The sequence below is a fragment of the Variovorax beijingensis genome (assembly GCF_007828835.1).
Classification (GTDB): Bacteria; Pseudomonadota; Gammaproteobacteria; order Burkholderiales; family Burkholderiaceae_C; genus Variovorax; species Variovorax beijingensis_A.
In genome coordinates this window covers 57672-169018 of sequence record NZ_VIVL01000001.1, presented here as the reverse complement: position 1 = coordinate 169018, position 111347 = coordinate 57672, and the positions used below count along the sequence as shown (strand labels likewise).

Annotated in this window: 106 protein-coding genes, 1 tRNA gene and 1 riboswitch (2 of these 108 cut by a window edge); of the genes, 46 read left to right on the top strand and 61 right to left on the bottom strand. The window is 68.6% G+C overall.

What is annotated here, in order from left to right:
• Window positions 1-700, bottom strand: the 5' portion of a protein-coding gene (locus FB547_RS00755; protein ID WP_145738805.1) for an SDR family NAD(P)-dependent oxidoreductase. 41 nt of this gene lie to the left of the window's left edge; 700 of the gene's 741 nt are visible here — the first part of the coding sequence; the start codon lies at window positions 698-700; its stop codon lies beyond the left edge, outside the window.
• Window positions 701-808: 108 nt separating this feature from the next.
• Between FB547_RS00755 and FB547_RS00750 the strand changes: the two genes are divergently transcribed.
• Window positions 809-1720: a LysR family transcriptional regulator gene (locus FB547_RS00750; RefSeq protein WP_145738803.1), complete on the top strand. Its 912-nt coding sequence runs from the start codon at window positions 809-811 to the stop codon at window positions 1718-1720.
• Window positions 1721-1726: 6 nt separating this feature from the next.
• Here the strand turns inward: FB547_RS00750 and FB547_RS00745 are convergent, their stop codons facing one another.
• The 9 genes from FB547_RS00745 to FB547_RS00705 all read right to left on the bottom strand — a co-directional run bounded on the left by FB547_RS00745 (window position 1727) and on the right by FB547_RS00705 (window position 10885).
• Window positions 1727-2428, bottom strand: a complete 702-nt coding sequence (locus tag FB547_RS00745; RefSeq protein ID WP_124960284.1) for an ABC transporter ATP-binding protein — start codon at window positions 2426-2428, stop codon at window positions 1727-1729.
• Between the two features lie 2 nt (window positions 2429-2430).
• Window positions 2431-3180, bottom strand: a complete 750-nt coding sequence (locus tag FB547_RS00740) for an ABC transporter ATP-binding protein (protein WP_145738801.1) — start codon at window positions 3178-3180, stop codon at window positions 2431-2433.
• Window positions 3177-4151: a branched-chain amino acid ABC transporter permease gene (locus FB547_RS00735; protein ID WP_145738799.1), complete on the bottom strand. Its 975-nt coding sequence runs from the start codon at window positions 4149-4151 to the stop codon at window positions 3177-3179. Before FB547_RS00735 ends, FB547_RS00740 begins: the two co-directional genes overlap by 4 nt.
• Window positions 4148-5020, bottom strand: coding sequence for a branched-chain amino acid ABC transporter permease (locus FB547_RS00730; protein WP_021004792.1), 873 nt, complete (start codon window positions 5018-5020; stop codon window positions 4148-4150). The genes FB547_RS00735 and FB547_RS00730 overlap by 4 nt, the downstream gene beginning before the upstream one ends.
• A gap of 153 nt (window positions 5021-5173) precedes the next feature.
• Complete coding sequence (locus FB547_RS00725) at window positions 5174-6346, bottom strand: ABC transporter substrate-binding protein (protein WP_145738797.1); 1173 nt, start codon at window positions 6344-6346, stop codon at window positions 5174-5176.
• Window positions 6343-7149: an alpha/beta fold hydrolase gene (locus FB547_RS00720; protein ID WP_145738796.1), complete on the bottom strand. Its 807-nt coding sequence runs from the start codon at window positions 7147-7149 to the stop codon at window positions 6343-6345. Before FB547_RS00720 ends, FB547_RS00725 begins: the two co-directional genes overlap by 4 nt.
• A gap of 139 nt (window positions 7150-7288) precedes the next feature.
• Window positions 7289-8836 carry a benzoate-CoA ligase family protein gene (locus FB547_RS00715; protein WP_145738794.1) on the bottom strand — a complete coding sequence of 516 codons (1548 nt, stop codon included), beginning with the start codon at window positions 8834-8836 and terminating at the stop codon, window positions 7289-7291.
• Between the two features lie 28 nt (window positions 8837-8864).
• The gene (locus tag FB547_RS00710; RefSeq protein WP_145738792.1) at window positions 8865-10415 is read right to left on the bottom strand and encodes a 3,4-dehydroadipyl-CoA semialdehyde dehydrogenase; all 1551 of its coding nucleotides are present in this window, start codon (window positions 10413-10415) and stop codon (window positions 8865-8867) included.
• Entirely contained in the window at window positions 10412-10885 is a 474-nt protein-coding gene (locus FB547_RS00705) for a DUF4863 family protein (protein WP_145738790.1), read from the bottom strand. The genes FB547_RS00710 and FB547_RS00705 overlap by 4 nt, the downstream gene beginning before the upstream one ends.
• Before the next feature lie 200 nt (window positions 10886-11085).
• Here FB547_RS00705 and FB547_RS00700 point away from each other — a divergent pair, with 200 nt between their 5' ends.
• The 5 genes from FB547_RS00700 to FB547_RS00680 all read left to right on the top strand — a co-directional run bounded on the left by FB547_RS00700 (window position 11086) and on the right by FB547_RS00680 (window position 17298).
• Window positions 11086-12033, top strand: a complete 948-nt coding sequence (locus FB547_RS00700) for a helix-turn-helix transcriptional regulator (protein ID WP_145738787.1) — start codon at window positions 11086-11088, stop codon at window positions 12031-12033.
• A gap of 255 nt (window positions 12034-12288) precedes the next feature.
• Window positions 12289-13965: a 2,3-epoxybenzoyl-CoA dihydrolase gene (gene boxC / locus FB547_RS00695; RefSeq protein WP_145738786.1), complete on the top strand. Its 1677-nt coding sequence runs from the start codon at window positions 12289-12291 to the stop codon at window positions 13963-13965.
• A gap of 31 nt (window positions 13966-13996) precedes the next feature.
• Window positions 13997-15424, top strand: a complete 1428-nt coding sequence (gene boxB / locus FB547_RS00690) for a benzoyl-CoA 2,3-epoxidase subunit BoxB (protein WP_145738784.1) — start codon at window positions 13997-13999, stop codon at window positions 15422-15424.
• Between the two features lie 130 nt (window positions 15425-15554).
• Window positions 15555-16847 carry a benzoyl-CoA 2,3-epoxidase subunit BoxA gene (boxA, locus tag FB547_RS00685; RefSeq protein ID WP_145738782.1) on the top strand — a complete coding sequence of 431 codons (1293 nt, stop codon included), beginning with the start codon at window positions 15555-15557 and terminating at the stop codon, window positions 16845-16847.
• A 10-nt stretch (window positions 16848-16857) separates the two neighbouring features.
• A complete protein-coding gene (locus FB547_RS00680; protein WP_145738780.1) occupies window positions 16858-17298 on the top strand; it encodes a MaoC family dehydratase in 441 nt (146 codons plus the stop codon).
• 51 nt (window positions 17299-17349) lie between these two features.
• Here FB547_RS00680 and FB547_RS00675 read toward each other — a convergent pair whose 3' ends face one another.
• A complete protein-coding gene (locus FB547_RS00675; RefSeq protein ID WP_145738779.1) occupies window positions 17350-17889 on the bottom strand; it encodes an adhesin in 540 nt (179 codons plus the stop codon).
• A 286-nt stretch (window positions 17890-18175) separates the two neighbouring features.
• Between FB547_RS00675 and FB547_RS00670 the strand changes: the two genes are divergently transcribed.
• From FB547_RS00670 to FB547_RS00660, 3 genes are all read left to right on the top strand, one after another.
• Window positions 18176-18637, top strand: coding sequence for an RrF2 family transcriptional regulator (locus FB547_RS00670; RefSeq protein WP_145738777.1), 462 nt, complete (start codon window positions 18176-18178; stop codon window positions 18635-18637).
• On the top strand, window positions 18627-19535 hold the full coding sequence (locus FB547_RS00665) for an NAD(P)/FAD-dependent oxidoreductase (RefSeq protein ID WP_145738775.1): 909 nt from the start codon (window positions 18627-18629) through the stop codon (window positions 19533-19535). Before FB547_RS00670 ends, FB547_RS00665 begins: the two co-directional genes overlap by 11 nt.
• A 32-nt stretch (window positions 19536-19567) precedes the next feature.
• Window positions 19568-19643, top strand: a tRNA-Gly gene (locus tag FB547_RS00660).
• A gap of 58 nt (window positions 19644-19701) precedes the next feature.
• Here FB547_RS00660 and fahA read toward each other — a convergent pair.
• Genes fahA through FB547_RS00625 form a run of 7 tightly spaced genes read right to left on the bottom strand, consistent with a single transcriptional unit; the run spans window position 19702 to window position 25976 of the window.
• Window positions 19702-21024: a fumarylacetoacetase gene (gene fahA, locus FB547_RS00655; RefSeq protein WP_145738773.1), complete on the bottom strand. Its 1323-nt coding sequence runs from the start codon at window positions 21022-21024 to the stop codon at window positions 19702-19704.
• Window positions 21025-21043: 19 nt separating this feature from the next.
• Window positions 21044-21850, bottom strand: coding sequence for a cyclase family protein (locus FB547_RS00650; protein WP_145738771.1), 807 nt, complete (start codon window positions 21848-21850; stop codon window positions 21044-21046).
• A gap of 39 nt (window positions 21851-21889) precedes the next feature.
• Window positions 21890-22684, bottom strand: coding sequence for an ABC transporter permease (locus FB547_RS00645; protein WP_145738769.1), 795 nt, complete (start codon window positions 22682-22684; stop codon window positions 21890-21892).
• The gene (locus FB547_RS00640) at window positions 22681-23535 is read right to left on the bottom strand and encodes an ABC transporter permease (protein ID WP_261380195.1); all 855 of its coding nucleotides are present in this window, start codon (window positions 23533-23535) and stop codon (window positions 22681-22683) included. The genes FB547_RS00645 and FB547_RS00640 overlap by 4 nt, the downstream gene beginning before the upstream one ends.
• Window positions 23528-24310, bottom strand: coding sequence for an ABC transporter ATP-binding protein (locus tag FB547_RS00635; RefSeq protein WP_145738767.1), 783 nt, complete (start codon window positions 24308-24310; stop codon window positions 23528-23530). The genes FB547_RS00640 and FB547_RS00635 overlap by 8 nt, the downstream gene beginning before the upstream one ends.
• Window positions 24307-25251 (bottom strand): ABC transporter substrate-binding protein, encoded by a 945-nt coding sequence (locus FB547_RS00630; RefSeq protein ID WP_145738765.1) that lies wholly within the window; start codon window positions 25249-25251, stop codon window positions 24307-24309. Before FB547_RS00630 ends, FB547_RS00635 begins: the two co-directional genes overlap by 4 nt.
• Complete coding sequence (locus FB547_RS00625) at window positions 25248-25976, bottom strand: TetR/AcrR family transcriptional regulator (protein ID WP_145738763.1); 729 nt, start codon at window positions 25974-25976, stop codon at window positions 25248-25250. The genes FB547_RS00630 and FB547_RS00625 overlap by 4 nt, the downstream gene beginning before the upstream one ends.
• 99 nt (window positions 25977-26075) lie before the next feature.
• Between FB547_RS00625 and FB547_RS00620 the strand changes: the two genes are divergently transcribed.
• A complete protein-coding gene (locus FB547_RS00620) occupies window positions 26076-28091 on the top strand; it encodes an acetoacetate--CoA ligase (protein WP_145738761.1) in 2016 nt (671 codons plus the stop codon).
• Here the strand turns inward: FB547_RS00620 and FB547_RS00615 are convergent.
• From FB547_RS00615 to FB547_RS00565, 11 genes are all read right to left on the bottom strand, one after another.
• Complete coding sequence (locus tag FB547_RS00615) at window positions 28070-30016, bottom strand: adenylate/guanylate cyclase domain-containing protein (protein ID WP_145738759.1); 1947 nt, start codon at window positions 30014-30016, stop codon at window positions 28070-28072. The two genes, FB547_RS00620 and FB547_RS00615, sit on opposite strands and share 22 nt — an antisense overlap.
• Before the next feature lie 189 nt (window positions 30017-30205).
• Entirely contained in the window at window positions 30206-30919 is a 714-nt protein-coding gene (locus FB547_RS00610; RefSeq protein WP_145738757.1) for a 2OG-Fe(II) oxygenase, read from the bottom strand.
• 86 nt (window positions 30920-31005) lie between these two features.
• Window positions 31006-31791 carry a 2-keto-4-pentenoate hydratase gene (locus tag FB547_RS00605; RefSeq protein ID WP_261380194.1) on the bottom strand — a complete coding sequence of 262 codons (786 nt, stop codon included), beginning with the start codon at window positions 31789-31791 and terminating at the stop codon, window positions 31006-31008.
• The gene (locus tag FB547_RS00600) at window positions 31767-33146 is read right to left on the bottom strand and encodes an amidase (protein WP_145738755.1); all 1380 of its coding nucleotides are present in this window, start codon (window positions 33144-33146) and stop codon (window positions 31767-31769) included. Before FB547_RS00600 ends, FB547_RS00605 begins: the two co-directional genes overlap by 25 nt.
• Before the next feature lie 6 nt (window positions 33147-33152).
• The gene (locus FB547_RS00595; RefSeq protein WP_145738753.1) at window positions 33153-34193 is read right to left on the bottom strand and encodes a TRAP transporter substrate-binding protein; all 1041 of its coding nucleotides are present in this window, start codon (window positions 34191-34193) and stop codon (window positions 33153-33155) included.
• 43 nt (window positions 34194-34236) lie between these two features.
• Window positions 34237-35529 carry a TRAP transporter large permease gene (locus tag FB547_RS00590; protein WP_145738751.1) on the bottom strand — a complete coding sequence of 431 codons (1293 nt, stop codon included), beginning with the start codon at window positions 35527-35529 and terminating at the stop codon, window positions 34237-34239.
• Window positions 35526-36194, bottom strand: coding sequence for a TRAP transporter small permease subunit (locus FB547_RS00585; protein WP_145738749.1), 669 nt, complete (start codon window positions 36192-36194; stop codon window positions 35526-35528). The genes FB547_RS00590 and FB547_RS00585 overlap by 4 nt, the downstream gene beginning before the upstream one ends.
• Before the next feature lie 11 nt (window positions 36195-36205).
• A complete protein-coding gene (locus tag FB547_RS00580; protein ID WP_145738748.1) occupies window positions 36206-37282 on the bottom strand; it encodes a TRAP transporter substrate-binding protein in 1077 nt (358 codons plus the stop codon).
• A gap of 174 nt (window positions 37283-37456) precedes the next feature.
• On the bottom strand, window positions 37457-38296 hold the full coding sequence (locus FB547_RS00575) for an IclR family transcriptional regulator (protein WP_145738746.1): 840 nt from the start codon (window positions 38294-38296) through the stop codon (window positions 37457-37459).
• Between the two features lie 174 nt (window positions 38297-38470).
• A complete protein-coding gene (locus tag FB547_RS00570) occupies window positions 38471-38875 on the bottom strand; it encodes a phage holin family protein (protein ID WP_145738744.1) in 405 nt (134 codons plus the stop codon).
• Window positions 38876-38931: 56 nt separating this feature from the next.
• Window positions 38932-39840 carry a LysR substrate-binding domain-containing protein gene (locus FB547_RS00565; protein WP_145738742.1) on the bottom strand — a complete coding sequence of 303 codons (909 nt, stop codon included), beginning with the start codon at window positions 39838-39840 and terminating at the stop codon, window positions 38932-38934.
• Between the two features lie 177 nt (window positions 39841-40017).
• Here FB547_RS00565 and FB547_RS00560 point away from each other — a divergent pair, with 177 nt between their 5' ends.
• From FB547_RS00560 to FB547_RS00550, 3 genes are read left to right on the top strand one after another with little or no spacing between them, the layout of a single operon-like run.
• Entirely contained in the window at window positions 40018-41217 is a 1200-nt protein-coding gene (locus FB547_RS00560; RefSeq protein WP_145738740.1) for an acyl-CoA dehydrogenase, read from the top strand.
• An 8-nt stretch (window positions 41218-41225) separates the two neighbouring features.
• Window positions 41226-42464 (top strand): CaiB/BaiF CoA transferase family protein, encoded by a 1239-nt coding sequence (locus FB547_RS00555; protein ID WP_145738738.1) that lies wholly within the window; start codon window positions 41226-41228, stop codon window positions 42462-42464.
• A gap of 25 nt (window positions 42465-42489) precedes the next feature.
• Window positions 42490-42930 (top strand): VOC family protein, encoded by a 441-nt coding sequence (locus tag FB547_RS00550; RefSeq protein ID WP_145738737.1) that lies wholly within the window; start codon window positions 42490-42492, stop codon window positions 42928-42930.
• On the opposite strand, the gene FB547_RS00545 is transcribed toward FB547_RS00550, so the two are convergent.
• Window positions 42927-43385, bottom strand: coding sequence for a hypothetical protein (locus tag FB547_RS00545; protein ID WP_145738735.1), 459 nt, complete (start codon window positions 43383-43385; stop codon window positions 42927-42929). The two genes, FB547_RS00550 and FB547_RS00545, sit on opposite strands and share 4 nt — an antisense overlap.
• Window positions 43386-43484: 99 nt before the next feature.
• Here FB547_RS00545 and FB547_RS00540 point away from each other — a divergent pair, with 99 nt between their 5' ends.
• Complete coding sequence (locus FB547_RS00540; RefSeq protein WP_145738733.1) at window positions 43485-44315, top strand: oxaloacetate decarboxylase; 831 nt, start codon at window positions 43485-43487, stop codon at window positions 44313-44315.
• Between the two features lie 16 nt (window positions 44316-44331).
• The gene (locus FB547_RS00535) at window positions 44332-44913 is read left to right on the top strand and encodes a uracil-DNA glycosylase family protein (protein ID WP_145738731.1); all 582 of its coding nucleotides are present in this window, start codon (window positions 44332-44334) and stop codon (window positions 44911-44913) included.
• Here the strand turns inward: FB547_RS00535 and FB547_RS00530 are convergent.
• The 7 genes from FB547_RS00530 to FB547_RS00500 all read right to left on the bottom strand — a co-directional run bounded on the left by FB547_RS00530 (window position 44910) and on the right by FB547_RS00500 (window position 51913).
• Window positions 44910-46583, bottom strand: a complete 1674-nt coding sequence (locus FB547_RS00530) for an amidohydrolase (RefSeq protein WP_145738730.1) — start codon at window positions 46581-46583, stop codon at window positions 44910-44912. The two genes, FB547_RS00535 and FB547_RS00530, sit on opposite strands and share 4 nt — an antisense overlap.
• Before the next feature lie 2 nt (window positions 46584-46585).
• Window positions 46586-47584 (bottom strand): tripartite tricarboxylate transporter substrate binding protein, encoded by a 999-nt coding sequence (locus tag FB547_RS00525; protein ID WP_145738728.1) that lies wholly within the window; start codon window positions 47582-47584, stop codon window positions 46586-46588.
• Between the two features lie 53 nt (window positions 47585-47637).
• Window positions 47638-47997 carry a cupin domain-containing protein gene (locus tag FB547_RS00520; protein WP_145738727.1) on the bottom strand — a complete coding sequence of 120 codons (360 nt, stop codon included), beginning with the start codon at window positions 47995-47997 and terminating at the stop codon, window positions 47638-47640.
• 25 nt (window positions 47998-48022) lie between these two features.
• Window positions 48023-49024: a zinc-binding alcohol dehydrogenase family protein gene (locus FB547_RS00515; RefSeq protein ID WP_225613201.1), complete on the bottom strand. Its 1002-nt coding sequence runs from the start codon at window positions 49022-49024 to the stop codon at window positions 48023-48025.
• Window positions 49025-49380: 356 nt separating this feature from the next.
• Window positions 49381-50268 (bottom strand): 3-keto-5-aminohexanoate cleavage protein, encoded by an 888-nt coding sequence (locus tag FB547_RS00510; RefSeq protein ID WP_145738725.1) that lies wholly within the window; start codon window positions 50266-50268, stop codon window positions 49381-49383.
• Entirely contained in the window at window positions 50265-51029 is a 765-nt protein-coding gene (locus tag FB547_RS00505; protein ID WP_145738723.1) for an SDR family NAD(P)-dependent oxidoreductase, read from the bottom strand. Before FB547_RS00505 ends, FB547_RS00510 begins: the two co-directional genes overlap by 4 nt.
• A gap of 17 nt (window positions 51030-51046) precedes the next feature.
• The gene (locus FB547_RS00500) at window positions 51047-51913 is read right to left on the bottom strand and encodes a dioxygenase (protein WP_145738721.1); all 867 of its coding nucleotides are present in this window, start codon (window positions 51911-51913) and stop codon (window positions 51047-51049) included.
• Between the two features lie 150 nt (window positions 51914-52063).
• Here FB547_RS00500 and FB547_RS00495 point away from each other — a divergent pair, with 150 nt between their 5' ends.
• Window positions 52064-53095: a LacI family DNA-binding transcriptional regulator gene (locus tag FB547_RS00495; RefSeq protein WP_145738719.1), complete on the top strand. Its 1032-nt coding sequence runs from the start codon at window positions 52064-52066 to the stop codon at window positions 53093-53095.
• On the opposite strand, the gene FB547_RS00490 is transcribed toward FB547_RS00495, so the two are convergent.
• Together FB547_RS00490 and FB547_RS00485 are read right to left on the bottom strand one after the other, a co-directional pair.
• Window positions 53096-54769 carry a hypothetical protein gene (locus tag FB547_RS00490; RefSeq protein ID WP_145738717.1) on the bottom strand — a complete coding sequence of 558 codons (1674 nt, stop codon included), beginning with the start codon at window positions 54767-54769 and terminating at the stop codon, window positions 53096-53098.
• Window positions 54770-54797: 28 nt separating this feature from the next.
• Window positions 54798-54989 (bottom strand): DUF1127 domain-containing protein, encoded by a 192-nt coding sequence (locus tag FB547_RS00485; RefSeq protein WP_145738716.1) that lies wholly within the window; start codon window positions 54987-54989, stop codon window positions 54798-54800.
• Window positions 54990-55077: 88 nt separating this feature from the next.
• Between FB547_RS00485 and FB547_RS00480 the strand changes: the two genes are divergently transcribed.
• On the top strand, window positions 55078-55974 hold the full coding sequence (locus FB547_RS00480) for a LysR family transcriptional regulator (protein WP_145738714.1): 897 nt from the start codon (window positions 55078-55080) through the stop codon (window positions 55972-55974).
• 74 nt (window positions 55975-56048) lie between these two features.
• Here FB547_RS00480 and FB547_RS00475 read toward each other — a convergent pair whose 3' ends face one another.
• From FB547_RS00475 to FB547_RS00445, 7 genes are read right to left on the bottom strand one after another with little or no spacing between them, the layout of a single operon-like run.
• A complete protein-coding gene (locus FB547_RS00475) occupies window positions 56049-56696 on the bottom strand; it encodes an ANTAR domain-containing response regulator (RefSeq protein ID WP_145738712.1) in 648 nt (215 codons plus the stop codon).
• 1 nt (window position 56697) lies between these two features.
• Window positions 56698-57852: a transporter substrate-binding domain-containing protein gene (locus tag FB547_RS00470; RefSeq protein ID WP_145738710.1), complete on the bottom strand. Its 1155-nt coding sequence runs from the start codon at window positions 57850-57852 to the stop codon at window positions 56698-56700.
• A gap of 36 nt (window positions 57853-57888) precedes the next feature.
• Window positions 57889-59556 carry a nitric oxide reductase activation protein NorD gene (locus FB547_RS00465; RefSeq protein WP_145738708.1) on the bottom strand — a complete coding sequence of 556 codons (1668 nt, stop codon included), beginning with the start codon at window positions 59554-59556 and terminating at the stop codon, window positions 57889-57891.
• Window positions 59553-60380 carry a CbbQ/NirQ/NorQ/GpvN family protein gene (locus tag FB547_RS00460; RefSeq protein ID WP_145738706.1) on the bottom strand — a complete coding sequence of 276 codons (828 nt, stop codon included), beginning with the start codon at window positions 60378-60380 and terminating at the stop codon, window positions 59553-59555. The genes FB547_RS00465 and FB547_RS00460 overlap by 4 nt, the downstream gene beginning before the upstream one ends.
• Complete coding sequence (locus FB547_RS00455; protein ID WP_145738704.1) at window positions 60377-61387, bottom strand: alpha/beta fold hydrolase; 1011 nt, start codon at window positions 61385-61387, stop codon at window positions 60377-60379. The genes FB547_RS00460 and FB547_RS00455 overlap by 4 nt, the downstream gene beginning before the upstream one ends.
• Before the next feature lie 27 nt (window positions 61388-61414).
• A complete protein-coding gene (locus FB547_RS00450) occupies window positions 61415-62728 on the bottom strand; it encodes a purine-cytosine permease family protein (protein ID WP_145738702.1) in 1314 nt (437 codons plus the stop codon).
• Between the two features lie 43 nt (window positions 62729-62771).
• Window positions 62772-63809: an aliphatic amidase gene (locus FB547_RS00445; RefSeq protein WP_145738700.1), complete on the bottom strand. Its 1038-nt coding sequence runs from the start codon at window positions 63807-63809 to the stop codon at window positions 62772-62774.
• On the opposite strand from FB547_RS00445, the gene FB547_RS00440 reads away from it, so the two are divergent.
• On the top strand, window positions 63808-64017 hold the full coding sequence (locus tag FB547_RS00440) for a hypothetical protein (protein ID WP_145738699.1): 210 nt from the start codon (window positions 63808-63810) through the stop codon (window positions 64015-64017). The genes FB547_RS00445 and FB547_RS00440 overlap by 2 nt on opposite strands.
• Before the next feature lie 135 nt (window positions 64018-64152).
• Here the strand turns inward: FB547_RS00440 and FB547_RS00435 are convergent, their stop codons facing one another.
• The gene (locus tag FB547_RS00435; RefSeq protein ID WP_145738697.1) at window positions 64153-64653 is read right to left on the bottom strand and encodes a hypothetical protein; all 501 of its coding nucleotides are present in this window, start codon (window positions 64651-64653) and stop codon (window positions 64153-64155) included.
• Complete coding sequence (locus tag FB547_RS00430) at window positions 64650-65585, bottom strand: LysR family transcriptional regulator (RefSeq protein ID WP_145738695.1); 936 nt, start codon at window positions 65583-65585, stop codon at window positions 64650-64652. Before FB547_RS00430 ends, FB547_RS00435 begins: the two co-directional genes overlap by 4 nt.
• Window positions 65586-65681: 96 nt before the next feature.
• On the opposite strand from FB547_RS00430, the gene FB547_RS00425 reads away from it, so the two are divergent.
• Window positions 65682-66674: an SDR family oxidoreductase gene (locus tag FB547_RS00425; RefSeq protein WP_145738693.1), complete on the top strand. Its 993-nt coding sequence runs from the start codon at window positions 65682-65684 to the stop codon at window positions 66672-66674.
• Window positions 66675-66705: 31 nt separating this feature from the next.
• Here the strand turns inward: FB547_RS00425 and FB547_RS00420 are convergent, their stop codons facing one another.
• From FB547_RS00420 to FB547_RS00400, 5 genes are read right to left on the bottom strand one after another with little or no spacing between them, the layout of a single operon-like run.
• Window positions 66706-67644: a glutaminase gene (locus FB547_RS00420; RefSeq protein ID WP_145738691.1), complete on the bottom strand. Its 939-nt coding sequence runs from the start codon at window positions 67642-67644 to the stop codon at window positions 66706-66708.
• Window positions 67641-68540, bottom strand: coding sequence for a DMT family transporter (locus FB547_RS00415; RefSeq protein WP_145738689.1), 900 nt, complete (start codon window positions 68538-68540; stop codon window positions 67641-67643). The genes FB547_RS00420 and FB547_RS00415 overlap by 4 nt, the downstream gene beginning before the upstream one ends.
• A gap of 19 nt (window positions 68541-68559) precedes the next feature.
• Entirely contained in the window at window positions 68560-69063 is a 504-nt protein-coding gene (locus FB547_RS00410; RefSeq protein ID WP_261380193.1) for a BON domain-containing protein, read from the bottom strand.
• On the bottom strand, window positions 69060-69569 hold the full coding sequence (locus tag FB547_RS00405; protein WP_145738687.1) for a flavin reductase family protein: 510 nt from the start codon (window positions 69567-69569) through the stop codon (window positions 69060-69062). Before FB547_RS00405 ends, FB547_RS00410 begins: the two co-directional genes overlap by 4 nt.
• Window positions 69570-69610: 41 nt before the next feature.
• Window positions 69611-70522 carry a LysR family transcriptional regulator gene (locus FB547_RS00400; RefSeq protein WP_145738685.1) on the bottom strand — a complete coding sequence of 304 codons (912 nt, stop codon included), beginning with the start codon at window positions 70520-70522 and terminating at the stop codon, window positions 69611-69613.
• Window positions 70523-70630: 108 nt separating this feature from the next.
• On the opposite strand from FB547_RS00400, the gene FB547_RS00395 reads away from it, so the two are divergent.
• Complete coding sequence (locus FB547_RS00395) at window positions 70631-72643, top strand: alkyl/aryl-sulfatase (RefSeq protein ID WP_145738683.1); 2013 nt, start codon at window positions 70631-70633, stop codon at window positions 72641-72643.
• Here FB547_RS00395 and FB547_RS00390 read toward each other — a convergent pair.
• Window positions 72625-73854 (bottom strand): nucleoside recognition domain-containing protein, encoded by a 1230-nt coding sequence (locus FB547_RS00390; RefSeq protein ID WP_145738681.1) that lies wholly within the window; start codon window positions 73852-73854, stop codon window positions 72625-72627. The two genes, FB547_RS00395 and FB547_RS00390, sit on opposite strands and share 19 nt — an antisense overlap.
• Before the next feature lie 76 nt (window positions 73855-73930).
• On the opposite strand from FB547_RS00390, the gene FB547_RS00385 reads away from it, so the two are divergent.
• Window positions 73931-75514, top strand: coding sequence for a phospholipase D family protein (locus tag FB547_RS00385; protein WP_145738679.1), 1584 nt, complete (start codon window positions 73931-73933; stop codon window positions 75512-75514).
• A 7-nt stretch (window positions 75515-75521) separates the two neighbouring features.
• Here the strand turns inward: FB547_RS00385 and FB547_RS00380 are convergent, their stop codons facing one another.
• A complete protein-coding gene (locus tag FB547_RS00380; protein ID WP_145740501.1) occupies window positions 75522-76328 on the bottom strand; it encodes a metallophosphoesterase in 807 nt (268 codons plus the stop codon).
• Window positions 76329-76462: 134 nt separating this feature from the next.
• On the opposite strand from FB547_RS00380, the gene FB547_RS33245 reads away from it, so the two are divergent.
• Entirely contained in the window at window positions 76463-76636 is a 174-nt protein-coding gene (locus FB547_RS33245) for a hypothetical protein (protein WP_186454093.1), read from the top strand.
• Window positions 76637-76646: 10 nt separating this feature from the next.
• Here the strand turns inward: FB547_RS33245 and FB547_RS00375 are convergent, their stop codons facing one another.
• Window positions 76647-77627: a LysR family transcriptional regulator gene (locus tag FB547_RS00375; RefSeq protein ID WP_145738677.1), complete on the bottom strand. Its 981-nt coding sequence runs from the start codon at window positions 77625-77627 to the stop codon at window positions 76647-76649.
• A gap of 107 nt (window positions 77628-77734) precedes the next feature.
• On the opposite strand from FB547_RS00375, the gene FB547_RS00370 reads away from it, so the two are divergent.
• The gene (locus FB547_RS00370) at window positions 77735-78283 is read left to right on the top strand and encodes a hypothetical protein (protein WP_145738676.1); all 549 of its coding nucleotides are present in this window, start codon (window positions 77735-77737) and stop codon (window positions 78281-78283) included.
• A 99-nt stretch (window positions 78284-78382) separates the two neighbouring features.
• Here the strand turns inward: FB547_RS00370 and FB547_RS00365 are convergent, their stop codons facing one another.
• The 3 genes from FB547_RS00365 to FB547_RS00360 all read right to left on the bottom strand — a co-directional run bounded on the left by FB547_RS00365 (window position 78383) and on the right by FB547_RS00360 (window position 81839).
• The gene (locus FB547_RS00365) at window positions 78383-80245 is read right to left on the bottom strand and encodes a phosphoenolpyruvate carboxykinase (GTP) (RefSeq protein WP_145738674.1); all 1863 of its coding nucleotides are present in this window, start codon (window positions 80243-80245) and stop codon (window positions 78383-78385) included.
• A gap of 148 nt (window positions 80246-80393) precedes the next feature.
• A complete protein-coding gene (locus FB547_RS33240) occupies window positions 80394-80546 on the bottom strand; it encodes a hypothetical protein (protein WP_012745313.1) in 153 nt (50 codons plus the stop codon).
• Window positions 80547-80633: 87 nt separating this feature from the next.
• Window positions 80634-81839: a threonine ammonia-lyase gene (locus tag FB547_RS00360; protein ID WP_186454092.1), complete on the bottom strand. Its 1206-nt coding sequence runs from the start codon at window positions 81837-81839 to the stop codon at window positions 80634-80636.
• Window positions 81840-81955: 116 nt separating this feature from the next.
• On the opposite strand from FB547_RS00360, the gene FB547_RS00355 reads away from it, so the two are divergent.
• The 3 genes from FB547_RS00355 to FB547_RS00345 all read left to right on the top strand — a co-directional run bounded on the left by FB547_RS00355 (window position 81956) and on the right by FB547_RS00345 (window position 87323).
• Window positions 81956-84283, top strand: a complete 2328-nt coding sequence (locus FB547_RS00355) for an ATP-binding protein (RefSeq protein WP_145738672.1) — start codon at window positions 81956-81958, stop codon at window positions 84281-84283.
• Between the two features lie 82 nt (window positions 84284-84365).
• The gene (locus tag FB547_RS00350; protein ID WP_145738670.1) at window positions 84366-85988 is read left to right on the top strand and encodes a S41 family peptidase; all 1623 of its coding nucleotides are present in this window, start codon (window positions 84366-84368) and stop codon (window positions 85986-85988) included.
• A gap of 144 nt (window positions 85989-86132) precedes the next feature.
• On the top strand, window positions 86133-87323 hold the full coding sequence (locus FB547_RS00345) for a nucleoside hydrolase (protein WP_145738668.1): 1191 nt from the start codon (window positions 86133-86135) through the stop codon (window positions 87321-87323).
• 20 nt (window positions 87324-87343) lie between these two features.
• On the opposite strand, the gene recQ is transcribed toward FB547_RS00345, so the two are convergent.
• Entirely contained in the window at window positions 87344-89245 is a 1902-nt protein-coding gene (recQ, locus tag FB547_RS00340) for a DNA helicase RecQ (RefSeq protein WP_145738666.1), read from the bottom strand.
• Window positions 89246-89538: 293 nt separating this feature from the next.
• Between recQ and FB547_RS00335 the strand changes: the two genes are divergently transcribed.
• The 18 genes from FB547_RS00335 to FB547_RS00245 all read left to right on the top strand — a co-directional run bounded on the left by FB547_RS00335 (window position 89539) and on the right by FB547_RS00245 (window position 107690).
• A complete protein-coding gene (locus tag FB547_RS00335) occupies window positions 89539-90507 on the top strand; it encodes an ABC transporter substrate-binding protein (protein ID WP_145738664.1) in 969 nt (322 codons plus the stop codon).
• Window positions 90488-91366 (top strand): ABC transporter permease, encoded by an 879-nt coding sequence (locus FB547_RS00330; protein WP_145738662.1) that lies wholly within the window; start codon window positions 90488-90490, stop codon window positions 91364-91366. The genes FB547_RS00335 and FB547_RS00330 overlap by 20 nt, the downstream gene beginning before the upstream one ends.
• On the top strand, window positions 91366-92154 hold the full coding sequence (locus tag FB547_RS00325; RefSeq protein WP_145738661.1) for an ABC transporter ATP-binding protein: 789 nt from the start codon (window positions 91366-91368) through the stop codon (window positions 92152-92154). The genes FB547_RS00330 and FB547_RS00325 overlap by 1 nt, the downstream gene beginning before the upstream one ends.
• A 1-nt stretch (window position 92155) precedes the next feature.
• Window positions 92156-92893 carry a histidine utilization repressor gene (gene hutC / locus FB547_RS00320; protein WP_145738659.1) on the top strand — a complete coding sequence of 246 codons (738 nt, stop codon included), beginning with the start codon at window positions 92156-92158 and terminating at the stop codon, window positions 92891-92893.
• Between the two features lie 180 nt (window positions 92894-93073).
• Window positions 93074-94627 carry a histidine ammonia-lyase gene (gene hutH / locus FB547_RS00310; RefSeq protein WP_145738657.1) on the top strand — a complete coding sequence of 518 codons (1554 nt, stop codon included), beginning with the start codon at window positions 93074-93076 and terminating at the stop codon, window positions 94625-94627.
• Between the two features lie 24 nt (window positions 94628-94651).
• A complete protein-coding gene (gene hutU / locus FB547_RS00305) occupies window positions 94652-96376 on the top strand; it encodes a urocanate hydratase (RefSeq protein WP_145738656.1) in 1725 nt (574 codons plus the stop codon).
• Window positions 96377-96380: 4 nt separating this feature from the next.
• On the top strand, window positions 96381-97400 hold the full coding sequence (locus tag FB547_RS00300) for an ornithine cyclodeaminase family protein (protein WP_145738654.1): 1020 nt from the start codon (window positions 96381-96383) through the stop codon (window positions 97398-97400).
• 22 nt (window positions 97401-97422) lie between these two features.
• Window positions 97423-98229 (top strand): phosphate/phosphite/phosphonate ABC transporter substrate-binding protein, encoded by an 807-nt coding sequence (locus FB547_RS00295; RefSeq protein ID WP_145738652.1) that lies wholly within the window; start codon window positions 97423-97425, stop codon window positions 98227-98229.
• Window positions 98229-99200 (top strand): tripartite tricarboxylate transporter substrate binding protein, encoded by a 972-nt coding sequence (locus FB547_RS00290; RefSeq protein ID WP_145738650.1) that lies wholly within the window; start codon window positions 98229-98231, stop codon window positions 99198-99200. The genes FB547_RS00295 and FB547_RS00290 overlap by 1 nt, the downstream gene beginning before the upstream one ends.
• A gap of 140 nt (window positions 99201-99340) precedes the next feature.
• Window positions 99341-100075, top strand: a complete 735-nt coding sequence (locus FB547_RS00285; RefSeq protein WP_145738648.1) for an IclR family transcriptional regulator — start codon at window positions 99341-99343, stop codon at window positions 100073-100075.
• 48 nt (window positions 100076-100123) lie between these two features.
• On the top strand, window positions 100124-100876 hold the full coding sequence (locus tag FB547_RS00280) for a transporter substrate-binding domain-containing protein (RefSeq protein WP_145738646.1): 753 nt from the start codon (window positions 100124-100126) through the stop codon (window positions 100874-100876).
• A 7-nt stretch (window positions 100877-100883) separates the two neighbouring features.
• Complete coding sequence (locus tag FB547_RS00275) at window positions 100884-101552, top strand: amino acid ABC transporter permease (RefSeq protein ID WP_124961348.1); 669 nt, start codon at window positions 100884-100886, stop codon at window positions 101550-101552.
• 145 nt (window positions 101553-101697) lie between these two features.
• Window positions 101698-102270 (top strand): HutD family protein, encoded by a 573-nt coding sequence (locus tag FB547_RS00270; protein WP_145738644.1) that lies wholly within the window; start codon window positions 101698-101700, stop codon window positions 102268-102270.
• A gap of 23 nt (window positions 102271-102293) precedes the next feature.
• Window positions 102294-103544: an imidazolonepropionase gene (hutI, locus tag FB547_RS00265; protein WP_145738642.1), complete on the top strand. Its 1251-nt coding sequence runs from the start codon at window positions 102294-102296 to the stop codon at window positions 103542-103544.
• Window positions 103541-104923, top strand: coding sequence for a formimidoylglutamate deiminase (locus tag FB547_RS00260; protein WP_145738640.1), 1383 nt, complete (start codon window positions 103541-103543; stop codon window positions 104921-104923). The genes hutI and FB547_RS00260 overlap by 4 nt, the downstream gene beginning before the upstream one ends.
• Before the next feature lie 4 nt (window positions 104924-104927).
• Entirely contained in the window at window positions 104928-105743 is an 816-nt protein-coding gene (hutG, locus tag FB547_RS00255; RefSeq protein ID WP_145738638.1) for an N-formylglutamate deformylase, read from the top strand.
• A gap of 48 nt (window positions 105744-105791) precedes the next feature.
• Window positions 105792-106838, top strand: a complete 1047-nt coding sequence (locus FB547_RS00250) for a homocysteine S-methyltransferase family protein (protein ID WP_145738636.1) — start codon at window positions 105792-105794, stop codon at window positions 106836-106838.
• An 84-nt stretch (window positions 106839-106922) separates the two neighbouring features.
• Complete coding sequence (locus FB547_RS00245; RefSeq protein ID WP_145738634.1) at window positions 106923-107690, top strand: SH3 domain-containing protein; 768 nt, start codon at window positions 106923-106925, stop codon at window positions 107688-107690.
• On the opposite strand, the gene FB547_RS00240 is transcribed toward FB547_RS00245, so the two are convergent.
• Window positions 107691-108617, bottom strand: coding sequence for a LysR family transcriptional regulator (locus tag FB547_RS00240; protein WP_145738632.1), 927 nt, complete (start codon window positions 108615-108617; stop codon window positions 107691-107693).
• A 104-nt stretch (window positions 108618-108721) separates the two neighbouring features.
• Between FB547_RS00240 and FB547_RS00235 the strand changes: the two genes are divergently transcribed.
• Both FB547_RS00235 and metH read left to right on the top strand, forming a co-directional pair.
• Complete coding sequence (locus FB547_RS00235) at window positions 108722-109183, top strand: PACE efflux transporter (protein WP_145738630.1); 462 nt, start codon at window positions 108722-108724, stop codon at window positions 109181-109183.
• A 48-nt stretch (window positions 109184-109231) separates the two neighbouring features.
• Window positions 109232-109336, top strand: a riboswitch (S-adenosyl-L-homocysteine riboswitch).
• Window positions 109337-109395: 59 nt separating this feature from the next.
• Window positions 109396-111347, top strand: partial view of a methionine synthase gene (metH, locus tag FB547_RS00230; protein ID WP_145740500.1) — the 5' portion only. The gene runs 763 nt beyond the window's last position; 1952 of the gene's 2715 nt are visible here — the first part of the coding sequence; its start codon is at window positions 109396-109398; its stop codon lies off the right edge, out of view.

Genomic DNA, 111347 nt, shown 5'->3' with positions numbered 1-111347 from the left:
CCACGCCCGTCGTGAAGTCGGTGCTCGTGAGGTAGAGCACCGCGTCGGCGATCTCGCGCACCTGCGCGATGCGGCCGGCGGGCGCCAGGCCGCTCAGAAAGCCGTGCATCTCGGGCGTGTACAGCGGCGTGTCGACGATGCCGGGCGCCACCGCATTCACCTTGACGTTGTGCGGCGAGAGTTCGAGCGCCAGCGCGCGCGTCGCGGCGTTGACGCCGCCCTTCACCAGCACCGGCAGCAGGGCCGGCACCTTGAGGTTCGGCTGCAGCGCGAGGCTCGCGGTGATGTTCACGATATGGCCCTGGCGGCGCGGCACCATGTGCGCCGCAGCGGCTTGCGAGGCGTAGACGAAACCCTTGATGTTCGTGGCCACGATGCGGTCCAGCTCTTCCTCGGTGTACTCGACGAAAGGCTTGGCATTGAAGATGCCCGCGTTGTTGATGAGCACGTCGACCTGGCCGAAGCGCTCCACGGCGCGGTCGATGAGCTGCCGCGCGGTGTCGCGCTGGCCGATGTCGCCAGCCACGCCGAGAAAGCGTGCAGGGCTGCCGAGCTGCCTCGCCGCGGCGGCGAGCCGCTCGTCGGTGCGCGCATTGGCGACCACGTTGAAGCCGCGCGCCAGATAAGCCTCGGCGAGGCCCAGGCCGATGCCGCTCGAGGCGCCTGTGATGACCACGGTGGGGGATGTGTTGTCCTGCATGTCGGTTCTCCAAAGGAAGTTGATGACGTGGGGAGAACTGTATTGATGACACGGCAATAGATAAATCACTAGACTCGCACTTCACTTGATACGCAAGGTAATCAATCCATGCAGCGGCAGTTCGGCGACATCCTCCTGGGCAGCATCGAGCTCTTCTGCCTCGCAGCAGAGACGGGCGGGTTCACCTCGGCGGCGCTCGCTGCCGGCGTCACGCCAGCGGCCGTGAGCCGCTCGATCTCGCGGCTCGAAAAGCGGCTCGGGCTTCGCCTCTTCGTGCGCACCACGCGCAGCGTGCGGCTCACCGACGCGGGCCGCTCCTACTTCGCGCAATGCCGCCAGGCGCTGGCGCAACTCGCCGAGGCCGAGCGCGAGGTCATGGGCCAGCAAGCGCAGCCCTCGGGCATGCTGCGCATCAGCGTGCCGACCACCTACGGCCATCACCGCATCCTGCCGATGCTGCCCGCGTTCCGCGAACGCTTTCCCGACATCCGGCTGCATGTGCACCTGAGCAACCGGAACATCGACTTCGTGGAAGAGGGCTACGACATGGCCGTGCGTGTGCGCGCCCAGCCCGACTCCACGCTGATTGCGCGCCACCTCGAGGATGCGCAACTGGTGGTGGTGGCCAGCCGCAAGTACCTGAGGAGGGTCGGCACGCCGCGCACGCTGGACGATCTTTCCGCGCACGAGTGCATCCAGTTCGAGCTGCCCAGCAGCGGCCGCCGCATCTCATGGCTCTTCAAGGAGAACGGCAAGGACCGCGAAGTCTTCGCGGACAGTGCCTACAGCTGCTCCGACGACGTGCTGGGCGGCGTCACGCTCGCCAGGAGCGACGCCGGACTCTTTCAGACCTACCGCTTCGTGGTGGAAAAAGAGCTCGCCGACGGATCGCTCGTCGAGGTGCTCAAGCCCTTTGCGGGCCGCTCGCGGCCCTACACGCTGCTGTACCCGGACGGGCGGCATGTGCCGCTGCGCATGCGGGTGTTCATCGATTTCCTGATGGCGCAGCGGGCCGCCTGAAGCGCCTTACACGCCCAGCAATTCTTCGAGCGCCTGAGGCTCCGCCAGCAGGTCGGCCGACGCGCCATGCCGCACGATCTGCCCCTTCTCCATCACCACCGCGAGGTCGGTATGCGCGAGCACCTTGCGGTAGTCGCGGTCCACGATCAGCGTGGCGATGCCGGTCGCGCGGATCTCGCCGATCACGCGCCAGATCTCGGCCACGATCAGCGGCGCGAGGCCTTCGGTGGCCTCGTCGAGGATCAGCAGGCGCGGGTTGGTCATGAGCGCGCGGCCGATCGAGAGCATCTGCTGCTCGCCGCCCGAGAGCTGCTGGCCGCCGTGCGAGAGCCGCTCGGCCAGGCGCGGAAAGGTGGCCATCACGCGGTCGAAGGTCCAGGCGCGGCGGCCGTCGATGCCCGCGCGCTCGCTCATCACGAGGTTCTCGCGCACCGAGAGGTTCGGGAAGATGCCGCGGCCCTCGGGCACGTAGCCGATGCCGAGCCGCGCCATCTTCTCGGGCGGCCAGCCGGTGACGGTGCGGCCGTCGACCTGCACTTCGCCCGAGGCGGGGCGCACGTAACCCATGACCGTGCGGATCAGCGTGGTCTTGCCCATGCCGTTGCGCCCGAGCAGGCCGACCGAGGTGGCGGCCGGAATGCCGGCGTGCACGCCGCGCAGGATGTGGCTGCTGCCGTAGTAGGTGTTGAGATCGCGGACGACGAGCATGGTCAGTGATCCTCTCCAAGGTAGGCGGTGCGCACTTCGGGGTTCTCGCGGATCGATTTCGGATCGCCGGTCGCGATGACCGTGCCGTTCACCATCACCGTGATGCGGTCGGCAATGCGGAACACCGCGTCCATGTCGTGCTCCACCAGCAGGATCGCGTGCGTGGCCTTCAGCCGCGCGAGCAGCGTGAGCATGCGGTCGGTTTCCTCGGCGCCCATGCCCGCGAGCGGCTCGTCGAGCAGCAGCACGCGCGGTTTGGTGGCCAGGCACATTGCCACTTCGAGCTGGCGCTGCGCGCCATGGCTCAGCGTGCCGGCGATGCGCAGGGCTTCGGTCGACAGGCCCGCGGCTTCGAGCGCCGCATCGGCCGCCGCATTGCTGGCCGCGCAGCGCCCTGACGACTGCCACACCGTCCAGGGCCGCGCCGTGGCGGCCTGCGCTGCGAGCCGGCAGTTCTCGTGCACGCTGAACTCCGGGAAGATGGTGGTGCGCTGGTAGCTGCGGCCCACGCCGGCACGTGCGCGGCGCCACTGCGCGCGGCGCGTGATGTCGACACCGTCGAGCGCGATGCGGCCTTCGGAGGCTTCGATCTCGCCCGAGAGCATGTTGATCAGCGTCGACTTGCCTGCGCCGTTGGTGCCGATCACCGCATGGACTTCGCCCACGTGCAGGTCGAGCGTGATGGCGTTGACGGCGGTGAGGCCGCCGAAGCGGCGCGTGAGGCCTTCGACGGAAAGCAGTGCGGTCGTCATGCAGCCCCCTTCGGCGAGAGCCGTTTTGCCAGCCCGATCAACCCCTTGGGCAGCCACGCCACGAACACGATGATCGCGATGCCCAGCGTCAGCTGCCAGTGGTCCGCGAGCGGCCCCATCACCGCATGCGTCGAGAAGATCTCCTTCAGCAGCGTGAACGCGATGGCGCCGATGACCGCGCCGCGCAGGTGGCCGAGGCCGCCGAGGATCACCATCAGCAGCACCTCGCCCGAGTTGTGCCAGGCCATCAGCTCGGGGTTGACCACGCCGTCGCGCGAGGCCAGCAGGAAGCCCGCGAGCCCGGCCAGCGCGCCGGCCAGCACGAAGGCCGCGAGCTTGTAGCCGTACACCGGGAAACCGGCCGCGCGCATGCGCTGCTCGTTCACGCGGATGCCCGCGAGCGCCGCGCCGAAGCGCGAGCGGCGAACGAGCGCCAGCAAGCCGTAGGTGAACACCAGCGATGCGAGCACCACGTAGAACAGCACCATGCGGTTCTCCATGTCGAGCTTGCCGATGGCCGGCCGCACATACATGTAGATGCCGTCGCTGCCGCCGCCCACCTTGGTGTCGTGGAACACGAAGAAGGCCATCTGCGCGAAGGCCAGCGTCACCATGATGAAGTACACGCCGCGCGTGCGCAGGCTCAGCGCGCCCACGAACAATGCATAGAGCGCCGCCGCGCCCATGGCCAGCGGCAGCAGCAGCGCGAGGTTGCCGCCTTCGTTGCCCGAGGCCAGCACCGTCACGTAGGCGCCGATGCCGTAGAACGCCGCATGGCCCAGGCTCACGAGGCCCGTCATGCCGACCAGCAGTTCGAGGCTCAGCGCGAAGATCGACAGGATCATCACCTTGACCACGAAGTCCGAGACGTAGTTGCCCATCATCGGGCCGAGCACGCCGATCGCAATGGCGCAGGCCACCGGCACGAGAAACGCGCCGCGCCGCACGGAAGAAGTGTGGACCTGCGTCATGGCCGCCTCCCCATCAGCCCTTCGGGCTTCCAGATCAGCACGATGGCCATCAGCAGGTAGATGCCGATGCCGCTCAGGTCCGCGAAGAACACCTTGCCGAAGGTGTCGACGAAGCCCACCAGCAGCGAGGCCACGAGCGCGCCCGTGATCGAGCCGATGCCGCCGATCACCACCAGCACGAAGCAGATGATGAGCACGCTCGCCCCCATGTTCGGATACACCGAGGACATCGGCGCCGCGATCATGCCGGCCAGCGCCGCGAGCGCCACGCCGGCCGCGAACACGATGCGGTAGAGCCGCTTCACGTCGATGCCCAGGCCGCGCACCATGTCGCGATTGCTCGCGCCTGCGCGGATCATCATGCCCAGCCGCGTGCGGTTGACCACCCAGTACAGCGCCACCGCCAGCACGATGCAGGCAGCCGAAGCGAAGAGCCGGTACCACGGATAGCTCATGACGTTGCCGAGCGCGAAGCTGCCGTCGAGCCAGGCCGGCACCTTCACGCCATGCACGTCGTTGCCCACGAGGATGGAGCGCAGCTCCTCGAACACCAGGATGAGCCCGTAGGTCATCAGCACCTGCTGCAGGTGGTCGCGCTGGTAGAGGTAGCTGAAGAAGGCCCATTCGAGCAGGTAGCCGAAGATGGCTGCCAGCACCACGCCGGCCACCAGCATCAAGAGGAACTGGTCGCCGAACAGCGGCGCGAGCGCGAACGCCATGTACGCGCCGATCATGTAGAAGCTGCCGTGCGCAAGGTTGATCACGCCCATGATCCCGAAGATCAGCGTGAGCCCCGAGGCCACCAGGAACAGAAGAAGTCCGTACTGAACCGAGTTCAGGCACTGGACAAGGAAGGTGCCGAAATCCACGTTAGGTCATCCCGGTAGGGGGCTTGGAGAGCGTGGCGCGAAAGCGCCCGCGATGTTCGTGAGACACCGCGGATCCGGCTTCGCCGGTCCGCCGGTGTCGCCCCCTCGAGGGGGGAGTCGAGCTACACGAAGTGAGCGAGGGACGGGGGTGGGTCACATCCTGCATCCGCGGGCCGGGTCCGTCAGGCCCTTGATCGCGATGCTCACCAGCTTGTTCTCCTTGCCTTCCACCTTGCGCAGGTAGATGTCCTGCACCGGGTTGTGCGACTTGCTCATCGTGAACGTGCCGCGCGGGCTGTCGATCTTCGCCTTCTCGATGGCGGCGGTGAACTCGGCCTTCTTGCCGATGTCGCCCTTGGTGGCGGCCAGGCCCACGCCCAGCATCTGCGCTGCGTCGTAGCCCTGCACGGCATACACGTCGGGCTGCAGCTTGAAGGCCTTGGCGTAGCCGACGCGGAAGGCGTTGTCGCGCGCGGTGTTGAGGCCGTCGGCATAGTGCAGCGTGGTCAGCATGCCTTGCGCGGCTTCGCCCTGCGCATCCAGGGTGCCGTCGGTCAGGAAGCCCGGGCCGTAGAGCGGAATCGTCTTGTTGAGGCCTGCGGCCTGGTAGTCCTTGACGAACTTCACCGCGCCGCCGCCCGCGAAGAAGGCATACACCGCATCGGGCTTGGCCGCCGCGATCTCGGTCAGGAGCGCCTGGAACTCCACGTTGGGAAAGGGCAGCGTGAGCTGCTTCTCGACCTTGCCGCCATTCTTCTCGAAGCCTTCCTTGAAGCCGTTGACCGACTCGTCGCCGGCCGCGTACTTCCAGGTGATGGTCATCGCCTTCTTCTTGCCCTGCTGCTTGGCCGCCACTTCGCCCATCGCGTAGGCCGGCTGCCAGTTGCTGAACGAGCTGCGGAAGATGTTGGGCGCGCACATCGGGCCCGTGACCGCGTCGGCGCCGGCATTGGGCACGATCAGCACGGTGCCGCTTTCCTTCGCGGCCTTGGCCATGGCCATGGCCACGCCGGAGTGCACCGTGCCCACGATCACGTCGACGTTGTCGCGCTTGATCAGCTTGTTGACGTTGTCGGTGGCCTTGGCGGGGTCGGACTCGTCATCGACCTTGAAGTATTCGATCTCGCGGCCGGCGAGCTTGCCGCCGTGCTCGTCGACATAGAGCTTGAAGCCGTTCTCGATGGCCACGCCCAGCGCGGTGTAGGTGCCGCTGTAGGGCAGCATCAGGCCGACCTTGAGTTTGCCGGTGCCCTGGGCGCCGGCGGCGCTGGCCAGGGCGGCGAAGGCGATCGCGGTGAGCGCGAGGCGGGCGGTACGGATGGTCATGGTGTTTGTCTCCTGTTTTTGGCAATGAAAGAAGTGGCCGCGACGATGACACGATCCGGCTGATCGCGATGCGGGGAATGCCCGCATTCCGGGATTTCGAGCAGCTCGCATCCCCTGACCCGTGCCGCGATGCCGCGGATCTGCGCGAGCGTGCCGTACTCGTCGCCGATGCCCTGGATGGCGAGCACCGGGCAGCGGATGGTGTCGAGCTCGGCCTCGATGTTCCATTCGCGGAAGGGCGGGTGCAGCCAGATGCGGTTCCAGCCCCAGAAGGCCGAGTCGGCGCTGTCGTGGTAGCGGCCGAGCTTCTTCGGCAGGTCGGTCGAGAGGTAGGCGGTGCGGGCCTGTTCGATGTTCGCGACGGTCACGTCCTCCACGAAGATGTGCGGCGCGAGCACCACGAGGCCTTCGACGCGGTCCGGGAAGCGCGAGGCATAAAGCAGCGAGATCGAGCCGCCGTCGCTGTGGCCGAAGAGCCAGGGCTTTTCAGCGTCGAGCTCCAGGGCGGTGAAGAGGGCGGGCAGCACCTCGTGCGCCTGGCGGTGCATGAAGTCGACGTCCCAGATCTCGCCGCCGGCGCGCGGCGTGGAGCGGCCGTAGCCGGGGCGCGAGAACACGAGGCCGCGGGCATTGGCGGCTTCGCAGACTTGCGCGGGGAAGTCCTTCCACATGGCAATCGAGCCGAGGCCTTCGTGCAGGAAGACGATGAGCGGGGCATCGCTGCGTTCGGGGGAGATCCACTGGCATTCGATCTGCACGGGACGGCCGCGCCAGTTGATGGTGGCGAAGTCGGGGGAGCTCATGGTGTTGCTCCTTCCCCCTCCGGGGGAAGGCTGGGATGGGGGCTCCCGGCACTGGCAGAAGCCATGCCTTTGCAAAGGCCGCCTGCCCCCACCCCAACCCTCCCCCGGGAGGGGAGGGAGAAAAAAGGCAAGGGGACGCTCATGCCTGCTTCTCCCGCTCGCGCAAGCGAAAGCGCTGGATCTTCCCCGTCGCCGTCTTCGGCAGCTCCTGCACGAACTCCAGGAAGCGCGGGTACTTGTAGGGCGCGAGCCGTTCCTTCACGAAGGCCTTCAGCTCCTCTTCGCTGACCGACTGGCCGTCCTTCAGCACCACGAAGGCCTTGGTCTTGGTCAGCCCGTCCGCGTCTTCCTTGCCGATCACCGCGGCCTCGAGCACCGCGGGGTGCTGCATCAGCGTGGCTTCCACCTCGAACGGCGACACATAGATGCCGCTGACCTTCAGCATGTCGTCGCTGCGCCCGGCGTAGGTGTAGTAGCCATCGGCGTCGCGCGTGTACTTGTCGCCGCTCTTGGTCCAGCCGCCCTGGAAGGTCTCGCGCGACTTCTCGCGGTTGCACCAGTACATCAGTGCCGAACTCGGGCCGCGGATGTAGAGGTCGCCCACTTCGCCATCGGGCACCGGGCGGCCGTCCTCGCCGCGCAGTTCGACTTCGTAGCCTTCCACCGGCTTGCCCGTGGTGCCGTAGCGCACGTCGCCGGGGCGGTTGGAGATGAAGATGTGCAGCATCTCGGTGGAGCCGATGCCGTCGATGATCTCGCAGCCGAAGTGCGCCTTGAAGCGCTGCGCGATCTCGCCGGGCAATGCCTCGCCGGCGGAAGAACACATGCGCAGGGCCACGGCTTCGCGCGCCGGCAGCTTCGGCGAGGCGAGCATGCCGGCAAAGCCGGTGGGCGCACCGAAGAACACGGTGGGCTTGTGCTCCACCCAGCGGCGGAAGGTCGCGTCCGGCGTCGGCCGCTCGGCCATCAGCACCACGGTCGCACCGACCGAGAGCGGAAAGGTCAGCGCGTTGCCCAGGCCGTACGCGAAGTACATCTTGGCGGCCGAGAAGCACACATCGTTCTCGGTCAGCCCGAGCACCGGCTTGCCGTAGAGCTCGGCCGTCCACCACAGGTTGGCATGCGTGTGGACCGTGCCCTTGGGCTTGCCGGTAGAGCCGGAGGAATACAGCCAGAAGCCGGGGTCGTCGGAGGCCGTGGGCGCGGGCGCCGCCATCGGCGCGGTGGCTGCGAGCGCGGCTTCGAATTCCTGCGCGCCATCGGGCAGCGCGCCCGCGGGCTGCGAGACGATCAGCGTGTGCACTTCATGCGCGCCGAGCGCCATCGCCTCCTGCAGCGTGGGCAGCAGCGTGCCCGACACCAGCGCAGCCTGCGCGCGGCTGTGGTCGAGCATGTAGGCGTAGTCCGCGGGCGTGAGCAGCGTGTTGACGGCGACGGGAACGATGCCGGCATAGAGGCAGCCCAGAAAGCTCACGGGCCAGTCGCTGCTGTCGAGCATCAGCAGCAGCACGCGCTCTTCGCGCCGCACGCCGGCGGCCTTGAGCGCCGCGGCCAGGCGGCGCGCGCGATCCTCGAGCTGGCCGTAGGCGAGCGTGCCGCGGTCGTCGATGTAGGCCGTGCTATCGGCGCGGCCGCGGTTCAGGGCGAACAGGTGTTCGGCGAAATTGAAGCGTTGGGGCAGGGGCATGGTTGTCTCCTTCGGCCGGGTTCTTTTTCTAGAGGCCCAGTGCGGCCAGCACGCCGGGGCTCGCCTGCACCGCGCTGCAGCGGTGGTAGAAATCCAGCGCGCGCAGGCCGCCGAGTTCGGCGCCGCCACCCGCGCGGCCCGGGCCGCCGTGCAGCGACATCGGCATCACGTTGCCATGGCCGGTGTGGGCCTGCGCGACTTCGGGCGAGATCACGTGCACGCGGCCGTGGCTCGGCGCGACGGCGAGCGCGGCCTGCGCCAGCGCGGCGTCGTCGCTGCCATAGAGCGAGGTCACGAGCGAGCCCTGGCCACGGTGTGCCAGCGCAATGCCGTGCGCCAAATCGCGGTACGGCAGCAGCGTGGCGACCGGCCCGAACACTTCCACGTCATGCACGCGCTGCGCCGCATCGGCATCGCGCGCGCCCAGCAGCACGGGGCCGATGCAGGCGGCCACGGACGGTTCGGCATCGATCAGCGGCGTGTTGCGGCCGTCGTACAGCAGGCTGGCCTGCGCAGACAGTGCCTCCAGGCCTTCGCTCACGGCCTTCATCTGCGCCCGGCTCACGAGCGCACCCATGCGCACGTTCTCGTTGCGCGGATTGCCGACCGTGATGCCCGCGAGCTTGGCGCTGATGGCTTCGGCCGCCGCGTCATAGAGCTCGGCCGGCACGAGGATGCGGCGGATCGCGGTGCACTTCTGGCCCGACTTGACCGTCATCTCGCGCACCGCTTCGCGCACCAGCAGGTTGAAGGCCTCGCTGCCGGCCGCGGCACCGGGCAGCAGCAGGGCGCTGTTGAGGCTGTCGGCCTCGATGTTCGCGCGCACCGAGCGTTCGGCCACGGCCGCGTGCGAGCGGATCACGGCGGCCGTCTCGGCCGAGCCGGTGAACGAGACCACGTCGAAGGGCTGCAGCGCATCCATCAAGCCCGCCGAGCTGCCGCAGACGACCGAGAGCGCACCCGCGGGCAGCACGCCCGCATCGACCACGTCCTTGACCATGCGCTGCGTGAGCCAGGCGGTGGCCGTGGCGGGCTTCACGATCACCGGCACGCCCGAGAGCAGCGCCGGCGCGGCCTTTTCCCACAGGCCCCACGACGGGAAATTGAAGGCGTTGATGAAGAGGGCCACGCCGTGCGTCGGCACCTGCAGGTGCTGCGACTGGAACACCGGCTCCTTGCCGAGCTTCACGGCCTCGCCGTCGCGCAGCGCGCGCACGTCGCCGAGCGCATCGCCCCACTTCGCGTACTGGCCCAGCGTGAAGATCGCACCGTCGATGTCGACGGCCGAATCGTTCTTCACCGTGCCGGAGTTCGCGGTGGCGATCTCGTAGTAGGCGTCGCGGTTGGCCTGCAGCACCTTCACGATGGCGCCGAGCAGCCCGCCACGCTGGCGATAGCTGAGGGCGCGCAGCGCGCGGCCGCCCTGTTCGCGCGCAAAGGCAAAGGCGGCGGGCAGGTCCAGGCCGGTGGCGTCGACGCGCACGAGCTCGGTGCCCAGCACCGGATCGAAGAGCGGCGTGCCGGCGCCCGATCCGCCTTGCCAGCGGCCGGCGATGTAATTGGGGAGGAGTTCGGTCATGCGGTGAACTTGATCTGCCCTTCGGGCAGGAGATAGAGAACCAGGGCGCGGCCGTTCGCCACGGTCGGCTGGTGCGCGGTGCCGGGCCCGTAGACGCACCAGCCCGCGGGCCGGCCGTCGAAGGTGGCGCCGGGGCTGCCTTCGAGCGGCATGATCAGGTCGATCTCGCCGTTCGGATGGGTGTGGTGCGGCCCCGCGATGTCCTGCATGTCGACCACGTCGACCGAGAAGCGGTGCAGCGCGTCCTCGGCCTTGAACACGCGGCCGTAGCGGATGCCGCCGCCTTCGCGCTCGCACAGCCAGCCTTCGGCCACGCCGCCGATGCAGGCCTGGCGCAGCGCCTCGAAGCGCGCGCTGCCTGCGCCGTGCGTGGCATTGAGCCACTGGTCGAGATGTTCGTCGAGCGGCCGGCCGGCGATTTCGGCGGCCAGGCCGGCGATCAACTGATGAAATGCTTCCTTGCTGGACATTGGCGGGCTTCCTTTTTGGAGGCTGGCTGGCAGGGTGAATGGCGCAGCGAACTTTTGGACTACCTTGCAGGATTGGTGCGCGTGCAGTATCTTGCTTGTGGCCGAACAATAAGCATCGACTCCATGGGTGTCAAGCAATATAGTGCATCTATGGTGTTTACCCTGAGCGCGCACAATCCCGGCCAAGAACGAGGACATGCATGAACGAGCACGTAGACGCGGTGCTGGCCCCCGCGCCCGAAGAAGGCCAACGCGCCGGCAACCCGGCGGCACCGGCCGCGGAGGCCAAGAATCCATTGCTGGCGGCATTGGGCGAGCGCGTGCGCAATCTGCGCGCGCAGCGCGGCCTCACGCGCAAGGCGGTAGCCATTGCGGCCGACGTGTCGGAGCGGCACCTGGCCAATCTCGAATACGGCATCGGCAATGCGTCGATCCTGGTGCTGCAGCAGGTGGCTGGCGCGCTGCATTGTTCGCTGGCCGAGCTGGTCGGCGACGTGACCACCAGTTCGCCCGAATGGCTGCTGATCCGCGAGCTGCTCGAGAACCGCAGCGAGGCCGACCTGCGCCGCGTGCGCGTGGCGGTGGGTGAGTTGCTGGGCACGGCCTCGGTCGATCCGGCGCGCCACCGCCGCATCGCGCTCGTGGGCCTGCGCGGCGCGGGCAAGTCGACGCTCGGCCAGATGCTGGCCGACGACCTCGACGTGCCCTTCGTGGAGCTGAGCCGCGACATCGAGAAGCTCGCGGGCTGCAGCGTGCGCGAGATCCACGACCTCTATGGCACCAATGCCTACCGCCGCTACGAGCGCCGCGCGCTCGAGGAAACCATCCAGATCTACGGCGAGGTGGTCATCGCCACGCCGGGCGGCATCGTCTCGGACCCGGCCACCTTCAACGAACTGCTCGCGCACTGCACCACCGTGTGGCTGCAGGCCGCGCCCGAGGAGCACATGGGCCGCGTGGCCGCGCAGGGCGACACCCGTCCCATGGCCGCCAGCAAGGAAGCGATGGAAGACCTGCGCCGCATCCTGAACGGCCGCGCCGCCTTCTATTCGAAGGCCGATCTCTCGGTGGACACCAGCGGCAAGACGCTGGCGCAGAGCTTCCAGGCGCTGCGCGCCGTGGCCCGCCAGTCGATGGGGATTGCCTAGGCTCGCCCCCAGTCTTCGCGCACTTCGTGTCGCTACGCCAACCCCCTACCCGGGGCAACACCAGCGGCCCGGCAAAGCCGATTCCGCGGTGTTCGCTGGAAAAAAGGCCGCCTCAATGTCTGGCCATGCCTGAAATCTGAAAAAAAGAGATTCAGGCATTGACTTGCCTGTTCGCATGCAGCATGATGCATGTCATCGGAACCGGAGTGTGCATTATTTTTCCGGTTTGCATCTGCCCCCACAGGAGACTTCCGTATGACCGAGACCACGACCCTTCAGGCGCCCCCGCGCGTCGACTACCGCATCGAACCCGCGCAATACAGGCACTGGAAGCTCAGCTTCGAAGGGCCGGTGGCGCGGCTGGTGCTCGACATCGCGGAAGACGGCGGCATCCGCCCCGGCTACAAGCTCAAGCTCAACAGCTACGACCTGGGCGTGGACATCGAGCTCAACGACGCGCTCAACCGCGTGCGCTTCGAGCATCCCGAGGTGCGCAGCGTGATCGTCACCAGCGGCAAGGACCGCATCTTCTGCTCGGGCGCCAACATCTTCATGCTCGGCGTGTCGAGCCACGCCTGGAAGGTGAACTTCTGCAAGTTCACCAACGAGACGCGCAACGGCATCGAGGATTCGTCGAAGCATTCGGGCCTCAAGTTCATCGCGGCCGTGAACGGCGCCTGCGCCGGCGGCGGCTACGAGCTGGCGCTGGCCTGCGACGAGATCCTGCTGGTGGACGACCGCTCCTCCGCCGTCTCGCTGCCGGAGGTGCCGCTGCTCGGCGTGCTGCCCGGCACCGGCGGCCTGACCCGCGTGACCGACAAGCGCCATGTGCGCCATGACCTGGCCGACATTTTCTGCACCAGCGTCGAAGGCGTGCGCGGCCAGCGCGCGGTCGAATGGCGCCTGGTCGATGCCGTGGCCAAGCCCGCGCAGTTCGCTGCCGCCGTGCAGGAGCGTGCTGCGCAGCTCGCCGCTGCGAGCGACCGCCCCGCCAGCGGCAAGGGCGTGGCGCTGAGCCGGCTCGAACGCACCGACAGCGCCGACGGCATCGCCTATTCGCACGTCGACGTGAAGATCGACCGCAGCAAGCGCACCGCCACCCTCACCGTCAAGGCACCCGCGGGCACGCAGCCCGCGGACATTGCCGCCATCGAAGCGGCGGGCGCCGCGTGGTGGCCGCTGGCCGTGTGCCGCGAGCTCGACGACGCGATCCTCAACCTGCGCACCAACGAGCTCGACATCGGCACCTGGCTGCTCAAGACCGAGGGCGACGCGCAGGCCGTGCTCGCGTCGGATGCCGTGATGCTCGCCCACAAGGACCACTGGCTGGTGCGCGAGACCATCGGCGCGCTGCGCCGCACGCTGGCGCGGCTGGACGTGTCGTCGCGCAGCCTGTTTGCGCTGGTCGAGGCGGGCTCCTGCTTTGCCGGCACCTTGGCCGAGCTGGCCTTTGCCGCCGACCGCAGCTATATGCTCGCGCTGCCCGACGATGCCGCGCGCGCACCGAAGCTCGTGCTCAACGAATTCAACTTCGGCTTCTTCCCGATGGTGAACGACCAGAGCCGCCTGCAGCGCCGCTTCTACGAAGAAGCCGCGCCGCTGGACGCCGCCCGCGCCGCCGCCGGCCAGCCGCTCGATGCCGACGAAGCCCTGAAGCTCGGCCTCGTCACCGCCGCGCCCGACGACATCGACTGGGACGACGAGATCCGCATCGCCGTCGAGGAGCGCGCCGCCATGTCGCCCGACGCGCTCACCGGCCTCGAAGCCAACCTGCGCTTCGCAAGCCGGGAGAACATGGCTACCCGCATCTTCGGCCGGCTCACCGCCTGGCAGAACTGGATCTTCAACCGCCCCAACGCCGTCGGCGAGAAGGGCGCGCTCAAGGTCTACGGCACCGGCGAGAAAGCCGGCTTCGACTTGAATCGCGTTTGAACTGGCAGCCTGAACAACCCAAGGAACAACGATGAGCACGATCAACTACAGCGAGAAGATCCCCAACAACGTCAACCTCGGCGAAGACCGCACGCTGCAGCGCGCGCTCGAAGGCTGGCAGCCCAACTTCATCAACTGGTGGGACGACGTGGGCCCCGAGGGATCGACCAACCACGAGGTCTACCTGCGCACGGCCGTGAGCGTCGACCCGCAGGGCTGGGCCCAGTTCGGCCACGTGAAGATGCGCGACTACCGCTGGGGCATCTTCCTGAACCCCGGCGACGCCAACCGCGAGATCCACTTCGGCGACCACAAGGGCGAGAAGGCCTGGCAGGACGTGCCCGGCGAACACCGCGCCAACCTGCGCCGCATCATCGTGACGCAGGGCGACACCGAGCCCGCCTCGGTCGAGCAGCAGCGCCACCTGGGCCTCACGACGCCTTCGATGTACGACCTGCGCAACCTGTTCCAGATCAACGTGGAAGAGGGCCGCCACCTGTGGGCCATGGTCTACCTGCTGCACAAGCACTTCGGCCGCGACGGCCGCGAGGAGGCCGAGGCGCTCTTGCAGCGCACCTCGGGCGACCAGGACAACCCGCGCATTCTGGGTGCCTTCAACGAGAAGACGCCCGACTGGCTCGCGTTCTTCATGTTCACCTACTTCACCGACCGCGACGGCAAGTTCCAGCTGGCCGCGCTGGCCGAGAGCGCCTTCGATCCGCTGGCGCGCACCACCAAGTTCATGCTGACCGAGGAAGCGCACCACATGTTCGTGGGCGAGAGCGGCGTCTCGCGCGTGCTCGCGCGCACCGCGCAGGTCATGAACGAGCTCAAGACCGACGACCCGCAGAAGGTGCGCGCGGCCGGCGCCATCGACCTGGGCACGATCCAGCGCTACCTGAACTTCCACTACAGCGTGACCATCGACCTGTTCGGCGCCGACCAGTCGAGCAACGCCGCCATCTTCTACAGCTCTGGCCTGAAGGGCCGCTACGAAGAAGGCAAGCGGGGCGACGACCACGTGCTCAAGGGCCAGACCTACAAGGTGCTGGAAGTGAAGGACGGCCAGCTCGTCGAGAAGGACGTGCCGATGCTCAACGCCCTCAACGAAGTGCTGCGCGACGACTTCATCAAGGACTCGGTGGCCGGCGTCGGCCGCTGGAACAAGGTGCTCGAGAAGGCCGGCATTCCCACGCGCCTGACCGTGCCGCACAAGGCCTTCAACCGCCAGATCGGCGCGCTCGCCGGCATCAAGATGTCGCCCGAGGGCCGCGTGGTGAACGACGTGGAATGGGCCGCCAAGAAGAGCGAGTGGTTGCCCAGTGCCGAAGACTTCGCTTTCGTGGCATCGTTGATGGGCCGCGTGGTCGAGCCGGGCAAGTTCGCGGGCTGGATCTCGCCGCCGGTGATGGGCATCAACCGCCAGCCGGTGGATTTCGAGTACGTGCGTTTCGGCTGATTGGTATTGGTATTGCTCCTTCCCCTTCCGGGGGAAGGCTGGGATGGGGGCAGCAGCGCGACCACGACAAGCGCCGCGGGCCCCCACCCAACCCTCCCCCGAAAGGGGAGGGCTTTCAGGAGAGAACAACATGGACATGGCCGTTGAAGCCGGAGTCATCAAGCAGCACCTGATCGACCCCGAGATCTGCATCCGCTGCAACACCTGCGAGGCCACCTGCCCCGTCAACGCGATCACGCACGACGACAACAACTACGTCGTGCGGGCCGACGTCTGCAATGGCTGCATGGCCTGCATCTCGCCGTGCCCCACGGGTTCGATCGACAACTGGCGCACCATGCCGCTGGTGCGCGCCTACACGATCGAGGAACAGCTCAGCTGGGAATCGCTGCCCGCGGAGCTCACGCCCGAGGAGCTGGAAGCCGCTGGCGTGTCCGCCGAAGCGGCCGGCGATGCGGCAGCCGCCGTGCCCGCGCAGACCCAGGCGCAAGCCCAGGCCGCGGTCGAGTCCGTCGAGCCCGCCTTCAACTCCGCCCAGTACGGCGCCACCGTGCCGCCCTGGTCGGCCGCGCACGCCTACACCAACCTCTTTGCGCCCAAGTCGCCGACCACGGCCACCGTGGTGGGCAACTTCAACTGCACCGAGGCCGGCTTCGACAGCGAGACCCACCACATCGTGCTCGACTTCGGCGTGGTGCCGTTCCCGGTGCTCGAAGGCCAGTCGATCGGCATCGTCCCGCCGGGCGTCGATGCTACGGCCAAGCGCCACCATGCGCGCCAGTACTCGGTGGCCAGCCCGCGCAACGGCGAGCGGCCCGGCTACAACAACGTGTCGCTCACCGTGAAACGCGTGACCGAGGACCACCAGGGCGACCCGGTGCGCGGCGTGTGCTCGAACTACATCTGCGACCTGAAGGTGGGCGACACGGTGCAGGTAGTGGGGCCCTTCGGTTCCTCGTTCCTGATGCCGAACCATCCCAAGTCGCACATCGTGATGATCTGCACCGGCACCGGCAGCGCGCCGATGCGCGCCATGACCGAATGGCGCCGGCGCCTGCGCAAGAGCGGCAAGTTCGAAGGCGGCAAGCTCATGCTGTTCTTTGGCGCGCGCACCCAGCAGGAGCTGCCGTACTTCGGTCCGCTGCAGTCGCTGCCCAAGGACTTCATCGACATCAACCTCGCGTTCTCGCGCACGCCGGGCCAACCCAAGCGCTACGTGCAGGACCTGATGCGCGAGCGCGCCGCCGACCTGGCCGCGCTGCTGAAGGACGGCGCGAGCCACTTCTACGTGTGCGGGCTCAAGAGCATGGAAGAAGGCGTGGTGCTCGCATTGCGCGACGTGGCGAAGGAAGCCGGGCTCGACTGGGACACCGTCGGCGCCGCATTGAAGCGCGAAGGCCGCCTGCACCTGGAGACGTATTAAGCTGCGGCGAATGAAGTTCGCCGACTTCCACCCCGGCCAGGTCATCAAGGCCGGGCCCTACGTCGTGTCCGAAGCGGAGCTCGTCGGCTTTGCGCAGGCCTACGACCCGCAGTGGTTCCACACCGACGCCGTCGCCGCCGCGGACAGCGCCTTCGGCGGACTGATCGCGAGCGGCTGGCACACCTGCTCGATCGCGATGCGGCTCGTGGTCGATGCCGCACTCAGGGGCTCGGAGTCCTTTGCGTCGCCGGGACTCGAGCATGTGCGCTGGCCGCATCCGGTGCGGCCCGGCGATGCCTTGCGGCTGGTGGCCGACGTCATCGAGGCGCGGCGCTCCGAAAAACGGCCGACGCTCGGCATCCTGCGCTGGCGCTGGCGGCTCTTCAACCAGCGCGAGCTGATGGTGCTCGATGTCGAAGTGACGAGCCTGTTCAGGCTGGAAGCAAGTTAAAAAAGCCCGCGGCGCATCGCACCGCGGGCTTCTTTCCCTGAGCGAAGTGCTTTATTTCTTGACGTCGACCGCGCCGGAACCCTGCGCCTTGCCGCGCGCCTTGGCATCCACGGCTGGCGCCTTCAGCGCGCCGCCGGCCGAGCCCGCGGCGCCGGTCGCGCCGCCCAACGTGTCGCCCACGACGTTCGTCGCGCCGGTCACGTTGCGGGCCGTGCCGGTCGCAGCATTGGCGGCGCCGCCCACCGCGCCGGTCGCGCCGCTGACTGCGCCAGTGGCACCGCCGACCGCGCCCGTCGCGCCACCGACCACGCCGCCCAGGGTATTGCCCAGGCCGCCTGCGGCCTTGCCGGGGACTTCGACCGGCTGCACGCCGGCGCTTCCCTCGGTGCGCGTCTGCGCGGCTGCATCGGTGCGTGCACCGGCGCCCGCGGCGCCCTGGCGTTGGGTCGCGTTCGCGCTGCCCGATGTGTTGACATCGGCATTCACGCCCACGCCGACCCCGACGCCTTGTGCCTGTGCGAAGCCGCTCATGGCAAGAAGGCCTGCGAGCAAGGCGCCGACGAAAAGGGATTTGTGTTGTTGCTGCTTCATAGGTGACTTTTCCTTTCGTTGAATGGTCATTGACCAGAACCGGCTTTGGGCCAGTTCGGTCGCTACCGTGACCACCTCCGCACATGTCGCCGTGTGCGAGGCGGCCGCCGGCGCGTGTGGGACGCCTCCGTCGTCCGGAATGGGGGGTGATGCGTTAGGCGGCGCCTCCTTCTTGCCTGCGAGAGGATCAGAACCAGCACGGCGGGAGGCCAGGCAACCTTTTCAGCGGCAGGGTCAAAGGCGATCTTCCTGGATGCCCGGCCTTTCATGCAACTAATAATGTTGCATGAAACGAGACAGCAAGCTTTCAGGCGTTCTCCACGCACTGCTGCACATGGCCGAGATGGAAGGGCCCGTCACCTCCGAATCGCTGGCCATGGCCATGCAGACCAACCCCGTCGTCGTGCGCCGGGTCATGGCGGGCCTGCGCCAGGCCGGCTTCGTGAGTTCGGCCAAGGGCCATGGCGGCGGCTGGGTGCTGTCGTGCCCGCTCGATGCCGTGACGCTCGGCGACATCCACCAGGCCGTGGGGTCTCCGGCGCTGCTGGCCATGGGCAACCGCACCGAGAGCCCCGGCTGCATCGTCGAGCAGGCCGTGAACGCGGCGCTCGACGGCGCCTGCCGCGAGGCCGAGGCCCTGCTGCTCGAGCGTTTCAGCAGCATCACGCTGGCCGATCTTTCCCGGGACTTTCATCGCCGCATGACGGGCGGCGGCTTCACTCGCAAGGACATCGAACATGCACTATGACGCTCTGGTCGTGGGCGGCAGTTTTGCCGGCCTCTCCGCTGCCCTGCAGCTTGCGCGCGCGCGAAAAAAGGTCTGCATCGTCGATGCGGGCGCGCCGCGCAACCGCTTCGCCGCCGCTTCGCACGGCTTCTTCGGCCAGGACGGCACGCCGCCGCTGAAGATGATTGCCGATGCGCGCGCCAAGGTGCTCGCGTATCCGAATGCCAGCTTCGTCGAGGGCCGGGTCGCCGAGGCGCAGGCCGATGGCGCGGGCGGGTTCGCTGTTTCGCTCGAAAGCGGCGGCGCGCCGCTGTCGGCCCGCCGGATCGTGCTCGCCTTCGGTGTCGAGGACGGCTTTCCGCAGATCGAGGGCGTGCGCGAACGCTGGGGCCACAGCGTGCTGCACTGCCCGTACTGCCACGGCTATGAAGTCGGCGGCCGGCGCCTGGGCATCCTGATCGAGCGGCCGCATGCGCCCGAGCATGCGATCCTGTTCGCCGAATGGGGATCGGCCACGCTGTTCCTCAACGGCAACAACACGGTGGACGAGGAGACGCGCGCCAGGCTGCAGGCGCGCGGCGTGGCGATCGAGCCGGGCCCCATCGCGGCGCTCGAGGGGCCGTCGCCTGCCGAGCTCTCGGACGTGCGCCTCGCGGACGGGCGGCGCGTGCCGCTCGATGCGATGTTCCTCGTGCCGCGCACGCGCCTGGCGAGCCCGCTGGCCGAGCAGCTCGGATGCGCAATCGACGAAGGCGGCTTCGGCCCGCTGATCCGCACCGACGCGATGAAGATGACCACGGTGCCCGGCGTGTTCGCGGCCGGGGATGCGGCCATGATGTTCCACAACGCCACGATGGCTTCGGCCGATGGCGTGATGGCCGGCATTTCGCTGCACCGCGCATCGGTGTTCGGCCACTGAAAAAAACCAGGCTATAATCTGCGGCTCGAAATGCGGGAATAGCTCAGTTGGTAGAGCGCAACCTTGCCAAGGTTGAGGTCGAGAGTTCGAGACTCTTTTCCCGCTCCACATTTCATGCCAAAGGCCACCTCACCGGTGGCCTTTTGCTTTGGGGCGACGGATGTCCTCAGCCCTTCGCGGGCAGCACCATCCCGCGGCTTTCGCCGAAGCCGATGCGCGCATGGCCCGGCTTCTCGCACCAGCCGCGCAGCAGCACCGCGTCGCCGTCTTCGAGAAAGCCGCGCTGCTCGCCGCTGGCCAGCGTGACCGGGTCCTGCGCGGCGCGCGTCAGCTCGATGATCGCGCCGGCCTCGCCCGGCCCCGGTCCCGAGATGGTGCCGCTGCCCAGCAGGTCGCCCGGGTTCAGGCTGCAGCCGCCCACCGTGTGGTGCGCCACCATCTGCGCCACGCTCCAGTACTGGTGCCTGAAGCTCGTGCGCGACAGGCGCGAAGGCCCGCTCCCCTCGCTGCGCGCCTTCTCGCTTTCGAGCCAGACCTCCAGCCGGATGTCGATCGCGCCGCTTTCGCGGTTGCCGCTGCTTTCGAGATAGGCCAGCGGCTGGGGCTCGTTTGCGGGCCGCGTCCAGGCCAGGCGATAGGGCGCGAACGCTTCCATCGTCACGATCCACGGCGAAATGGTGGTCGCGAAGTTCTTCGCAAGGAAGGGACCGAGCGGCGCCATTTCCCAGAACTGGATGTCGCGCGCCGACCAGTCGTTGAGCAGGCAGATGCCGAAGATGTGCTCTTCCGCGCGTTCGAGCGGAATCGCTTCGCCGGCCGCATTGCCTTCGCCGATCCAGATGCCGAGCTCGAGCTCGTAGTCGAGCCGCGCGCAGGCGTGGTACGTGGGCGCCTTCGCACCCGGCGCCATCGTCTGCCCCATCGGCCGATGGAAGCGCTGGCCGCTGATGCCGATGGTCGACACGCGCCCGTGGTAGGCCGTCGGGATCCAGCGGAAGTTGGGCGTCACGTCGCCTTCGGGATTCATCAGGCGGCTGATGTTCAGCGCATGGTCGATGGAGGTGTAGAAGTCCGTGTAGTCGCCGATGCGTGCGGGCACCGTGTATTCGACCTCGGCCTGCGGCACCAGGCATTCGCGCACGGCCTGCACCGTGGCGGCCGGCGCGTCGTCGCGCAGCAAAGCGAAGACCGCATGGCGCAGCGCGCGCCAGGCGGCGGCGCCGAGCGCGAAGAAGTCATTGAGCGTGGGCAGCGCGGCGGCACGGGCGGCGTCGAGCGCGAGGCCGTCGAGCAGCTGGCGCGCGCAGAGCGCGGCCATGTCGAGCACCTGGTCGCCAATGGCCACGCCGCCGCGGAAGGGCTGGGGGCTGCCGGTGCGGCGGAACACCGCATAGGGCAGGTTCTGGATCGGAAAGTCGGTGTCCGGCGCATTGGCCGTGTCGACCCAGCTCCTGGCGTTGGCGTCGTGCGTGTGGTTGAGCGTAATCATCGGCTTGGCCTCTCGCGCTTCAGACCGACGCCATCAATGCATCGTCGAAGATCGCCACCGCACGCGTCCAGCCGGCCGATGCGCCGCGGATCTTGTGCGGAAAGCAGCTGATGAAAAAGCCCGTGGGCGGCAGCGCCTCGAGGTTGTGCAGCTTCTCGAGGTGGCAGTAGCCGATGTCGCGGCCGGCCTTGTGGCCTTCCCAGATGAGGGACGCATCCTGCGTCTCGCCGTACTTCTTCGCGGTGTGCACGAAGGGCGCGTCCCAGCTCCAGGCATCGGTGCCCGTGAGGCGCACGCCGCGCTCCAGCAGGTACATCGTCGCCTCGTAGCCCATGCCCGCACCGGCCGAGACATAGTCGGGGTTGCCGTAGCGCGAGCCGGCGCGCGTGTTGACCACCACGATCTCCAGCGGGCTCAGCGTGTGGCCGATGCGCTTGAGTTCGGCCTCGACGTCGCCGGCCGTGACCACGTAGCCGTCCGCGAAGTGGCGGAAGTCGAGCTTCACGCCGGGCTGGAAGCACCATTCGAGCGGCACCTCGTGGATCGCGATGGCGGGCTTCTTCTCGCCCAGTGCCTTGTCCATGGTGGAGTGGAAGTGGTAGGGCGCGTCGAGGTGCGTGCCGTTGTGCGTCGACAGCTGCACCAGCTCCACGGCCCAGCCTTCGCCGTCGGGCAGGTCTTCCTTCTTGAGCCCGGGAAAGAAGGGCTCGATCTGCTCGTAGGTCTGCTCGTGCGTGAAGTACTGGATCTTCGGCGCGAAGGCCGGCGGATCGGACAGCACGTCGTTTTCCAGGAAGATCGAGAGATCGACGAACTTGCGTGGCATGGCGGGGCTCCTTGTGGAATGGGGATCTGAGGGATGGCGTCAGGGCTGCTGCCAGCGCAGCAGCCGCTTCTCTGCAAAGGCCAGCAGCGCGTTGCTCGCGAAGCCGATCAGCCCGAGCAGCACGATGCCGGCGAAAAGATCGCTGGCGCGAAACGCGCGTGCCGCGAGAAGAATGGCCTGGCCCAGGCCGCTCTGCGAGGCGATCATTTCGCCCACCACCGCAACGATCAGCGCAATGGTCAGCGCAAGCCGCATGCCGGCCAGGATGTCGGGCATGGCGTTGGGCAGGCCCATCTTCCAGACGAAGGCCGCGCGCGACATCTGCAGGCAGCGCGCCACTTCCGAAAGCCGCGGCTCCACCGCCGCGAAGCCATGCACCGTCGCCAGCAGCACCGGCCACATCGCGCCGAAGGCCACCACGAACAGCACCATGCCGGGGTTCAGCCCGAAGATCGAGATCGCGAGCGGCAGCAGCGCCGAGGCGGGCAGCGGGCGAATGAACTCGAGCGTCGGCTGCACCCACGCGCGCACCGCGGGCGACACGCCGATGGCCGCGCCCAGCAGCACGCCGAACAGCGACGCGAGCAGCCAGCCCTGCACCATGCGGCCGACCGTGGCCTGCGTGAAGGCGAGCAGCTCACCGTTGCTGTTCTGGCCGCTGAGGTTGAGGCCTTCGAGCAGGCTTGCGAAGGTGGCCTGCGGCGTCGGCAGGAACACGCGGCTCACCCAGCCCGCGTTGCTCGCCATCCACCACAGCGCAATCCATGCGCAGAGCACGGCAAGCGAGCCGAGCCGGTTCATGATGCCGAGCCGGCCGTGCGCATTGCCGTTCATGGCTGCACCCCCATGCGCCGCGCCACCACGCGCTGCAGCCGCACCATGCCCGCATTGACCGCAAAGCCCACCACGCCGATCCAGCCGAGCCACGCAAGCATCAGCGCGGGGTCGAAGCTCTGCTGCGCGATCATCATCGCGTAGCCCATGCCATTGGGATTGGCCGCAATCTCCACCGTGACGGCCACCACCAGCGCCACCGCCACGCCCAGCCGCAGCGCCACGAACAGGCGCGGCACGATGGCCGGCAGCACGATCTTGAAGGCGCGTTCGCGCGCCGAGAGGCCCAGCACGCGGCTCACTTCGAGCAGCCGCGGCTCGATCTGCTGCACCGCCGACTGCACCAGCACCAAGAGCGGCCAGAAGGTGGCAAAGGCGACGATGGCCAGCTCCATGCGCACGCCGAATCCGAAGCTCAGCATCGCGAGCGGAATCAGCGCCACCGAGGGCACGGGCCGCAGCACTTCGATGGAAAGCGAGCCGAGCTGCGCCGCGCGGCGCGAGAGCCCGAGCACCAGGCCCAGCGCAATGCCCAGCACCGCCCCCAGCAGCAGGCCGAGCGCGGCCGTGCCGAGCGTGAAGCCCGTGGCCTGCCACAGCGAGCCATCGAGCGCCGCGCCCATGAAGGCCCGGGCCGCCGCGCTCGGCGGGGCGAGCGCATCGCTGCCCAGCGCCGCCGCACGCCGCGCGTACCACTCGAACAGAGCCAGCAGCAGCAGCGGCAGTACAAAGGGGCGGACCGTACCAGGAACACCGCGGAACCGGCTTTGCCGGGCCGCTGGTGTTGCCCCCGGCGAGGGGGTGGGCGAAGCGACACGAAGTGCGCGAAGACTGGGGGGGTGCCTATCCATGGCCTTGCTCGATGAAGGCGAAGAGTTCGCGCCGCAGATGCAGGTATTCCGGATGCTCCTTGGTCGTGAGCTGGTCGCGCGGCCGCGGAATCTTCACATTGATCATCCGCGCCAGGCTGGGCCGCCCCGGCCCGGGGTTGGCCTGCAGCGCGATCACGCGGTCGCCAAGATAGATGGCCTCTTCGAGATCGTGCGTGACGAACAGCACCGTGAGCCCGTCGTCGCGCACCAGCCGCGCGAGCTCGTCCTGCAGGCTCTGCCGCGTGAGCGCATCGAGCGCGCCGAAGGGCTCGTCCATCATCATCAGCTCGGGCTTCTGCGCGAGGCAGCGGGCGATCTGCGCGCGCTGCTGCATGCCGCCCGAAAGCTGCACCGGAAACTTCTGCGCATGCTTCGCGAGGCCGACCTTGCCGAGCACCTCGGCAATGCGTGGCGCGCGCTCGGCCGCGGGCACGCCAGCCGCTTCGAGCGCGAGGCTCACGTTGCCTTCCACGGTGCGCCAGGGCAGCAGCGCGCGGCCGTAGTCCTGGAACACGAAGGCCACTTCGCGCGACGGCTCGGTCATGGTCACGCCCTTGCGCCGCACCTCGCCGGCGCTCGCGGCCACCAGACCGCTGGCCGCGCGCAGCAGCGTGGTCTTGCCGCAGCCGCTCGGGCCCACGATGCAGACGAACTCGCCGCGCGCCACGTCGAAGGAGGTGGGCGACAGGATTTCGCGCCCGCCGAGCCGGATCGCGACGCCGTCGAAGCGAAGGAAGTCGGCGGCAGCGCTCACTTGGCGATCAGCTTCGCAACGTCGATGGAGGTCTTGAGCATGTCCTGGTCCTTCATCAGGCCGACCCAGTAGCCCAGCTGCTTCTCGTTCACTGTGGCGCCGGGCGGCGAGATCTGGATCTTCGCGAGCACCTCGGGCGGCAGCTTGATGTACTTGCCGATGGCCGCGCGCACCTTGGCGTCGTTCTTTTGCTGCTGCATGAAGGCCGCGGCCTCGACCAGCGACTCGCGGAACGCGCGCGCGGCGCCCGAGTTCTTCGCCACCCATTCGCGCTTGGCCGCGTGCACGATGGTCTGGTTGTTCTCCGGCAGGAAGGTGGAGTAGTACGAGGCCACGTAGCCCGCACCGCTCTCGGTGATGCGGCTCATGAACGGATCGGCCGACACCACCGCGTCGACCGAGCCGCCGCGCAGCAGATCGGCATGCTGCGGGAAGGAGGCCTCGACGAAGTTGACCTTGCGGTAGTCCACGCCGCTGTCCTTGAGCCAGGCACGGAAGGTCACGTGCAGGAACGCGCCGAGCCCGGGCACGCCGATCTTCTTGCCCACGCAGTCCTGCGGGTTCTTGATGCCCGAGCCGGCGCGCGCCACCAGGCCGAAGCCGGTGATCGTCTTCGAGGTGAGGCCGCCGCCGGCCACCAGCACCAGGTCGAGCCCGCCGTCCACCGCCTGCAGGAACACCGAGGGCGTGGGTCCGCCGATCTGCAGCGAATCGGACTGCAGCGCCGCGGGGATGGTGGAGTTGAGCGGAATGAACTTGAGCTCCACGTCGAGATTGCGCTTCTTGAAGTAGCCCTCTTCCGCGGCCACGAAGACCGAGGCGAAGTCGGACACGGCCGTGTAGCCGAACACGATCTTCGGGTTCGATTGCGCGCGCGAGGGCAGCGCCGCGGCGGCCGATGCGGCGGCCAGCGCCGACAGCAGGGTGCGTCGTTTCATCATGTCTTCTGTCTCCTGGGAGTGGTTTTCTTCTGCGGGGCCTTGGGTCGCGGCAGCGCGGCGCGCAGCCCGCCGACGATGAAGTTCACGAGCATCGGCGCCGCGGCCGGATCGCTGCGCCGGTTCTCGCCGTGCGAGAGCCGCTCGATGCGGCTGTCGTTCAGGTGGTGCAGCAGCGCCCCGAGCGAGAACTGGTAGCCCCAGGCCGCCTGCCCGCGCGTGGCATGCGGCAGCGCGATGTGCAGCGCGTCGATGTAGGCCTCGGCCAGCGGATCGAAGTAGCCGCGCAGCACGCGGTCGGCTTCCTCGGTGGCGTGGTAGAGCTCGCGCGCCACCAAGAGCGCGTAGTACTCGCCCTCGGCGCTCGCTCGCAGCGCCAGCACGGGCCCGGTGAAGGCCTCGATGATGCGCGGCAGCGTGCGCGCATCGTCGGGGTCGTTGTTCACGGCCCGAAGGCCCGCCAGCCGCTCCTCGATGCTGTGGCTCCAGTGCTCGAAGATCGCATGGAAGAGCTCGTGCTTCGGGCCGAAGTAATAGCCCACCAGCGCCAGCGGCACGCCCGCTTCCTCGGCGATCTGGCGGATGGTGACCGCGTGGTAGCCGTGCTGCGCAAACAGCTTTTCCGCCGCCAGCAGGATGGCGTGGCGCCGATCGGGCCGGGCCGCTTCGGCGGCTGTGGCCGCGGCGCGGTGGGCGCTTCGCCTGGCGGGCGGGGTGCGGGTATTCATCGGGCGTATTGAACGTCTGTACAAAACTATTGAACACACGTACAAACCCTGAGGTCAAACCCGGTTGAACGGCGCGGAATGCGGCATTAGGCTCGGTGCATGCCCGCTCCCAACATTCCCCAGATCCGCCTCTACCAGGACTGGCTGCGCGAGCAGCGCGGCCTGTCCTTCGACACCTACGACGCGTTGTGGCGCTGGTCCGTGACCGACCTCGACGCCTTCTGGCAGAGCATCTGGGACTACATGGGCATCGTGTCGCCCACGCCGCACACGGCGGTGCTGGCCGACGACCGCATGCCCGGCGCGAGGTGGTTTCCGGGCGCGCAGGTCAACTACGCGCGCGAGGTGCTGCGCCATGCCGACGCGGCGCATGCGGCCGGCATGCCCGCCATCGTGAGCGACAACGAACGGGGCGAAGTGCGCGAGATGTCCTGGCCCGAACTGCGCCGCCAGGTGGCCTCGGTGGCGCTCACACTCAAGTCATTGGGCGTGCAGCGCGGCGACCGCGTGGCCGCCTACATGCCCAACGTGCCCGAGACCATGGTCGCGTTTCTTGCGTGCTCGAGCATCGGCGCGGTGTGGAGCGTGTGCGCGCCCGACATGGGCACGGCCGCGGTGGTCGACCGCTTCCGCCAGATCGAGCCCAAGCTGCTGATCGCGGCCGACGGCGTGCACTACGGCGCCAAGCCCATCGACCGCAGCGCGGTGGTGCAGGAACTGCGCGGCGCATTGCCCAGCGTGCAGAAGCTGCTGTTGCTGCGCACGCCCCATGCCGCCGAGCAGCTCGCTGCCGATGCCGACTGGCAGGCCGCCAGCGCGCGCCGCGACGCCGAGGTCGCGGCCTTCGAGCCCGAGTGGCTGCCCTTCGACCATCCGATCTGGATCGTCTATTCGAGCGGCACCACCGGCCTGCCCAAGCCCATCGTGCACGGGCAGGGCGGCATCATCATGACGATGTACGCCTGCGGGCTGCACAACGACATCGGCGCGAGCTACGGCGCGAACAACTTCAACGAGCGCTTCCACTGGTACAGCTCGACCGGCTGGGTCATGTGGAACTGCCAGCTCGCGGGCCTGGCCTTCGGCGCGACCATCGTCATCTACGACGGCCATCCGGCCGGCAGCAAGGAGAAGCCCGACTGGAGCGTGCTGTGGCGCTTCGTCGCGAAGCACCGCATCACCTTCTTCGGTGCCGGCGCGGCCTACTTCACCAACTGCATGAAGGCCGGCGTGGTCGCGGCCGAGTGCGGCGACCTGTCGCGCGTGCGTGCGCTCGGCAGCACCGGCTCGCCGCTGTCGGAAGAGGTGCAGCGCTGGGGCACGGCGCAGCTGCTGGCCGCCGGCGCGAGCAGCGTGTGGTGGTGCAACATCTCGGGGGGCACCGACTTCTGCGGCGCCTTCGTCGGCGGCAACCGCGAGCTGCCCGAGGTGCCCGGCCAGATGCAGTGCCGCCAGATCGGCCATGCGGTGGAGGCCTGGAACGAAGACGGCAAGCCCGTCATCGGCGAAGTGGGCGAGCTGGTCTGCACGCGCCCCATTCCATCGATGCCGCTGTACTTCTGGGGCGACGAAGGCAATGCGCGCTACCTGTCGAGCTACTTCGACACCTACCCCGGCGTCTGGCGCCACGGCGACTGGATCCGGATCGGCGAGGACGGCGGCTGCATCATCTACGGCCGCAGCGACGCCACCATCAACCGCCAGGGCCTGCGCATGGGCACCAGCGAGATCTACAGCGCCGTCGAGGCGCTGCCCGAAGTGCTCGACTCGATGGTGGTCGACCTCGAATACCTGGGCCGCGAAAGCTACATGCCGCTGTTCGTGGTGCTGCGCCCCGGCGTGGCACTCGACGATGCGATGCGCGCGAAGATCAACAACGCGATCAAGACCTCGCTCTCGCCGCGCTTCCTGCCCAACGACATCTTCCAGGTGGCCGAGATCCCGCGCACGCTCTCGGGCAAGAAGCAGGAGCTGCCGATCAAGAAGCTGCTGCTGGGCCAGCCGCTCGAGAAGGTGGTCAATCCCGAGGCCATGGCCAACCCCGGCTCGCTCGGCTGGTACGTGGAGTTTGCGGCGCGGCGCGCCGCGGCCTCTCACGGCATCAGCAGTTCGTAGAGCACCATGCGCGTCTGGCGGCCGCGCAGCGCCACCCGCTCGTCGATGCGGCGCGTCTGCAGCCGGCCCTTCAGGCCCGCGCAGGTGACCTCCGAGATCAGCGTGTGCGTGCCCAGCTGCTTGTTGATGCCCTCGATGCGGCTCGCCACGTTGACCACGTCGCCCAGGGCCGTGTAGGACAGCCGGTCGTTCGAGCCCAGCACCCCGGCGATCGCCACGCCGGTGTGGATGCCCACGCGCGTGCGGAACTCGGGCAGCCCGTCGGCGCGCCACTTGCGGTTGAGCGCACTCGTCTCGATATGCAGCTGCAGCGCGGCCAGGCAGGCGCGGTACTCCGCGTCCTTCAGGTCGGCGGGCGCGCCCCACAGCACCATGATGCCGTCGCCCATGAATTTGTCGACCACGCCGCCATAGCGCGCCAGCACCCGCGTTGCCAGGTTGAAGTATTCGGTCAGCATGCGCACCAGCACATTGGCCTCCATCGACTCGGAGATCCGCGTGAAGCCCTCGATGTCGGTGAACATCACGGTCATGCGCCGCGGCGAGCCGCTGGGTGCCAGTGCCTGGCCTTCGGCCACGAGCTGGCTGATGACGTCCACCGGCACGAACTTGCTGAACGCCCGGAGGCTGCGCGCCGACTCGTCCAGCGCCTGGTCCAGGTGCTGGATCTCGAGCACGCGGCTCGGCTCGCGCGGTAGGTCGTCGAGCTCCAGCAGGCCGATGCGGCGCGCGGTCTGCGCGAGCTTCTCGACTGGCGAGGTGACCAGCCTGGACAGCTGCAGCGACACGAACAGCGCGGCCGCGAGCAGCGCCAGGCCCAGCAGCAGCCACCACAGCACGGCGCGCCGCAGGTCACCCAGCACGAAGTCCTCGGGCACCCAGCTCACCAGCTGCCAGCCGGCCGAAGGAATGCGCGAGGCCTGGGCCAGGTAGCTGCGCCCTTCGTGGTCGAACGAGAAGGCCGCGCCGCCCGCGCTGCCGGCCGCGGCCTCGCCCAGCATCTGGCCGTGCAGCGCGCCCAGCACGCCGGTGGGCGGCTCCGGCCGGCGCAGCACGCCGGGCTGGTCGCTGCGCGCCAGAACCTGGGAGCCGGTGCCCAGCAGCGCGCTGTCGCCGCGGCCGTCGCTCGCGAAGAGCCGCACGAACTCCGAGAGCCGGCCCAGCGAGACGTCGCCGCCCACCACCAGCAGCCTGGGGCTGCCTTCGGCATGGCGGCGCTTGCTGGTCAATGCGTAGGTCACACCCAGCTCCTGCGTCGCGGCGAAGCTGTAGGGCGCCGTCCATACGGGCCTGCGCATCTGGCGGGCCTCCTGGTACCAGCGCTGCAGCCGCGGGTCGAAGCTGCTGCGGAAGGACTCGATGCGCTGCGTGGCGAAGCGCTGCTGTGCGTCGACCTCGGGCGCGGGCGGCAGCTTGTACTGCCAGGTCTCGATGGCGAGTTCGCCGGTGCCCGCGCCGCGCACGATGCGTCGGATGGCCGGCACCGGGTAGCGCAGCGCCATCATCATCTGGCCCGTGTCGTCGGCCACGTAGAGGCTGTCGAGTTCGGGCGACTGCTGCAGCAGGGTCCAGAGAAGCTCGGCCGTGCGCTGGGCATGCTCGCCTGCGGGACCGAGGCTGGGCGCGCCGGCCAGCGCTCCGACCGTCGACTCGGTCCTGGCGAGGACGGCGCGCATGTTGTCCTCGGTGCGGTGGTGGTTGGCCGCGTGCGCGGAGGCGCCGATCTTCGCCACCAGCCGCTGCGAGCCCCAGTAGCCGAGCGTGGCCAGCAGCAGCGACTGCGTCAGCGCCACGGCGCTCACGATGGTGCTCACGTCGACCCTGAAGCGGCGCGAGAGCCGCGCCACGGCGGCGGAAAATTCAAAGAATGCGAGAGGCGGCTTTCCCGCCCCATCCGCAGACCCGGATGAGTTCTTCTTGTTCATACAGCTCCCTGTCGACCACTCGAACGCACCCGCGGCCGTCACGTCGGGCCGCGGATCGCATCCGGCCGCTCGCTGCTCCGATCGTTTTGTTGTCGGAAATCATGGCGAGCACCCGGGGTGCAGGGCGGATTTTGCGCGACTTCGGGCCGCGCGCGTCATGGCACGGTCGTGCGCAAGACGCGGGCCTTGCTAGCGCGCGTCGTGGAAGATGATTCCCAGCGTGTGCCGCCGCCCCGAGCGCACGCGGCTCACGCCATGCCGCATGGTGACGCGGTAAGTGCCGCGCGTGCCCGCCACGGGCCGCTGGTTGACCGCGAAGATCACCGCCTCGCCCTGCGCGAGCGGCACCACCTCGGCGCGCGACTGCATGCGCGGGCGCTGCTCGGTGAGCACGAATTCGCCGCCCGTGAAGTCTTCGCCCGGCCGGCTCAGCAGCACCGTGAGCTGCATCGGGAACTGCAGTTCGCCGTACAGGTCCTGGTGCAGGCAGTTGTAGTCGCCCTCGACATAGCGCAGCAGCAGCGGCGTGGGGCGCAGCTGGCCCGCCGCATGGCAGCGCGCGAGGTAGGCCGCGTGGTCGGGCGGGTAGTCGGCCGGCTGCCCCATGGCGGCGGCCCATGCGTTCGCGAGCGGCGCGAGGCGCTCGTACAGCGCGCTGCGCCAGGCCGCGATCGAAGCGGGCAGCGGGTGGTCGAAGTACTGGTACTCGCCCTGGCCGAAGCCGTGGCGCTGCATCACCACGCGGCTGCGGAAACGGCCGGGCTCGTCATAGAGCGCGGCCAGCGCGGCGCATTCCTTCGGGCTGAACAGCACGCCCGTGGTCGCGCAGCCGCGCGTGGCAAGCTCGGTTTCGATGCGGGGCCAGTCGAGGGCGCGGACGATGTTGGCGGGAGAGGTCGGCATGCCGAAAGTGTGCGGCCGGCGCGGCCGCGGCGCTCGCTGTTTCCGGACATGGGTTCCGGCCACGCGGCGATGCCCGCGTGCGAACCTCAGAACGAAAGCGCCAGCGGCGCGAGTTCGCCGATTTCCACGCGCACGGCCGTGCCCACCGAGGCGAACAGCATGCCGGTGCACGAGCCGCTCGTGACGATCTGCCCGGCCCTGAGCCCGCCGCCGCGTGCGGCGCAATGGTTGGCCAGCCACACCAGCAGCGCGCCCGCATCGGGGCTCGGATGCTCGCCCACGGTGTGCGCGACGGTCTGCCCGTCGAAATGCAGCGCGGCCTCGGCATGCCGCAGGTCGAACCAGGCCGGCGCGAAGGGCTGGCGCTGTCCCAGCACCAGCGCGCCATGGCTCAGCAGGTCGGCCAGCAGGGCGTTGGCATGGGCGCCGAACCAGTCGGCCAGCCGGGTCTCGACGATCTCGATCACCGGCAGCACCGATTCGACGGCGCCCGCCACATCGGCCAGCGTGTAGGGCGCGGCGCGCGGCGGCAGGTCGGCGCCCAGCTGGAAGCCGACCTCGGCCTCGATGCCGCGCAGCCGCCATGCCGGGCCCTGCAGGCGCACGCCGCCGGGCAGCAGCCCCTCGGCCGGCAGCGGCGCGCAGGTGGGTTCCTGGCCGGGCGCGCGCGCGCCGACCTTCCAGCCGCCGACCGGGCCGATCACCGCCAGCGTGGCGTCCTGGATGGCATAGGCCTCGCTGCGGCTGGCCGTCTGCAGCAGCGCCGAGGGCACGCGCCGCCCCTCGCGCCGCGCGAGGCACAGCGCGTGCGCGGCGCTGGCCGGCGCAAGGCCGCCGGCCGCCGCGCTCACAGGGCGGGAAAGCGCTGCCACGGATGGGCGCGTTCGAATTGGCGGGCCAGCGCCAGCAGCGCGTCGTCGCCGCCTTCGCGCGCGACCAGCTGCAGCCCCACCGGCAGGCCCTCGGCAAAGCCGCAGGGCAGCGCGATCGCGGGCAGGCCCACGGCATTGACGAAGCCCGCGAACACCGCATGGCCGCGCGGACCGACCTCGTGGCCGTCGATGCGCGGCGGATGCGTGTCGGCCGCGGGCCAGGGCAGCGCCGCGGTCGCGGGGGTCAGCAGGAAGTCGTGCTGTTCGAACAGGCCTGCGAGTTCGCCGCGCAGGCGCTCGGCCTCGAACAGCAGTTCGAACAGCTCGCGCGCGGAGGCGGCGCGGCCGGTCCCGGTGTTGGCCTGCATTGCGGGGCCGAACAGCGCGGGATCGAAGGGCCGCGGCCAGAGTTCTTGCGGATGGTCCACCAGCCAGGCCAGCCCCACCTGCGCGAGCAGCGGCCAGCGCTGGTTCACCGCCTCGGCCAGCTCGAAGCGCGGCAGCGTCGTGACATGATGGCCGAGCGCGGCCAGGTTCTCGGCGGCGGCATCCACCAGCCGCGCGATGTGCGGGTCCACCGGGTGGTCCGCGAAGCGGGGCAGGTAGAGGATGCGCGCGGGCTTGGCTTCATGCGGTGCATCGGCCGCGGCGCGCGGCGCGATCGCCCGCATGACCGTGGCCACGTCGTCCACGCAGCGCGCCATCGGCCCCACCACCTCGAAGTCCAGGAAGATCGGCGGCAGCCCGCCGCCGCGCCGCACGCGGCCGCGCGAGGGCTTGAGCCCGACGAGGTTGGTGTGCGAGGCGGGCCGGCGGATGGAGCCGCCGCCGTCGGTGCCCAGCGCGATCGGGCAGCCGCCCGCCGCCACCAGCGCCACCGCGCCGCCCGAGGAGCCGCCGGGCGTGAGCGCCGGGTTCCACGGATTGCCGGTGGGCCCGAAGACCGGGTTGCCGGTGTAGCCCTGCATCGTGAACTCGGGCACGTTGGTCTTGCCGAAGATCACCGCGCCGGCTTCGCGCAGCCGCGCCACCGGCAGTTCGTCGCGCTCGGCGACCAAGCCGGCCAGCGCGCGGCTGCCCCAGTGTGTGGGCAGGCCGCGCACCTGCAGGTTGTCCTTGATGGTGGCCGGCACGCCATCGAGCGCGCCGAGCGCGTTGCCCGAGCGCCAGCGCGCGGTGCTTTGCGCGGCGGCCTCGGCCGCGCCTTCGGCATCGAGCACGACCAGCGCGTTGAGCCGCGGGTTCACCTCGGCCGTGCGCGCCAGGCAGGCCGCGAGCGCCTGTTCCGGCGTGAAGGCGCCGGCGCCAAAGCCGTCGGCGAGCTGGGCTGCCGTGAGTTGCCAGAGTGCTTTCATCGTGGCTTACCGCAGGCCCACCACCGGCGCGACGACCTGCTTCCAGGTGGCCGAGCACTTGTCGTAGGACTTGTCGCAAACCTCGGCCCACAGCGGCAGAGAGACCGCGCCGACCGCGTCGTGCACCAGCTTCTGGTCGGCCGGCTTCACCGGCACTTCCTTCATGGTGTAGCGCTTGCCGAGCTTGCACGGCTCGCGCCCCACGTTGCAGCGCGAGGCGTCGTCCCACAGCTCGCGCGAATAGGCCCAGGTGTCGGCCTCCAGCTGCTGGAAGGCGGCCGTCATCCTGGCTTGCTGCCCGGGCGGCAGCGCGTTCCACTTCTTCAGGTTGATGGCATAGGCGACGAAGTGGGTCTGGAAGCCGATCGGCATGACGTGCGTGGTCACGTCGGGCCAGCCGGCCGAGTTGGCGGAGCTCGGCCCGGTGATCGCGCAGTCGACCACGCCGCGTTCCAGCGCCTGCTGCGTCTCGGTGAATGCAAGGGCCACCGGAATGCCGTCGAGCCGCTCGATGAAGCGTGCGAGCGACTGGTCGCTCACGCGCACCTTCTTGCCCTTGAGATCGGCAAGGCCTGCAATCGGGGTCTTGCAGAACATGATCTGCGGGCCGAACGGATAGGTGCCCAGCAGCTTGGCGCCGTGGCGTTCCTGCAGCCGTGTGTCGAGCGGCGCGCGGTAGGCATCGACCACCTTGCGCGCGGTGTCGTAGTCGGTCGACAGGCCGACGATGTCGGGGCCGAGCAGGAACGGGTCGTCGCGCGAGACCTGCGCGAGGCGCAGCGCCACGATGTCGAACAGCCCCGACTTCACCACGCGCAGGCCGTCGGCGTCCTTCATGCCGAGCACGTCGAGCGGCTTGTACTCGGCATCGATCGGCAGCCCGGTGTTCTTCGCGAAGTTCTCGAAGAAGGGCTGCTCCCTGTTCTGCTGGATCAGGCCTCCGGACACCAGGCTGCCCGCCACGCGCAGCCGCGCGTTCTCGGCCAGCGCGGGCAGCGCCTGGGCGAGGGCGGCCGCGGCAACGAGGGCGAGCTTGAGTTTCTTCATGGCTTCTGCTTGTGGAAGGTTGAGGGACCGCAGACGAAGCGGCTCACATGTGGCCCGGCAGCCAGGTCACCAGCTGCGGCACGGCCAGCAGCAGCAGGGTGAACAGGATCATGATCAGCGCATAGGGCAGCGCGCCGTAGATCGCGTCCTCGATGCCGCCCTTGTCAGGCCGGATGCCGTGCACCACGAACAGGTTCATGCCCACGGGCGGCGTGATGAGCCCGAGCTCGCACATCAGCACGATGAAGATGCCGAACCAGATCGGATCGACCCCCAGTGCAGTGGCGATCGGATAGGTAATGGGAATGGTGGCCACCTGCATCGACAGCACGTCCATGAACATGCCGAGCACCAGGTAGAACAGCATCAGCGCGAGGATCAGCCCCGTGGCCGACAGGCCCAGGCCCGAGACCCACTTGGTCATGGCCTCGGCCACGCCGGTGAGGCTCACCGTCAGGTTCAGCACGAAGGCCGCCACCACGATCAGCAGGATCATGCCGCTCACGCGCGCGGTCGAGACGAAGCAGTTGCGCATCAGCTCCCAGCTCAGCTTGCCCGAGTGCAGCACGAAGCCCAGCGCCGCGATCACGCCCAGCGCGGCGCTTTCGGCCGCGGTCGCAATGCCGAAGTAGAGGCTGCCCATCACGATGCCGAACACCACCGCCGGCGGCACCAGGTGCACCAGCGCGCGGATGCGTTCATCGAGCGGCACCTTGGGCTCACGCATCGCATTGCCGCTTGCCAGGCTGGAGACCGCGATCCAGAGCATGAAGAAGCCGGTCAAGAGCAGGCCCGGGATGATGCCGGCGATGAACAGCTTGCCGATCGAGTTGTTGGTGAGGGAGCCGTACACGATCATGTTCACGCTGGGCGGAATCAGGATGCCCAGCGTGCCGCCGGCGGCCAGGCTGCCGAGCGAGGCGCGCATCGAGTAGCCGCGCCGGTGCAGCGAAGGCAGCGCCACCGTGCCCACCGTGGCGGCGGTGGCCACCGACGAGCCCGAGGTGGCCGCGAACAGCGCGCAGCTGCCGATGTTGGTGTGCAGCAGCCCGCCGGGCAGGCGGCCGAGCCAGGCCGACAGCGCGATGTACATGCGGTCGGCGATGCCCGAGCGCAGCAGCAGTTCGCCGAGCAGCACGAACAGCGGCACCGAGGTCAGCAGGTTCTCGTTCTGCACGCCCCAGACCACGGGCGCGATCGAGTCCATGAAGGGCGTGCCGTAGGCCGCGATGCCGCCGACGATGCCCACCAGCGCCATCGACACGGCAATCGGCATGCCGACCAGCATCATGCCGAGCATCGCGAAGAACGCGAGTCCTATGACGAGCAGGTTCATGGCTTGCCTCCTTCGCCGGGCTGCGGCGCCTGGCGCACCGCGAGGTCGTCGAGCTCTTCCTTGAGTTCTTCCTTGGCGCTCTTGGGATGGAAGTCGGTATTCAGCGCCGCGATGTCGCCGCGAAGCAGCAGCCGGGTGGCGCGCAGCGCGAGCCCGCAGGCCACCAGCGCGAAGATCACCAGCCCCGCATACCAGACGCCCTGCGGAATGATCAGCGGCGTGGCCCACGGCGTCTGCGCGGTGCTGCGGTAGACCATGGTGTCGCCGATCACCTTGAACGCCACCCAGCCGATGAAGACCGCGAGCGCGGCCAGCGACACTGCCGAGATCCAGTTCAGCAGCGCCTGCACGCGGACCGGAAACTTCTCGTGGAACACGTCGACGCGGATGTGGTTGCGGCCTATCAGCGCGAGGCTGAAGGCAATGGTCGAGCCCACCGCAAGCGCATAGCCGCCGAGCTCGTCCGCGCCCTGCAGCGAGATGTTGAACAGCTTGCGCGCGGCGGTTTCGATGGTCACGATCACCGACAGGCCGAGGAAGATCGCGCCGAAGAGGGTGGCCAGCACCGTCTCCACGCGCGTCTTGAAGTCGGCGCGCCGCGGCGCGGCCGGCGCTCCCTGCGCTCCTGCAGGCGAGGCGGCGGTGGACTGCGGCCGCTCGCTCATGGCCGCGCTGCTCACTTGAGCCCCAGCACCGGCGCCACCGTTGCCTGCCAGCCCTTGGAACAGCCCGGGTTCGACTTGTCGCAGACCTCGGCCCACACCGGCAGCGACACCTTGCCGACCGCGCCGCGCACCAGCTCGAGGTCGGCCGGCGTGACCGGCACGTCGACCAGCTTGAACTTCTTGCCGGTGGTGCACGGGTCCTTGCCGGCATTGCAGTTGAGCGCATCGCGGAACAGCTCTTCGGAGTACTTCCACACCTCTTCGGTCAGGCCGTCGAAGGCCGCCTTGAGCTTGGCCTGCTGCTCGGGCTTGAGCGCGTTCCACGACTTCATCGTCATGCCGTAGCCGTTGAGCGCCATCTGGAAGCCGATGGCCAGCTGGTGGGTCGTGACTTCGGGCCAGCCGGCCGAGTTGGCCGAGCTCGGCCCGGTGATGGCGCAGTCGACCACGCCGAGCGACAGCGACTGGTGCGTGTCGGCGAACGACACCGGCACCGGCGTGCCACCCACCATTTCGATGAACTTGGCCAGGTTCTGGTCGTACACGCGCACCTTCATGCCCTTGATGTCGGCCAGCGAGGCAATCGGCTTCTTGCAGAACAGGATCTGCGGGCCGAAGGGCCACACGCCGAGCAGCTTCACGTTGAACTGCTGCTGCAGCCGCGCATCGACCGTGTCGAAGTAGGCCTTGGCCACCTTGCGGCCGGTGGCGTAGTCAGGCGCGGCGCCGACCAGGTCGAGGCCCAGGATCGTCGGCTCGTCGCGCGAGTTCTGCGACACGCGCAGCGAGACGATGTCGAACAGGCCCGCCTTCATCACGCGCAGCTGCTCGGTGTCCTTGATGCCGAGCGTGTCGATGGGCTTGTAGTCCACATCGATCGGCAGGCCGGTGCGGGCGGCAAAGTTCTCGAAGAAGGGCTGTTCCTTGTTCTTCTGGATCAGCCCGGTGGCCAGCGGCTGGCCGATGGCCTTCAGCTTGATCCGGTCCTGCGCCTGGGCGGCGGGAAGGGCGAGCAGCGTGGCCAGCGCGAGCACGAAGGTTGCGGCGAACAGTTTTGAAAAGGGCTTGGCAAGAGGGCGCATCGGCATGATTTCTCCTGGGAGGGCAAAGGTGGGCGGATTGGCAAGGCGGCAATGGAGAAGGCCATTGAACCGCGCCGCAAGGCACGCGCGCGGAGTTTTCCGCGCACCGGGAACCGCAGAAAAAATCTTTGCGGATCAAGCACTTGGCGCCGCACGCCGGTGGAAGACGCGGGCTGGCGGCTACTTCAGGCGCCCGCCGTAGGCCGCGGTGATCTCGTCGGCGGCGCTGCGCACCGTGGCACCGAGCTGCGCGAAGTCGGCCGCCTTGATGCGCTGCGTCGGCCCCACCAGCGAGATCGCGCCGAAAGGCTGGCCATGCTCGTCGCGGATGGCGGCGGCAATGCAGCGCAGGCCCACGGCGTTCTGCTCGTCGTCCACCGCATAGCCCGCGCGGCGCACCTCGCCCAGGGTTTCATGCAGCCGCGACGCACGCGCAATGGTGTTGGGCGTGAGCTTGGGCAGGCCGTAGGTGCGCAGGTACTGCAGCACGTCGTCCTCGGCCATGGCGGCCAGGATGGCCTGCCCCATGGCGGTGCCGTGCAACGGTGCGCGAAAGCCCGGCTTGCCGATGGCGCGCATCAGCTCGCGGCTTTCCACCTGCGTGACGAACACGATGTCGCCCAGGTCGGCAATGCCCAGGTTGATGCTTTCGCCCGAGCTGTCGCGCAGCCGCCGCATCACCGGCAGCGCCAGGTGCGCGATGCGGCGCCGGCGCCCGAAGGCCGCGCCCACCGAGAAGCAGCGCACGCCCACATACCAGAGGCTGGTTTCGCGGTCGAACTGGACGAACTGGCGCTGCTCCAGCGTGGTGAGCAGGCGGTGCGCAGTGGACGACGACAGGCCGCTGCGCGCCGCGATGTCGACCAGGCGGTAGCCCTCGTCGTCGTCGGCCAGCAGTTCGAGCAGCTGCATGGCCCGCGTGAGCGATTGCACGGTGCCGTCGCCGTCGCGGTCGATGCGCATGACCTTGCCGGCGGCCTTGGAGGAAGAGGAGGAGCGGGGGGAGCTGCTGTCCGTCATGTCCAAATCCTTGCAAGTTGCACGCCACCCCCGTCGCCGGCCCGGCCGCAGCCGCTCAGCGCCGGTGCGTCCGGCTATCTTTGTCGACAAAAGTACTGAATATTGTCGACATCATCCTCGTCAATCAAGCGCCCGGGGGCAGTGATTACGCGGATGCCCCGGCCCTTGCGGCAGCTACAGCCACTTGCCGCTGCCCGTCGGCATCTGGATGGTGGTGGCGGGGTCGCCGCTGTTCACCAGCGAATCGATCGCAATGCTCAGCAGCGAGATGAAGATGCTCGCGAAGAACGCGGTCCAGAAGCCCGAGAGCCTGAACCCGCGCACCAGCGCGGCCACCAGCATGATCATCAGCGCATTGATCACCAGCAGGAAGAGGCCGAGGGTCAACAGCGTCAGCGGCAGCGTGAGCACGATCAGGAGCGGCTTGACGACGGCATTGGCCAGGCCCAGCAGCAGGGCCGAGATCACGAGCGCGGACGTGCTCTCGAACTTGATGCCGCGAAAGATCAGGCTGGCCACCCACAGCGACAGCGCGGTGATGGCCCAGTGCACGAGAAAGGGGGCGATGTTGTTCAGCATGGTGTGAGGGGCGCAAGGTGGTGCGCGATGGTGCGGACCATCATATCGGCACTGTCTCAGGCGGCGCTGCGCTGCGCCTCGGCCAGCAGCCAGTCGCTGAAGAACTTCAAGAGCGGCCGCTGGTCGGCGCGCTCGGGCGTCACGAGGTAGTAGTTGCGCTCGCCCGACAGCGGCCGTGCGCAGGCCACCACCAGTTCGCCGCGCGCGAGTTCGTCGGCCACCAGCATCGTGGGCATCAGCGCCACGCCCAGGCCGTGCGAGGCGGCCGCGGCCAGGATGGAGAACAGCTCGTAGCGCGGCCCGCCGCGCGCATTGGGCGCGTCGATCTGCTGCGCGTCGAACCACTGGCGCCAGCCGTCGGGCCGCGTGCTTTGCTGCAGCAGCGGCATCTGCGCGATGGCCGCGGGCGCCACAGCCTTGCCGCGCGGCAACAGCGAGGGGCTGCATACCGGCACCACGTCCTCGTGCATCAGCATCAGGGCGCGCGTGCCGGCCCAGTTCTCGACCTGCGCGGGCGTGCCGGCGTACAGCGCGGCGTCGAACTCCGCGTCGGCAAACAGAAAGGGCCGGGTGCGCGTCTCGATGTGCACCACCACGTCGGGCTGCAGCGCCGCGAAGCCCTTCAGCCGCGGCATCAGCCAGCGCGTGGCAAAGGTGGGCACGGCCGCCAATGAGAGCGAGCCGCCTTCGCCCTGGTGCGCCATGGCGTCGAGCGTGTCGCGCTCCATGGCCTCGAGCCGCTTGGTGATCTGGCGCGCATAGGCCGCGCCGCTGGCGGTGAGCGCCACGCCGTGGCGGGTGCGGCGGAACAGCGCCACGCCCAGGAAGGCTTCGAGCGTGCCGATCTGGCGCGACACCGCGCTCTGCGTGAGCGCGAGTTCCTGCGCGGCGCGCGTGTAGCTCTCGTGGCGCGCGGCCGCGTCGAAGCACACCAGGGTCTGCAGGGGCGGGATCTTGCGGCGCATGTATGCCAGTAGTGTATGACTGGACGGACGCCGTCACCAATGGAAACGTCTTGCCGCATGGGTGCCAGATGTGCGAAAGACGCATATCTGGGTGAGGATTCATCGTTTGCGCCCAACCCCCTGCATGGCTAGGATCGGTCCATTCCCCCTCTTTTTTTCTCTTCCGGAGACAAGCACATGGCCGCCAAAGCGCAATTCCACTGGGACGACCCCCTTCTTCTCGACCAGCAGCTGACCGACGAAGAACGCATGATCCGCGACGCGGCCAATGCCTACTGCCAGGAGCGCCTTGCGCCCCGCGTCATCGAGGGCTTCCGCAGCGGCGAGACCGACCCCGCCATCTTTCGCGAAATGGGCGCGCTCGGCCTGCTGGGCCCGACGATTCCCGAGCAGTACGGCGGCCCCGGCCTCAACTACGTGGCTTACGGACTGATCGCGCGCGAAGTCGAGCGCGTCGATTCGGGCTACCGCTCGATGGCCAGCGTGCAGAGCTCGCTGGTGATGGTGCCGATCTTCGAATTCGGCACCGAGGCGCAGAAGCAGAAATTCCTGCCCAAGCTCGCCACCGGCGAATGGATCGGCTGCTTCGGCCTGACCGAACCCGACCACGGCTCCGACCCCGGCAGCATGGTGACGCGCGCCAAGAAAGTGCCGGGCGGCTATTCGCTTTCCGGCGCCAAGATGTGGATCAGCAACTCGCCGATCGCCGATGTGTTCGTGGTCTGGGCCAAGGAAGTCAGCGAAAGCGGCACGGTCGGCCCGATCCGCGGCTTCGTGCTCGAGAAGGGCATGAAGGGCCTCTCGGCCCCCGCGATCCACGGCAAGGTCGGCCTGCGCGCCAGCATCACCGGCGAGATCGTGATGGACAACGTGTTCTGCCCCGAGGAAAACGCCTTCCCCGAAGTGCAGGGCCTGAAAGGCCCCTTCACCTGCCTCAACAGCGCGCGCTACGGCATCTCCTGGGGCGCGCTCGGCGCCGCCGAAGACTGCTGGCACCGCGCCCGCCAGTACACGCTGGACCGCAAGCAGTTCGGCCGCCCGCTCGCCGCCAACCAGCTCATCCAGAAGAAGCTGGCCGACATGCAGACCGAGATCACGCTGGGCCTGCAGGGCAGCCTGCGCCTGGGCCGCATGAAGGACGAAGGCACGGCCTCGGTCGAGATCACCTCGATCATGAAGCGCAACAACTGCGGCAAGGCCCTTGACATCGCCCGCCTGGCGCGCGACATGATGGGTGGCAACGGCATCAGCGACGAGTTCGGCGTGGCGCGCCACCTCGTGAACCTCGAGGTGGTCAACACCTACGAAGGCACGCACGACATCCACGCGCTCATTTTGGGCCGCGCCATCACCGGCATCGCCGCCTTCGCCAACTGAAGGAACGCATGACCGCCAAGCCCGCAGCACTCGACGGCATCAAGGTCCTCGATCTGTCCCGCGTGCTCGCGGGCCCATGGTGCACGCAGATCCTCGCGGACCTGGGCGCCGACGTCATCAAGATCGAACGCCCCGGCGTCGGCGACGACACGCGCACCTGGGGCCCGCCCTTCATCAAGGACGCGGACGGCAACGACACCGACCAGGCCAGCTACTTCACCGCCTGCAACCGCAACAAGCGCTCGGTCACGGTCGACATGGCCACGCCCGAGGGGCAGGCGCTGCTCAAGCAGATGGCGGCGCAGGCCGACATCGTGGTGGAGAACTTCAAGACCGGCGGCCTGAAGCAGTACGGCCTCGACCACCAGAGCCTGCGCGCGGCCAACCCGCGCCTCATCTACTGCAGCGTGACCGGCTTCGGCCACGACGGTCCGTATGCCGAGCGCGCGGGCTACGACCTGATGATCCAGGCCATGACCGGCATGATGAGCATCACCGGCCGGCCCGACGGCGAGCCCGGCGGCGGCCCGCTGCGCGTGGGCGTGGCGCTGACCGACCTGTTCACCGGCGTCTACGCGAGCACCGCCATCCTCGCGGCGCTGCAGGTGCGCGACCGCACGGGCGAAGGCCAGCACATCGACATGGCGCTGCTCGACGTGGGCATGGCCATCCTCGCCAACCAGGCGAACGCTTTTCTCAATACCGGCAAGGCACCGCAGCGCCAGGGCAACACACACCCGAGCCTCGCGCCCTACCAGGACTTTCCGACGCAGGACGGCTCGATGCTGCTGGCCATCGGCAACAACGGCCAGTTCGCGCGCTTCTGCGAAGCGGCCGGCCATGCGGAATGGGCCACCGACGCGCGCTTTGCGAGCAACACGCTGCGTGTGAAGCACCGCGGCGTGCTGATTCCGATGATGGAAGAGCTCACGCGTACCCGCAGCACTGCCGACTGGGTCGCGCTGCTCGAAGACAAGGCCGTGCCCTGCGGCCCGATCAACGACATCGCGCAGGCCTTCGACGATGCGCAGGTCAAGTCGCGCGGCCTGGCCGTCACGCTGCCGCGCGATGCGGGCGACGGCATCGCCAGCATCACCGGCGTGGCGAGCCCGCTGCGCCTCACGGCCACGCCGCCCGTGCTGCGCCACGCGCCGCCGGCGCTCGGGCAGCACACGCGCGAGGTGCTGGCCGAATTCGGCATCGATGCCGCGCGCTTCGACGCGCTGCGCGCGGCCGGCGTGGTCTGAACCCCATGTAGAAAGGACGCACGCCATGGCCAACCCGACGCACAGCCCGCCGTTCTCGGTCCTGCGCATCGACCATGTCGTGCTGCGCGTGAAGGACATCGAGCGGTCGATTGCCTTCTACCGCGACGTGCTGGGCTGCCAGGTCGAGAAGCGCCGCGACGACCTGGGGCTGGTACACCTGCGGGCCGGTTCGAGCCTCATCGACCTCGTCTCGCACGACGGCCCGCTCGGCCGGCAGGGTGGTGCGCTCGCGGGCAAGGAAGGCCGCAACGTCGACCACCTCTGCCTGCGCATCGAGCCCTTCGACGAGGCCGCCATCCGCGCGCTGATGGCCCGGCACGACGTGCCGGTGCATGGCGAGGTGCAGAACAACTTCGGCGCCGAGGGCAACGGGCCTTCGATCTACATCGCCGACCCCGACGGCAACGGCGTCGAGCTGAAAGGGCCGGCAGGCGGCAGCTTCTAGCCGGCGCGCCCGATGGTCGCCACGGCGAACACCGCCACGCCGAGCGCGAGGTTCACCGTCACCAGCAGGCGCACGGTGTTGAGCCGCGCGGCCGCCACCGGCCACGCGCTTTCTTCCACTGCGCGGCGCATCGCCCTGAACACCGAGGCGCGGATGTAGACGTAGATGCCGGCCATCACGAGGGCGATGCCCATCATCGCCTCGATGCGCCAGTGCACCGCGCGGAAGCCGCCCGCGAACAGGATCATCGCCACGCCGGTCGCGAACAGCAGCGTGACGGCCGCGTCCACGCCCACGAAGAAGCGCCGCAGCGCCGCCGCCATGGTGCGCAGGCGCAGCGGCGGTTCCAGCGTGGCGACCGCGGCGGGGCGCACCGCGAAGTGCAGGGTGGCCATGCCGCCGACCCAGAAGGCGGCGGCGAGAAGATGGATGAAGAGCAGGATGACGTAGGACATGGGGCCCGATCAGAACACCGAAAGCTGTGCCCGCGCAATGTCCGCCCCGTTGCGTTAAAAACCCATGCTTCGCACGCAAGAAAGAAAGATGAGGCTTCCATGACCCGCACCGTCGCCCAGAAACGCGCCGAGTTCCGCGCGCTCCACCAGCAGGGATGCTTCGCCATTCCGAATCCCTGGGACAAGGGCAGCGCGCGCTACCTGCAGGGCCTGGGCTTCAAGGCGCTGGCCACCACCAGCTCGGGCCATGCGTGGTCGCAGGGCCTGGCCGACGGAGGGCAATCGCGCGACACCATGCTGGCCCACCTGCGCGACATCGTCAGTGCCACCGACCTGCCGGTGAATGCGGACTTCGAGAACGGCTTTGCGGCCGATGCGCAGGGCGTGGCCGAAAGCGTGCGCCTGGCCGTCGAGACCGGCGTGGCGGGCCTGTCGATCGAGGACTCGACCGGCGATGCGGCGAATCCGCTGTTCGAGATCGGCGTGGCGGTCGAGCGGCTGCGCGCGGCGCGCCACGCCATCGATGCGGCCGGCGGCGACACGCTGCTGGTGGGCCGCGCCGAGAATTTCTTCGCCGGCCGCCCCGACCTGGACGACGCCATCGCCCGCCTCAAGGCCTACGCCGAAGCCGGCGCTGACTGCCTCTACGCACCGGGCATCCGCACGCGCGAGCAGATCGCCGCGGTGGTGGCCGCGGTGGCACCCAAGCCGGTCAACCTGCTGATCGGCTGGCCCAGCGAGCTCAACATGCAGGACATTGCCGCGCTCGGCGTGCGGCGCGTCAGCGTGGGCGGCGCGCTCGCCCGCGCGGCCTGGGGCGGCTTCGACCGCGCCGCGCGGGCGCTGGCCGAGAAGGGGCGTTTCGACGGCTTCGAAGGCGCGGCCTCGGGGGCCGATCTCAATGGCTTCTTCGGCCGGTTCTCCGAATAGCGCGCGTGCCGGCGCCATGGACGTGTTGCTCGCGGAAATCCGCAGCTGCACCGCCTGCGCCGCACAGCTGCCGCTGGGCCCGAGGCCCGTGGTGCAGGCCAGCGCCAGCGCGCGCCTCTTGATCGTCGGCCAGGCGCCGAGCCTGACGGTGCATGCCACCGGCCTGCCATGGGATGACAAGAGCGGCGAGCAATTGCGCCGCTGGCTCGGCATCGACCGAGAGGTTTTCTACGACGCCGCGCGCATCGCGATCATGCCGATGGGCTACTGCTACCCGGGCCGCGGCAGCAGCGGCGACCTGCCGCCGCGCCGCGAGTGCGCCGAACTCTGGCATGCGCGCCTGCTCGCGCAGATGAGCCGGGTCGAGCTCACGCTCTTGATCGGCCAGTACGCGCAGCGCCACTTCCTGGGCGCGGCGCGCAAGGCCGGCGTCACCGAAACCGTCGCGGCCTTTGCGGACTATGCGCCGCGCTTCATTCCGCTGCCGCATCCGTCGCCGCGCAACACCGGCTGGTTCAAGCACCACCCGTGGTTCGAGAGCGAGGTGCTGCCGGTGCTGCGCGAACGCGTGCGGCGGGCGCTCGCAAAGCCCTCCTAGGGTGCCGCGGCCACCGAGGTGCCTGCCCCATCGAAGGGCCGCGCGGCATACACCACGCGTCCGCCCACCACCGTCATCAGCGACACCGTCTTGCCGATGCGCTCCAGCGGCACCGAGAAGAAGTCCTGGTCGAGGATCGCGAAGTCCGCGAGCTTGCCCACTTCGAGCGTTCCGCGTTTGCCCTCGTCGAAGCTGAACCACGCGCTGCCCACCGTGTAGAGCCGCAGCGCCTGTTCGCGCGTGGGCGTCTCGTCGGCGCCGCGCATGGGCTTGCCGCTCACCGTCCTGCCGTCGAGCATCCATTGCAGCGCGACGAAGGGGTTGTACGAAGCCACGCGGTGCGCATCGGTGCCGGCACCCACATTCACGCCGGTGCGCAGCGCGCTGCCGATGGGCGGCATGCGGCGCGCCGCGTCGCCGCGCGTGGCGAGTGCGCGGTCGCCCTGGAAGTACATCGCATCCTGCAGGGTCCAGCCGATGCCGAGCGCCTTCATGCGCGCGAGCGTTTCGGGCGAGGCGTCGTCCAGGTGCGCGATCGACCAGCGCAGGTCCTTGATCGGCACTTCGGCGTTGAGCTTCTCGTAGAGCCCGAGCAGGTGCTCGACCGAGCCGTTCTCCTGCCAGTGGATGGTGACCGCGAGCTTGCGCATCGCCGCCCACTTGATGAGCTCGTAGAACTTCTCCTTCGCGGCCGCGTCGGGAAAATTGTTGTTGTACATCGCGAGCGTCACGCGTTCGCCGAGGCCGTTGAACTTGAGCATCTCGTCGCCGAAGCCCATCGGCAGCATCTGCGTGAGATCGCGGAACTCCTGCAGTTCGGCGCCGGGCTTCTGCGCGAACACGCTGTAGGCCACGCGCAGCGTCAGCGCCTTCTCGCGCCACAGCTCGAACAGCGCCGCATACTGCGAAGGCGCGATGCTGAAGCCGCCCGGATCCACCAGGCCGGTGACGCCCAGGCGGTTCAGCTCGCGGAAGAAGGCGCGCGTGCCGGCCAGGTTGTCCTCGTAGGTCGGCTTGGGCAGCTTGTCGAACAGGGCCGAGATGCCGACGATGTCGCCCGTCATCCAGCCAGGTGCCCCGTCCGTCGCGGGTTTCATGCCGGCCGGCAGCGTGCCCGCCGGAACGCCGAGCGCTTCGAGCGCCTTGGGCGTCATCACCACCGCTTCATAGAACAGCTGCACGTACACCGGATGGTTGGGCGCGGCCTCCTGCAGCTCGGCCATGGTGGGGCGGCGGCGCTCGGCGAACTGCTGCTCGGTCCAGCCCCCGGCCACGATCAGCCAGCCGCCGGGCCGCGCACGCGCGGCCGCGGCGCGGATGCGCTCCATGGCTTCGCTGATGCTGCCGGCGCCGATCCAGTTGACCTCGGTCGAGTAGCTCAGTGCCGCGCGAACCGCATGCATGTGCGAGTCGATCAGGCCCGGGATCACGGTGCGGCCGCCCGCATCCACCGTGCGCGTGATCGGACCCGAGAGCGCGCGCATCTGCGCGGCATTGCCGACTGCAATGATGCGGCCGTCGCGCACGGCCAGCGCCTGTGCGGTGGTGGAGGCCGCGTCGAGCGTGGCGATCTTCGCGTTGGTGACGACCAGGTCGGCCGGCTGGGCCCGTGCGGCGAGCGGCAGCAGCAATGCGGCGGTTGTGGCCGCCGTGAGCAGTGTGCGCAGCATGGTCAGTCCACCTTGATGCTGGCGGCCTTGACCACCTGCTGCGCCTTGGCCGTTTCATCGGCAATGAACTTGTTGAACTGCGCCGACGGCATCGTGAAGGGCTCGGCGCCGAGCTTGTCGAGCCGTTCCTTGAGTTCGGGCGAGGCCATGATCTTCGCGACCTCGGCCTGCAGGCGGTCCACCACCGGCTGCGGCGTCTTCGCAGGTGCGAACAGCCCGACCCAGAACAGGTATTCGGAACCCGGCACGCCGGCTTCCACCGTGGTGGGCGCATCGGGCAGCGCGGGCGAGCGCTTCGCGGTGCCCACGGCCAGCGCCTGCAGCTTGCCGCTCTTGATGAGCGGCAGGGCCGACACCATCGGCGCGAAGAACCAGTCGACGCGCCCGGCCATCACCTCGGTCATGGCCTCGGGCGTGCCGCGGAAGGGCACGTGCTGCGCATCGAGGCCGGCCGCCAGGCGGAACACCTCGGCGTTCATGTGCGTGGCCGAGCCGTTGCCCGCGGAGCCATAGTTGAGGCCGCCCGGCCTGGCCTTGGCCTTTGCGACCAGGTCCGACACGTTCGCGAAGTGCGAAGGCGCGGCCACCAGCACATTGGGCAGGCTCGCCATCGGCGTGATGCCGGTGAAGTCCTTGAGGGTGTCGTACGACAGGCCCTTGTAAATCCACGGGTTCACCAGATGCCCGGCCGAATGCACCAGCAGCGTGTAGCCGTCGGCCGGCGCCTTGGCCGTGATCGCTGCACCCAGCGTGCCGCCGGCGCCGGGCTTGTTGTCCACCACCACGCTGGTGCCCAGCGCGGGGCCGAGCTTCTCGGCCACGAGCCGCGCGACGATGTCGGTGCCGCTGCCTGCGGTGAACGGAACCACGAGCTTGATCGGCTGCGCGCCGGGCCATGCGCCTTGCGCGTGTGCGCCGGTGCCGCCGAGCGTGCAGGCCGCGAATGCCGCGGCCATCGTGAGCGCCTGCCGGCGGCTCCAGGTGTGGAATGTCTTCTTCATGCGTCTTGTCTCCGTTGATTTAATTGGGTGAGCGATGAATGACTGAAGAGGGCCTAGGCGGCCGGCGGTGCGTTCGGCATCACCAGCGCCACCAGCACCGGCCGATTGCTGCGGTTCTCGAGCTGGCGCTTCTCGCCGGGCGCGAAGCGGCAGCTGTCGTAGGGGCCGAGCACTTCTTCCTGGTGCGTGCCATCGAGTTCGCCGACCACATGGAGCTGGCCTTCGAGCACGAGGTAGAGCTTTTCCATCGGCGAGCCGTCGAGCCCGGTGTGGCCGCCGGGCAGGATCTGGCTCATGCCCATCCACATCTGCGTCGAGGGCCCGGCCTCCTTGCCCTGCAGGCGCAGGCAGCGCATGTCGAAATGATTGGGCGCCTCGTAGTGCGGCGCTTCGCTGAAACGGGTCACGTGCATGGCGGTGTTCCTGGGGTTGTTCGATTCAGGGGCGCAGCACGACGCGGTCGGTGCTGCCCGAGAGCACGAGCCGGTAGGCGTCCATGGCTTCGTCGAGCGTGAAGTGCCGCGCCACGGGAAAGGGCTTGAGCGTGCCGCGCTCGAAGCCTTCGCGCATCGCGTCGAGCTGGGCGGTGGAGGCCACGCAGTCCATCGCGAGCGAGTCGATGCCCACGAAGGTGTGCATGCCGCGGTAGAACGCGAAGATGTCGAAGGGCACGGCGCGCTCGTGCGTCGCGATGAAGATCTGCGTCGCGCCCTTGGCCATGGCCTTGTTGGCGGCCTCGAAGTAGGCGCTGCCGACGGTGTTGTAGACGATGTGCGCGCCGCGCCCACCGGTGAGCTCGCGCACCTGCGCGCCCACGTCGGCATGGTGGCGCGCGTCGATCACGTCGACCGGCCCGCACGCGAATCCTTCGAACGGTCCGGCGCGGCGCTGCACCGCGATCACGCGCGCACCGGCCTGCGACGCGAGCTGCACCGCCGCCTGGCCGACCTTGCCGTTGGCGCCGAGCACCAGCACGGTCTGCCCGGCCTGCGGCATGCCGCTGCGGCGAAAGCCTTCGTACGCGGTGACAAAGGGCACGCCCACGGCGCCGGCCTCGTCCATCGAGATGCCCTGGGGCTTGGCACGCAGCGCGGCCTCGGGCAGCACGAGATAGCGTGCATGCGAGCCGTCGCGCGTGATGCCGATGTCGCCGCCCGAGCCATAGACCTCGCGGCCGATCCATTCGGCCGGACCGCTGACCACGGTGCCCGCGAAGTCGCGGCCGGGGGTGCGCGGCCAGACGGCTTGCGGCATGAGGCCCAGCGCGGCCTTCACATCACTCGGGTTGACCGCGGCGGCGGCGACTTGCACCACGGCGTGGCCGGGGGGGGCTGTGGGTTCCGGCTGCGGCGCGGCCTGGATCTGCAGCGCGTCGAGGTTGGCGGCCTTTTCGTTCACGCGCAGTGCGCGGGAGGTGGTGTGCATTGCGGCGATGCTCATGGGTGCGTGTGTTGTTTGGATGTGCTGTTGTTCAGGGCGCGGTTGTTCGGGGCGCGTGCACAGGCCACCGGGTACTCCCCTCCGCGAATGTCCCCCGGCCTGCGGCCTCCTCCTTTATTTCGCTGCGGGGAGCACCCGATGCCCTGTGCACGATGGGCGCAGCGCTTGTGCTGGCCGATCAACGACCGCCCTGCCCAACGATCACGTCGATGGGGTGCCTTGCGCAGCGAAATAAAGGGGGAGGCCGAAGGCCGGAGGACATTCGCGGAGCAAGGTACCCCGTCGGCGGGATCGCGCCCTGAACAACCGGCCTCGAACCCAACGCGACGACAAACAAAAAAGCAAGGTGTCATCGCCTAGCTCCCCGCACCAGGCAGACCCAGCATGGCACGCGCCTCGCGTGGATTGGCAACCTCGCCCCCTAGGCTCAGCAGGATGTCGCGCGCCTTCGCCACCAGCTGCGCATTGCTCTCGGCCAGCACGCCCTTCTCCAGGTAGATGTTGTCTTCCATGCCCACGCGCACATGACCGCCCAGCAGCCAGGCCTGCGCGACGATCGGGAACTCCATGCGGCCGATGCCGAAGGCGCTCCAGAACGCGCCGCGCGGCAGCATGTTGCGGGCATACAGCAGCGTCTCGGGCGTGGGCGCGAAGCCGTACTTCACGCCGAGGACGAAGGTCCACATCGCGGGGCCGTCGAGCGTGCCGTCGGCAATCAGGTCGAGCGCGAGATTGATGTCGCCGGAATCGAAGATCTCCAGCTCGGGCTTCACGCCCGCCTCGCGAATCACCCTGGCCATGCGGCGCACGTTCCTCGGTGTGTTCATCACCACATCGGGGCCCGAGTTCATGGTGTTGAGATCGAGCGAGCACACGTCGGGCTTGATGAGCGCGATGTGCTCCACGCGCTTCTCGGGCGGCAGCAGCGTGGTGCCGGGCGCGGCGATCTTCGGATCGTCCTCGCTCGGAATGAAGCGCCCGCCCGGGCCGGTCGTGAGGTTGACGACCAGCTCGCGGTTGCCGCGGCGGATGCGGTCGACCACCTCGCGGTAGAGCTCGATCTCCATCGACGGCTTGCCGGTCTCGGGATGGCGCACGTGGATGTGCACCTGCGCCGCGCCGGCCTCGGCCGCGGCCAGGCATTCGTCGGCGATCTGCACCGGCGTGATCGGCAGGTGCGGCGTCTGCTCGGGCTTCACGAGGTTGCCCGTGACGGCGCAGGTGATGAGCGTCTTGGTATTCACAGGTGGCGCCCTCCATCGACCACGATGCGCGTGCCGGTGACGAAGCGCATCGTCGTCGCGAGCGCTTCCACTGCGGCCGCCACGTCGTCGGGCTTGCCGATGCGCCCGAGCGGCGTGGTGCTTGCCATCTTGTTCGCGAACTCCGCGCCGCGGCCCGGCACGAAGCCGGACTCGACCGCACCCGGCGACACCGACACCACGCGCACCGCCGGCGCCAGCGCCTTGGCCAGCGCATCGCCCACCACGTCGAGGCCGGCCTTGGCCGCGACGTACGCGAGATTGCTGCCCACGCCCGTGAAGCCCGCAATGGACGAGATGTTGGCGACGAGCCCGTCGCCGCTGTCCTTCAGCATCGGTGCGAAGGCGCGGATGGTCGCGAACACGCCGCGGAAGTTGGCGCGCAGCAGCTCGTCGATGAGTTCGTCGGTCAGCGCATCGAGGTCGCCCGCCGGAACGGGCTGCGTGTGCCCGGCGCTGTTGACGAGGATGTCGCAGCGCCCGTGCGTGGCTTTCACCTCGGCGGCCGCGGCCTGCAGGCTCGGCGTATCGACGATGTCGGCGCGGATCGCCATGTGGCGTTGTCCGCTGGCGGAGGGCAGGGCGGCCGCGCGTGCTGCCGCATCGTCGCCCTTGCGGTGCAGCAGCACGCAGGTGGCACCCAGCGTTGCAAGGCGCACCGCCGTGGCATAGCCGATGGCGCCAAGGCCGCCGGTGATGACGGCGACCTTGCCGTCGAGTCGGGAAACAGGATCGAAGCTCATGGGATGGAAGCGTGGGTTCAGGGGATGGGAGGACGCGGGAACTTCATCTCGCCCGGTTCGAGCTGGAAGTCGTACTGCAGCGTGGCGCTCTGGCCATCGGGCGCCAGTGCGAAGCAGCCGATCAGCCGCCGCGTCACGCCGAAGGTCGGGTCGCTTTCGAGGTTCTGGTCGTCATCGGCGAACACCTGCGTGATGAGCACCTTGTGGCCCGGCTTGCTCACCATGAAGTGCAGGTGCGCAGGCCGGTTGGGGTGGCGCTGCTGTGCGCGCAGCAGCGCGCCGCAAGGCCCGTCGGTGGGCACCGGATAGCCGGCCGGCCGCACGCTGCGGAAGTGGAAGCGCCCTTGCGCGTCGGTCGTGAAGCGGCCGCGCAGGTTCATGTCTTCCTGCGCCGGGTCCTGGTTTTCGTAGAGGCCGATCGGCGAGGCCTGCCACACGTCGACCGTGGCGCCCGCGATCGGTTCGCCCTGCGCGTCGCGCACCGTGCCCGCCACCGCGAGCGGAAGACCCGGCGTGCCCGAGCGCGCAATGCTGTCGCCGAGCGCGCAGGCCGGCGAGTTCGCGCGCCAGAACGGGCCGAGCAGCGCGGCCGGCGATTCGCCGTGCGGGTCCTGGTTGTTCTGCAGCGCCACCACGGTGGAGATACCGAGGATGTCGGCCGCCAGCACCACCTCGTTCTTCTTCTCGCCCGTGGCCTGGCCGATGGCGACGATGAATTCGAGCGCCTGCTCGAACTCTTCCTCGGTCAGCTTCACCTCCTGGACGAAGGCATGCAGGTGGCGCGTGAGCGCATTCATCACGGTGCGAAGGCGCGGATCGGGCGTGCGCTCCATGGCCTGGAGCGCGAAGCCCAGTACCGAGTCGGGGGAGGTGGCGATGTTCATGGGATGTCTCGTCGGGATGTTTGTGCAATCGTTTGCATGATCTTAGTCCAAACCGGCAGAAAGTAAAATGACCCTGTCGGCCAATATGGGAATGCGCGCAGGCGTTCCGAACGCGCAGCCCCGGCGACAATCGTTTGCACCAATCAGTCCATGAGCATCAGCCCACCTTCTTCCCCTGTGACCATCCGCGACGTCGCCCGCGCGGCCGGCGTGCATGTGTCGACCGTCTCGCGCGCGCTCAGCCCCGAGAAGCGCTCGCTGATCAGCGACGAAGTGCTGCGCGTGGTGGAAGAGGCCGCGCAGCGCCTGGGCTACCGGCCCAACCGCGCGGCCTCGGCGCTGCGCACGGGCCGCACCCACACCATCGGCGTGCTGGTGCCCGACATCACGAACGCGGTGTTCCCGCCCATCCTGCAGGGCATCGAGGCCAGCGCGGCGGCGCGCGGCTACTTCGTGTTCGTCACCAACGTGGCCGACCCTGCGCTCGCGCGGCCGGTGCTCGAACGCATGCTCGCGCAGCGCGTCGACGGCGTGATCCTGGCCACCGCCACGCGCGACGATCCGCTGGTCGACTTCGTTTCCAAGGCCGGCATGACCGCGGTGCTGGTCAACCGCGCCGACGAGACCGGCCGCCTGCCGGCCGTGGTGAGCGACGACCGGCTCGCGATGAAGCTCGCGGTCGACCATCTCGTGGGCCTCGGCCACAAGCGCATTGCGCACCTGGCCGGACCGCAGAACATTCCCACCGGCGTGGGCCGCCGCCTGGGCGTGGAGCAGGCGCTGCGCGACCACCGCATGAAGCCGCTGCGCGTGGTCGAATGCGCGAGCTACAGCCGCGAGGCCGGCGCGGCCGCCATGCGGCAGATGCTCGAAGCCGGCCCGGCCCCGCAGGCCGTGGTGTGCTGCAACGACCTCGTGGCGCTCGGTGCCTACGACGCGCTGCGCCAGGCCGGCCTGCGCGTGCCGAGGGACATCTCGGTCACCGGGCACAACGACATGCCGCTGGTCGACATGGTCGACCCGCCGCTCACCACCATCCGCCTGCCGCACCGCGAACTCGGCTGGCGCGCGGCCGAGATGCTGTTCGAGGAGATCGACGGCCGCGCGATGTCGGCATCGACCGTGGTGCTGCGGCCCGAACTCGTGGTGCGCAACTCGACCGGCGCGCCGGCCGTGCGCTGATCAGCGGGGCGGGGTTTTCTTGCGCACCGCCGGCCGCCGCGGCGGCTTGGCCTCGAGCACCAGCTCGGCCGGCAGCGTGTCGTTCCACGATTCGGTGAAGTAGGCGCGGTCGCTCGGCACCAGCTGCGGCAAGGCTTCGCGCAATGCAGCCAGCGACTGCTCGGCCGCCTGCAGGTCGCCCGCGTGCGCCGCGTACCAGGCGTGCTCGAACAGCAGGCTGCAATGCTGCAGGCCCGGGTAGCGGCGCCGCCCGGCCTGGTGGTCGGTCAGCCGCGCCTGCGCCACCTCGACCCAGCGCGCCGGCCAATGGGCGGCATCGAAGGCATCGGCGAGCGGTCCGGCGAGCCGCGAGACCGCGGCCCTATCGAGCGGCTTCTGCGCACGGAACTGCGCGAGCGTGGGCTGCCGCTCGGGCCGGCAGTGGCCGCGCGCGATGCGCATCAGGTAGATCGCGTTCCAGGCCGAGCGGCCCTGGCCGTCGGTGTGGCCGCAGAGCCATTCGCTGAAGGCGATCCACTGCACGGCGCGGCGCGTGGTGTCGGCATGGCCGTCGTGCACGAGCGCCGGCAGGTCGGACAGGCCCACGCGGTCGAACAGCCACGCGGCCATGCCCATGTTGGCGGCCACGTGCTGTGCGGCGTCGAAGGAATGCGATTCGAAGGCCGCGGCCAATGCTTCGCCGAAGCGCTGCAGCGACTCTTCGGCGAGCGCTGCGGCCGTTGGCTTGTCGTCGGCGGAGAGCCCGAGCGCGCGCGAGCGGCACACCAGCGCCCACAGGTTGCACCATTCGAAACGCACGTCGGGGTGGTGCCGCAGCACCAGGCTGCGCGCCGCATCGTTCGCCATGCCACTCAGCAGCGACTGCGCGAGCGGCAGGTCGCGCGCGGTGTAGGCGCACCAGGCAGAGACGATGCATTCCATCGCGCCCAGGTAGTCGTTGCCCGCCACATGGTGCGCGAGGCGCTGCTTCTTGAGCGCCTGCAGCCGGCGGCGCGCCTGCTCGTTGTCGCCGAGCCGGCGCCACAGCATCGCCTCGTTGAGCGTGACCAGCGCGCGCTGGAAATCGGTGGCGGCCAGCGTGCCGGCCAGGCGGATCGACTCCAGCGCGCTGGCCGGCTGGCCGGCCGCGCTGCCTCCCGCCACCGGCGCCATGAGCCGGCCTTGCCGCGCCGCCTGCTGCGAGGCCACCAGCTGCTTCCAGAACGCGGCGTCCTGCAGGTGCACGGCATCGGGCGGCGGCGAGCCGGGCGCGGCCGCGCGGGCCCTGCGCGAGCGCAGCCCCAGGAAAGAAGCCATCTCGGCGGGCGTGGCTGGGCGGCCGCCCACCAGCATGCGCACGCGCTTCGCCTCGGCGGGCGGCAGCCAGAACGGACCCTGGCTGCGCCGCTCGGCGTTCAGGAAGCGCGGCTCGCGCTGCGTGTCCTCGCCCCAGCCGACCTCGATGTGCCAGGCCTTGAAGTCGCGGAACGCGCGGCTCACGACCATGCGCAGCGTGCTCGCATCGGAGACTTCGCCGCGCAGGTCGGCCAGCCGCACGAGGCCGGCTTCGGCATCGTGCGCATGCTTCATGCGCGCGAGCAGCCAGAGCGACTGGAATGCCGCGCGCTGGCCGTTGACCGATTGCGGCGAGGTGAGTTCGATGGAAAGCGGAGTGGGGGCGGCGGTTCTGGGCACGCCTCGGATTGAACCTCAAATCCGATGATCAGCGATGCCTGTCGAGCAGGCCGGGAACTTCGCTGCGACCGATGCCCAGGTCGCACAGCTCGTGGTCGCTCATGCCGGCCAGACGCTGTGCGTCCGCGCGGCTGCGGCGGCGCTCCGCGGCGCGGCGGCGCCAGCTGCGCAGGGCATGCATCAGGCGTTGATGGAAGGGCGAGTGCGTTGGCGCTGTCACGATGGTCTCCTTGTGGGAGCGCTCATCTTGCGGCGACGCATGCTATTGTGGAAGTTGAGATTTCTGACACCTTCAATCAGCATTCCTGATGCGACAGCTCAACCTCGACCAACTCCGCACGCTCATCGCCATTGCCGATCTGGGCACCTTCTCGGCGGCGGCCAAGGCGCTGCACCTCGCGCAGCCCACGGTGAGCCTGCACATCAGCGAACTCGAATCGCGCCTCGGCGCGCCGCTGGTGCTGCGCGGCGCGCGCCGGGTCACGCCCACCGCGGCAGGAGCCGTGCTGGTGGAGCGCGGCAGGCGCCTGCTGCGCGATGCCGACGACGCCATCGATGCGGTGCGGCGCCAGCACAAGGGGCTGGCCGGCCGGGTGCGCATCGGCTGCAGCACCACCAGCGTGGTGGTCGACCTGCTGCCGCCGGTGTTCCATGCCCTGCTGGAGCGCTATCCCGACATCGTGCTGACGCCCAGCTTCATGGGCTCGGAGTATTCGGTTGCCGGCGTGCTGGCCGGCACCCTGGACCTGGCCATCATCGCGCTGCCCCAGCCTGCGGTGCCGGGCCTCGCGCTGACACCCTGGCGCCAGCATTCGATGATGGCCTTCATCCCCGCGCGCTGGCAGGCGCCGCGCCGCATCACGCCGGCCTGGCTGGCGCAGCAGCCGCTGATCATGAACGAGCCGGGTTCGCGCATGTTCGCGCTGACCATGGAGTGGTTCGCACAAGCCGGCTTCGCGCCCCGCGCGCGCATCGAGCACGACTACGACGTCGCGATGCGCGGCCTGGTGGCCGCCGGCTACGGCGTGGCACTGCTGCCCGCACCCGACGGCGGGAAGGTCGCCGACGCCGGCGAGCACGTGCAGACGCGGCCGTTGAGCCCGAAACTCACACGCCACCTGGCCATTGCGTACCGCGCGCAGGGCCCGCTGGACGGTGCCACGCAGCGCGTGATCGAGACGCTGCTGGAGTTCGCCAAGGGCTGAGCACCGGGTCGCGCTCGGCGCCGCGCAACGCGTGCTGCTGGTGTTGGTGCTGGCGGCGTTTCGCCAGCTCTGATTCAAACCTGGCCGGGCCTGCGCGCGCCGAGCGAAAGAATCTCGTTGGCGTTGACGATGGCCGCGGCGATCTCTTCCATGGTCGTGCGCTTGCTCATCGCCTGGTCGCGGATCAGGTCGTGTGCCTGCCCTTCGGAAACGCTGTGTGTCTTCATGAGAATGCTCTTGGCTTCGGCGAGCTGCCGTACACCGAGCAGCTTGGCCTCGACCTTGCGCAGGCGCCGCGCGAGCGAACGGCTTTCCTTGTGCGCCTCGCGCGCCACCACCAATGCAGAGAGCAACCCGAAGGAGCGCACCGGCGAGGGAAGCACCGCCTTGGCGCCGATCTCCAGCACGGCCTCGACGATGGTCGGATTCTCGTAGGTCACCACGGCGATGATGGCGGGCGCTTCTTCGTTCTGGGTCCATTCGAAGCGCAGGTTGATGAAGTCGGGCTGCACCGCCATGAAGGCCACGTCGATGCCCTCGGGAAGCACCTGCACCGGCGGCCAGAAGGCCTGCACCTGGCAGCCGATGCGCTGCAGCTGCTGCGTGAGCTGGCGGCCGTCTGCATCGTCAGGGTGGATCACCGCGATCTTCAGCAGGCGCAGCTCTTTCAGCTGCGGCGGCGTCATCCGCAGGGTGTGTCGCTTGGGGGCGGCGCCGTCCATCCTAGAGCTCCAGCGTATCGAGCCTGGCCGTCCAGTCGCCCAGCGAGTGAGTGACCAGATAGGGATCGGGGTACACCGCGCGCGTCGCCTGCCGAACGATGGTGAACTGCCCGTGCGCATCGACCCGCCCGATGCGGGGGTAAAGGCAGGTGTGATGGTTCGCCGGATCGATCTTCACGCGCCCCTGCGGCGCATCGAACTCGCTGCCCAGGATGTGCGGCAGGATCTCCGCAATGCCGTCGCTGCCCGATTGGCGAAACGCATTGGCGAAGATGTGCATCTGGAAATACGAGGCCTCCCAGCACAGGTTGGGCACGCAGCCATCGCCGAAGCGTTCGCGCAGCCGCGCGAGGCAGCGCCGGTTGGCGGCCGAGTCGATCGACTGGAAGTACGGCGCCGCGGTGAAGTGCCCCGTGGCCACGCCGGGCCCCATCTGGGAGATCTCGGCTTCCGACGTGGTGAGGCTCGAGATCGGCATCTTCTTCGGATCGAAGCCCGCTTCCGCGTACGCGCGGTAGAGGCTCGCCGTGGAGTCGCCCACCACGGTCGAGAAGATGAAGTCGGGCTGCCTGTCGCGGATGTCGTCCATGATCGCGCGGTAGTCCTTTTCGGTGGCGTCCAGCGCCACGTAGCGCTCGCCCAGCTTCTCGCTGCCCGGGCGCTGCATCACCAGCTCGCCCATGATGCGGTTCGACTCGTAGGGATAGATGTAGTCGGAGCCGATCAGGTACACGCGCGAACCGAAGTTCGTGGTCATGAACTCGGCCAGCTGCACGCTGTTCTGATTGGGCGCGGCTCCGGTGTAGATCACGTTGCCCGAGTACTCGAAGCCTTCGTAGAGCGTGGGGTAGAACAGCAGCTTGTTCCACTTCTCGACCACCGGGATCACCGCCTTGCGGCTGCTCGACATGTAGCAGCCGAAGATCACGTTGACACGGTCCTGCACGATCAGCTTCTCGGCCAGCTGCGCGTAGCGCGCGGGGTTGGATTGCGGGTCGTAGCGCACCGCCACGATCTCGCGGCCGTCGACGCCGCCGGCTTCGTTGATTTCCTCGATGGCGAGCAGCGCGCCCTGCAGCTGCGACAGCCCGATCGTCGAGGTGACGCCGGTTTCCGAGTAAAGGATGCCAACGCGAATGGGGTCCTTGTCAGCCACGGGGGTGTCTCCTGGGTGTGTGAACCATCATTCTCCTCAGTTTGCGGCAGCCAGCCGCGCGCTCATGCGCGCGAGCCGCGCGGGCAGGCTGCGTGCGTCGTCGGCGATGCAATAGTTGCGCCAGCCGAAGATCCGGCGCACATACGCGTCGGCTGCGCCATCGACCGCGATGCAGGCAGTGCGCACGCCGGCTTCGCGCGCTTCGGCGACGGCCATGCGGGCGTCTTCGATCAAGTAGCGGGGGTCGTGCACGTCGATGTCGGAAGGCGCGCCGTCGGTCACGAGCAATATCGCGCGCCGGCCTGATGGCTCGGCGCGCAGGTGCGATGCAGCATGGCGCAGTGCGGCGCCGATGCGTGTGGAGTAGCGGCCGCGCACCGCGCCGATCATGGCGCGCGAGGGCGCTTCGAACGGCCTGCCGAAGTCCAGCAGGCGGTAGTAGTAGACCTCTGCGCGTGTGTTGGACGAGAAGCCGTGGATGGCGAACCGGTCAGCGCCGCGTGCGTTCGAGCCGGCCAGCAGCAGCGCGGCCTGCTTTTCGATGTCGAGCAGCGAACGCGCACCGCCATGGCCAGGGGCGTTCGCCGATTCCGACAGGTCGAGCAGCACCAGCACGCTGCTCGGGCGCGGCGCCTTGCCGGGGCGCATGAAGAGGCGCGGGTCGGGGCGCAGCCGCAGGCGACGGTCGACCAGCACCTCGATGGCGGCGTTCAGGTCGACGTCGTCGCCTTCCCATTGGCGGCGCAGGCGATGGGTGCGGTCGAGCTGGCGGGCGCGGAGCAGCGCGAGCGGGGCCGGGCGCTCGGTGGTGTTGCTGGCGGCCGCTGGTTGTTCACGCACCGGCAGGAGGCCCTGCCACGCCGGCAGCTTCTCGATCACCGTGCACCAGTCGGGCCGCAGGCGTTCGAGCTTGCGGTCCCATTCGGGGTAGCTGTAGCGGCCCAGCTCCAGTTCGGCGGCGCCTTCGGGCAACGGGCCATCGCCTGGATTCGCAGCATCGCCTTCCGCCGACGGTGGCGGCCGGGCACCGGACCGCTGCAGCGCGATGGCTTCGTCGGGCGGCGTTTCGGTCTCGCCGAAATCCCACAAATAACTGTTGTCGTCGCGGTATGGTGCCGGCACTTCGTAGTGCTGCGGGTCGAAGCGCACGCGCATCTGGCCGAGGTCGTTGGCCAGGATCGATGCGATCGTACGGAAGGCGTCGTGGTCTTCCAGCCCCGCAGCGGCCACGGTCTCGTCGAACAGGCGGCGCGCCTTGTTGACCCAGTGGTTGTCGTCCTGCCACGCGGGCAGCATCAGCATGCGGTCCATGCGCGAGACGAGCGCCGCGAAGCCCAGGTCGAGCGGGTCGGGCGCGGGTGCGAGCGATCCGGCGAACCAGCCGTGTACCCCGGGGAAGTCGCGGCACAGCAGCCGCTCGACGCGTGCGTCCTCGATGGCGGAAACGATGGCGATGCCCATCGGCTTGAGCGTGCGCGCGGGCCGGGCGGGCCGGGAATGGCGCAGGTGCGCGACCGCATGGGCCACCATGGCGCGGCGCAGCCGCTCACCGCCGCTGCTGCCGCCGTCCTGCGCGGGGAGCAGCAGCCGCTTGCCCACCAGCACCGCTCGCGTGCCTGCGCTGCCTTCGAGCGGCTGCACCTCGATGTCGACACCCACCAGCCCGCGGGCGAGCAGGGCCAGTGCGGCGTGGCTGGCTTTCATCCGAACTGGGCAGCGACGAAGCCCTGCAGCGCACTCGCCATGTCGGGGTCGTCGGTGAGGGCACGCGTCATGGTCATCTCGCAGCTGTCGCGCGGCGGCACGCCGTCGCGGATCAGCACGCCCGCGTAGATCAGCATGCGCGTCGACACGCCCTCGTCGAGCCCGCGGTGCTTGAGCTCGCGCGAGCAGCGCGCAATGGCCACCAGCTTCGCGGCCAGGTCGAGCCCGACCGCGGCCTCGTGCGCGACGATTTCCGCTTCGAGGCCGCTTTCGGGGTAGTCGAACTCCAGCGCCGCGAAACGCTGCCGTGTCGAAGGCTTCATATCCTTCGCGCTGCTTTGGTAGCCGGGGTTGTACGACACCACGAGCTGGAAGTCGGGGTGCGCGCGCACCAGCTCGCCCTTCTTGTCGAGCGGAAGGATGCGGCGCGCGTCGGTCAGCGGATGGATCACCACGGTGGTGTCCTGCCGCGCTTCCACCACCTCGTCGAGGTAGCAGATGCCGCCATGGCGCACCGCCAGCGTCAGCGGGCCGTCATGCCAGGCCGTGCCGCTTGCGTCGAGCAGGTAGCGCCCCACGAGGTCGGAAGCCGTCATGTCCTCGTTGCAGGCCAGCGTGACCAGCGGCCGCCCGAGCGACCACGCCATGTGCTCCACGAAGCGGGTCTTTCCGCAGCCGGTCGGTCCCTTGAGGATCAACGGCATGCGGTGGCGGTAGGCCTGTTCATAGAGTGCCACTTCGTTGCCCGCGGGCCGATAGAAGGGCTCGGTCTCGATGCGGTAGCTGCCGAGCGGATCGGTGGAACGGGGCAGGGCGGCGTTCATGGCGTGGCGAGCAGTTCCCTGAGGGCGGCGTCGATGAAGCGGGTGTCGACGGGGCTGCTGCCGCCGCCTGCGAAATGGCCCCACACGCCCGGGATCGGGCGGCACTCGGCGTTCGGCATGTGCGACACCTCCCACTCGTTGTCGGCCACGGGAAAGTACAGGTCCCGCTCGGCCGGCATCACGATGGCGCGCGCCTTGATGGCGCCCAGCGCCTTCTTGAAGTCGCCCTTGAACACCGGGTTGTCGCTGATGTCGCCGTGCTGCCAGGACCACAGCATCGCGAGCAGATTGTTGGCGTCCTTCTGCAAAAAGAAGCCTTCCCAGAAGCCGACCAGGAAATCTTCGAGCGAGCTGAAACCCAGCTCGCGCCAGAGTTCCTGCATGTAGAAAGGCTGCGACAGGCCCCAGCCTGCGTACACGCGCCCCACTGCCCGCAAGCCCTTGCTCGGCGGCGTGCTGTACCAGCCGCCGTTCCACGCCGCGTCGGCCGTGAGCGCCGCCTTCACGCCCTCGAGAAACACGATGTTGTGCGGCGCCGTCTTCGCCGAGCCGCAGAACGGGGCGATGCGCTGCACCATGTCGGGGTACAGGCAGCCCCACTGGTTGGTCTGCTGCGCGCCCATCGACCAGCCTGTGACGAGCGCGATGCGTTCGATGCCGAACTTCTCCGTGACCAGGCGGTGCTGCAGCCGGACGTTGTCATAGAGCGTGATGTCCGGAAAGCGCGACAGGTTGTACGGCTCGGGCGTGTTGCTGGGCGACGAAGAAAGGCCGTTGCCCAGCATGTTCGGCACGATGATGAAGTACTTCTCGGGGTCCAGCGCCATGCCCGGGCCGATCAGCCATTCGTTGTCGCGGTGCTGGCCCGAGTACCAGGTCGGGTAGACGATCACGTTGCTCTTGTCGGCATCGAGCTTGCCGTAGGTCTTGTAGGCGAGCCTGGCATTGCGCAGCGTCGCGCCGCGTTGCAGGGGCACATCGCCGAGGTCGAAGATTTCGTAGTCCATGGTCGTTGTCGCTTTCGGAAGAGGGGTTCAGTTCTTGATGGACGGCGCGGCCGCTGCCACCGGCGCGGCGCTGCCGATGTGGAGCACGAAGTAGCAGACGCCCGCCGCAATGAAGGCCGCCACGGCCGTCGACAGCTGCGGCGCCATCGTCTCGGTGGCATAGGCCACCAGCGAGCCCACGCCCCAGGCGATGAAGGCGCGCGGGCGCCAGTCGGCACCGATGGCGGCGCCGGGCCGCACGAAGTACAGGTCGGCGATCAGGATGGCGCCGATGGGCGGCACCAGGATGCCCAGCAGTGACAGCCACGGAATGAACAGCGCCCACACGTTGGCTGCGGCAACCGCGATGCCCACCGCGGCGAGCGCCACGGCGAACACGCGCATGCGCCCGTTGCCGATGCGCGACCAGCCCACGGCCGAGTTGTAGAGGCAGTGCGCGCACACCGAGCCCAGGTTGCACAGCAGGAACACGAAGGCCACCACGGCCAGCCACGGCGCGTTCTGCGCGAGCAGGTAGCCGAACATGTTGTCCAGTCCGAAGGGCTGCGGTTGCGGCAGCGCCAGGGCGGCGGTCATGATGCCTCCGGCCAGCATGGCGACCAGGTTGGCCACGGGAAAGGCGCAGGCCGTGGCGATCAGCGAACTCTTGCGGTCGACGGCCCAGCGGTTGAAGTCGGCGGTGACAGTGCCCGCGTCGATGAACAGCGCCACCACGATGGTCAGACCGATGCCGAAGGACATCGGCAGCGCGGGCTGCGTGCCGGCGTACGACAGCACCTTGTCCCACCCCGCTGCGCCGGCCGAATGCAACGCGACCCAGCCGCCCAGCACCACGAACAGCGGCACCGACACCATGCCAATCCAGTGCAGCCCGCGAATGCCGACGAAGGTGATCCCCAGGTACAGCACGCCTGCCGCAATCGTCATCGTCAGGTAGTCGAACTTGAAGGCCGTGTGCATCAGGTTGCCCGTGATGCCGGTCTGCACCGCGTACCAGCCCAGCAGCAAGGTCGACAGCAGGCCCGAGGCGAACACGTAGCCCTTCCTGCCGAAGCTGGCGCTGGCCAGCAGCGCGAAGTTGTGGCCGCGCGCCGTGCCCAGTGCACCGAGCGACCCCACGTACGCGAACATCAGCAGGTTGCCCACGATCATCGCGAGCAGCGCGGACTGGAAGCCCATGCCCGCCACCAGGATGGAGCCGGTCATGGCCCCCGTGATGATCATCGGGAACCCGAGCCACACCATCGAGACCGAGAAGGTGCTGCGCCGCTTCGAGAGCGGAACCGGGTCGTGCTCGTACTCGTCGCCGAGTACCTTGTCGTCGAGATGCGTCTGTGTCATGGCGTACCTTTTGTGGTTGAGCGTGGAAGGGCCGGTCGCCCTGTCAGCGATGCTTGGCCGGCTCGTTTGGAATGCCGTCGATCGGGCATTCAGGCGTGCCGACCGTGCTGCGCGTGAACGACTCCACCATTTCTCTGGTGCCCTCAGGGTCGTTGATCCACTGCGTGTAGAAGTTGTAGGGGCAGGCCGCCACGCCCTTGTCGCCGTCGCCCGAATTGATGGTGCCGGTGTAGCCGCGGTGCACGAGCTTGAAGAGGTGGTTCTGCGACTGGCCGTTCTTGCGCGCGTCGCGGATCAGGCTCATCGACAGCTCGGCATAGTTGATGCCCATTTCCTCCTCGCCGCATTCGCCGAGCGTGCGGCCGTCGAAGCCGATGAGTGCCGAGTGGCCGAAGTACGAGTACACGCCGTCGAAGCCGGCCGCGTTGGCCACCGCCACGTAGGTATTGTTCATGAAGGCCATGGCCTTCGACACCAGGATCTGCTGCTCCTTGGCCGGGTACATGTAGCCCTGGCAGCGGATGATGAGTTCGGCGCCGCGCATCGCGCAGTCGCGCCAGATTTCGGGGTAGTTGCCGTCGTCGCAGATGATCAGGCTCATCTTCATGCCCTTGGGGCCTTCGCTCACGTAGGTGCAGTCGCCCGGGTACCAGCCCTCGATGGGCACCCACGGCATGATCTTGCGGTACTTCTGGACGATCTCGCCCTGGTTGTTCATGAGGATCAGCGTGTTGTAGGGCGCCTTGTTCGGGTGCTCTTCATGGCGCTCGCCGGTCAGCGAGAACACGCCCCACACGTTGGCGCGGCGGCAGGCGTCCGCGAAGATTGCAGTCTCTTCGCCGGGCACGGTGGCGGCGGTGTCGTACATCTCCTTCGCGTCGTACATGATCCCGTGCGTGGAGTACTCGGGAAAGATCACCAGGTCCATGCCCGGCAGGCCCTTCTTCATGCCGACCAGCATCTCGCCGATCTTGCGTGCGTTGTCGAGCACCTCGGCCTTGGTGTGCAGGCGGGGCATCTTGTAGTTGACGACCGCGACGCCGACGCAATCGTTGCTGCTCGAAATATCACCATGTCTCATGACGCTGCTCCTGCTAGGGGTGGTTGAAGGGAAAGAAGAAAATTTCCTCACTCGGGCGGTCAAAGCTCCGCCCCCGGATGGCGCGCATCCGTTTCGAAAAGGCTTCGTTGCGACCGAAAAAACAAAAAAGCCCGAACCGGTGTTGAAACCGGTTCGGGCTTTATTGCCCGACACCTCGCTGGCAGCACTGGCAGCGGGCGTCGTATGAATGAAGGACTGATAACGATTGCTCGTTGGGGCGGATTCTTCTCAACTCACCCCTGCGTGAACATACGTTCTTTCGCTGATTGGCGGATACGCAGAACGTATGGTATTCGCGCGCACACCGGCGCGGCGCTGCTGGTTAGCGCGGGCGGGCGAAGTCGGCTTCGATCCAGCCGGCGGCGCTGCCGGACGTGAGCTTGAAGGCAGGTGAGACGTTGACGCTCGCGAGCTCGCTGTCGTCTTCGTCGTCATGTGCGCTCAGCATGGCCGAGGGGTTGTCCTCGTCGGGCACGATGGCGAGCGACACGCGAATGCGCCGGCCGTCGCGCGCCGTGACCGTCACGCTCTTGTTGAGCGTGGCGTGCAATTGCTGCTCGTGGCGGCGGATCACTTCGGCGGCGGTCTTCACCAGCGTGGAAAACGCAGGCCCGTCGAGCGGCTTCGGGTTCTTCTTGTCGCGGCCCATGGTCCAGGGGCCGACCAGCGCCGGTTCGGGGTCGCCGTGGCGGGTCATCTCGACGGCCCAGCCGTCGTCTTCCTCGTTCTTGATGACGCGGGCGGTCCATTGGCCGTCGCGCCAGAGGCGGGGTTCCTGCAGGGGGAGGGTGTCGGAGTCGGTGGAGTCTGTGGCTTCGGTCATTCGGGTGCTTGTGTTCGTGCGCGGCCCATTTTCGCCTGCGCCTGCGTGCCGATGTAATGCTGCAGGCCATCGACCAATGCATCGAAGGCGGCGCGGCAGCGCGGACTGCTGCGAAGATCCTCGTGCATCGTGACCCAGGTCTCGAGCTTCAGGGAAAACGTGCGCCGCATCAGGCGCACCAGCGCCGCGTTGCGCAGGGCGAGCCCGGCCTGGCAGATGCCGATGCCCGCACCGGCGCGGATCAGCGCGAGCTGCGCCAGGTCGCTGTCGGTGCGCAGCGAGAAGGCATCGCGGCTGAAGCCCTTCAGCGACTTGCCCGCATTGCGCACGAAGGCCGAAGGCTGGTCGTAGCCGATGACCGAATGCGCCGCCAGTTCTTCGAGCCTGCGCGGTGTTCCATGACGGGCCAGGTAGTCCTTGTGCGCGTGGAAGCCGAGCTCGATCTGACCGATGCGGCGCGCCACCAGCTGCTCCTGCTTCGGGCGGACCATGCGCACGGCAATGTCGGCCTCGCGTCGCAGCAGGTCCTGGACGCGGTTGGTCGACACCAGTTCAATCTTCAGGGCCGGGTGTTGCTCGAGCAGCCGCGCGACGATGGGCGGCAGCACCTCGACGCCGATCACTTCGCTGGCGGACACCCGCACCACGCCGCGCGCGCCCTCGCCCTGGCTGGTGGCGGCGCGCGCCAGAGAAGCGGCGGTGCTCTCCATCGCCTCGGCATGGCCCCGCAGCGCCAGGGCAATTTCGGTCGGCATCAAGCCGACCTGCGAGCGCGTGAAGAGCACCACGTCCAGGGCTTTTTCCAGCGCCGCGACATGGCGTCCGGCCGTCGGTTGGGTGATGCCGAGCGCGCGCGCCGCACCGGAGAGCGAGCCCTCCCGCAGCACGGCGAGAAAGGAGCGATAGAGTTCCCAGCCAATGTTCGAGGTCATGCATAAATGTATAGCTGCTGGCTCATGTTCGGCAATTCCAATGGAATGGCCTGCGCTCCAGAATCCATCCATCGACAACTCTTCCGGAGCGTTTTCATGGCCCGCAGCAACACGGTTCTGGTTCTTGGTGCCACAGGCGGCATCGGCAGCGAGGTGGCGCGGCAACTGCGCGACGCGGGGTGGCAGGTGCGCGCACTGAAGCGCGGCGCGGCGGATACAGCGGCGCAGAAGGACGGCATCACCTGGATCTCCGGCGATGCGATGGACCGCCATGCCGTGGCCGAGGCCGCGAAGGGCTGCTCGGTCATCGTGCATGCGGTCAATCCCCCCGGCTACCGCCGCTGGCCGCAGCTGGTGCTGCCGATGCTCGACAACACCATTGCGGCCGCCACGGCCGAAGGTGCCACCATCGTGCTGCCCGGCACGGTCTACAACTACGGGCCGGATGCGTTTGCCCTGCTCGCCGAAGATTCGCCGCAGCGCCCCGCGACGCGCAAGGGCGCGATCCGCGTGGAGATGGAAAAGCGGCTCGAAGCCGCCAGCCGCCGCGGCGCCCGCGTGCTGATCGTGCGCGCCGGCGACTTCTTCGGCCCGAAGGCCGGCAACAACTGGTTCTCGCAGGGGCTGGTCAAGGCGGGAAAGCCGGTCGGCACGGTGAGCTACCCAGGCAGGAGCGGCATCGGCCACCAGTGGTCCTACCTGCCGGACGTGGCGCGCACCATGGTCGAACTGCTGGAGCGCCGCGACAGGCTGGAGGCCTTCGCGAGCTTTCACATGGCTGGCCACTGGGATGCGGACGGCACGCGTATGAGCGGCGCCATCCGCCGCGTGGTGGCGCGCCGCACGGGTGTCGAACCGCGCGTGGCGGCCTTTCCGTGGTGGCTGCTGACCCTGGCTTCGCCGTTCTTCGCGACCTTTCGCGAGATGCGCGAAATGCGCTACCTGTGGGAGACGCCGGTGCGGATGGACAATGCGCGGCTGGTCGCGTTTCTCGGCCGCGAGCCGCACACGCCGCTCGACGAAGCAGTCGAGGCTTCGCTCGAAGGCATGGCGTGCCTGCGCACGCCACCGGTGGCAGTGCCCGCCTGAAGATGCGGCAGAGGCGCGAGCAACCAGCCGCTCAGAAGACCGACAGCCCGGTCCGCGCGACGAAGAGTTCCAGCGCCTTCATTCCCAGCAACGAGTTGCCCGTGGCGTCCAGCGCGGGCGACCACACGCACAGCGTGAGCCGGTCGGGCACCACGGCCACGATGCCGCCGCCCACGCCGCTCTTGCACGGCAGGCCGATGGAGAACGCCACGTCGCCCGCGGCGTCGTAGGTGCCGCAGGTGAGCATCAGCGCATTGATGCGCCGCGTCTGCCGCTCGCCGGTCACCTCGGCCCGGCCGTCGATCGGATGCGCGCCGTCGCGGCACAGGAAGGCCGCCGCGCGCGCCAGCTGGCGGCAGCTCATGCGCAGCGCGCACTGATGAAAGTAGGTGTCGAGCACCACGGCCACGTCGTTGTCGATCTTGCCGAAGCTCTTCATGAAGTTGGCGAGCGCGATGTTGCGAAAGCCGGTCGCGGCCTCGGAGCGTGCCACCTCGTCGTCGAACGAGATCGGCTCGCCGCAGAGGCTGCCCATCAGCGCCAGGATGTCGGCCTTGGCGCTGCCGCTGGCCTGCAGCGCCTGGCTCACGAGGCGGTCGGCCACGGCGATGGCGCCCGCATTGATGAACGGATTGCGCGGCTTGCCCTGCTCGTTCTCCAGCTGCACCAGCGAGTTGAAGGGATTGCCCGAAGGCTCGCGGCCGATGCGCTCCCACAGTGCGTCGCCCATGCGCTGCATGGCCAGCGTCAGCGTGAAGAGCTTGGACACGCTCTGGATCGAGAACGGCGTTTCGGCATCGCCCGCGAAGGCCTCGGTGCCGTCGCAGGTGCGCAGCGCAATGCCGAGCTGGCGCGCATCGATGCAGGCCAGCGCCGGGATGTAGCTGGCCACCGTGCCGGCGGTGCCCAGCAGCGGCCGCAGGGTGGCGACAATGTCGTCGAGCACCGGCTGGAAGTCCGTGTCCTTCATGCCCGCGCCTTTCGCCGATTGACCATCACGATGCCGAGGCCCACGCCCACCAGCGCCAGCATCAGCTGCAGCGTGAGCGGTTCGCCGAGCAGCGCCACGCCGAACACCAGCGCGAACAGCGGCGTCAGAAAGCTGAACGACGACATCTGCGTGGCAGGATAGTGCCGCAGCAGCCACATCCAGGTGAGGTAGCTCGCGAAGGCGCCGATCACGGTCTGCAGGCCGATCGAGGTCCATGCCCACGCCGAATACGAGAGGCTCCAGCGTTCGCCGAGCGCCAGCGACAGCAGCGGGCACACGGCCGCGGTCACCGCCACCTGGTAGAACAGGGCCTTCTCGGCGCTCGCGGTGGCGAGCCGCGTGGTGCGCAGCGCCAGCGTGGTCAGGCCCCAGAGCATGCCGCCGACGATCGCCATCGCATCGCCAACCAGCTGGCCCGAGCCCGAATGCCCGAAGCCTTCGCTGAATGCGAACAGTACCGCCGCGAAGGCAATGCCCAGGCCCAGCCATTGCAGGCCGCGCAGGCGCTCGGCCGGCACCCAGCGCGGCAGCAGCAGCGAGACCCAGAACGGCGCGGTGTACAGGAACACCGTGAGCCTCGAAGCCGAGGTGTGCTGCAGCCCCAGGTAGATGCAGGCGAACTCGCCCGCGAACAGGAGGCCCACGAGCAGCCCGCCCGGCAGCGTGCCGTCGCGCTCGAACAGCGGCACGCGGCGCCACAGGCACCAGAGCCAGAGCAGCGCCACGGCGCCCGCCATGCGCACCGAGGCCTGCCAGAGCGGAGGCACTTCGGCGACGGTGGTCTTGATGAGGATCTGCTGCAGGCCCCAGAACGCGCAGCATGCGATCAGAAGGCCGATGGCGAGGGGATCGAGGTGGGTCTTGCGCTGGATCATTCGTCGCGTTGTTGTTCGTTCACCGGCCGGCCACCGGATAAGGCGGCTTGCCCCGCGTGCCCACCATCAGGTCGGGCACCACGGTTTCGACATCGGGCACCGCGCGCGCGGCGCGTTCGAGCTTCCTGGCCACGGCGGCCGAGGGCACGCAGCCCTGCAGGTAGATCCAGCGCCGCTGGATCATCACCCACACGCTGGCCTTCTGCACGCCCGGCACGGCCGAGAGCGCGGCGCGCACCTTGGGCGCGAGCGGCTTGTCGTAGCGGTAGGCGTTGCTGTCGGTGCATTTGCCCGCGAGCCAGCAGCTGGTGCCGCGCTCCAGCCGCGAATGGGTCTGGGCACGGCGCTCCTCGGCGGTATAGAGCGGGCCTTCGGGCATGGCACAGGCGGGCTGGCCGGCGGAGACCTGGAAGAAGGGATCGTCGAACCAGTTCTGCTTGAGCGGTGCTGCCGGCTCCTGCGCCGCCACGTTCTGCGCAGCCAGCAGCACCGACACGCACATGAACGCAGCGCCGCGGCTCACAAGGGATGTTCCGTGTAGAAGCGCCCGCCGTGGAACAGCAGCGGCGAGGCGCCGGCGTTGTGGGTGCAGCGCTCCACCTCGCCGACGAAGATCACGTGGTCGCCCTCGTCGTAGCGGCTGCGGTTGAAGCATTCGAAGCTCGCCGCCGCACCGGCCAGCACCGGCGCGCCGCCAAGCCCCTCGGTGAAGGCCACGTCGGCCCAGCGGTCGATGTTCTTGGTGGCGAAGCGCTCGGCCAGCCCCTTCTGGTTGGCGGCCAGGATGTTGATGGCGTAGTGCGAGCCGGTGCTGAGCGCCGGCATCGAGCCGGCCGCGCGCGCCAGGCTCCACAGCACCAGCGGCGGCGCGAGCGACACCGAATTGAACGAGTTGGCCGTGAGGCCGACCAGCGTGCCTTCGGCCGAGCGCGCGGTGACGATGGTCACGCCGGTGGCGAACATGCCGAGCGCTTCGCGGAACTCGTCGGGCGAAAAGGTGGGGGGCTTGGCCCGGCGGGGAGTGGTCACGGAAAAGGCTGGGCGATGATCGGCAGGAGGACCATTTTGGCTCAGCGCACGGCGGGCTGCTTGGCCGGGCCCATCAACTCTGTCACGAGCCGGGTATAGGCACTGGCGGCGGCCGAGGGCGTGCGGCCCGCAAGCGTCACCAGGCTGTAGTGCGTCCGCATGCCTGCAAAGCCGACGATCGGCAGGGGCGCGAGGGCGTTCGTGTCGGTGTCCAGGGCCGGCGCATGCGGCGCGAGGATCACCGCATTGGCAGTCAGGGCCAGATGGCGAAGGGTGCCGGCGTCGTCGCAGGTCACGCTGAATGCGCCGCGGTCGCTGCGCCGAGTCTGGCGATCGAAATATGCGGCCACTTCGGCGGGCAGGTTCGGACCGGCCAGGGGATGGTCCATGGCCCTTTCCAGCGTCACCTGCTTCAGGCGGCGCAGCGGGTGCCTGGGCTGCACGAAGAACGAGACCGGCAGGTCGGGCAGGCGCGCGAGCTTCAGTCCGGGCTGCTTCTTCAGGTCGCGGGTGTCGGCGATGAACAGGTCCAGCTGCCGCCGGTGCAGGCGCTCGCAGAGCGTGGCGGTGTCGGCCACTTCCATGCGCATGAGCAGTTGCGGATGGCGCTGCGTCATCAGCGACAGGGCCATGCGGCCGAGCGTGCTGGCGGCGAAGGGGCCGAGACCCACGGCAAGGCTGCCGATCGCGAGGCCTTCGAGCTGCAGCACGTCGCGCTGGATCTGCTGCGCATCCGCGAGGAGCTCGCGGGCGCGCGCGAGCACGAGCTCGCCTGCCTGCGTGAAGCGCACGGTGCCGTAGGCGCGGTCGATCAGGCGCGCTTGCAGGCTGTCCTCGAGGGTGTCGATGCTGCGCGAGAGCGCGGGCTGCGACAGGTGCACGGCCTGCGCGGCGCGGCCGAAGCTGCCCTGCTCCGCGAGCGCGACGAGATGCTGGAGCTGGCGCAGCTGCATTTTGCGTTCTGGTTAAAAAGAGAACTCATATTTTGCATTTGCCAATGCTTCGAGCGATTCGGAGAATCGCTCGCTGTTCCTGCTTTTCGCCAAAGACAAAGAGACACGATGCACGCTTTTTCCTTCTCTGCCGTCCTCGCCGCACTGGCTTGCGCGCTCGGCGGCGCGCCGTCCTTCGCGCAGATCGCGCCCAAGGCGCCCGAGTCCGCCACGCTGAAGGCCAATGCCGCCATGGCAAGGGCGCTGCCCTTCGCCAACCGGCAGGACTTCGAGGACGCGATGCGCGGCTTCATCGGCACGGTGCCCGATGCGGTGGTGCCCGGCGCCGGCCCGCGCCCGGCCTGGAGCATGACGCCCTATGACTTCCTCAAGACGAACGAAGCGGCCGACACGGTCAACCCGAGCCTGTGGCGGCAGGCGCAGCTCAATGCGATTCACGGCCTGTTCAAGGTGACCGATCGTGTCTACCAGGTGCGCGGCTTCGACATCGCGAACATGACCATCGTCGAAGGCGACAACTCGCTGATCGTCATCGATCCGCTGCTCACGGCGGAGACCGCGCGCGCCGCGCTCGCGCTGTACCACCAGCACCGGCCGAAGAAGCCGGTCGGCACGGTGATCTACACGCATGGGCACGCCGACCACTTCGGCGGCGTGAAGGGCGTGGTCAGCGAAGACGATGTGGCTGCCGGCAAGGTGCAGGTCATTGCACCCTCGGGTTTCATGGAAACGGCAGTGGCGGAGAACATCCTCGCGGGCAACGCGATGAGCCGGCGTTCGCAGTACCAGTTCGGCACGCTGCTGCCGCCCGGTGTGCGCGGGCAGGTCGATACCGGCCTGGGCAAGGCGCTCGCGCGCGGCACCATCACGCTGATCGCGCCCACGTCGACCATCGAGAAGGCCACGGAGCGGCGCACCATCGATGGCGTGGAGATCGTGTTCCAGCTGGTGCCGGGTTCGGAGGCGCCGTCGGAAATGCTCATGTACCTGCCGCAGTTCCGCGTGCTCAACATGGCGGAGGACGTGACGCACAACATGCACAACCTCTACACGATCCGCGGCGCCGAAGTGCGCGACGGCAACCTGTGGGCCAGGTACATCGACCAGGCGCGCGTGGCCTTCGGCGAAAAGACGGACGTGCTGATCGCCCAGCACCACTGGCCCACCACCGGCCGCGATCGCATCGTCGACCTGCTGAAGAAGCAACGCGACATGTACAAGTTCATCAACGACCAGTCGCTGCGCCTGCTCAACCACGGCTACACCGCGGCCGACATCGCCGAGACGCTGCGCATGCCTGCGAGCCTGGAGCAGGAATGGTCCGCGCGCGGCTACTACGGCACGCTGCGGCACAACGCCAAGGCCGTGTACCAGAAGTACCTGGGCTGGTACGACGCCAATCCGGCCAACCTGAATCCGCTGCCGCCGGTGGACCATGCGAAGAAGACGGTCGAATACATGGGCGGTGCCGACGCCGTGATCGCACGCGCCCGCGAAGACTTCAGGCAGGGCGAGTTCCGCTGGGTCGCGAGCGCGATGAGCCAGGTTGTCTACGCCGATCCCGCCAACCGCGCGGCACGCGAACTCGGCGCCGATGCGCTCGAGCAGCTGGGCTACCAGTCGGAGGCCGGCACCTGGCGCAGCGCCTACCTGGTGGGCGCGATGGAACTGCGCAACGGCGTGCCGAAGATCCCCGGCGCCAGCAGCTCGAACGCCGACACGCTCAAGGCCGTGAGCAACGACCTGTTCTTCGACTTCCTCGGCGTGCGGCTCGATGCCGCCAAGGCCGAGGGCAAGGCGATGGTCATCAACTGGCACTTCACCGATTCGAACCAGAAGTTCGTGCTGACGCTGGAGAACTCGGCGCTCACGCATGTGGCGGGCCTGCAGGCGAGCGGGGCGGATGCCACCGTGACGCTGGGCCGCGCGACGCTCGATGCGATCACGCTGAAACAGACGACTTTTCCCGAGGCGGTTCAGTCGGGACTGGTGAAGATCGAAGGCAACCGCGCGAAGCTCGGCGAGCTGCTGTCGATGCTCGATACCTTCGAGCCGATGTTTCCCGTGGTCGAGCCGCGCAAGCAAGCCGCCCGCAGCCAGGATCAGCCAAAGAACCAGTAGCAGACCGCAACCGCCGCCACCACGCCCGCCAGTTCGGCCGCGAGCGCGCAGGCCACCGCATGCCGCGCGCGCTGGATGCCGACCGCGCCGAAGTACACCGCCAGCACGTAGAAGGTGGTCTCGGTGCTGCCCTGGATGGTGGCGGCCACGAGGGCCGGGAAGCTGTCCACGCCCTGGCTCTTCATGGTTTCGATCAGCATCGCGCGCGCCGCGCTGCCCGAGAAGGGCTTGACCAGGGCGGTGGGCATGGCGTCGACGAAGCGCGCATCCCAGCCGCCCGCGCTCACCAGCCAGCGCAGGCCGCCGAGCACGAAGTCCAGCGCACCCGAGGCGCGCAGCACGCCGACCGCGCACAGCATCGCCACCAGGTAGGGCAGCAGGTTCTTCGCGATATCGAAGCCTTCCTTCGCGCCCTCGATGAAACACTCGTAGACCTTGATGCGGCGGATCGCACCGGCCAGCAGGAACACGATGATCACGCCGAACAGCGCAAGATTGCCCATGAGCGAGGAGAGCGACGCAATGGCCGCCGCCGAGAGCGTGCCCAAGAGCGCCATGAAGCCGCCCAGCAGCAGCGCGCCCGGCACCAGGTAGGCCAGCACCACCGGGTCCCACAGCCGCAGGCGCTGCGCCACGGCCACCGAGAGCAGGCCGACCAGCGTCGATGCGCTGGTGGCCAGCAGGATCGGCAGGAACACCATCGTCGGATCGCTCGCGCCCTGCTGTGCGCGGTACATGAAGATCGTCACGGGCAGCAGCGTGAGCGAAGAGGCGTTGAGCACCAGGAACAGGATCTGCGCATTGGTGGCCGTGACCGGATCGGGGTTGAGCCGCTGCAGCTCGCGCATCGCCTTCAGGCCGATGGGCGTGGCCGCGTTGTCGAGCCCGAGCGCATTGGCCGCGAAGTTCATCGTGATCAGGCCCAGCGCCGGATGGCCCGCGGGCACGCCGGGCATGAGCCGCCGGAACAGCGGGCCCAGCAGGCGCGCGAGCCAGCCCACCAGCCCCGCCGCCTCTGCGATGCGCAGGAAGCCGAGCCACAGTGTGAGCGTGCCGAACAGCAGCACCATCACCTCGACCGCGAGCCGCGCCATCGCGAACAGGCTTTCGACGATCGCCGCGAAGACCGCCGGATCGCCGCCCACGAGCCAGCGCCCGAGCGCCGCCAGCATCGCCACTGCGAAGAAACCCAGCCACAAGCCGTTGAGCACGCGTGTCCTTTTTCCTTTTTTTGTGAGCGCGATCATAGGGCTGCGCCCAAGCCCACCGCCGGCTACAGTGCGGGCCATGGCAGCCTCTTGCTCTATCCGCAGACTCGCAGCCCTGGTGTGGGTCGCCGTGGCCTCGGCGTGGCTGGCGGGCTGCGCGGGCCTGCCGCCGCCACAGCCCAGCGCGCCGTCCGCGGCCATCACCGATGTCGCTGACACTGCGCTCGGCCAGCTGGCGCGGCTGCGCGCGCCGCAGGAGCCCGCATCGCTGTCGGGCTTCCGGCTGCTGCCGGAGGCGGCCTTTGCCTTCGACGCGCGCATTTCGCTCGCGCGGCATGCCGAGAAGTCGCTCGACGTGCAGTACTACCTGATCCAGAACGACGACGTCGGCCTGCTGCTGCTGCGCGAACTGCGCGAGGCCGCCGCGCGCGGCGTGCGGGTGCGCCTCCTGGTGGACGATCTCTACACCGCCGGCGAGGACGAGGTGTTCAGCGCGCTTTCGGCCTTTCCCAACGTCGAGGTGCGGCTGTTCAATCCGCTGCCTTCGCGTGCCGACTCGTTCGCGCTGCGGCTCCTGTTCTCGCTGGGCGACTTCGGCCGCATCAACCACCGCATGCACAACAAGCTGCTGGTGGCCGACAACAGCTTTGCCGTCTCGGGCGGCCGCAACATCGCCAACGAATACTTCATGCGCGGCACGGCGGCGAACTTCATCGACATGGACGTGCTCTCCTGCGGGCCGGTGGTGCGCCGGATGTCCGAAGGCTTCGACCGCTACTGGAACAGCGAGCATGTCTGGCCCATCGAGCGCATCGTGCCGCAGCGCATGGCGGCCGAAGAGGCGCAGAAGCGCTTCGACGCCCTCGCGGCCGCCGCGCTGCCCGACGTGCGCATCCGCCCGCGCGACGTGCTGGACCATTCGCCCGTGGGCGAACAGCTCGCCACCGGCAGGCTCGAGCTGCAATGGGCGCCATCCACGCTGTTCGTGGACGACCCCGCGAAGATCACGCGCAACTCCGAGGCGGCCTACGAGGGCAGCGTGACCGCAGGCGCGCTCGGCGTCATCAATTCGGCCAGGCGCGAAGTCAAGATCGGTTCGCCCTATTTCATTCCCGGCGCGCGCGGCATGGCGATGATGAAGCAGGCCATCGAGCGTGGCGGGCGCATCACCGTGGTGACCAACTCGCTCGGCGCCACCGACGAACCGCTGGCCTACGCGGGCTACGAACGCTACCGCGCCGACATGCTGAAGATCGGCGTCACCATCTACGAAATCGCGCCCCGGCTGACCGGGCGCTCGGGGCGCTTCGGCAATTTCGGGCACTCGATCAGCCGGCTGCACGCCAAGCTCGCGGTGATCGATGGCGAGCGCATCTTTGTCGGCTCCATGAACCTCGACCGCCGCTCGGCCGCGGTGAACACCGAAATGGGCCTCGTGATCGACAGCCCGGCGCTCGTGGCCGACTACGAAAGGCTCATGAGCGGCGAGCGCGTGAGCCTGGGCTACCGGCTGCGGCTCGCGCCGGGCGGGCGCCGCGTGCAATGGCTGGAATACGACGACGCCGGCGGCGACATCGTCCACGAGGACGAGCCCGGCGAGTTTCTCTGGCTGCGCTTCAAGAACTGGCTGCTGCTGCCGATCGTGGGTGAAGAGCTGCTGTAGCGCGCGCTCAGGGCACCTCGATCAGCAGGTCCGGCCGAAAGCCTTCCTGTTCGCCCTTGCCCTTGTAGCCGAGCGGGTTGGCGACCACGCGGCAGCCGTCCTTCACGTAGTCGGAGGGGCAGTGCAGGTGGCCGTGCAGCCACAGCCGGGCGCGCGGCAGCAGCGCATCGAGCGAATTGCAGAAGCCCGCGGTGCCGGGCGTGAGGCCGTAGCGTGGATCGGCGCTGGCGAGGCTGGGCGCGAAATGCGTGATGGCGACCGTGGCGCCGTCGAAAGGCTCGGCCAGCGCCTGTTCGAGCCAGGCCTGGCAGGCCAGCCCCTGCTCCCGCATGGCGCCGGCCATGAAGGGCTGGCCATGGCGCACCGTGGCGGCTTTCTCGAGATAGAAGTCGGCCGCGCGCATGGCCTTGCCGCGCTTCTTGAGCGCCTCGGCCAAGCCGTCGGTGGGTTCCACCAGCGCGTCGAAGTCGGCCCAGAGCGTGGTGCCGATGAAGCGGATGCCGTCGATCACCAGGGTCTCGCGCTCCAGCCAGAGAATGTCGAGCTCCCGGCACAGCGCGCGCAGGCGCTCGTGGGTCTGGTCGAAATCGGTGTTGTCGTATTCGTGGTTGCCCGGCACGTACATCACGGGCACCGGCCAGCCGTTGCGGGGCGAGAAACGGCCCAGGCCGAAGTCGGGGTCGGTCAGGCGCGAGCCTTCCTGGTAGGAGCCGATGTCGCCCGCCAGCACCAGCATGTCGGCGCCGGGCGCAGGCTCGGCCTGGAAGCGGGGGTGGGACTCCAGGTGCAGGTCGGACAGCAGTTGCAGCTTCATCTTGCGCATCGTGTGGCCAGTCTAGGGGAATCAGCCCATGCACAAAGCGCATGAAGTAGGGCTTCCAATATTAGGGATAACCCCTATTCTTAGGACATCAACCACTCCAGCGCAGCCAAAAGCAGCGCACTGTCATGTTCAGCCTCATTGCCCAAGTGGCCCGTTTCTTCCGTTCCTCCGACGCCAGCGCCCCGGCCAGCCATGCCGCCGCGCTGATGGAAAGCGCCGATGTCCGCGCCGGCCGCGGTGCGCATCACGCGCAGGAACTGCGCGCTGCCGCCAGCGCCTGGCTCTCGGTCGTCCGCTGAAAGCCCTCGGTCATCCGGGCACCTTCTGCCCGAGGACCGAATCCGCAAAAGCCGCCGCGGCCGAGCGCAGCAGCGCGGTGCGCAGCCACTCGTGCGCATGCCCATGCTGCGCGCGCCGGTGCCAGATGGCGTCGACGTGCACCATCGGCTGGTCGAACGGCAGGTCGCGCAGCACCAGCTGCTCGTCGATGCCGGTCACGGTCACGAAATGACGCGGCAGGACCGTCAGCAGGTCTGAATTGGCGACCACCCGGCCGGCCGTGAAGAACTGGTTCACCGTCACCACGATGCGCCGCTCGCGCCCCAGGGCGCCCAGCGTCTGGTCGATGAAGCCGTAGGGGCGCCCCGAAAAGCTCACGAGCAGGTGCCGCGCGGCGCAATAGTCGTCCAGCGTGAGCGGCGCATTCGCGAGCGGATGGCCGCGCCGCATCACGCAGACGTACTGGCCCAGGTAGAGCCGCTGGGTCTCGAACGCCACGCCCACGCCCGACTGGCCGCGTGCCGCCAGGCTGGCGATCACGGCCGGAAAGTAGCCGATCGCCATGTCGACTTCTTCCTGCTCCAGCATCCGCCGCGGATCGCGGGTCGTCAGCGGCAGAACGCGCAGCGAGATAGCGGGCGCTTCCTTCTCCACGATCCGGACCAGCCCCGGGATGAGTTCGGCGGCGGTGGCGTCGGCCATGGCCAAGAGGAAGGTGGTGTCCGCGGTGGATGCATCGAACTCGCCCGGCGCCAGCGTGTGCTGCAGTTGCCGCAGCGCGTCGCGCACCGTGGGCCAGAGCGCCAGCGCGCGCGGCGTGGGCTCGACGCCTGCGCCCGAGCGGCGCACCAGCTCGTCGCCGAGCACTTCGCGCAGTCGGCGCAGCGCATTGCTCACGGCGGGCTGGGTGATCGACAGGTTGCGCGCGGCGCGCGTGAGGTTGCGCTCCGCCATCACCTCGTCGAAGACGCGGAGCAGGTTGAGGTCGAGTGTGCGGAAGTTGACGTCCATCAGTGATGTGAATGATAAACATCAGAAAGATAAAGTGGCAAAACACTAGGGCAAACCCTAATATCTCCCCATCGGCATCAGCCATTCGTCCCACGGAGGGATTCATCATGACCAGCTTTGTCCACGTAGACCAACCCACTGTCCACCCCGGCGTCCAACGCGCCGAGATCCTGTTCGGCCAGATCAAGGCCGCACGCGCCGGCGCGAACGGTTCGCGCCCGCTGATCGCCCTGCTGATCGTCGCCGTTGCCGCGGCGGTGATGGTGGTGGCCGACAAGCTCGTTTCCAACTGGGACGAAGGCGCGCTGCTCGCCGCCTGGGCCGTGCTCTGCGCCGCCGCCTTCGGTATTGCCGCGCTGTTCGCCGGCTGGCTGCGCGCTCCCCTGGCCCGCGTGGCCGGTGCCTGGAACGCAGCCGCCGCGCGCCGTGCCTCGGCCCGCGCCGACGCCCGCTTCCTCGAAACCGCGCAGAACGACCCGCGCGTGATGCAGGAACTGCAGGCCGCCACGTGGCGCCAGGAGTCCGAAGGCAAGGTGTCCGCCGCGGTCGTCGCCAAGGTGGACGCAGTGGCCCGCGCGGCCGCACGCTCCAGCGAAGCGCGCATGCCGACGCTCTACGAAGCCATGCGCCGCATGAACAGCTCGCGCTACTACTGATCGATCGGCGCCAGCCGCCGGCCGTTCAATGAAAAAGCCGCCCCTCCGGGCGGCTTTTTTGCGTGTGCGGACAGGCCGCACAAGACCCGGGGACCGGCGTCAGGCCGCCAGGCGCTGCTCGATGGCGGCCTTGGTTTCCGGCAGTTCCTTCGGCAGGTGGTGCGCCAGCTGCTGGAACAGCTCGGCATGCAGCTTCAGCTCGGCCTGCCAGGCAGCCTTGTCCATGCTGGTGACCGTGGCGAACTGCTCGGCGCTGAAGTCCAGGCCGTTCCAGTTGAGGTCTTCGTAGCGCGGGCTCACGCCGGTGATGTGCTCGGTGCCCTTGGCGGTGCCTTCGACGCGGTCGATCATCCACTTGAGAACGCGCATGTTCTCGCCGTAGCCGGGCCAGACGAACTTGCCGTCGGCGCCCTTGCGGAACCAGTTGGTGGTGTAGATCTTCGGCAGCTTGGCGCCCGAGGCCTTGAGCTTCTTGCCCAGGTCGAGCCAGTGCTGGAAGTAGTCGCTCATGTTGTAGCCCGTGAACGGCAGCATTGCGAATGGGTCGCGGCGCACCACGCCCTGCTGGCCGGCGGCCGCGGCGGTGGTTTCGGAGCCCATGGTGGCGGCCATGTAGACGCCCTCGACCCAGTTGCGGGCCTCGGTCACGAGCGGCACGGTGGTCGAGCGGCGGCCGCCGAAGATGAAGGCATCGATGGCCACGCCCTTGGGGTCGTCCCAGGCGTCGTCGAGCGCGGGGTTGTTGATGGCGGCCACGGTGAAGCGCGAATTCGGATGCGCGGCCTTGGCGCCGGTTTCCTTGGCGATCTGCGGCGTCCAGTCCTTGCCCTGCCAGTCGATCAGGTGCGCGGGCAGCGTGCCGGTGTCCTGCTCCATGCCTTCCCACCAGACGTCGCCGTCGTCGGTGAGCGCGACGTTGGTGAAGATCACGTCGTGGTCCAGGCTGTCCATGCAGTTCGGGTTGGTCAGCATGTTGGTGCCGGGCGCCACGCCGAAGTAGCCGGCCTCGGGGTTGATCGCGTAGAGGCGGCCGTCCTTGCCGGGCTTGATCCAGGCGATGTCGTCGCCGATGGTGGTGACCTTCCAGCCTTCGAAGCCGGCGGGCGGCACCAGCATCGAGAAGTTGGTCTTGCCGCAGGCGCTCGGGAAGGCGGCGGCCACGTGGTATTTCTTGCCCTCGGGGTTGGTCACGCCGAGGATCAGCATGTGCTCGGCCAGCCAGCCTTCGTCGCGGCCCATGTTCGAGGCGATGCGCAGCGCGAAGCACTTCTTGCCCAGCAGCGCATTGCCGCCGTAGCCCGAGCCGTAGCTCCAGATCTCGCGCGTTTCGGGGTAGTGGACGATGTACTTGGTCTTGTTGCAGGGCCAGGCCACGTCGTTCCGGCCGGCCTCGAGCGGCGCACCCACGGTGTGCACGCAGGGCACGAATTCGCCGTCGGCGCCAAGCACCTCGTACACCGCCTTGCCCATGCGGGTCATGATGCGCATGTTGACCGCCACGTAGGGCGAGTCGGAGAGCTCGATGCCGATGTGGGCAATGGGCGAGCCCAGTGGGCCCATGCTGAACGGCACCACGTACATCGTGCGGCCCTTCATGCAGCCGTCGAACAGCGGCTGCAGCGTGGCGCGCATTTCGGCCGGGGCCATCCAGTTGTTGGTGGGGCCGGCGTTTTCCTTTTTCTCGGAGCAGATGAAGGTGCGGTCCTCGACGCGCGCCACGTCGCTCGGATCGGACACCGCGAGGAAGGAGTTGGGGCGCTTGGCCGGATTGAGCTTCTTGAAGGTGCCCGCGTCGACCAGCTGCTGGCAGAGGCGGTCGTACTCTTCCTTGCTGCCGTCGCACCAGTGGATGGCCTGGGGTTTGCAAAGCGCGGCCATGTCGGCCACCCAGGCAATCAGTTTTGCGTTCTTGACGTACGAGGGTGCCTGGATGGCGAGGCCCTGCATCGTGGGTGCGTTCATCGGAAATCTCCTAAGTTGAAAAAATCGTCTTTCCGAACGGGACGCCGCGCCTGCGATGGCGCGGAGGTCCGTTTGAGAAAACGTTTTCGCTTCGGGAGACTGCGTCAACGCGGGCCGCACGACCCGCGGACGAGGACGCAAATGGCTGTCAGGCCAAGTAGACGGCGATGGATGCCAGCAGCAGCATCAGCACGCCGCCGGCCAGCGGGAGCACGAGCGGCATCAGGTGCACGATCGATTCGACGGCGTCTTTTTCAACGGCGGCGGCGTGGCCGGGCTCGACGGGAGTAGGGTTGGACATTGATTACCTCGAATACGCAAATACGGAAAACTGCGGCCATTTTACCGGCGGCCCCCGGCAGCACGGTCTAGGGGGTTGCGAGCCCCTTCAGTGCTGCTCCTCGGCCTCGAAGCCGGCCTCGTGCAGCGCGCCCAGCACGCTGGCCAGGTGCGCCCGTCCGCGGGTCTGCAGCACCAGCTCGATGTCGACGTTCTGGGCTGCCAGCATGGTAAACGCTCTTTGGTGATGAACCTCATCGACGTTAGCGCCCGCTTCCGCCACAGTGGCCGTGATCTGGGCCAACGAGCCCGGCACATCGCGCGCGCTCACCCGGACGCGCGCCAGCCGGCCGGCCCGCACCATGCCGCGTTCGATGATGGCCGCCAGCAGCAGCGGGTCGATGTTGCCGCCTGAAAGCACCAAGCCCACGCGCTTGCCCTTGAAGCGTCCCGGATGCCGGATCAGCGCCGCCAGGCCGGCCGCGCCCGCGCCCTCGACCAGCGTTTTCTCGATTTCGAGCAGCATCAGCACGCCCTGCTCGATGTCGCCTTCGTCGACCAGCAGCAGGTCGTCCACATGCTTGGCGATGATCTCGCGCGTGAGCACGCCGGGCGTTCCGACCGCAATGCCTTCGGCGATGGTGCTCTTGCCCTGCAGGTGCTGGGTGCCCTTGACGGCATTCACCATGCCCGGAAAGCGCGTGGTCTGCACGCCGACGATCTCGATGCCGGGCTTGCGCTCGCGCGCCGCGATCGCCATGCCCGCGATCAGCCCGCCGCCGCCGACCGACACCACCAGCGTGTCGAGGTCGGGCACCGCATCGAGCATTTCGAGCGCCACGGTACCCTGGCCCGCGATGATGGCTTCGTCGTCGTAGGGGTGGACGAAGGTCAGCCCCTCGCGTTCGGCCAGCTCCAGCGCATGCGTGCGCGCCGCCTCGAGCGTGTCGCCGTGCAGTACCACTTCGGCGCCGAAGCCGCGCGTGCGCTCGATCTTCACGCCGGGCGTGAAGCGCGGCATCACGATGAGCGCGCGCAGGCCGAGCCGCTGCGCGTGGTAGGCCACACCCTGGGCGTGGTTGCCGGCCGACATGGCCACCACGCCGCGCGTTGCTTCCTGGCCCTCCAGAAGATCGACCAGCTTGTTGCACGCCCCCCGCTCCTTGAACGAGGATGTGAACTGCAGATTCTCGAACTTCAGGTAGACCTGGGCGCCCACGATTTCGGAGAGCGTGCGCGATTCGACGCAGGGCGTGTTGAGCACCTGACCCTCGAGACGCGCCGCGGCGCGCCGGATTTCTTCGATTCCGACCATGGCGGGCATTGTGGCTGGAATCGCCTCATCAGGGTTTTTACCGCTCGCGCGTCTTCCCGAAGCCAAAAGTCTGCGTTATGGTCGCCCCAAGAAGTTCCTCGTCTGGAGGTTGTCCGATGGTCAAGCGTGCGGGTGTCGATGTGGTGGCTGCTGCGGTACGCGGGCAGGCATTGCCGTCGCCCGGGCTCAAGGGTGCGCCGGTGCTCGAACTGATGTGTTCGCACTTCGTGCTCACGCTGGCCGCCAAGCAGGGGCCGCGCTTCAACGTGCGCCGCGACATCAACGGCCTGCTCTCGCTCACCGGCCGCCACCTGGTGTGGCCGGCCGCGGTGCTGCAGCGGCTGCGCGAATTCCTGGGCCGGCGCTGCGCCGGCAACGAGGCCTGGAAGGGCGTCGAGAATTTCGACGGCCGCACGCTGCTCGAGCGGCACGGCGTGTGGCGCGGGCCCTACGAGGAAGGCACGCTGTTCTTCTACCTCGACGAATACGCCAAGGACTACCCCAAGGACCTGCTCTCGGTGCTGGCCGTCACGCGCGACTGGCTCACGCATGCGCTGCGCAAGCAGTCGACCTTGGTCGAGAAGAACATCGATGCGCTCGCGGGCCTGCTGCAGCTCAACAAGGCCGAGCGCGCGCTGCTGCTCTACGGCACGCTCGCGCGCTACCAGCGCGACCTGCGTTCGCTGCTGGTCGAGTTCAAGGTCAACAACGCGCCCGAGGCCTATGCCGCCATTGCCGACATCGCGGGCGTCAATGCCACCGAGGTGGGCGAGGCCCTGCGGGCAGGCTCGCGGCTGGAACGCATCGGGCTGGTCGAGAACCTGATTTCCGAGCACAACATCACCGACCTGGCCGACCTCATGAAGGTCAGCGAGAAGCTGCCGCCGGTGCTGATGCGCGAATACCGCGACCACAACGAACTGATGGCCGTGTTCACGCGGCCTTCCGCCAAGAGCGCGCTCACCACGCACGACTTTTCCTTCGTCGAGGAAGACGCGCAGATGCTCGTCACGCTGCTGCGCGCGGCGGTGGCGCGCAAGGAGCCCGGCGTCAACGTGCTGCTCTACGGGCCGCCCGGCACCGGCAAGACCGAGCTCGCCAAGGTGGTGGCGCAGGCGGCGGGGCTCGAGCTGTTCGAGGTCGAATACGCCGACCGCGACGGCAATTCGCTGTCCGGCCGCGACCGCTACCGCTCGCTGCAGATCGCGCAGGTGTTTCTCAAGGGAAGCGCGCAGGCTGCGCTGCTGTTCGACGAAGTCGAGGACGTGTTCCCGCCCATCAGCACCGAGGCCGCGCAGTTCATGGCGCGCGCCGAGCAGATTCCCGCGCCCACCAGCGGCAGCGTGAGCGGCAAGGCCTGGGTCAACCAGATCCTCGAGGCCAACCCGGTGCCCACGCTGTGGGTCACCAACCGCATCGAGCAGATCGACCCGGCGTTCCGGCGCCGCTTCGCCTACCACCTGGAGCTCAAGTCGCCACCGCCCGGTGCGCGCGAGCAGCTCGTGAAGAAGACGCTCGAAGGCATCGTCGTGTCCGAGGCCTTCACCGCCAAGCTGGCCGAGCGCAAGGGCCTCACGCCCGCGCAGATCCGCACCGCGGTGCGCTTTGCGGGGCTGGCGCAGACGGAGGACGGCGCCTCGATGGAGGCGCTGATCGAGCGCCAGCTCAAGAACGCCGACCTCGCGCTCGGCACGCTCGACACCGGCCCGGGCGAGCGGCGCAGCGTCACCACCTACGACCTCGACATGCTCAACGTCGAGACCCGCTTCGAGATCCCGCGGATCGTGGCGGCGATCAAGGCGCGCGGCCACGGCACGCTGTGCTTCTACGGCGCGCCCGGCACCGGCAAGACCGCGCTGGCCGAGCACATCGCCAAGGCCATCGGCCGGCCGCTGATCATCAAGCAGGCCAGCGACCTCATGAGCAAGTACGTCGGCGAGACCGAGCAGAACATGGCGGCCATGTTCAAGGAGGCCGAGGCCGAGAAGGCCGTGCTGCTGCTCGACGAGGCCGACAGCTTCCTGCAGGACCGGCGCGGCGCGCAGCGCACCTACGAAGTGACCGAGGTCAACGAGATGCTGCAGGGCATGGAGCGCTTCAACGGCGTCTTCATCTGCACCACCAACCTGCTCGACCGGCTCGACCAGGCGGCGCTCAGGCGCTTCACCTTCAAGATCAAGTTCATGCCGCTCACCGCGCCGCAGCGCGAGCGCATGTTCGTGACCGAGGCGCTGGCGGGCGACGCTGCGCTGCTCACTGGGGAGATCAAGGCGCGGCTGGCGCCATTGCACCAGCTGTGCCCGGGGGATTTCGCGGCCGTGAAGCGGCAGACGGATATTCTTGCGGTCGAGTTCTCGGCCGCCGAATTCCTCGACCAGCTCGAGGCCGAGCACCGCATCAAGCCCGAGGTGCGCGAGTCGCGCGGCATCGGCTTCATGCAGTAGCAAAAAGCAAGCAGGAAGGCCGCGGCAGCGCGGCAGACAAGAAAGAAAAACCGTCCGCCACGGCGGGCACGAGGAGGGCTCGATGAGCTTGGGCAATGGGCATGCGCGGGCGACGCCGCGCTTCACCGCATCGGCTGCGGCCGCATTCGCATTGGCCGGCATCGTCTGCGCGCTGGCAGGCTGTGGCGGTGGCGGCGGAGGAGGGGGCGGAGGCGGCGGGTTTCCGGTCATCGCGCCGCCCGGCAGCGCGCCGCCTCCCGCCAGCGGCGGCGGCGGTGGCGACGACGATGCCATCCTTGCCTCGGCCACCGTGGCCGGCCTGTGCGCCGCGCCGCGCGCCGGCGTCAACCCCGCAACAGGGGCGGCCTATCCCGACAAGCCCGGCACGCTGACCGACGAGAAGCGCTGGGTGCGCGGCTGGATCGACGAAACCTACCTCTGGTACGGCGAGGTGCCGACCACCCTCAAGGCCGCCGACTACGCCACGCCGGTGGCCTACTTCAGCGTGCTCAAGAGCCCGGCCCTCACGGCCTCGGGCCGCGCGAAGGACCGCTTCCACTACGTGTACGACACCGAGCGCTATCGGCAGCTCTCGGAGAACGGCGTGGCGCCGGGCTACGGCATGGAGATTGCCATCGTGCGCAGTTCTCCGCCGCGCAACATGCGCATCGCCTTCGTCGAGCCGAATTCGCCCGCCGCGAATACAGGCCTCCAGCGGGGCGCGAAGATCGTCGAAGTCGACGGCGTCGATGCCGTCGGCAGCACCGGCACCGAGAACGTCGATGCGATCAACCGCGCGATCTCGCCGCAAACCGAGGGCGAGTCGCACACCTTCGTGTTCGAGGTGGGCGGCGTCCGGCAGGCGCCCATCACGCTGGCGGCCGCGAAGATCACGCGCACGCCGGTGCAGAACGTGAAGACGATCGACACCGGCAGCGGCCGCGTGGGCTACCTGCTCTTCAACGACCACATCACGACCTCCGAATCGCAGCTCGTCAACGCCTTCAACCAGTTCAAGCAGGACGGCGTGCAGGACCTGGTGCTCGACATGCGCTACAACGGCGGCGGCCAGCTCAACATCGCCAACCGGCTCGCCTCCATGGTGTCTTCGCCGGGCGCCACCTCGGGCAAGGTTTTCGAGCGCCTGGCCTTCAACGACAAGAACCCGTTCCACCTGACGCCGGCGCAGACCATCTATCCGTTCCTCGGCACCAGCCGCACCGGCGCCACGCTGCCGAGGCTCGGCCTTTCGCAGGTCACGGTGCTGGTCAGCCGCGACACCTGCTCCGCCAGCGAGGCGGTCGTCAACGGCCTGCGCGGCATCGACGTCAAGGTCAATCTCGTGGGCGGCACCACCTGCGGCAAGCCCTATGGCTTTTCTCCGCAGGACAACTGCGGCACCAGCTACTTCGCGATCCAGTTCCAGGGTGTCAACAACAAGAACTTCGGCGACTACGGCGACGGATTCGCGCCCGACTGCGCCGTTGCCGACGATTTCGGCCACCAGCTCGGAGACCCGGCCGAGGCGCGCCTCGCGGCCGCGCTTGCCATGCGCAACGGCGGTGCCTGCCCTGTTTCGGCCTCGGCCAAGTCCCAGGCGGAACTCGAGAAATCCGGAACGGCCGACGACGAACAGCCCTACCTGCTCCATCGCTCTCCGCTGCGCGAAATGCGCCTGCTCGAAGCCGCGCCGTCGCCGGGCTGACCCGCTTCGGCACCGGCCTCGGTTACCCCTTGAAACCTTGCGCGTTGCCGCGCTCGTGGCATGCGCTTTAGAGTTCAGGCAAACGTTTGCGCAAACGTTTGGCATTTAGTTCTACATGGCAAGACCATTCGAAAAGGAGCCGGTATGACGATTCGGATTCAGCGACGCAGATGGATGGCAGCGGCCTTGCTCGCCACGGTGCTCTCGGCCTGCGGGGGCGGCGGCAACGGCAACGGCGGCTTCGGGCTCGCACCGGGCTTCGGCGCGGCGCCGCCGCCGGCGCAGAAGATCATCATCGACAGCGACTACAACACCATGAGCGACGACGGCCAGCTCGGCGTCATGGCCGCGCAGCTGCAGGCCCAGGGCAAGGTGCAGGTCATGGGCATCAGCGTGGTTTCGGGCAACCAGTGGCTCAGGCAGGGCGTGGCGGACGCGCTGAAGTCGGTCGAGCGGCTGGGCGTGGGCGACCGCATCGGCGTCTATTCGGGTGCGAACTACGCCTTCAACCACGACTACGCCACCATCGAGGCCGAGATGGCGGCCGGCTCCGGCGGCGACGGCTACCTGGGCGCCTGGAGTTCGCCCGAGCCCAAGACGGATGCCGACCTGAAGCCCCCGCCCGACGGCTTTGCCACCCACACGGTGCTCCAGCGCAGGAGCGCGGTCGACTTCATCGTCGACACCGTGAAGGCCAACCCCAACGAGATCACCATCCTGGCCATCGGCCCGCTCACCAACATCGCGCTCGCGGTCAAGCAGAACCCCGAGATCGTGCCGCTGATCAAGAAGATCATCTACATGGGCGGCGCGGTCGACGTGCCGGGCAACACCACCAGGTACGCCGAATTCAACTGGTGGTTCGACCCCGAGGCCGCGCAGTTCGTGGTGCGGCTGCCGATTCCGCAGGTGGTGGTGCCGCTGGACGTGACCGACACCGTGTTCCTGACCAAGCCGATCTACGACCGCATCGCGCATCCGGCCCGGCCCACGGCCGTGACCGAGGTGTTCCGCCAGCTCAACGGCTACGGCTTCAGCGGCACCAACGGCTTCGAGAACAACCCGGCCTACACGCAGAACATCTGGGACACGCTCACGCTCGCCTATCTCATCGATCCGGCCTATGCCACCGAAACCGTCGAGCGCTATGTCGACGTGGTCGCCAAGCCCGGCGCCGCCGACAACGGCCGCTCGATCGGCTATGCCTCGCAGCCCGCGGGCCCGGCGCTGCAGAAGATGACGGTGGTGAAGAAGTTCGACAACGCACGCTTCTTCGAGTTGTACGTCGACCTGCTCACGCGGCCGGTGCCGATCACGCTGCCGCCGGCGAGCTGACCGATGTGCGCGGGCCGGGCCTAGAAAGCCGAGGCGACGCGCAGCACCTCGGTGCCGTAGGCCTCGAGCTTCTTGGTGCCGATGCCGCTGATGCCCTGCAGGTCTTCGAGCGTCGCGGGCGCGCGTTCGGCAATGGCCGCCAGCGTGGCGTCGTGGAAGATCACGTAGGCCGGCAGGTTGTGCTCGCGCGCTACTTCGGCGCGCCAGGCCTTGAGCGCCTCGAAGCGCTTCTGCCCGTCGGCGTCGAGTGCCGCGGCCGCCGGAGACGGGGCGCCGCGCGCCGCCTTCTCGCGCCGGGGCTTGCCGCCGCGCGCGGCCGGCGAAGAGACCGACTCGCGCAGCGTCACGTTCGCTTCGCCCTTGAGCACCGCGCGCGAGCCTTCCGTGAGCTTCAGCGTGTTGAAGGCTTCCGCATCGACGGCCAGCGCGCCCGTGGCAATGAGCTGCCGCAGCACGCCGCGCAGCTGCACTTCGCTGAACTCCGCGCCGATCCCGAAGGTGCTGATGCGCTCGTGCCCGAACTGCTTGACCTTCTCGGTTTCCTTGCCGCGCAGGATGTCCATGATGTGGCCCGCGCCAAAGCTGATGCCGCTCAACTGCTGCACGCGGTAGATGGTGGAGAGCAGCTTGCGCGCCGCATCCGTGCCGTCCCACACCTGCGGCGGATTGAGGCAGTTGTCGCAGTTGCCGCAGGGCGTGCTCTTCTCGCCGAAGTAGCCCAGCAGGCGCACGCGCCGGCAGTCGCTCGCCTCGGCCAGCGAGAGCAGCGCGTCGAGCTTGCCGCGCATCACCTGCTTGAACTCTTCGCCCGCGGGGCTTTCGTCGATCATGCGGCGCTGGTTCACCACGTCCTGCAGGCCGTAGGCCATCCAGGCATCGGCCGGCGCGCCGTCGCGGCCCGCGCGGCCGGTTTCCTGGTAGTAGCCCTCGATGTTCTTGGGCATGTCCAGGTGGCCGACAAAGCGCACGTCGGGCTTGTCGATGCCCATGCCGAAGGCGATGGTCGCGACCATCACCACGCCTTCCTCGCGCAGGAAGCGGTCCTGGTGCCTCTGGCGCACCGCCGCGTCCAGGCCCGCGTGGTAGGGCAGCGCGTTGATGCCGGCGCCCTGCAGCATCACGGCCACGTCTTCCACCCGCTTGCGCGACTGGCAATAGACCACGCCCGCATCGCCTTCGTGCTCGCGCTCGATGAAGCGCAGCAGCTGCGTGGTCGCGTCCTTCTTCTCGACGATGGTGTAGCGGATGTTCGGCCGGTCGAAGCTGGAGACGAACTGGCGCGCTTCCTCGAGCTGCAGCCGCTCGACGATGTCGGCGCGCGTGAGCGCATCGGCGGTGGCGGTGAGCGCGATGCGCGGCACGCCCGGGTAGCGCTCGTGCAGCACCGTGAGCGCGCGGTATTCGGGCCGGAAGTCGTGGCCCCACTGGCTCACGCAATGCGCCTCGTCGATCGCGAACAGCGAGAGCTTGCCGCGCTCTTTCAGGGAATCGAGCTGCGACAGGAAGCGCGGCGTGTTCACGCGCTCGGGCGCCGCATACAGCAGCGTGATCTCGCCGCGCAGCATGCGGCGCTCGACGTCCTGCGTCTGTTCCCAGTCGAGTGTGGAATTGAGGAAGGCCGCGTTCACCCCGGCCTCGTGCAGCGCACCGACCTGGTCGTGCATCAGTGCGATCAGCGGCGACACCACCACCGAGACGCCGCGCCCCGCGCGCTGCCGCGCAATGGCCGGGATCTGGTAGCACAGCGACTTGCCGCCGCCCGTGGGCATCAGCACCAGCGCGTCGCCGCCGGCCACCACGTGCTCGACGATGTCCTGCTGCGGCCCGCGGAACTGCGAGTAGCCGAAGACTTCGTGAAGGATGTCGGCGGGTGCGCTGCTGCTGCCGGGGGCGTCGAGGGGGAGGGGAGCGAGCGAGGACACGGGCAGCGGATGCGAAGAATGGGGAAAAGAGCAGAAGGGGGAGCCGCTGATTGTCCCCCAGCAGCATCGATATGACTGTGGCACGAGGTTTGCAATCGTGAAGCCCGTCCCGCCGCCCCTCCTGTATAGACAGCAATCTGGTGCATTTTGCTGAAGGAATGCACCGAAAGTGGCCTTTCGGGTTATCCTGTATATACAAGTTGGGGCGCTTGGCAACAATGCGAGGCGTGCGCAGCCCTTGAGAGGGGGTGCATCGCCAAGCCTTTTCCTAGAAAACAGACCCAGGAGTACCCATGGTCAAGACGGTAGTTGTGAAAGTCGTTTCGCTGCTGGCAGCAGGTGCGTGTGCAGCAGGCATGGCCCAGACGGCCGCGGCGCAGGAAACCAAGATCGCGCTCGGCATGTCGGGCTGGACCGGCTTTGCGCCGCTCTCCTTGGCCGACAAGGCCGGCATCTTCAAGAAGAACGGGCTGGACGTCGAGCTCAAGATGATCCCGCAGAAGGACCGCCACCTGGCACTGGCCGCGGGCGCGATCCAGTGCGCGGCCACCACCGTGGAGACGCACGTGGCGTGGAACGCCAACGGCGTGCCGATCGTGCAGATCTTCCAGATGGACAAGTCCTACGGCGCCGACGGCCTCGCGGTGCGCAACGACGTCAAGAGCTTTGCCGACCTCAAGGGCAAGAGCATCGGCGTGAGCGCGCCCGGCACCGCGCCCTACTTCGGGCTGGCCTGGATGCTCAACAAGAACGGCATGACGCTGAAGGACGTGAAGGTGGTCTCGCTCGAGCCTCAGCCCGCGGCCCAGGCCTTCGTGGCCGGCCAGAACGACGCCGCCATGACCTACGAGCCCTACCTGTCGACCGTGCGCGCCAACCCCACCGCCGGCAAGATCCTGGCCACCACGCTCGACTACCCGATGGTGATGGACACCGTGGGCTGCGCCCCCACCTGGCTCAAGGCCAACGCCAAGGCGGCCGCCGCGTTGACGCAGTCATACTTCGAGGCGCTCGACCTGATCAAGGCCGACCCCGCCAAGGCCAACGAGCTCATGGGCTCGGCCGTCAAGCAGACCGGCGAGCAGTTCGCCAAGTCGTCGGCCTACCTGCGCTGGCAGGACAAGGCGGCCAACCAGAAATTCTTCGCGGGCGAACTCACCAGCTTCATGAAGGAAGCCGCGCCCATCCTGCTGGAGGCCGGCGTGATCCGCAAGGCGCCCGAAGACTACACGGCGATGTTCGATGCAAGCTTCGTCAAGTAAGGCCCTGCCGCAGGTGGCGCCGCGCGCGGCGGCGCCTGCATCGGCCGCAACCCCCCAGGCCGTCGCGCCCGCGCGGCGCCGCTCGCTCGCGCCGCTCGAGCCCGTCAGCGGGCGCGCCCGCGTGCTGCTGGGCCTCGGCTTCTTCGTGGCCTTCGTGCTCGTGTGGTCCGTTGCCACGCTCGGCGGCTTCGTGCCGCCGACCTTCCTGGCCAGCCCGGTGACCATGCTGAAGGAAGGCTGGATGCTGTTCGCCGAGTTCGGTTTCATCGGCGACGTGGGCATGACCGTGTGGCGCGTGTTCGGCGGTTTCCTGCTGGCGGCCGTGCTGGCGGTGCCGCTGGGCATTGCCATGGGCACCTGGAAGGCCGTGGAGGCCTTCTTCGAGCCCTTCGTCTCGTTCTGCCGCTACCTGCCGGCGTCGGCCTTCATTCCGCTGCTCATCCTGTGGGCGGGCCTGGGCGAGATGCAGAAGCTGCTGGTGATCTTCATCGGCTCGTTCTTCCAGATCGTGCTGATGGTGGCGGTGACGGTGGGCGGTGCGCGGCGCGACCTCGTCGAGGCCGCCTACACGCTGGGCGCGAAGAGCCGAGGCATCGTGGCGCGCGTGCTCATCCCGGGCGCCGCCCCTGGCATTGCCGAGACGCTGCGCCTGGTGCTCGGCTGGGCCTGGACCTACGTGATCGTGGCGGAACTCATCGGCTCCTCGTCGGGCATCGGCCACATGATCACCGACAGCCAGGCCTTGCTGAACACCGGACAGATCATCTTCGGGATCATCGTGATCGGCGTCATCGGGCTGGTGTCCGACTTCGCTTTCAAGGCGCTCAACCGCCGCCTCTTTGCATGGGCGGCACTGTGATGACGACCAACAACCAGCTTTCCATCCAGGGCGTCTCGCGCGTCTTCACCGGCACCAGGGGCCAGCGCACGCAGGCGCTGCTGCCGATCGACTTCGAGGTGCGCGAGAACGACTTCGTCACCATCCTCGGCCCCTCTGGCTGCGGCAAGTCGACGCTGCTGCGCATCGTCGCGGGGCTCGACTTCCCGACCACCGGCCAGGTGCTGCTCGACGGCGAGCGCATCGACGGCCCGGGCGCCGACCGCGGCGTGGTGTTCCAGAGCTACACGCTCTTTCCGTGGCTCACGGTGGCGCAGAACATCCGCTTCGGGCTGCGCGAGCGCGGTATGAGCGAGGCCGACCAGAAGGAGCGCAGCGAGTTCTTCATCGCCAAGGTGGGCCTGCGCGGCTTCGAGCACCACTTTCCGAAGCAGCTCTCGGGCGGCATGCAGCAGCGCACCGCGATTGCGCGCGCGCTCGCCAACGACCCCAAGATGCTGCTGCTGGACGAGCCCTTCGGCGCCCTCGACAACCAGACCCGCGTGCTGATGCAGGAGCTCCTGCTCGGCATCTGGGAGTCGGCGCGCAAGACGGTGCTGTTCGTCACGCACGACATCGACGAGGCGATCTTCATGGCCAACCGCGTGGCGGTGTTCAGCGCGCGGCCGGGCCGCATCAAGACCGAGATCGCGGTCGATTTTCCGCATCCGCGCAGCTACACCATCAAGACCTCGCCGGAGTTCATGGAGATCAAGGCGCGGCTGACGGAAGAGATCCGCGCCGAGTCGATGGCCGCGGCCGAACACTGACATGAAACGCGACCTGCCGTCCCTCGCGCTCTATGCGCAAGTCAAGGATCACATCTCCCGCAGGATCCAGGACGGCACCTGGCCGGCCGGGCATCGCCTGCCGTCGGAGAGCGAGCTGGTCGCGCAGTTCGGCATTTCGCGCATGACGGTGAACCGCGCGCTGCGCGAACTCATGGAGCAGGGCCGCATCGTGCGCGTGGCCGGTGTCGGCAGCTTCGTGGCCGAGAACAAGCCGCAGTCCACGCTGCTGCAGATCGCCAACATCGCGAGCGAGATCCGCCAGCGCGGGCACGACTACCGCTGCGAGATGCTCGCGGTGGAACGCCTGTCCGCCTCGCCCGACGTCGCCGCCTGGCTCGACATGCGCGCGGGCACCTCGGTGTTCCACAGCGTCTGCCTGCACCTGGAGAACGACACGCCGGTGCAGCTGGAAGAGCGCTACGTCAATCCGCTGGTCGTGCCCGACTTCCTCGAGCAGGACTTCGCCGCCGTGCCGCCCAGCGAGTACCTGGTGCGCCACGTGCCCTTCGACCAGATCGAGCACGTGGTCGACGCCGTGCTGCCCACCGCCGAGCAGGCCGAGCGGCTCGCCATGGCGCCCACCGATCCCTGCCTGCTGCTCACGCGCCGCACCTGGACGCGCAACACGCCCGTCACCTGGGTGCGCTGCCTGCATCCGGCGTCGCGCTACAGCCTGGGCAGCCGCTTCAAGGCCGACGGCAACCCGTCGTTCGGCTAGAACTATGGCTCTCCCCCAGTCTTCGCGCACTTCGTGTCGCTTCGCCAACCCCCTCGCCGGGGGCAACACCAGCGGCCCGGCAAAGCCGGTTCCGCGGTGTTTCACGAAGGGACCGTGAGTCTTTTTTAGTGTCCGAAGGACAAGGTTTTCTCTCGCAACCACTTGTATAGACAGGTTCACATGCCAAGAAACAATCACACCGCCACCACCCTGACCCTCACGCCCGGCAAGGTGGACCTCGCCATGCTGCGGCGCATCCAGGCCGGCGGCGTGCGGCTGGCGCTCGATCCTTCGGTGCAGGAGGGCATGGCGCGCGCCGAAGCGGCGGTGCGCCACATCGTCGAGAACGACCAGGTGGTCTACGGCATCAACACCGGCTTCGGCAAGCTCGCGAGCACGCGCATCGGCAACGACCACCTGGCCGAGCTGCAGCGCAACCTCGTGCTCTCGCACAGCGTGGGCACGGGCGAGCCGCTGGCCGCGCCGGTGGTGCGCATGGTGCTCGCGACCAAGGCCGTGAGCCTGGCGCGCGGCCATTCGGGCGTGCGGCCGGCGCTGGCCGATGCGCTGCTGGCGCTGTTCAATGCGGGCGTCATGCCGCGCATCCCGTGCAAGGGCTCGGTCGGCGCCTCGGGCGACCTCGCGCCGCTCGCCCACATGGCCTGCGTGCTGATCGGCGAGGGCGAGGCGACCCTGGCCGACGGCAAGGTCGTCGGCGGCGCCGAGGCCATGCGCAGCATCGGCCTCGAACCCTTCGTGCTCGGCCCCAAGGAAGGCCTGGCGCTGCTCAACGGCACGCAGGTGTCGACCGCGCTCGCGCTTGCCGGCCTGTTCGGCGCCGAGGACGTGTTCGCCTCGGCTCTGATGTCGGGCGCGCTCTCGCTCGAAGCCATCCAGGGTTCGATCAAGCCTTTCGACGCCCGCATCCACGCCGCGCGCGGCCAGCCCGGACAGATCGCGGTGGCCGGCGCGGTGCGCACGCTGCTCGAAGGCAGCGAGATCGTGCCCTCGCATGCCGACTGCGGCCGCGTGCAGGACCCGTATTCGGTGCGCTGCATCCCGCAGGTGATGGGCGCCTGCCTCGACAACCTCGCGCATGCCGCGCGCGTGCTGGTGATCGAGGCCAATGCCGCCTCGGACAACCCGCTGGTGTTCACCGACACCGGCGAAGTGATTTCGGGCGGCAACTTCCACGCCGAGCCGGTCGCCTTTGCGGCCGACATCATCGCGCTGGCCGTGAGCGAAGTGGGCGCGATTGCCGAGCGCCGCATCGCGCTGCTGCTCGACACCGGCCTGTCGGGCCTGCCGCCGTTCCTGGTGCGCGACGGCGGCCTGAATTCCGGCTTCATGATCGCGCAGGTCACGGCCGCGGCCCTCGCGTCGGAGAACAAGTCGCTCGCCCATCCCGCGAGCGTCGACAGCCTGCCGACCTCGGCCAACCAGGAAGACCACGTCTCGATGGCCACCTTCGCGGCGCGCCGGCTCGGCGACATGGTCAACAACACCGCGGTGGTGGTGGGCATCGAAGCCATGGCCGCCGCGCAAGGCATTGAACTCAAGCGCGGACTCAAGAGCTCCCCGCTGGTCGAAGCCGAGTTCGCCGCCATCCGCCAGAAGGTCGCTTTCCTCGAACGCGACCGCTACCTCGCGCCCGACATCGAAGCCATGCGCCAGTGGGCGCTGAAGGCCGAGCTGCCGGCTGCGCTCTTGAACATCCTGCCCAGCCACGCCTGAACACCGATCAAGGAGAACCTCGCCATGAACGCACCCGAAAAGCTCCCGCTGCAAAACACCGACCCGCGCCACGACCCCACGCGCGTGATCCGCGCCCCGCGCGGCAGCACGCTCAACTGCAAGAGCTGGCTCACCGAGGCCCCGTTCCGCATGCTGCAGAACAACCTCGACGCCGAGGTGGCCGAGCGCCCGCAGGACCTCGTGGTGTACGGCGGCATCGGCCGCGCCGCGCGCAACTGGGCCTGCTACGACCAGATCCTCGCGTCGCTGAAGGAACTGAATGACGACGAGACGCTGCTCATTCAATCGGGCAAGCCGGTCGGCGTGTTCAAGACGCACGAGAACGCGCCGCGCGTGCTGCTCGCCAATTCGAACCTCGTGCCCAAGTGGGCCAACTGGGAGCACTTCAACGAGCTCGACCGCCAGGGCCTCTTCATGTACGGCCAGATGACGGCTGGCAGCTGGATCTACATCGGCAGCCAGGGCATCGTGCAAGGCACCTTCGAGACCTTCGTCGAAGCCGGCCGCCAGCATTACAACAACAGCCTCGCGGGCAAGTGGATCCTCACGGCCGGCCTCGGCGGCATGGGTGGCGCGCAGCCGCTTGCGGCCACGCTGGCGGGCGCGGTGTCTCTCAACATCGAGTGCCAGCAGACCAGCATCGACTTCCGCCTGCGCACGCGCTACGTCGACAAGCAGGCGCGCGACATCGACCATGCGCTCGAGCTCATCCAGCAGCATTGCGACGCGAAGGAAGCCGTGTCGATCGCGCTGCTCGGCAATGCCGCCGACATCCTGCCCGAACTCGTGAAGCGCGCGAAGGCCGGCGGGCTCAAGCCCGACCTCGTGACCGACCAGACCTCCGCACACGATCTGATCAACGGCTACCTGCCCTCGGGCTGGAGCGTTGCGCAATGGCAGGCCGCGATGAAGGACGCCTCGCAGCACGACGCGCTCAAGAAGGCCGCCGCGAAGTCGTGCGCCGTGCACGTGCAGGCCATGCTCGACTTCCAGGCCATGGGCATTCCCACGGTCGACTACGGCAACAACATCCGCCAGGTCGCCTTCGATGAAGGCGTGCAGAACGCCTTCGACTTCCCCGGCTTCGTGCCGGCCTACATCCGTCCGCTGTTCTGCGAAGGCAAGGGACCGTTCCGCTGGGTGGCGTTGTCGGGCGACCCGGAAGACATCTACAAGACCGATGCCAAGATCAAGGAGCTGTTTCCCGAGAACACCCACACGCACCGCTGGCTCGACATGGCGCGCGAGCGCATCGCCTTCCAGGGCCTGCCGGCGCGCATCTGCTGGCTGGGCCTGGGCGAGCGCCACATCGCCGGCCTGGCCTTCAACGAGATGGTGAAGAACGGCGAGCTGAAGGCGCCCATCGTCATCGGCCGCGACCACCTCGACACCGGCTCGGTCGCCAGCCCCAACCGCGAGACCGAGGCCATGAAGGACGGCACCGATGCCGTCTCCGACTGGCCGCTGCTCAACGCGCTGCTCAACACCGCCGGCGGCGCCACCTGGGTCAGCCTGCACCATGGCGGCGGCGTCGGCATGGGCTATTCGCAGCACTCGGGCGTGGTGATCGTGTGCGACGGCACCGACGCCGCGGCCAGGCGCATCGAACGCGTGCTCTGGAACGACCCGGCCACCGGCGTGATGCGCCATGCCGACGCGGGCTACGACATTGCCGTGGCCACCGCGAAGAAGCAGGGCCTCAATCTGCCGATGATCAAGAATGGGTGATGCAATGTCTGCCGAAACGAATTCCGAACCCATCTACCTGCACTACCTGAACCACCTCGACGTGCAGGCGCTTGCGATGACCGATGCCGAGATCGTCGCGGCCGTCGAAGAGGGCCTCGTGGCCCAGGGCCGCGGCGAGACCACCATCGAGCCGCGCATGCACCTGGTGCCCGAGAAGGACTACCCGGGCCACTTCAACGTGCTGCGCGGCTACATCCGGCCGCTCGGCGTGGCCGGCGTGAAGGTGGTGGGCGACTTCTATCGCAACTACCAGGTCGGCCTGCCGTCGGAGCTCGCGCTGCTGAACCTGTTCGACCCGAAGACCGGCGTGCCGGTGGCCATCGTCGATGCCTCCGACATCACCGACATGCGCACCGGCGCGATCACGGCCATCGGCGCCAAGCATCTCGCGCGCAAGAATTCGAAGATCCTGGGCCATATCGGCGCGCGCGGCACCTCGTACTGGAACGTGCGTCTGCTCGACTCGATCTTCGACTTCGACGAGATCCGCGTGCACTCACGCCGGCCCGAGAGCCGTAACGCCTTTGCCGCCAGGCTGGAGCGCGACCTCGGCAAGAAGATCGTCGTGACCGAGGACTGGGAATCGTGCGTGCGCGGCGCCGACATCGTGGTCGAGGCCTCGCGCCTCGAGAAGCCGGAGCCGGTGCTCAAGACCGAGTGGATCAAGAAGGGCGCCTGCGTCATTCCGTACGGCACCATGAGCGCGGTCGAGCTGTCGCTGACCGACATCATGGACAAGATGGTGATGGACGACTGGGGCCAGGCCAAGGCCGGCCCCTTCGGTGCACTGCGCGCGCACGTCGACAGCGGCCGCCTGTCGGAAAAGACGCTGCATGCCGAGCTCGGACAGATCGTCGCGGGCCTGAAGCCCGGGCGCGAGAGCGACGAAGAGACCAACCTGTTCTGGCATCGCGGCCTCTCGCTGTCGGATATCGCGCTTGGCGCGGCGATGCTCGCGAAGGCGAAGAAGATGGGGCTCGGCCAGCAACTGCGTTTCCGTTGACCGGCGCATCGGAGCCACTGCGATGACGCCCGTCGCCAACGCGCGCATGTACTCGGCCACCGCCTCGGTGCGCGCCGACTGGAAGCAGCTTCTCGCGTGGGTGCTGGCACGCGCGGGCCTCGCGTGGGACGTGATCGACTACGACGCGCCCGCGCCGCTCTCGGCGCTGTGGGCGCGCGACGACCTCGGGCTCGCGATGATGTGCGGCCTGCCGTTCTCGCAGCGCGCGCCGCGCCCCACGCTGGTGGCCGCGCCGCTGCCTTCGCCCGCGCGCTATGGCGGCCGGCCGGTGTACTTCACCGACATCGTGGTGCGCACCGGCTCGGCCTTCGAAACGCTGGCGGACACCTTCGGCGGCATCGTGGGCTACACGCTGGCCGACTCGATGTCGGGCGGCGTGGCGTTGCGCAACCATCTTGCGCCGTTTCGCGCGGCGCGCGGCGCGCGTCTTTACCGCGGTGCCGTCGGCGGCCTCATCCATGCGCGCGGGGTGATCGAGGCCCTCGTCGAAGGCCGCATCGACGTTGGCCCGCTCGACAGCTACTACCACGACCTGCTGCGGCGCAACGAGCCGGCGCTCGCGCAGAAGGTGCGCATCGTCGACAGCACCGAGGCCCTGCCGATCCCGCCGCTCGTCGCAACGACGCCGCTCACGCCCGGCGAGCTCGCGCGCGTTCGCAGCGCATTGCAGGAAGCCACCCGCACGCCCGAACTCGCGGCCGTGACGGAACGGTTGTTGCTTGCAGGTTTCGTCTCGCCCGATCCTGCGGACTACGACGTTCTTGCGGCGATCTCCCTTCGTGCCATTCCCCCTTTCGAGGAACTCTGATGTCGATCAACCGCCGTGCGGCCGCCTTGTTGCCCCTGTTGCTTTGCGCCGCGCCATGGCTCGCGCATGCGCAGGCCTATCCCGAAAAACCCATCCACGTCGTCGTGCCGTTCGCGCCCGGCGGTCCGGCCGACGCGGTGGCCCGCATCCTCGGCCAGGAGCTGGTCGACACGCTGGGCCAGCCCTTCATCATCGACAACAAGGTCGGCGCCGCGGGCAACATCGGCGTGGCGCAGATCGCCAAGGCCGCGCCCGACGGCTATACGCTCGGCATCGTGCCGGTCGGCAATGTCGCGGTGAACCCGAGCCTCTTTCCGTCGCTGCCCTACAAGGTGTCGGAGCTGCAGCCGGTCGCAATGCTTGCCGTGGTCGAGAACGTGCTGGTCGTCAATGCATCCGTGCCGGCCGGGTCGGTGAAGGAGCTGCTCGCGCTCGCCAGGCAGAAGCCCGGCACGCTGAGCTTCGCATCGCCCGGCGCCGGCAGCCAGGCGCACCTGGCCGGCGAACTGATGGCGCTCGACGGCGACGTGCAGCTGATCCACGTGCCGTACAAGGGCATCGGCCCGGCGCTCAACGATGTGGTGGGCGGGCAGGTCACGATGATGTTCGGCTCGCTCTCGGCCGTGCTGCCTTTCGTCAAGAGCGGCAAGCTGCGGGCGATCGGCCTCGCGAGCCTCAAGCGCTCGGCCGCGATGCCGGAGCTGCCCACCGTCGCAGAACAGGGCCTGCCCGGTTTCGAGGCCATTTCCTGGTATGCGCTGATGGCGCCGGCCGGCACGCCGAAGGCCATCGTCGAGCGTCTCAACGCAGAGACGGCGCGCGTGCTGGCCAAGCCCGAGATGAAGGAGAAGTTCGCCGGCCTGGGCCTCGAGCCCGGTGCCGGCAAGCCGCAGGACATCGCCGCGAACATCCAGAGCGAAAGCGCGCGCTGGTCGGCCGTGATCCGGAAAAGGAACATCAAGCCGGAGTGACGACACCGCCCACGGATGCGCGCAGCGCCGGCAGGAAAAAGGCGCCGGCATTCTCACTGGGTGGGAATGAGGGCTTGGAGCCCGGGACGGCGCGCAAGATACTGCACGCCGTCCCGCCTCGGACTTCCGCCCGCCCTGCCATGACGCCCCCCCTCGATGCTCCGGCCCACAACGACCGCGCGCTGCGCGTGCTGTCGGTGCTGGCGCAGAGCAAGTCGGCGATGAGCGCGGCCGAGCTCGTGCAGGCCACGGGCCTCGTCAAGAGCACGCTGTACCGGCAGATCGCGGTGCTGCGGCGCTGGGGCTTCGTGATGGAGACCGACGGGCGCTATTCGCCCGGCCCCGTGAGCGTGCAGCTCGCGAGCGGTTTCGACGGCAACTCCGACCTCGTCATGGCCGCGCGCGCCGACATGCGCGCGCTCGCGCAGCAAAGCCATGAAAGCGTGGCGCTGGTCACGGCCGTGAACGACCGCGTGGTGTGCCTCGAGATGATCGACAGCGAGCAGTCGCTGCGCTGCTCCTTCGACCGCGGCCGCAGCGTGCCGGCGCGCGACGGCGCCAGCGCCAAGTGCCTGCTGGCCCACATGCCGCTCGACCAGCGCGATGCCTTGCTCGATGCGCTCGGCGACAGTCCCGGGCGGCGCGCCGAGCGTGCCGCCGAGCTCGACGCGATCCGCGAGGCCGGCCATGCCGTGACCCACGGCGAGGTCGACGCCGGCGTCTGGGGTGCAAGCGCACCGGTGCTCGGCCCGGGCCGGCGCCTGCGCGGCGCGATCACGCTCATGGCGCCGCTCACGCGCGTCGAAGGCATGGAAGCTGCGTTGCTTCACATGACCGTCGTCACGGCGGCGCGCATCTCGCGCGCGCTGCAGTAGCGGTCCATCCGCCGCGCCGATTTTTCTTCAACCTACGGAAGCCTTCCCATGAACACCCGCCGCACCCTCGTTGCCGCCGCACTCTCCAGCCTCGCCTTCTTCGGCTTTGCCGCCACCGCGCAAGCGCAGGGCGAGCCGCTGCGCGTGGCCACTGACGCCACCTTTCCGCCGATGGAATTTGTGGAGAACGGCAAGCGCACCGGCTTCGACGTGGAGCTGGTCGAGGCCATCGGCAAGACGCTGGGCCGCAAGATCGAGTGGATCGACATCGACTTCAAGGGCCTGGTGCCGGGGCTGGTGTCCAGGCGCTTCGACATGGCCGTGTCGGCCATCTACATCACCGACGAGCGCAAGAAGGTCGTCGACTTCACCGTGCCCTACTACGCGGGCGGCCTGGTCGTGATGGTGAAGGACGGCAACACGGCCATCAAGGCGCCGGCCGACATCAACGGAAAGAAGGTCAGCGTGCAGGTGGGCACCAAGTCGGTGGCCTACACCAAGGAAAAATTCCCGCAGGTGCAGCTGATGGAAGTCGAGAAGAACCAGGAGATGTTCAATCTCGTGGACATCGGCCGCGCCGACGCCGCCGTGACCGGCAAGCCCGCCGCCTACCAGTACGTGCGCACGCGCGGCGGCCTCAAGGTGCTGCCCGAGCAGATCACCACCGAGGAATACGGCATGGCCATCCGCAAGGACACGCCCGAGCTCACCAAGGCGGTGAACGGCGCCATCGAGAAGCTCAAGGCCGACGGCACTTACGCGCAGATCGTCGCCAAGTGGTTCAGCGCCAACGCCAAATAAGCGGCCCATGGATTTCGACTTCTCGCCGGTCTGGCAGGGCTGGCCCGACCTGCTGCGCGGCGCGCTGGTCACGGTGGAGATCACCGCCTGCGCGCTCGCGCTCGGCTGCGTGCTGGGGCTGCTGGTGGGCATCGGCCGGCTCAACCCGAAGCGGCGCTGGCTCTACGGCGTGTGCACGGCCTACGTGGCGGCGATTCGCGGCACGCCGCTCCTGGTGCAGCTGTTCATCCTGTTCTTCGGACTGCCGCATTTCGGCATCCTGCTGCCGGCCTTCCTGTGCGGCGTGCTGGGGCTCGGTGTGTATTCGGGTGCGTACGTGTCGGAGATCGTGCGCGGCGCGATCCAGTCGATCGACAAGGGCCAGACCATGGCGGCGCAGTCGCTGGGCATGACGCCTGGCACGGCGATGCGCGAGATCGTGCTGCCGCAGGCGGTGGTGCGCATGATTCCGCCGCTGGGCAACGAGTTCATCGCGCTCATCAAGAACTCGGCGCTGGTGTCGCTGCTGACGATCCACGACGTGATGCACGAAGGGCAGAAGATCATCAGCGTGTCGTACCGCTCGCTGGAGGTCTACCTGGCGATCGCGCTCGTGTACTTCGTGCTCACGGGCACGATGACGCTGGTGCTCAGGCACTTCGAACAGAAGCTGCGGCAGGGCGGGCTGATGCGATGAGCGGCACTGCATTCGCATTTCTCCCTCCCCTCCCGGGGGAGGGGAGGGGTGGGGGCACGACGGCCTTGCCCTTCGCGCGGCGCTCGTTGCGCGCCGCCCCCATCCCAGCCTTCCCCCGGAAGGGGAAGGAGCAAGAGGACCCATCATGAGCAACGTGCAGCGTTTCTCGCGCGCGGCGCTCCCGGCCATGCCCTGGAAGAACGGCGGCGGCACCACGCAGGAGATCGTGAGCTGGCCGCAGGGAGCGGGGCTCGACAGCTTCGGCTGGCGCGCAAGCATCGCGACCATCGCGGCGGCCGGGCCGTTCTCGGTGTTCGCGGGCGTGGACCGCAGCATCATGCTGCTCGAAGGCGACGGCGTGCGGCTGTTCACGCACGATGGGCGCATCGAGCACCGGCTCGACGTGCCGCACCGGCCGTTCGCCTTCAGCGGCGACGACGCGATCGACTGCACGCCGCTCGGCGGCGCATCGAACGACTTCAACATCATGACGCGGCATGGGCAGTGGCGCGCCGACGTGCGGGTGCTGGACCACGCATCGGCCATCGAGGCCGCACCGCACGGCGTGCTGCTCGCGCTGAGCGGCGCATGGCGGCTGAACGGCGAGCCCTGCCGCGAAGGCGAAGGCCTGTACTGGACCGACAGCGCGCAGGCATGGCAGGCCGTGCCCGAGGGTGAAGGCGCGCGGCTGGCTGCGGTCCGCATCGTGCCGGCGTAAGCTGTGCAAACACCAGACAAGACATGACATCCGCAACCACATCCCCATCGGCCGACGGCCTCTGGACGGGCCTGCGCCTGGCGCCCGGCGCCGCGCCCGGCACCACCCTGGACGCCGGCACCGAAGCCGCGATCGCGGTGGCCGAGGGCACGATCCGCTGGGTCGGCGCACGCAGCGCCCTGCCGGCCGGCTTCGAGGGCCTGCCGCTGCACGATGGTGGCGGCGCGCTCGTCACGCCCGGCCTCGTCGATTGCCACACCCACCTGGTTTATGGCGGCCAGCGCGCCAACGAGTTCGCGATGCGGCTCGCGGGCGCCAGCTACGAAGAAGTGGCGAAGGCCGGCGGCGGCATCGTCTCGTCGGTGCGCGCCACGCGCGAGGCCGATGAAGACGCACTCTTCGCGCAGGCCGTGCCCCGGCTCGAACAGCTGCTGGCCGACGGCGTGTGCGCCATCGAGATCAAGTCGGGCTACGGCCTGGCGCTCGAACATGAACGCAAGCAGCTGCGCGTGGCGCGGCGCCTGGGCGAAGCCCATGGCGTCACCGTGCGCACCACCTTCCTTGGCGCGCACGCGCTGCCGCCCGAATATGCGGGCCGCAGCGGCGAGTACATCGATCTCGTCTGCAATGAGATGCTGCCCGCGCTCGCGGCCGAGGGGCTGGTCGATGCGGTCGACGTGTTCTGCGAACGCATCGCCTTTTCGCTTGCGGAAACCGAGCAGGTGTTCCAGGCCGCGAAGGCGATGGGCCTGCCGGTCAAGCTGCATGCCGAGCAGCTCTCCGACATGGGCGGCGCCGCGCTCGCCGCGCGCTACGGCGCGCTGTCCTGCGACCACATCGAGCATTTGTCGGCCGAGGGCATCGAGGCCATGCGCCAGTCGGGCACCGTGGCCGTGCTGCTGCCCGGCGCCTACTACACGCTGCGCGACACGCACCTGCCGCCGATCGAGGCGCTGCGAGCGGCCGGCGTGCCGATGGCGGTGTCCACCGACCACAACCCCGGCACCTCGCCGGCGCTGAGCCTGCTGTTGATGATGAACATGGCCTGCACGCTGTTCCGCCTGACCGTGCCCGAGGCGCTGGCCGGCGTCACGGTGCATGCGGCGCGCGCGCTCGGCCTGCAGAAGACGCACGGCGCGATCGCCGAAGGCATGCCCGCCAACTTCGTGCTGTGGAACGTGCGCGATGCGGCCGAGCTCGCCTACTGGTTCGGCCAGCGTCCGGTGCGCAGCGTCGTGCGGCAAGGCCGCATCGCAGTGGGAGCGAGCCAATGAACACGCTGTTCGCGGCCGACGCGCTGCTGCCCGGCGGCTGGGCGAAGAACGTGCGGCTGTCGTGGAACGACGCCGGCCAGCTCACGCAGGTGCAGTCCGCCGCCCAGCCTGCCGCAGGCGCGCCGATGGCGAACGGCCCGGTGATCCCCGGCATGCCCAACCTGCATTCGCATGCCTTCCAGCGCGCCTTCGCGGGGCTGACCGAATACCGCGCCCAGCAGCAGGACAGCTTCTGGAGCTGGCGTACGCTGATGTACCGCTTTGCCGCGCGCCTCGGCCCGCAGCAGATGGAGGCCATCGCGACCTGGCTCTATGCCGAAATGCTCGAGGCGGGCTACACCAGCGTGTGCGAGTTCCAGTACGTGCATCACGATGCCGACGGCCGCCCCTATGCCGACGATGCGACGCTGAGCCTCGCATTGCTGCGCGCCGCGAAGAAGGCCGGCATCGGCTTCACGCTGCTGCCCGTGCTCTACCAGGCCAGCGGCTTCGGCGGCCTGCCGCCCAACGAGGGGCAGCGCCGCTTCATCCGCTCGACCGATTCGATGCTGCGCCTGCTCGATAGACTCAAGCCCGCGTGCGAGGCGCAAGGCGCACGGCTCGGCATTGCGCCGCACTCGCTGCGCGCCGTGCCGCCCGACGCGCTGCGCGAAGCCATCGCGGGCCTCGAGGCCATCGACCCGGGCGCGCCGATCCACATCCACATTGCCGAGCAGACCAAGGAGGTCGACGACTGCGTGGCCTGGAGCGGCCAGCGCCCGGTGGCCTGGCTGCTCGACCATGCGCCGGTCGATGCGCGCTGGTGCCTGGTGCATGCCACGCACATGGATGCGGCCGAATACGAGCGCGGCGCCAAGAGCGGCGCGGTGGCAGGCCTGTGCCCGACCACCGAGGCCAACCTGGGCGACGGCATATTCGATTTTTCCGCCTGGCGCCACCACGGCGGCGCCTGGGGCCTGGGCTCCGACAGCCATGCCACGGTCAATGCCGCGGAAGAGTTGCTGATGCTCGAATACAGCCAGCGCCTGGCCTGGCGGCAGCGCAACGTCGGCGCCAGCGCGGCGCAGCCGCATGTGGCCACCGCGCTTACGCTCGAAGCGGTGCGCGGCGGCGCGCAGGCTTCGGGCCGGGCCATCGGCGGCCTCGCCGCGGGGCAGCAGGCCGATTTCATCGTGCTCGATGCCGCACAGCTTGCGCTGCAAGGCCTGCCAGCGCCCGACATGCTGTCGGCCCACGTCTTTGCGAGCCACCGCACCTCGGCCATCGACACCGTCTGGGTGTCGGGCCAGCCGCGCGTCGCGGCCGGCCGCCATGCCTTGCACAACGAGGCCGCCGCCGCCTTCGTCGCGGCGCGCAGCCAGCTTCTCCAGGAAAATTGAGCCCATGAGTTTCATCACCACCGAACCCGCCTTCCGCTTCCGCCAGGGCACGCGTCCCCTGCTGATCTCGATGCCGCATGTCGGCACCTACGTGCCGCCCGCGCTCGCCGCCCGCCTGACCGAAGAGGCGCGCCAGGTGCCCGACACCGACTGGCACCTCGAACGGCTCTACGACTTTGCCGATGCGCTCGGCGCCTCGGTGCTCGTCGCCACGCATTCGCGCTACGTGGTCGACCTGAACCGGCCACCGGATGGCGCCAGCCTCTATCCGGGCCAGAGCGTCACCGGCCTGTGCCCGGTCGACACCTTCGACGACACGCCGGTCTATGCGTCCAGCGACGACCTGCCGGGTGACGATGAAATCGCCGCGCGCCGCGACGCCATCTGGCAGCCCTACCATCGGCAGCTGCAGGCCGAGCTCGACCGCCTGAAGGCCGCGCACGGCACCATCGCGCTGTGGGACGCGCACTCGATCCGCTCGGTGCTGCCGCGCTTCTTCGAGGGCAAGCTGCCCGACCTGAACCTGGGCACCGGCAAGGGCACGAGCTGCGACCCCGCGCTGGCCGCCACGCTGCTGGGCATCGCCGAATCGGCCACCGGCTACACGGGCGTGCTCAACGGCCGCTTCACGGGCGGCTACATCACGCGCCAGTACGGCAACCCCGCGGCCGGCGTGCACGCGGTGCAGCTGGAGATGACGCAGTCGAGCTACATGCAGGAGAAGCTGCCCTTCGACTACCTGCCCGAAGTGGCGGCCGGCGTGCAGCCGCATGTGCGGCGCATGATCGAGGCGGTGCTGGAATTCGTCGAAGGCCGCTAAAGCACCGACGGCGGCCAGGGACAGCCCCGCTTCCTACAATCGGGGGCTATGAAGCCCGTCACTTACACCCGCGGCCAGGCACTCGCCGGCATCCTCGAAAAGCGCATTGCCATCCTCGACGGCGCAATGGGCACGATGATCCAGCGCTTCAAGCTCACCGAGGAACAGTACCGGGGCGAGCGCTTCAAGGATTTCGAGCGCGACGTGAAGGGCAACAACGAGCTGCTCTCGCTGACGCGGCCCGACGTGATCCGCGACATCCACGAGGGCTACCTCGCGGCCGGCGCCGACCTGATCGAGACCAACACCTTCGGCGCCACCACCATCGCGCAGGAGGACTACAGGATGGCGCATCTCGCACGCGAGATGAACCTCGAATCGGCGAAGCTCGCGCGCGCGGCCTGCGACAAGTTCAGCACGCCCGACAAGCCGCGCTTCGTGGCCGGTGCCCTGGGCCCGACGCCCAAGACCGCGAGCATCAGCCCCGACGTGAACGACCCCGGCGCGCGCAACGTCGACTTCGAGCAGCTGCGCGCGGCCTACTACGAGCAGACCGAGGCGCTGGTCGAGGGCGGCGCCGACGTGATCCTGGTCGAGACCATCTTCGACACGCTCAACGCCAAGGCCGCGCTGTTCGCGGTCGACGAGTATTTCGACCACAGCGGCCAGCGCCTGCCGCTCATCATCAGCGGCACCGTGACCGATGCCTCGGGCCGCATCCTGAGCGGCCAGACCGTCACCGCGTTCTGGCACAGCGTGCGCCATGCGCAGCCGCTGGCCGTCGGGCTCAACTGCGCGCTCGGCGCCGCGCTGATGCGGCCCTACATCCAGGAACTCGCAAAGGTGGCGGGCGACACCTTCATCAGCTGCTACCCGAACGCGGGCCTGCCCAACCCGATGAGCGAGACCGGCTTCGACGAGACGCCCGACGTCACCTCGCGGCTGTTGCACGAGTTCGCGGCCGAAGGGCTGGTCAACATCGTGGGCGGCTGCTGCGGCACCACGCCGGACCACATCGCGGCCATCGGGAAGGCCGTGGCGCCGATGAGCGGCCGGCTGTTGAACAACAACGGCTTCTACCGCGAAGCCGCGTGACCGACGGCCGGGGCTGTCGCGCCCTCGGCTGATTGACGGCATCCGGGCCGCCGCCTAGGCTGGTGGCGCAAAGGAAGCCTGATCATGAACAACAAACTTTCCCTGCGCTGGATCGGCATCGGCGCCATGGCGCTGGCCCTGCCGCTGGCCGCCGCGGCGCAGCAGGCCTTCACGCGCGGTGCGGTCAACCTGCGCGCGGGCCCCTCGGGCGACTATCCGCTGGTGGCGCGGCTCGGGCCGGGCCAGCCGCTCGACGTGATCGGCTGCACCGGCGGCTACAGCTGGTGCGACGTGGTGCTGCCCGACGGCGGACGCGGCTGGGTCTGGGCCCGGAGCCTGGACTACGCCTACCAGGAGCGGCGCGTGCCGCTGGCCAGCTACGCCGCGGTGATCGGCGTGCCCGTCGTCACGTTCGTGATCGGCAGCTACTGGGCCGACTACTACCGAGACCGGCCCTGGTACGGTGAGCGCCGCTGGTGGGGCGGCCGGCCGCCGCCTCCGCCGATGCCCGGCTGGCGTCCCCCGCCGCCGGTGCGGCCGGCCTGGCAACCGAGGCCATGGCCGGGCCCGGGCTTCAAGCCCGCGCCGGGGCCCGGCTTCCATCCGCAACCGGGGCCGGGCTACCGTCCACCAAGGCCGGGGCCGGGCTATCGCCCGCCGGCCGACCCGGGCATCAAGCCGCCGCGGCCCCAGCCGGCCTTCCGGCCCGGACCGCCGCCCGGCCAGCCGCAGATGCATCCGGGCGGCGGGCGCCCGCATGGAGGCGGTGAAGGTGGCGGCAGGGGTGGTGGCCACGGCCATGGCGGCGGTGGTGGCGGTGGAAAGGGCGGCGGCCACGGCCACCGCGACTGATCAGCCGCGCGCGCTCGCGGCAGGAATGCCCGCCGCGGCCTGCCGGTCGCGCGCGATCAGTGCCACGAAGCGCTGCGCCCCCAGCCCCAGCGGCCGCTCGCGCGACCACACCACGTCGACCCACAGGTCGAGTCCGTTGCTGAGGTTCTCGAATGGAATCTCGACCAGCGCGCCCGCGGCCACGTGCGGCCTGGCGAAATTGCGCGGCAGCCAGCCCCAGCCGAGGCCGGCCGTGATCAGGCTCAGTGCGGCCAGCGCGTTGTCGGTGCGCCAGACGTGGCGCGCGAACACGAAGCGCGGATCGCTGGTGGCCAGGTCGCGGCCCGCCACCACGATCTGCCGGGTGTTCGTGAGGTGCTCCTCGCGCAGCCGCTCGCCGGCGGCCGCAAGCAGCACGGGGTGGCCAGGCGCCATCACCGCCACCATGGTGTCGCTGCCGACTTCCTGAAAGCCTTCCCGCCCATCGAGGCTCGGGCGCTCGAACACCAGCGCCAGCTGCGCGCGACCGCTGTGCAGCAGCGCCAGCGCATCGGCCTGCGGCGCCGCCAGCACCTCGACCTGCAGCAGCGGATATTCCTCGGCCAACGCGGCCAGCGGCCCGCTCCAGGGCGCGGCCAGCAACTCGGGCGCAATGGCCAGCGTGAGGCGGTTTTCCAGGCCCTGCGTGAGCGCCAGGGCCTGCACCTGCAGCTGCTTCAGCTGGGCCGCCAGCAGCCGCGCCTGCGGCTCCAGCGAACGGGCGGCGGCGGTCGGCTGCGGCTCGCGGCCGCTGCGGTCGAACAGGGGCAGGGCCAGTTCGGCCTCGAGGTTGGCAATGGCCATGCTGACGGCCGAGGGCACCTTGTGCAGTGCGCGCGCCGCAGCCGAGAAGGAGCCGTGGTCGATCACGGCCAGGAAGACCTCGACGTTGTCGCTGGAGAAAGCCATCTGCTGCACCTATCTATCAATAAAATTGAAATAAGTTGACTTTTTATATCAGCGAACAGCAAATAAAGTCCAGCCATCGTCTTCATCCGCCAGAGGAAACAGTCATGCAGGGGTTCCAGCGCCGCGTCGTCTACATCAGCCTTTACGAAGGAATCGCCATCGTGGCCGCCAGTGCCGGGCTGGCGCTGATGACCGACGCCGGGCTCGGGCATTCGGGCGTGCTGGCGGTGGCCGCCTCGGTCATTGCCGTGATCTGGAACCTGGTCTTCAACGCCCTGTTCGAGCGCTGGGAGTCGCGCCAGGCGGTGCGCGGGCGCAGCGTGCGCCGGCGCGTGGCGCATGCCGTCGGCTTCGAGGGCGGATTGATCGCGGTGCTGGTGCCGCTGTTTGCCTGGGGCCTTGGCGTGACGCTCTGGCAGGCGCTGGTGATGGACCTGGGCCTGGTGGTGTTCTTCCTGGTCTACACCTTCGTCTTCAACTGGGGCTTCGACCGGGTGTTCGGGCTGCCGGCCTCGGCCGCGCCCGCCAAGACCGGCCCGGCAACGGCGGCCGGGCAGGGCGCCTGAACGACCCTGGCGGCCGCGGTCCTTGCCGCAGCCGGTAAAATTGCGCTCCCTTCCAAGGAGCGTTGCAGCGGCGGCCCGCATCGAGAGGCCCGCCGTCAGGCTTGGAAGGCGCCCTGCCGCCAGGGCGCAAGCCGCAAACGACGCTCACCTGACGTTTTTTCCTGCCCAGGTGAGCCCCCATGAACGAAGTCTCCACGCCCCGCGTCCCCCCGATGAAGCTGTCCGGCCTCGAACCGGTGGCCATCGATGCCGGGTCGCTGTTCGTCAACATCGGCGAGCGCACCAACGTCACCGGCTCCAAGGCCTTCGCGCGGATGATCCTGAACGGCCAGTTCGAGGACGCCCTGGCCGTGGCGCGCCAGCAGGTCGAGAACGGCGCGCAGGTGATCGACATCAACATGGACGAGGCCATGCTCGACAGCAAGGCCGCGATGGTGCGCTTTCTGAACCTGATTGCCAGCGAGCCCGACATCGCGCGCGTGCCGGTGATGGTCGACAGTTCCAAGTGGGAAGTGATCGAGGCCGGCCTGCGCTGCATCCAGGGCAAGGGCATCGTCAACTCCATCTCCATGAAGGAGGGGGTCGACAAGTTCAAGCACGAGGCCAAGCTCGTGAGGCGCTACGGCGCCGCGGCGGTGGTGATGGCCTTCGACGAGAAGGGCCAGGCCGACACCTACGAACGCAAGATCGAGATCTGCGAGCGCGCCTACCGCATCCTGGTGGACGAGGTGGGCTTTCCGCCCGAGGACATCATCTTCGACCCCAACATCTTCGCGATTGCCACCGGCATCGAGGAGCACGACAACTACGCGGTCGACTTCATCAACGCGGTGCGCTGGATCAAGCAGAACCTGCCGGGCGCCAAGGTGTCGGGCGGCGTGAGCAACGTGAGCTTCAGCTTCCGCGGCAACGACCCGGTGCGCGAAGCGATCCACACCGTGTTCCTGTACCACGCGATCCAGGCGGGCATGGACATGGGCATCGTCAATGCCGGCATGGTGGGCGTGTACGACGACCTCGAGCCGACCCTGCGCGAGCGCGTGGAAGACGTGGTGCTCAACCGCCGCCCGGACGCCGGTGAACGCCTGGTCGAAGTGGCCGAGACCGCCAAGAGCGGCGCCAAGGACGACAGCAAGAAGCTCGAATGGCGCGGCACGCCGGAGCATCCGGTGCACGTCAACCAGCGCCTCTCGCATGCCATGGTGCACGGCATCACCGATTTCATCGTCGAGGACACCGAAGAAGCCTATCGGCAGATCCTCGCCAAGGGCGGCCGTCCGCTGCACGTGATCGAAGGGCCGCTGATGGACGGCATGAACATCGTGGGCGATCTGTTCGGCCAGGGCAAGATGTTCCTGCCGCAGGTGGTGAAGTCGGCGCGCGTGATGAAGTCGGCCGTGGCCCACCTCATCCCCTACATCGAGGAAGAAAAGCGCCAGGACGAGGCCGCGGGCCGCGACGTGCGCACCAAGGGCAAGATCATCATCGCCACTGTCAAGGGCGACGTGCACGACATCGGCAAGAACATTGTCACGGTCGTGCTCCAGTGCAACAACTTCGAGGTGGTGAACATGGGCGTGATGGTCCCGTGCCACGAGATCCTGGCCAAGGCGAAGGTCGAGGGCGCGGACATCGTGGGCCTGTCGGGCCTCATCACGCCGAGCCTGGAAGAAATGCAGTACGTGGCCGGCGAGATGCAGAAGGACGACCATTTCCGCATCAGGAAGATCCCGCTGCTGATCGGCGGCGCCACCACCAGCCGCGTGCACACCGCCGTGAAGATCGCGCCGCACTACGAAGGCCCGGTGGTCTACGTGCCCGATGCCTCGCGCAGCGTGAGCGTGGCGCAGTCGCTGCTCTCCGACCAGGCGACCGCGTACATCGACGAGATCAACGCCGACTACGAGAAGGTGCGCACGCAGCACGCCAACAAGAAGCAGGTGCCGATGTGGCCGCTGGCCAAGGCGCGCGCCAACAAGACGCCGATCGACTGGTCCAGCTACACGCCGCCGGTGCCCAAGTTCATCGGCCGGCGCCTGTTCAAGAACTTCGATCTCACCGACCTCGCGAAGTACATCGACTGGGGCCCGTTCTTCCAGACCTGGGACCTGGCCGGCCCATTCCCGGCCATCCTGAAGGACGAGATCGTCGGCACGGAGGCCGT

Excerpts from the sequence above, each read along its gene's own strand:
- FB547_RS00750 (WP_145738803.1), top strand. The coding sequence starts at position 809 with ATGCAGCGGCAGTTCGGCGACATCCTCCTGGGCAGCATCGAGCTCTTC.
- FB547_RS00745 (WP_124960284.1), bottom strand. The coding sequence starts at position 2,428 with ATGCTCGTCGTCCGCGATCTCAACACCTACTACGGCAGCAGCCACATC.
- FB547_RS00740 (WP_145738801.1), bottom strand. The coding sequence starts at position 3,180 with ATGACGACCGCACTGCTTTCCGTCGAAGGCCTCACGCGCCGCTTCGGC.
- FB547_RS00735 (WP_145738799.1), bottom strand. The coding sequence starts at position 4,151 with ATGACGCAGGTCCACACTTCTTCCGTGCGGCGCGGCGCGTTTCTCGTG.
- FB547_RS00725 (WP_145738797.1), bottom strand. The coding sequence starts at position 6,346 with ATGACCATCCGTACCGCCCGCCTCGCGCTCACCGCGATCGCCTTCGCC.
- FB547_RS00720 (WP_145738796.1), bottom strand. The coding sequence starts at position 7,149 with ATGAGCTCCCCCGACTTCGCCACCATCAACTGGCGCGGCCGTCCCGTG.
- FB547_RS00715 (WP_145738794.1), bottom strand. The coding sequence starts at position 8,836 with ATGCCCCTGCCCCAACGCTTCAATTTCGCCGAACACCTGTTCGCCCTG.
- FB547_RS00710 (WP_145738792.1), bottom strand. The coding sequence starts at position 10,415 with ATGACCGAACTCCTCCCCAATTACATCGCCGGCCGCTGGCAAGGCGGA.
- FB547_RS00705 (WP_145738790.1), bottom strand. The coding sequence starts at position 10,885 with ATGTCCAGCAAGGAAGCATTTCATCAGTTGATCGCCGGCCTGGCCGCC.
- FB547_RS00700 (WP_145738787.1), top strand. The coding sequence starts at position 11,086 with ATGAACGAGCACGTAGACGCGGTGCTGGCCCCCGCGCCCGAAGAAGGC.
- boxC (WP_145738786.1), top strand. The coding sequence starts at position 12,289 with ATGACCGAGACCACGACCCTTCAGGCGCCCCCGCGCGTCGACTACCGC.
- boxB (WP_145738784.1), top strand. The coding sequence starts at position 13,997 with ATGAGCACGATCAACTACAGCGAGAAGATCCCCAACAACGTCAACCTC.
- boxA (WP_145738782.1), top strand. The coding sequence starts at position 15,555 with ATGGACATGGCCGTTGAAGCCGGAGTCATCAAGCAGCACCTGATCGAC.
- FB547_RS00680 (WP_145738780.1), top strand. The coding sequence starts at position 16,858 with ATGAAGTTCGCCGACTTCCACCCCGGCCAGGTCATCAAGGCCGGGCCC.
- FB547_RS00675 (WP_145738779.1), bottom strand. The coding sequence starts at position 17,889 with ATGAAGCAGCAACAACACAAATCCCTTTTCGTCGGCGCCTTGCTCGCA.
- FB547_RS00670 (WP_145738777.1), top strand. The coding sequence starts at position 18,176 with ATGAAACGAGACAGCAAGCTTTCAGGCGTTCTCCACGCACTGCTGCAC.
- FB547_RS00665 (WP_145738775.1), top strand. The coding sequence starts at position 18,627 with ATGCACTATGACGCTCTGGTCGTGGGCGGCAGTTTTGCCGGCCTCTCC.
- fahA (WP_145738773.1), bottom strand. The coding sequence starts at position 21,024 with ATGATTACGCTCAACCACACGCACGACGCCAACGCCAGGAGCTGGGTC.
- FB547_RS00650 (WP_145738771.1), bottom strand. The coding sequence starts at position 21,850 with ATGCCACGCAAGTTCGTCGATCTCTCGATCTTCCTGGAAAACGACGTG.
- FB547_RS00645 (WP_145738769.1), bottom strand. The coding sequence starts at position 22,684 with ATGAACGGCAATGCGCACGGCCGGCTCGGCATCATGAACCGGCTCGGC.
- FB547_RS00640 (WP_261380195.1), bottom strand. The coding sequence starts at position 23,535 with ATGGATAGGCACCCCCCCAGTCTTCGCGCACTTCGTGTCGCTTCGCCC.
- FB547_RS00630 (WP_145738765.1), bottom strand. The coding sequence starts at position 25,251 with ATGATGAAACGACGCACCCTGCTGTCGGCGCTGGCCGCCGCATCGGCC.
- FB547_RS00625 (WP_145738763.1), bottom strand. The coding sequence starts at position 25,976 with ATGAATACCCGCACCCCGCCCGCCAGGCGAAGCGCCCACCGCGCCGCG.
- FB547_RS00620 (WP_145738761.1), top strand. The coding sequence starts at position 26,076 with ATGCCCGCTCCCAACATTCCCCAGATCCGCCTCTACCAGGACTGGCTG.
- FB547_RS00615 (WP_145738759.1), bottom strand. The coding sequence starts at position 30,016 with ATGAACAAGAAGAACTCATCCGGGTCTGCGGATGGGGCGGGAAAGCCG.
- FB547_RS00610 (WP_145738757.1), bottom strand. The coding sequence starts at position 30,919 with ATGCCGACCTCTCCCGCCAACATCGTCCGCGCCCTCGACTGGCCCCGC.
- FB547_RS00600 (WP_145738755.1), bottom strand. The coding sequence starts at position 33,146 with ATGAAAGCACTCTGGCAACTCACGGCAGCCCAGCTCGCCGACGGCTTT.
- FB547_RS00595 (WP_145738753.1), bottom strand. The coding sequence starts at position 34,193 with ATGAAGAAACTCAAGCTCGCCCTCGTTGCCGCGGCCGCCCTCGCCCAG.
- FB547_RS00590 (WP_145738751.1), bottom strand. The coding sequence starts at position 35,529 with ATGAACCTGCTCGTCATAGGACTCGCGTTCTTCGCGATGCTCGGCATG.
- FB547_RS00585 (WP_145738749.1), bottom strand. The coding sequence starts at position 36,194 with ATGAGCGAGCGGCCGCAGTCCACCGCCGCCTCGCCTGCAGGAGCGCAG.
- FB547_RS00580 (WP_145738748.1), bottom strand. The coding sequence starts at position 37,282 with ATGCCGATGCGCCCTCTTGCCAAGCCCTTTTCAAAACTGTTCGCCGCA.
- FB547_RS00575 (WP_145738746.1), bottom strand. The coding sequence starts at position 38,296 with ATGACGGACAGCAGCTCCCCCCGCTCCTCCTCTTCCTCCAAGGCCGCC.
- FB547_RS00570 (WP_145738744.1), bottom strand. The coding sequence starts at position 38,875 with ATGCTGAACAACATCGCCCCCTTTCTCGTGCACTGGGCCATCACCGCG.
- FB547_RS00565 (WP_145738742.1), bottom strand. The coding sequence starts at position 39,840 with ATGCGCCGCAAGATCCCGCCCCTGCAGACCCTGGTGTGCTTCGACGCG.
- FB547_RS00560 (WP_145738740.1), top strand. The coding sequence starts at position 40,018 with ATGGCCGCCAAAGCGCAATTCCACTGGGACGACCCCCTTCTTCTCGAC.
- FB547_RS00555 (WP_145738738.1), top strand. The coding sequence starts at position 41,226 with ATGACCGCCAAGCCCGCAGCACTCGACGGCATCAAGGTCCTCGATCTG.
- FB547_RS00550 (WP_145738737.1), top strand. The coding sequence starts at position 42,490 with ATGGCCAACCCGACGCACAGCCCGCCGTTCTCGGTCCTGCGCATCGAC.
- FB547_RS00545 (WP_145738735.1), bottom strand. The coding sequence starts at position 43,385 with ATGTCCTACGTCATCCTGCTCTTCATCCATCTTCTCGCCGCCGCCTTC.
- FB547_RS00540 (WP_145738733.1), top strand. The coding sequence starts at position 43,485 with ATGACCCGCACCGTCGCCCAGAAACGCGCCGAGTTCCGCGCGCTCCAC.
- FB547_RS00535 (WP_145738731.1), top strand. The coding sequence starts at position 44,332 with ATGGACGTGTTGCTCGCGGAAATCCGCAGCTGCACCGCCTGCGCCGCA.
- FB547_RS00530 (WP_145738730.1), bottom strand. The coding sequence starts at position 46,583 with ATGCTGCGCACACTGCTCACGGCGGCCACAACCGCCGCATTGCTGCTG.
- FB547_RS00525 (WP_145738728.1), bottom strand. The coding sequence starts at position 47,584 with ATGAAGAAGACATTCCACACCTGGAGCCGCCGGCAGGCGCTCACGATG.
- FB547_RS00520 (WP_145738727.1), bottom strand. The coding sequence starts at position 47,997 with ATGCACGTGACCCGTTTCAGCGAAGCGCCGCACTACGAGGCGCCCAAT.
- FB547_RS00515 (WP_225613201.1), bottom strand. The coding sequence starts at position 49,024 with ATGAGCATCGCCGCAATGCACACCACCTCCCGCGCACTGCGCGTGAAC.
- FB547_RS00505 (WP_145738723.1), bottom strand. The coding sequence starts at position 51,029 with ATGAGCTTCGATCCTGTTTCCCGACTCGACGGCAAGGTCGCCGTCATC.
- FB547_RS00500 (WP_145738721.1), bottom strand. The coding sequence starts at position 51,913 with ATGAACATCGCCACCTCCCCCGACTCGGTACTGGGCTTCGCGCTCCAG.
- FB547_RS00495 (WP_145738719.1), top strand. The coding sequence starts at position 52,064 with ATGAGCATCAGCCCACCTTCTTCCCCTGTGACCATCCGCGACGTCGCC.
- FB547_RS00480 (WP_145738714.1), top strand. The coding sequence starts at position 55,078 with ATGCGACAGCTCAACCTCGACCAACTCCGCACGCTCATCGCCATTGCC.
- FB547_RS00475 (WP_145738712.1), bottom strand. The coding sequence starts at position 56,696 with ATGGACGGCGCCGCCCCCAAGCGACACACCCTGCGGATGACGCCGCCG.
- FB547_RS00465 (WP_145738708.1), bottom strand. The coding sequence starts at position 59,556 with ATGAAAGCCAGCCACGCCGCACTGGCCCTGCTCGCCCGCGGGCTGGTG.
- FB547_RS00460 (WP_145738706.1), bottom strand. The coding sequence starts at position 60,380 with ATGAACGCCGCCCTGCCCCGTTCCACCGATCCGCTCGGCAGCTACCGC.
- FB547_RS00455 (WP_145738704.1), bottom strand. The coding sequence starts at position 61,387 with ATGGACTACGAAATCTTCGACCTCGGCGATGTGCCCCTGCAACGCGGC.
- FB547_RS00450 (WP_145738702.1), bottom strand. The coding sequence starts at position 62,728 with ATGACACAGACGCATCTCGACGACAAGGTACTCGGCGACGAGTACGAG.
- FB547_RS00440 (WP_145738699.1), top strand. The coding sequence starts at position 63,808 with ATGACGCTGCTCCTGCTAGGGGTGGTTGAAGGGAAAGAAGAAAATTTC.
- FB547_RS00445 (WP_145738700.1), bottom strand. The coding sequence starts at position 63,809 with ATGAGACATGGTGATATTTCGAGCAGCAACGATTGCGTCGGCGTCGCG.
- FB547_RS00435 (WP_145738697.1), bottom strand. The coding sequence starts at position 64,653 with ATGACCGAAGCCACAGACTCCACCGACTCCGACACCCTCCCCCTGCAG.
- FB547_RS00430 (WP_145738695.1), bottom strand. The coding sequence starts at position 65,585 with ATGACCTCGAACATTGGCTGGGAACTCTATCGCTCCTTTCTCGCCGTG.
- FB547_RS00425 (WP_145738693.1), top strand. The coding sequence starts at position 65,682 with ATGGCCCGCAGCAACACGGTTCTGGTTCTTGGTGCCACAGGCGGCATC.
- FB547_RS00420 (WP_145738691.1), bottom strand. The coding sequence starts at position 67,644 with ATGAAGGACACGGACTTCCAGCCGGTGCTCGACGACATTGTCGCCACC.
- FB547_RS00415 (WP_145738689.1), bottom strand. The coding sequence starts at position 68,540 with ATGATCCAGCGCAAGACCCACCTCGATCCCCTCGCCATCGGCCTTCTG.
- FB547_RS00400 (WP_145738685.1), bottom strand. The coding sequence starts at position 70,522 with ATGCAGCTGCGCCAGCTCCAGCATCTCGTCGCGCTCGCGGAGCAGGGC.
- FB547_RS00395 (WP_145738683.1), top strand. The coding sequence starts at position 70,631 with ATGCACGCTTTTTCCTTCTCTGCCGTCCTCGCCGCACTGGCTTGCGCG.
- FB547_RS00385 (WP_145738679.1), top strand. The coding sequence starts at position 73,931 with ATGGCAGCCTCTTGCTCTATCCGCAGACTCGCAGCCCTGGTGTGGGTC.
- FB547_RS00380 (WP_145740501.1), bottom strand. The coding sequence starts at position 76,328 with ATGAAGCTGCAACTGCTGTCCGACCTGCACCTGGAGTCCCACCCCCGC.
- FB547_RS33245 (WP_186454093.1), top strand. The coding sequence starts at position 76,463 with ATGTTCAGCCTCATTGCCCAAGTGGCCCGTTTCTTCCGTTCCTCCGAC.
- FB547_RS00375 (WP_145738677.1), bottom strand. The coding sequence starts at position 77,627 with ATGGACGTCAACTTCCGCACACTCGACCTCAACCTGCTCCGCGTCTTC.
- FB547_RS00370 (WP_145738676.1), top strand. The coding sequence starts at position 77,735 with ATGACCAGCTTTGTCCACGTAGACCAACCCACTGTCCACCCCGGCGTC.
- FB547_RS00365 (WP_145738674.1), bottom strand. The coding sequence starts at position 80,245 with ATGAACGCACCCACGATGCAGGGCCTCGCCATCCAGGCACCCTCGTAC.
- FB547_RS33240 (WP_012745313.1), bottom strand. The coding sequence starts at position 80,546 with ATGTCCAACCCTACTCCCGTCGAGCCCGGCCACGCCGCCGCCGTTGAA.
- FB547_RS00360 (WP_186454092.1), bottom strand. The coding sequence starts at position 81,839 with ATGGTCGGAATCGAAGAAATCCGGCGCGCCGCGGCGCGTCTCGAGGGT.
- FB547_RS00355 (WP_145738672.1), top strand. The coding sequence starts at position 81,956 with ATGGTCAAGCGTGCGGGTGTCGATGTGGTGGCTGCTGCGGTACGCGGG.
- FB547_RS00350 (WP_145738670.1), top strand. The coding sequence starts at position 84,366 with ATGAGCTTGGGCAATGGGCATGCGCGGGCGACGCCGCGCTTCACCGCA.
- FB547_RS00345 (WP_145738668.1), top strand. The coding sequence starts at position 86,133 with ATGACGATTCGGATTCAGCGACGCAGATGGATGGCAGCGGCCTTGCTC.
- FB547_RS00335 (WP_145738664.1), top strand. The coding sequence starts at position 89,539 with ATGGTCAAGACGGTAGTTGTGAAAGTCGTTTCGCTGCTGGCAGCAGGT.
- FB547_RS00330 (WP_145738662.1), top strand. The coding sequence starts at position 90,488 with ATGCAAGCTTCGTCAAGTAAGGCCCTGCCGCAGGTGGCGCCGCGCGCG.
- FB547_RS00325 (WP_145738661.1), top strand. The coding sequence starts at position 91,366 with ATGACGACCAACAACCAGCTTTCCATCCAGGGCGTCTCGCGCGTCTTC.
- hutC (WP_145738659.1), top strand. The coding sequence starts at position 92,156 with ATGAAACGCGACCTGCCGTCCCTCGCGCTCTATGCGCAAGTCAAGGAT.
- hutH (WP_145738657.1), top strand. The coding sequence starts at position 93,074 with ATGCCAAGAAACAATCACACCGCCACCACCCTGACCCTCACGCCCGGC.
- hutU (WP_145738656.1), top strand. The coding sequence starts at position 94,652 with ATGAACGCACCCGAAAAGCTCCCGCTGCAAAACACCGACCCGCGCCAC.
- FB547_RS00300 (WP_145738654.1), top strand. The coding sequence starts at position 96,381 with ATGTCTGCCGAAACGAATTCCGAACCCATCTACCTGCACTACCTGAAC.
- FB547_RS00295 (WP_145738652.1), top strand. The coding sequence starts at position 97,423 with ATGACGCCCGTCGCCAACGCGCGCATGTACTCGGCCACCGCCTCGGTG.
- FB547_RS00290 (WP_145738650.1), top strand. The coding sequence starts at position 98,229 with ATGTCGATCAACCGCCGTGCGGCCGCCTTGTTGCCCCTGTTGCTTTGC.
- FB547_RS00285 (WP_145738648.1), top strand. The coding sequence starts at position 99,341 with ATGACGCCCCCCCTCGATGCTCCGGCCCACAACGACCGCGCGCTGCGC.
- FB547_RS00280 (WP_145738646.1), top strand. The coding sequence starts at position 100,124 with ATGAACACCCGCCGCACCCTCGTTGCCGCCGCACTCTCCAGCCTCGCC.
- FB547_RS00275 (WP_124961348.1), top strand. The coding sequence starts at position 100,884 with ATGGATTTCGACTTCTCGCCGGTCTGGCAGGGCTGGCCCGACCTGCTG.
- FB547_RS00270 (WP_145738644.1), top strand. The coding sequence starts at position 101,698 with ATGAGCAACGTGCAGCGTTTCTCGCGCGCGGCGCTCCCGGCCATGCCC.
- hutI (WP_145738642.1), top strand. The coding sequence starts at position 102,294 with ATGACATCCGCAACCACATCCCCATCGGCCGACGGCCTCTGGACGGGC.
- FB547_RS00260 (WP_145738640.1), top strand. The coding sequence starts at position 103,541 with ATGAACACGCTGTTCGCGGCCGACGCGCTGCTGCCCGGCGGCTGGGCG.
- hutG (WP_145738638.1), top strand. The coding sequence starts at position 104,928 with ATGAGTTTCATCACCACCGAACCCGCCTTCCGCTTCCGCCAGGGCACG.
- FB547_RS00250 (WP_145738636.1), top strand. The coding sequence starts at position 105,792 with ATGAAGCCCGTCACTTACACCCGCGGCCAGGCACTCGCCGGCATCCTC.
- FB547_RS00245 (WP_145738634.1), top strand. The coding sequence starts at position 106,923 with ATGAACAACAAACTTTCCCTGCGCTGGATCGGCATCGGCGCCATGGCG.
- FB547_RS00240 (WP_145738632.1), bottom strand. The coding sequence starts at position 108,617 with ATGGCTTTCTCCAGCGACAACGTCGAGGTCTTCCTGGCCGTGATCGAC.
- FB547_RS00235 (WP_145738630.1), top strand. The coding sequence starts at position 108,722 with ATGCAGGGGTTCCAGCGCCGCGTCGTCTACATCAGCCTTTACGAAGGA.